Here is a 114,954-nt window from a genome sequence, read left to right as displayed (position 1 = left end):
TTCACCAACGAGGCCGGCATCGACGGAACCGTACGCTACCTGCGCAACGTGATGGGCCTGTGGCTGCTGCAGGAGTGCCTGCGCGCCTGGCAGGGCGCCGACCTGGGGCAGCTGCTGAAGGCGGCGGCCGGCGAGCCGCCCTTCGCCGCCGTGGTCAACCCGGACGAGCCGGTGTTCCTGCCGCCGGGCGACATGCCGGCGCGGATCGCCGCCGAGTGCCGCCGCACCGGGCAGACCCCGCCGGTCACCGAGGCCGGCTACGTGCGGTGCGTGCTGGAGAGCCTGGCGCTCGGGCACCGCCGGGCGGTTCGGCAGGCCATGGAGCTGTCGGGGCGCGAGGTCGAGGTCGTCCACCTGGTGGGCGGCGGCTCGCGCAACGAGCTGCTGTGCCGGCTCACCGCCGACGCCTGCGGCCTGCCGGTGGTGGCAGGACCGGCCGAGGCGACGACGTTCGGCAACGTGCTGGTGCAGGCGCGTGCCGCCGGGCTGGTGTCCGGCCTGGACGAGATGCGGGCGCTGGTGGCCGCGGCCGGGCCGCTGCGCCGCTACGAGCCCTCGGGCGACGCCCGCGCCTGGGACGAGGCCGCCGCCCGCGTCTTCCCCGGGGCGCTCTGACCGGCCGTTTCCCGCCGTGAGCCGCCGGGCAGAAGTCGGAGCATGAGCAAGAAGATCGTCCACTATCTGCCGTTCCTCGGCATCGTGCTGGCCGTCTGCACGGCGTCGTGGCTGGCCGGGCGCACCCTGCTGCCACCGGTCAGGGCACGGCGCTGAGAACCTAGGCCGTACGATCAAGCAATGACCGAAAAGACCGAAACGACGCCCGCCTGGCTGTCACCGGAAGAGCTGGAGTCGGTACGCGGCCGCATGCCGATCCTCTACGTCGACGCCGTGCCGGTGCGGGTCGACGAATACGGCGTGGTCACCCACGTCGGCCTGCTGCTGCGCATCGCGTCGGACGGCACGGTCAGCAGGGCGCTCGTCTCGGGCCGGGTGCTGCACCACGAGCGGGTCCGCGACGCGCTGCTGCGCCACCTGGAGAAGGACCTCGGCCCCGTGGCGCTGCCGCGCATCCCGGCGTCGCCGCAGCCGTTCACGATCGCCGAGTACTTCCCGACGCCGGGCGTCACGCCCTACCACGACCCGCGCCAGCACGCGGTGTCGCTGGCCTACATCGTGCCGGTCGCGGGCGACTGCCGGCCCCGGCAGGACGCCCTCGACCTGGTGTGGTTCACTCCGGAGGAGGCGGGCTCCCCGGCGGTGCAGCAGGAGATGACGGGCGGGCAGGGCGTGCTGCTGAAGCAGGCGCTCGCCCATGTGGGCCGGCTGACCTGACCGGTCGCGGGCAGGTCAGCGGGAGGCCAGGGCGCTCCTCGCGTGCGGGCGGCGGAAGAGCTGCGAGCGGCCGAGCGCCCTGAACGCGGCGCGGGCGACCGCGCGGCCGGGGCCGCCGGCGGGCAGCGGGAAGCCGACCGAGATCGCCATGCCGGGCTCGACCCGCTCCACCTTGCTCGCGCGGGCCTTGCGCGGGCCGTCCACGCCGAGCACGACGTCGTTCCAGGGCACGCCGGAGCCGTTCTCCAGGGTGACCACGAGCTCGTCGCCGACGACCTCGCTGCGCAGCCCGTACGGGATGCGCGGATCGTCCCCGATCTCGGCGTCGAGCGTGGCCGTGAGCTCGGCGGCCAGCTCGGGGCGGGCGGCGGCGAGGTCGTGCCGCTCCCCCGGGTCGGCGGTCAGGTCGTACAGCTCGACGCGCTCGGGCCGGGTCCCGGCGGCGTCCGGGGCGATGCGCACGGCCTTCCACCGGCCGCGGCGGATGGCCTGCGCCTTCCCCGGCCGGTTCCAGACGAGGTGCTTGTGCCGGGGCGCGCTCGCGCCGGTGAGCAGGCCGCGGAAGGAGACGCCGTCCAGGCGGGCGGGCACCGGCACCCCGGCGAGGTCGGCCAGCGTCGGCATCAGGTCCCAGCCCGCCACCGGCCGGCGGACGACCCGGGGCCGCAGCGCGGGCGACCAGGCGATCATCGGGACGCGCAGGCCGCCCTCGTACATGGCGCGCTTGCCTGACCGGTAGGGGCCGTTGGCGTCGAACAGGTCGGGCGTCACGCCCTGCTCGTGGTGCGGGCCGTTGTCGCTGAGGAACAGCACCAGCGTGCGCCCGGCCAGCCCGTTGTCGCGCAGCGCGCCCGTCAGCGCGGCGACGTCCCGGTCCAGGCGGGTGATCTGGGCGGCGTGCCGGCGGTTGGCGTCGCTCCAGGGACGGCTCTCGTAGGGGCCGGCGTCGCCGGGGACCGCGCTCGGCGCGTGCGGCAGGTTCGTCGGGTAGTAGAGCAGGAACGGCTCGTCGCGGTGCTGCTCGATGTAGCTGACGGCGCGCCGGCGGAACAGGTCGGGCGCGTACTGCCGGCCGTCGAGTCCCACCTTCCGGTCGTTGTGCCAGAGGTACTTCGGGAAGTACTGGTGGGCGTGCTTGTGGCCGAGGTAGCCGTAGAACTCCTCGAAGCCGCGCTCGTTGGGGTGCGAGGGCTGCCCGGCGCGGTCGGGGCCGAAGCCCCACTTGCCGATGCAGGCGGTGCGGTAGCCGGACAGGTTGAGCAGCTCGCCGAAGGTGAGGTCGGCGGCGGTGAGCGCGTGCTGGGGGCCGCCCCCGGGGTTCTCGCGTACGGTGCCGTGGCCGGCGTGCAGCCCGGTGAGCAGCGCGCAGCGGGAGGGCGCGCAGATCGGGGCGCCCGCGTAGGCGTCGGTGAAGCGCACGCCCTCGGCCGCCATCCGGTCCAGGTGCGGCGTCCTGATCAGGCGCTGGCCGTAGCTGCCGAGCTCTCCCCATCCCAGGTCGTCGGCGAGGATGACGAGGATGTTGGGACGGAAGGGTAACCCTCCCCTGGCCGCCGCGGAGGCGGGGGACGACGGGGAGGCGGCGAGGCCGGCGAGGGTTCCGGCGAGGAGAGCGCGGCGGGAGGGCCCGTTGATCACGACGGGACCATATCGGACATGGCGGTCCGCCGCCCACCGCTAGCCGCGCTTGACCGCCCTCGGGTGCACCACCGCGTACGTGTCGCGCAGCGCCGCCATCGACGCGTCGTAGGACGCCTGGGCGACCCCGGTGAACAGGCAGTCCACCACCATGAGCTGGGCGATGCGGCTGCCGAGCGCCCCGGAGCGGAACGCGGTCTCGCGGGCGGCCGTGGTGAGGGTCACATCGGCCGCGCGGGCCAGCGGAGAGTCCAGGAAGTTCGTGATCGCGACCGTGGCCGCGCCGGACCTGCGGGCGATGGCCAGGAACTCGGCGGTGTCCACGGTGGCGCCGCTGTGCGAGACCGCCACCGCCACGCAGGTGCCGTCCAGGACCGCGGCCGAGGTCCACGCGGAGTGGGCGTCGTGCCAGTTGATCGCGGTGCGGCCGATGCGGGAGAGCTTCTGCTGCAGGTCGAGGCCCACCAGGGCGCTCGCGCCGACGCCGAAGGTGTCGATGCGGCGGGCGGCGCCGACCATCTCGACCGCGCGGGCCAGGGCGTCCAGGTCGAGGGAGCGGGCGGTGTCGGCGATGGACAGCGTCTCGTTCATGGCGACCTTGGAGACGATGCCGGCCAGGCTGTCGTTGCGGTCGATGTCGCCGGGCGCCTCGGCGAGGCCGGAGGTGGCCAGCTCCTCCCTGGCCAGCGCCCTGGTCAGGTCGATGGTGAAGTCCTTGTAATGGGCGTAGCCCATCCGCCGGTAGAAGCGGACGACCGAGGTCGTCGAGGTGGCGCAGCGGGCGGCGAGGTCGGCGATCGACAGGTTGGCCGCGGCCGGGTCGGCCGCGAACGCCTCGGCGATGCGCCGCTCGGACGGGCGCAGGCCGGGCATGGCCGCGCGGATGCGGATCAGCAAGGTGCCGGCGTCCTCGGCCATCGTCAACCATCCCGGTCAGGAAAAGAAAATACCCTGGTGGTAGGGTCTCGGTAATTTTATAACCCAATGCCCTGAGGAGGCCACCATGCCCCGTGGCGCGCTTTCCGCGGCCGCCCTCGCCGCGACCCTGTCCCTTGCCCTCGCCAGTTGCTCGTCCTCCTCCGGGTCCGCTCCCAGTGCCGAGGGGACGGGCGGCGGCAAGCCGCTGGTGGTCGGCGTGACCTCCGACCCGGACACCTTGTTCCCCTGGAAGGCCACCCAGTTCCAGGCCGTCAACGTGCTGCAGAACCTGTACGGCACGCTGACCGAGTTCGACAAGGACCTCAACGTGGTCCCCGGGCTGGCCGAGTCGTGGGAGGCCTCGGAGGACGGCAAGACCCTGACGCTCAAGCTGCGCCAGGGCGTCACCTTCGCCGACGGCAGCGCCTTCGACTCCGCGGACGTCAAGTCCTCACTCGACAAGATCATGGACGAGAAGACCGCGGCCGTGGCCCGCGCCTCGCTGTCGTCGGTGAAGTCCGTCGAGGCGCCCGACGCGTCCACGGTGGTGCTCAAGCTGTCGGCCCCGGACGCCGCGCTGCCCGCCAACCTGGCCACGGTGAACATGGCGATGCTCTCCTCCGACGACACCGAGGAGAAGCTGTCGGCCACCCCCAACGGGACCGGCCCTTTCAAGCTGGGCAAGCGGGTGCCGAGCCAGTCGATCACGCTGACCAGGAACGACGCGTACTGGGGCGCGGAGAAGGCGAAGTCGCCGGCGGTCGAGTTCCGGGTGATCCCCGACGAGTCGTCCATCGTCTCGGCCATGCAGTCGGGCAACGTGCAGCTCGCCGTCTTCAACGACCCGCTGGTGGCGCAGACCGCCGAGGGCGGCGGCACGATCACCGTCGCCAAGACCCTGCAGCTCAACTACCACGTGCTCCAGCTCAACGCGCGCCGCGGCGAGCTCGGCGACGTCAACGTGCGCCTGGCCGTGCAGTGCGCGATCGACCGCAAGCAGGTGCTCGACACCGCCGCGCTGGGCGAGGGCGAGGTGACGGGACCCAACACCGCGCCGGCCTTCAAGTCGGACCCGAACAAGCGGCCCTGCCCCGCCCGCGACCTGGCCAAGGCCGCCGACTACCTCGCCAAGGCCGGCAAGTCCGGCGGGGTGACCATCAAGACCATCGTCTCCCAGGGCGAGTACGCCACCTCCGTCAACGAGGCCCAGAACCTCAAGGCCCAGCTCGCCGAGGCCAAGATCAACCTGGACCTGGAGGTGCTGGAGTCCGGCGCGTTCGTGGACCGCTGGGTGGCCGCCGACTTCGACGCGGCCGTGGCGCTCAACGGCGGCCGTCCCGACCCCGACGGCTCCTACGGCCGCTACTTCACCAGCGACGGCAACCTCAACAAGGTCGCCGGCTACAGCTCCGACAAGCTGGACAAGCTGTTCGCCGAGGGCAAGGCGACCACCGACCAGGCCGCCCGCAAGGCGATCTACGACCAGGTGGCCGCCGAGCTGGAGGACAACGCGGCCTGGATCTGGCTGTTCTCCGGCTACACCTACACGGCGACGACCTCGGGCGTGCAGGGCTTCACGCCGATGGCCAACGGCTCGCTGCAGTCGCTGCGCGCCGCGTCCGTCTCCTGACATGAGAGCGTTCCTCCGCAACCGGGCCGTCCGGCGGGCGGCGGGCACGGCGGGCACCCTGTTCGGGGTGGCGGTGTTCGTGTTCGTCATGCTGCGGGCGATCCCCGGCAACCAGATCACCGCGGGCCTCGGCACCGAGGCCGCCGCGCTCACCCCGGCCCAGCAGGCGGCGCTGGAGCGCTACTACGGGCTCGACCGGCCCCTGGTCGCGCAGTTCTTCGCCTGGCTCGGCAACATGTTCACCGGCAACTTCGGCTACTCCGCCCGCAACCAGCAGAGCGTCCTCGACCTCACGCTGCGCTCGCTGCCGGTGACGGCCGAGCTGGCGGTGCTGTCGATCCTGCTGGCGCTGCTCATCGGGGTGCCGCTCGGCATGCTGGCCGCCTCCCGCCCGAACGCGGCGCGGGACGCGCTCGGGCAGGTCGTGAGCCTCGCCGGGCTGTCGATCCCGGCGTTCCTGCTGGCCACCACGCTGCTGTCGGTGTTCGCCGCCTCGTTCGGCTTCAACCCCAACGGGCAGGGCTTCGCGACGCTGGCCGAGGACCCGCTGCTCAACCTGCGGCAGATGGTCCTGCCCGCGCTCGTGCTGGGCTTCGGCATCGCCGCGCCGATCCTGCGCACCACCCGGGCGGCGGTGCTGGAGGTGCGCTCGGAGGACTTCGTCCGCACCGCCCGCGCCAAGGGCGTGCCGGAGCGGCGGCTGCAGGTCAGGCACGTGCTCGGCAACGCGCTCGTGCCCATCGTCACCATGACCGGCCTGCAGTTCGGCTACCTGCTCGGCGGCGCGGTCGTGGTCGAGCAGATCTTCTCCGTGCCCGGAATCGGGCGGCAGGTGCTGCTCGGCATCCAGCAGAAGGAGTACGCGGTCGTGCAGAGCACCGTGCTGGTGATCGCGCTGGCGTTCGTGCTGGTGAACCTGCTGACCGACGTGCTCTATCGGGTGATCGACCCGCGGGTGAGGGCGTCGTGAGCGCGCTGCGCAGGAGCCCCGCCGCGGTGTCGGGCACGGTGATCCTGGTGCTGCTGGCCGTGGTGGCGGCGCTGTCGTTCCTCGGGCTGCTGCCCTACGACCCGATCGCGCAGAACCCGCCGGAGCGCTTCCTCGCGCCGTCGGGGTCGCACCTGTTCGGGACCGACCAGTTCGGCAGGGACGTGTTCGCTCGGGTGGCGGCCGGGGTCGGCAACTCGGCGCTCATCGCGGTCGTCGCGGTGGCGTTCGCGACCGCGCTCGGCACGCTCGGCGGCCTGGTGTCCGGCTTCTACCGGGGCCTCGCCGACGGCGCGATCGGCGGGGTGACGAACGTGCTGTTCGCGTTCCCGCCGCTGCTGCTGGCGCTGTCGCTGGCGTCGGTGCTGGAGCGCAACTGGTTCACCGTGGCGGTGGCCATCGCCATCGTGTACGTGCCGATCTTCATCCGCGTCACCCGCGGCCCCGTGCTCTCGCTCAGGGAGATCGAGTACGTCAAAGCCGCGGTGGCGACCGGCCAGAGCCGCGCGCAGATCATGTTCCGGCACGTGCTGCCCAACATCACCTCGATCATCGTCATCCAGGTCGCCCTGTCGTTGTCCTGGGCGGTGCTGACCGAGGCGTCGCTGAGCTTCCTGGGGCTCGGCACTCCGCCGCCCGCGCCGTCGCTCGGCTCGATGATCTTCGAGGCGCGCAGCCTGGTGTTCGTGGCCCCGTGGACGCTGATCGCGCCTGGCGCGGTCGTCGTCCTGCTCGTGGTGGGGCTGAACCTGCTGGGCGACGGCCTGCGTGACACACTCGACCCGCGAAACCGAGGCAAGCGGTGAATCTGACCAACCTGACCACAGAAGCGGCCGACCCCCGCTTCTCCGGCATCGACACGATGAGCGTCGCGGAGCTCGCCGCGACCATGAACGCGGCCGACGCCACCGTCCCCGCCGCCGTGGCGGGAGCGCTGCCCCAGATCGTCGCGGCCATCGAGGCCACGGCCGAGCGCATGCAGCGCGGCGGGCGGCTGATCTACGTGGGGGCGGGCACGCCGGGGCGGCTCGGCGTGCTGGACGCCTCCGAGTGCCCGCCGACCTTCGGGACGCCGCCCGACCAGGTGTTCGCGATCATCGCGGGCGGCCCGCGGGCGATCGTCGCGCCCTGCGAGGGTGCCGAGGACGACGAGGAGGCCGGCGCCGCCGCGATCGACGGGGCCGGCGTCGGGCCGCTCGACACCGTCGTGGGCATCGCCTCCAGCGGGCGGACGCCGTACGTGGTGGCCGCGGTGCGGCGGGCGGCCGAGCGCGGCGCGCTGACCGTGGGCCTGGCCTGCAACACCGGGACACCGCTCGGCGCGGCGGCCGCGTACGCCGTCGAGGTGCCGGTCGGGCCCGAGGTGATCAGCGGCTCGACCCGGCTCAAGGCGGGCACGGCGCAGAAGCTCGTGCTCAACATGTTCTCGACCATCGTCATGGTGCGGCTCGGCAAGACGTACGGGAACCTGATGGTGGACGTGCGGCCGAGCAACGGCAAGCTGCGCGAGCGGGCCGTGCGCATCGTGCGCGCGATCACCGGGGCCGGGCGCGCCGAGGCGCTGTCCGCGCTGCGGCAGAACGGTTTCAACGTCAAGCAGGCGGTCGTCGCCTCGCGCTTCGACCTGACGCCCCAGGAGGCCGCGGCGCGGCTGGCCGGGGCCGGCGGGCGGCTGCGGGCGGCTCTTGGGGAGCGGGCATGAGGATTCTCGGGATGATCTCCGGCACTTCGCACGACGGCATCGACGTGGCCGTCGTCGACTTCACGCCGGAGGGTGAGGTGCTGCGCGGCCGGGTCGGGCACACGGCGAGCACGCCGTACCCGGCGGAGCTGCGGGCGCGGCTGCTCGCTGTGCTGCCGCCCGCGCCCGTGACGCTGGCGGAGGTGTGCGTGCTGGACACGCTCATCGGGCAGTGCTTCGCCGAGGCCGCGGCGGCGGCGATCGAGGCGGGCGGGCCGGTCGACCTGATCGTCTCGCACGGGCAGACGGTGTTCCACTGGGTGGAGGAGGCGCACGCGCGCGGCACCCTGCAGATCGGGCAGCCGGCCTGGATCGCCGAGCGGACCGGCGTGCCGGTGCTGTCGGACGTGCGCATCCGCGACATCACGGCGGGCGGGCACGGCGCGCCGCTGGTGTCGGTGCTGGACGGGCTGCTGCTGGGCGGCCTGGAGAACGGCGCCGCCGCGCTGAACCTGGGCGGCATCTCGAACATGACCGTGCTGCGCGACGGCCGGCTGTACGCCTACGACATCGGCCCGGCGAACGCGCTCATCGACGCCGTGGTGACCGCCCGCGGCCTGGACCCGAGGGGCTACGACGCCGGCGGCGCGATCGCGGCCTCCGGGCGGGTGCACCCCGGCCTGCTGGCGGCGCTGCTGGACGAGCCCTACTACCGGCTGGCCCCGCCGAAGAGCACCGGCAAGGAGCTGTTCCACCTGGGCTACGTGGAGGCCGCCCTGGCGGGCCTGCCGGAAGGGGACGTGAGCGACGCCGACCTGGTGGCGACGCTCGCCGAGCTGACCGTGCGGACCGTGGCCGCCGACGTGCGAGCCGCCGGGGTGGCGACGCTGGTGGTCTCCGGCGGCGGCTGCCGCAACCCCGTCATCATGGACGGCCTGCGCGCCGCCCTGCCCGGCGTGCGGGTGTCGGCGTCGGACGCCTACGGGGCGCCCGCCGACGACAAGGAGGCCATCGCGTTCGCGCTGATCGGCTGGCTGAGCGCGCACGGCCTGCCCGGCACCGTGCCCGGTGGGACGGGCGCGTCCGCGCCGCGCGTCCTCGGCACGCTGACCCCGGGCGCGGGACCGCTGGTGCTGCCCGCCCCGGTCACGACGCCGCCCCGATCGCTGGTGCTGGCCCGATGAGCGGGGATCCGGCCGCCGCCGAGCGGCCGCCCGAGCCGCCGCCCGGCCTGATCACCGCCGCCCGCACGCCGTGGTTCGACCTCGACGAGTGCACCGGCCACCGCACCGTCCGCCAGGAGGGCGGGGCGCTGGCCGGCGAGGCCCCGATGACGCCGGACACCCATCACGACCTCGCCTCGGTCACCAAGGTCGTGGCGACCACGACGGCGCTCATCCGGCTGGTGTCGGAGCGGCTCGTGGACCTGGACGCGCCGCTGAGCGCGTACCTGCCGCACTCGTACGAGGCGATCACCGTACGGGACCTGCTGCTGCACCGGGGCGGCCTGTGGGAGTGGTGGCCGCTGTACGTGCGGGCCGACCTGCCGCCGCCCCGCTACCGGCCCGGCCGCGCCCGGCACTACTCCGACCTCGGCTTCATCCTGCTCGGCCGGATCGTCTCGGCCGTGACGGGGCTGCGGCTGGACCGGGCCGTGGCCGAGCTGGTGACCAGGCCGCTCGGCCTGACCCGCACCACCTACGCCCGGCCCACGGGCACCGAGGTCGCCATGAGCGCGCTCGACGACCGGGTGGAGATGACCATGCTCGACACCGGCCGCCCGTACCCGGTCCCCTATCGCAGCTCCGACTTCGCGGGCTGGCGGCGCGGGCCGGTGCTGGGCGAGCCGGCCGACGGCAACGCCTTCCACGCCCTCGACGGCGTCGCCGGGCACGCGGGGCTCTTCTCGACCGTGCCCGACCTGCTGCGCTACTGCCTGGCGATGTCCCGGTACGAGGAGCACGACCGTCTGTGGCGGCCGGAGACGGTCCGCGAGTTCTTCGCCCCCGGCCCCGACCCCGAGCAGGCGCTCGGCTTCCGCCGCTACGCCCTCGACCTGGGCGGCGAGAGCGTGACCGTACTCGGCCACCCCGGGTACGTCGGCTGCGCGATCGGCTTCGTCCCCGGCCGGGACGTGGCCCTGGTCGTGGCGAGCAACCGCCTGCTCGTCACGGGCGAGCCGACGCCGACCGACGACCTCTGGCACGGCCTGCTGCAGGCCGTCACGCGACAGACGAGGAACGCATGACCCCGCTCCTGGAGATCCGCGGCCTGTCGGTCGCCTTCCGCACCCGCAAGCAGGACGTCACCGCCGTACGGAACGTCTCGATGGACATCCTGCCCGGCCAGACCGTCGCGGTCGTCGGCGAGTCGGGCTCGGGCAAGTCGACCACGGCCGCCGCGATCAACCGGCTCCTGCCGGACAACGGCCGCATCACCGCCGGGGAGATCCTGTTCGAGGGGCGCGACCTGGCGCGGGCGAGCCGCAGGGAGATGACCGCGATCCGCGGCGCGGGCATCGGCCTGGTCCCCCAGGACCCCATGTCGAACCTCAACCCGCTCATGAAGGTCGGCGACCAGATCGCCGAGGCCCTGGAGGTGCACGGCGCGGCCACCGGCAGGGCGGCCCGCGCGCGGGTGCTGGAGCTGCTGGACCTGGTCGGCATCCCCGACCCGGAGCGGCGGATCGGGCAGTACCCGCACGAGTTCTCCGGCGGCATGCGCCAGCGGGCGCTGATCGCCATGGGGTTGGCCTGCCGGCCGCGGCTGCTCATCGCCGACGAGCCCACCTCCGCGCTGGACGTGACCGTGCAGCGGCGCATCCTCGACCAGCTCGCCGCGCTCACCGCGGAGATGGGCACGGCGGTGCTGCTCATCACGCACGACCTGGCGCTCGCGGCCGAGCGGGCGGACGTGGTGGCCGTGATGTACCAGGGCGAGATCGTGGAGACGGGACCGGCGGCCGAGATCCTGGCCGCGCCCGGCCACGACTACACCAGGCGGCTGCTGCGCGCGGCCCCGAGCCTGTCGTCGGTGCGCGTGGCCGAGCCTCCGGGACCGCCGCCCGAGGACCTGGTCGTGGTCGAGGGGCTGCGCAAGGTCTTCCCGCTGCGCGGCACGGACGAGGAGCTGGTCGCGGTGGACGACGTGTCCTTCCGGATCCCGCGGGGACGTACCGTCGCGATCGTGGGCGAGTCGGGCTCGGGCAAGTCCACGACCGCCAACCTGGTGCTCGGGCTGGAGGCGGCCACCGCGGGCGGCATCCGGTTCGACGGCACCGACCTGGCCGGGCTGGGGCGGCGCGAGCTGTTCGCCTTCCGCCGCCGGGTGCAGCCGGTCTTCCAGAACCCGTACGCCTCGCTCGACCCCCGCTACACCGTCGAGAAGTCGATCACCGAGCCGCTGCGCGTGCACGGCGTCGGCACCGCGGCCGAGCGCCGCAAGGCCGCCGCCGATCTGCTGGAGCAGGTGTCGCTGCCGGCGTCGATGGGCGAGCGGCTGCCGCACGAGCTGTCCGGCGGCCAGCGCCAGCGGGTGGCCATCGCGCGGGCCCTCGCCCTGTCGCCCGAGCTGGTGGTGCTCGACGAGGCGGTCTCCGCGCTCGACGTGCTGGTCCAGGCGCAGATCCTGGAGCTGCTCGGCGAGCTGCAGCGCGAGCTGGGCCTCAGCTACCTGTTCATCAGCCACGACCTGGCGGTGGTCCGGATGATCTCGCACCAGGTGCACGTGATGCGGCGCGGCCGGATCGTGGAGAGCGGCACGACGGAGGACATCTTCGACCGGCCGGCCGACGGCTACACCCGGGAGTTGCTGGCCGCCATCCCCGGGGGGACAGAGTAGGAGGGTGAAGATCCTCCTTGTGCAGCCGCCGCGCTACTCCCCCGACGGCCACGCCAACTTCGACGCCGTCGAGACGCTGGTCACCCCCGGCTCCGCCGAGCTGATGATCCTGCCCGAGCTGGCCGGCGCGTCCTTACCGCGCGCCGACTACTTGGCGCGGGTGCGGGAGCTGGCCAAGGGCTCGGGGATGGCGGTGGTCGGCGGCTCCCACTACGACGACTCGGCCCCGGGCGGGCGGGTCAACCGGGGCGCGGCGGCCGGCCCGGACGGCACGCTGCTCGCCGAGTACGACAAGGCCCACCCCTACGGGCTGGAGCTGCGCTCCGGCGTCGTCCCCGGCCGTCCCGGCGGCGGCTTCGAGCTGCACGGCCGCCGCCTGCACGTGCTGCTCTGCGCCGACCTTTGGTATTCGGCCAGCCTGGCGGGCGCGGACGGCCCGGACGCCGTGCTGGTGCCCGCCTTCTCGGTGACCCGCTGGGACGGCCCCGCCCCCGCCCGGCAGCTCTGGCAGCACATGAGCGTGGCCCGCGCGTACGAGTTCATGACGTACGTGGCCGTGAGCGACTGGCACCACGAGACCACCTACCACGGGCATCCGTGCGCGGGCGTGACCGGTCTCGCCAACCCCTGCCCGCACACCCACACCGGCTTCTTCACCGGGCCGCCCGACGACGCCGTCTCCGTCCACGAGCTGGACTTCGGCCGTCTGGACGCCTTCCGCCGCGACCGGTCAGAGCGCGGCTTCCGTTAGGGCTTACCTGCGATAGTTGAAAGGCATACGGTTGACGTATGGCTGAGACCCCCGATCAGGTGCACTGGCGCGGCGTGCACCATCTCGCCCTGGTGACCGCGGACATGGACGCCACCGTGCGCTTCTGGCACGGCGTGCTCGGCGCCCGGCTCGTCGCCACCCTGGCCGTCCCCGCGTTCAAGCACTACTTCTTCGACGTCGCGCCCGGCAACACGGTCGCCTTCTTCGAGTACGCCGACCAGCCGCTCGACAGCTTCGCCAAGCCCGCGGGCGTCCCGTACGCGCGGGCGGCGCAGTTCGACCACCTGTCGCTGCACCTGCCGGACGAGGAGGCGCTGAACCGCATGCGCGACCGGCTGAAGGCGCACGGCTGCGAGGTCACCGACGTCATCGACCACGGTTTCCTGCGCTCGATCTACTTCAGCGACCCCAACGGCATCGCCCTGGAGGCGTCCTGGTGGACGCTCGACCCGACCGGCCGCCCGGCCGACCACTCCGACGAGCGGCTGTTCGCCGACCCCGACCCGGTGCCGGCCGTGCGCGAGCTGCGCGAGGAGGGCAGGCTGCGCCACACGGTCGCCACCCGGCTGGTCGACGGCGTGATCGAGGACCTGCGCCGTGAGGGCATCACGCTGGAGCGCTGAACGGGACGGGCACCCCCGGAGCGCGGTCCAGGAGTGCCCGGTCTGCCCGGCCGTCAGGCGCAGGTGTAGGTGGAGGGAGTCTGCGTGTTCCCGCTCGGGCGGCTCACCTGGAAGCCGAACGAGGTGGCGGCGTTCGGGGCCAGGTTGCCGTTGTAGGCGGCGTTCTTGGCGGTCACGGTCTGGCCGCTCACCGTCAGGGTGGCGTTCCACGAGCCGACCAGGGTGTGCCCGGCGGGCAGGGTGAAGGTGACGGTCCAGCCGGTGATGGCGGAGGTGCCGGTGTTGGTGACGGTCACGGGCTGGACCACGTAGCCGCCGCTCCACTGGGTCTGCACGGTCCCGGTGGCGGTGCAGCCGCCGCCCCCGCCCGGCCCGTCCTGGGTGGTGAACGTGGCGAGCGCGGAGTCGCCGGACAGGTTGCCCGCGCCGTCCCTGGCGCGCACGTACACCTGGTACTGCGTGCTGGGGCTCAGCCCGGTCAGCGTGATCGAGGCGGTGCTGCTCTGGCCGAGCAATGTGTCGGTGGCGCCCTGCTCGCGGTAGACGTTGTAGCCGGCCAGGCCGCTGCCGCCGGTGTCGGTGGAGGCGCTCCAGGTCAGCGCGGCCGAGTTGGAGGTGACCGTGCCGACCGTCGGCGTGCCGGGAGTGCTCGGCGGAGTGGTGTCGCCGCTCGTGCCGCCCGCCAGCGCGTCGTGCACGGCCGTGTACGCCGGCTTTTGCTGGTAGTTGGCGTCCCACGGCAGCGCGAAGCCCTCGTTGGGGAAGGTGTCCGGCACCCAGGAGTGCTTGTCGGTGAAGCCCCAGATGGTGACGCCGGCGCAGGCCGTCACCGCGAGGCAGGCGTTGACGACGTTGCGGTAGTAGGTGGCCTGGGTGGTGTCCTTGGAGCTGTCGCGCGGCGTCGGCATGCGCACGTCCAGCTCGGTGACCCGGACCTGCACGCCGAGGGCGGCGAAGCGCTCCATGTTCCGCTGCATGTCGCTCGGGAAGCCGTACTGGATGGAGAGGTGGCTCTGCAGGCCCACGCAGTCGACCGGGACGCCCTGCTGGCGCAGCGACGAGACGAGGTTGTACATCGCGGTGCTCTTGGCGTTGATGCCCTCGACGTTGTAGTCGTTGATGCACAGCCGGGCGTCGGGGTCGGCGGCGCGGGCGGCGCGGAAGGCGTCGGCGACGAAGCTCTGGCCCAGCGTGTTGTACCAGAACGACGAGCGCCAGCCGCCGTTCTCGTCGAAGACCTCGTTCACGACGTCCCAGGAGACCACGGCCGGGTTGTCGGCGTAGTGGCCGACGACCTGGGCGATGTGGTTCTGCATCGCCGAGCGCATGGCGCTGGCGCCGAGGCCCTGCACCCAGCCCGGCGTCTGCTGGTGCCAGACCAGGGTGTGGCCGTGGACCTGCTGGTTGTTCTGGGTGGCGAAGGCGACGATCTGGTCGGCGCCGCTGAAGGTGAACTGGCCCTGGCTGGGCTCGGTGGACTCCCACTTCATCGCGTTCTCGGCGGTGACCTGGTTGAACTCGGTGCCCGCGATGGTGCGGTAGGAGGTCTCACTGCCGAGCGGGCCGGTGGCGAGCGCCGTGCCGATGAACTTGCCCTTGGCAGCGGCGTGCGTGCGCAGCGGCGCGGACGCCTGGGCCGAGGTGGTGGGCAGCAGGAAGGCTGCGAAAATCCCCAGCAAAGTGAGGATTCTGACGAGCGCGGACGAAAGCACGGACATCGACCTCCGGGGGGCGGGCATTCGATCCGAAAGTTTCGATCCCTCATGGATCGCATCGCCGACGGTATTGACCGGCCCGTTGAGGGTCAATGCCGAGGCTCGCCGGACGCCAAAGCAGCAGTTGGGAGGCTGAAAGTATCGGCACAGTCATGAAAGTTTCACGGAGAACGTAACTCTAGCGAAACGTACTGACCGGTCGGTACTGTGACTTATCCAGAATAATCGTCCACAGCGGGGAGCGTTCTGCAGATGACCCTTACGCACGCCCAGGTCCAGGCCCAGCTCACCGGCCCCGGCCAGCTCTTCGAGATGGAGGAGATAGGCGACACCGGGGTACGAACGTGGAAGCACGCACCCACCCATTTCCGGGCGCTGCTGGAGATGAGCAGGTTCCACGGCGAGAAGGTCTTCCTCGTCTACGAGGACGAGCACATCACGTTCGAGGACCATTTCCGCCGTGCCGCGACGCTGGCCCACCGCCTGATCGACGAGTACGGCGTGCGCAAGGGCGACCGCGTGGCCGTGGCCATGCGCAACTACCCGGAATGGGTGATCTCCTTCTCCGCCGTGCTGGCCGCCGGAGCCGTCGCCGTGCCGCTCAACGCCTGGTGGACCGAGAACGAGCTGGCCTACGGCGTACGCGACTCCGGCGCGAAGGTGCTCATCGCCGACGGCGAGCGGGCCGGACGGCTGGCCTCCACCGGCGTGCCGATGATCGTCACCAGGGGCGAGGCCACCGGCGGGGCGCGGGCGTTCGCCGACGTCCTGGGCGAGGTCACGGCCGACGTGACGCTGCCCGAGGTCGAGCTGTTCCCCGAGGATCCGGCCACGATCTTCTACACCTCCGGCACCACCGGCAACCCCAAGGGCGCGCTCGGCAGCCACCGCAACATCGGCCAGTCCCCCATGACCGTCGCCTACGGCCTCATGCGCTCGGTGGCGCTGGCCGGCAAGGACCCGGCCGCGGCGGCCGGGACCCGCCGGATCACGCTGCTGACCGTGCCGCTGTTCCACGTCACGGGCTGCTTCTCGGCCATGACGACGACGATGTTCAGCGGCGGCGGCCTGGTGCTCATGTACAAGTGGGACGCCGGGCAGGCGCTGCGCCTCATCGAGCGGGAGAAGGTCAGCGCCATGATCGGCGTGCCGACCAACGCCTGGCAGCTCATGTCGCACCCCGACTTCGACAAGTACGACCTGTCGTCCCTCTCCACGCTCGGCTACGGCGGCGCCCCCGCCCCGCCCAAGCTGCTGGAGCGCATCACCACCAACCTGCCCGACCGCGCGCCCTCCAACGGCTACGGCATGACCGAGACCAGCGCCCTCGCGATCGGCAACGGCGGCGCCGACTACCACGCCAAGCCGGACAGCATCGGCGTGCCCTCACCCGTCGTGGACGTACGCGTCGTGGACCCGATGGGCGAGCAGCTCGCCCCCGGCGAGGTCGGCGAGCTGTGCATCCGCGGCCCCAACGTCATCCTCGGCTACTGGAACAAGCCCGAGGCCACGGCCGAGACGTTCGTCGACGGCTGGGTGCACACCGGCGACCTGGCGAAGATCGACGAGGACGGCTTCGTCTACATCGTGGACCGCGCCAAGGACATGGTCATCCGCGGCGGCGAGAACGTCTACTGCGCCGAGGTCGAGGCCGCCCTGTTCGAGCACCCGGCGGTGGACGACGCCGCCGTGATCGGGGTGCCGCACGACGAGCTGGGCGAGGAGGTCGGCGCCGTCGTCAGGCTCGCGCCGGGCGCCTCGGTCACGGCGGACGAGCTGCGGGAGTTCCTGGCCGGGCGGCTGGCCAAGTTCAAGATCCCGGTGCACGTGTGGTTCCGCGAGGGCGAGCTGCCGCGCAACCCCGGCGGCAAGATCCTCAAGACGCACCTGCGCCGCGAGGTCCTCGGCACGTCCTGATCAGCTACGGAGGCGCGGTCGCTCCAAGGGGGCGACCGCGCCTTCTTGCGCCCATTTTCGCCGCCGTCTCCCCAGCTCAGCCCCCGTTTCCGCACCTTCGCTTACCTGACGCGTAATCGCGCCCCCTACCCCGTGGCTGACATCTTCGAGGTGTCGCAAGGACAGCCACCTCAAGGAGGGCCCGATATGACCGCCGTAACCGTCACCGCCGACAAGGCCAGATTCCTGCGCCTCGCCCTTGTCGCCGACGCCGTCGTCACCGGCGGCAACGGCCTGGTCTACCTCGCCTTCGCCGGCCCCGTCGCCGACCTGCTCGGCCCCGACACGGGCCTGCTGCGCGGCATCGGCGCCTTCCTCCTGGTCTACGGCGTGGCCGTCGGCCTGCTGGCCACCCGCCGCGACCTCGGACAGGCCGGCCCGCGGACCGTGATCGCCCTGAACGCCGCCTGGACCCTCGGCAGCCTCGCCGCCGTGGTGACCGGAGCCCTGGGCCTCACCACCGTCGGCGCGATCTGGGCCATCGCCCAGGCCGTCACCGTGGCCGCCTTCGCCGAGCTGCAGATCATGGGCCTGCGCAAGGCCCGCGTCAGCTGAACGAACAACCACTCAGGAGATGACGATCACCATGGACAACCACCTCGTCGAGCGCTACGTCGCCGCCTGGAACGAGACCGACGCCGAGGCCCGCGCCAAGGCCGTGGCCGAGCTGTGGACCGAGGACGCCACCTACACCGACCCGCTGGCCGACGTGGCCGGGCACGACGGCATCGCCGCCGTGATCGCCGGCGCGCAGGGCATGTTCCCCGGCCTGGTGTTCACCCCGGGCGAGGTGTACGACGCCCACCACCACATCGCCCGCTTCACCTGGCACCTCGGCCCCGCGGACGGGGAGCCGGTCGCCGTCGGCTTCGACGTGGTGGAGCTGGCCGAGGACGGCAGGATCCGCCGGGTGCTGGGCTTCCTGGACCGGGTCCCGGCCGCCTGACCCGCGATCGACAGGGCCCCGGGGGGAACGCCCCCCGGGGCCCTGTCGCGTTTCGCGATCCGAAATCGATTTGCGGTTTTCCGCCCTCGCCCCGGACAATCTGAGGTCGTGCCTGGCCTCGTCAAACGCATCTTCCGTGACCTCCGCATCGACGTGAGCCCGTTGCGCGACTCCCGGGACTACCGGCTGATGTTCGCCTCCGGGCTCATCACGATGTTCGGCACGTTCATCTCCGTGGTGGCGGTGCCCTACCAGATGAAGGAGCTCACCGGCTCCTACCTGGCGGTCGGGCTGGTCAGCCTGGCCGAGTTCGTGCCGATGGTGGTGTGCGGGCTCTGGGGCGGCGCCATCGCCGACGCCCTCGACCGCCGCAAGATCATCGTACTGAGCGAGCTGGGCCTGCTGTTCACCTCGCTCGCGCTCATGGTCAACGCCATGCTGCCCACGCCCCAGATCTGGGTCCTCTACGTGATGGGCGCGATCTCCACCGGCATCGGCTCGCTCCAGCGGCCCAGCATGGAGGCGTTCTTCCAGCAGGTCGTCAAGCACGAGCAGCAGGCGGCGGCCGCGGTGCTGTCCAGCCTCCGCTGGAACTTCGGCGCCATCGTGGCCCCGGCGGCCGGCGGCCTGCTGGTGACCTCGGCGGGCGTCGCGGCGGCGTACGGGGTGGACGCACTGACCTTCCTCGGCTCGCTGGTGCTGCTGTGGCGGATCCGGTCGCTGCCGCCCGCCGAGGACGCCGCGCCCGCGTCGCTGCGCTCCCTGGTCGAGGGCGTCCGCTACGCGGTGGGACGCCGCGACCTCATGGGCACCTACCTGGTGGACATGGCTGCCATGGTGTTCGCCATGTCGACGGCGCTGTTCCCGTTCCTCGCCGACCAGCTGCGCGCGCCACAGGCGCTCGGGCTGCTGTACTCGGCGGGCGCGATCGGCGCGCTGATCGCCTCGCTCACCGGGGCGTGGGCGGCACGCGTGCACCGCCACGGCCTCGGCGTGATCGTCGCGGCGGCCCTGTGGGGCGCGGCCGTGGCGCTCGCCGCGCTGGCCCCGAACATCTGGCTCGTCGTCGTCTGCATCGCCCTCGCCGGCGCGGCCGACATGATCAGCGGCATCTTCCGTTCGACCATGTGGAACCAGACGATCCCGAGCGAGCTGCGCGGCCGGCTGGCCGGCATCGAGCTGCTCTCCTACGCCAGCGGGCCGATGCTCGGCAACGCCCGGGCGAGCCTCATGGCCAACCTCGGCGGCGTCCGCTTCTCGCTGGGCGCGGGCGGCCTGCTCTGCGTCGGCGCGGTGCTCGCCCTGGCCGCCGCGCTGCCGTCGTTCCGCCGCTACGACGCCCGCACCGACGAGCACGCCCTCGCCGAGAAAGCCCGCCGCCAGGTCGCCACCCAGTCGACCTGACCCAACCCACGTGCCCTCGCCCGCACGCCGGCCGGCGTCTCAGCCTGCCCCGGGCCGACCGGCGTCTCAGCCTGCCCCGGGCCGGCCGGTGTCTCAGCCCGTCTCACGCCACCCGTCGTAACGCTCGGCCAGCTCGTCCAGGCCGGCCAGTGCCGCCTCGTCCAGCCCCTCCCCGAGCCCTTCCGCCACCACGAGCCACTGCGCGTCCTCGGCGTCGTCCTCCCCGGCCAACGTCTCACGCACCACCCGCGGCACCCCGAGCGCCGGATACCACTCCCCCAGCGTCTCGGCCACCTCCTCAGCATCCTCCCGCTCGCCGAACACCAACAACACCGTCATGCGCCCATTGTCCCAGCCGGAAAACCGTGTCCAACCGTTCACCCTGCGTGAGATAGCGTTGGGCCGTGACTACGAACGCGGCGGTGAACCGTTGAGATGACGCCGCCACCTGCACTCCCCGACGGCGCCATTCCGCCACCCCAGAGCTTGGTGGCAGAAGACCTCGACCACCTCCCGGACCTGCCCGCACACACCGAGCTGATCGACGGAAGCCTGGTCTTCCCGAGCGCTGAACGAGACTTCCATCAGTCGGTCGTCTTCCGGCTGCACGTGCAACTGGAGGACTTCCTGCCCGCCGGGCACGAGGTACGGCAGGAGATGAGCGTCAAGCTGGCACCACGGCAGCGCCCCGAGCCGGACCTCATCGTCCTCGGCCCCAAAGCCGTGATCGGCCGGGAGGTCACCTGCTACCTGGCCGACGACGTGGTGCTCGTCGTCGAAGTGGTCTCACCCGACTCCGAGATACGTGACCGCGTACGCAAGCCCGTCCTCTACGCGGAGGCCGGCATCCCGCACTTCTGGCTGATCGAGGAGGTCAACGGCAGGCCCGCCGTCTTCGTCTACGAACTCGACCCCGTGACGAAGTCCTACGTGATCAGCGGAGCTCACCACGACCGCCTGAAGCTCTCCGTACCCTTCGACATCGACATCGACCTGACCACCCTCTACAAGAGCCGCACCCGCTAGGCGCGACCGGACACATGCGCAGACCAGCGCTCCCACCGCCCGAGGGCCTCACCGCCGAAAACCTCGACCACCTCCCGGACCTGCCCGCACACACCGAGCTGATCGACGGAAGCCTGGTCTTCGCGAGCCCGCGAGCCTCCTTCCACATGTGCGTGGTGTCGCTGCTGGAGGGCGAGTTGCGTCGCGCCGCCCCGGAGGAGCACCGCGTCCGGCGGGAGATGAGCGTGATCCTCGATCCCGCCCAGCGGCCCGAGCCGGACGTCTGCGTCGTCCGGGCCGACGCCGTCACGGGCGGGAGGCAGACCTTCTTCCGGGGGCAGGACGTCGTTCTGGTGGTCGAGGTGGTCTCGCCGGAGTCGCGCGTCCGGGATCGCAAGCGCAAGCCGGTGCTCTACGCGGAGGCCGGCATCCCGCACTTCTGGCGGATCGAGGAGCAGGCCCGGCAAGCCGGTCGCCTACGTCTACGAGCTCGACCCCGCGACCGGCCTCTACGCCCTGACCGGCCTGCATCACGACCGGCTGAAGCTCACCGTTCCCTTCGACCTCGACGTGGACCTCGGCGAGGTCGACCGCATGTGAAAGGGCCGGCCCGGCGAAAGCCGGGGCCGGCCCTTCAACCAGCCAGGGTCAGGAGCTGCGGAGCTGGGCGCCGACGCGGTCGGCGGCCAGCGCCACCGCGGCGTCCCTGGCCGCCGTCGTCTCCTCGACCGTCAGCGTACGGTCCGGCGCCCGGAAGCGCATCGTGTAGGCGAGCGACTTGTTGCCCTCGCCCACCTGCTCCCCGGCGTAGACGTCGAACAGCCGGATCGACTCCAGCAGCTCCCCTGCCCCGTCGCGTAGCGCCGCCTCGACGTCGGCCACCGGCGTGAAGTCGGGCACGATCAGCGCGACGTCCTGCGTGGCCACCGGGTAGGCCGACACCGCAGGCGTCTGCACCGGCCCCGGCATGGCCTGCTCCAGCCGCGTCAGCTCCAGCTCCATGGCCGCGGTGCGCGGCGGCAGCCCGTACGCCTCGATGACCCGCGGATGCAGCTCACCGGCGTGCCCCACCAGCGTGTCGCCCACGTAGAGCGCGGCGCACCGGCCGGGGTGCCACGGCTCGTGCTGGTCGGCGCTGATGGACAGCTCCAGCCGGGCCTCCCCGGCGATCAGCCGCGCGGCCTGCACGGCGTCGGCCCAGGACGCCTGGCGTCCCTTGCCCCACCAGCCGGAGCGTTCGAACTCCCCGGTCAGCACCACGGCGACCCGCACCGGCTGGTCGGGCAGCGCCGCCTCGATCGAGGCCAGCTCCTCGGGCGTGGGCCGCCGCTCGACGCCGAGCACCGGCGCGGTCTCGGGCGCGCCGGGCCGCAGCCGGTAGACCGGCCCCGTCTCGAACAGCGCCACGTCGGCGAAGCCGCGCCCGACGTTGCGTACCAGGGTCTTCAGCAGCCCCGGCAGCAGCGTGGTGCGCATGAGCGGCTCGTCCTCCGACAGCGGGTTGGCCAGCCGCATGGCCGCGCGCCGCGCGTCGTCGGCCGGCAGCAGCAGCCGGTCGAAGTCGTCGGGGCTGATGAACGGGTAGCTCAGCACCTCGACGTAGCCGCCCTCGGCCAGCGCCCGCCCGGCCCGGCGGCGCAGCCGCTGCCCCTCGGTGAGCCCGGCCCCGGCGGGGGCGCTGGGCAGCACCGACGGCAGGCTCTCGTAGCCCTCCAGCCGGATGACCTCTTCGGCCAGGTCGTTGGGGTCGGTGAGGTCGGGCCGCCAGGACGGCGGGGTGACGGTGATCATGTCGTCGCCGGTGACGGCCAGCCTGGCCGCCAGCGCGCCGCCGGTCACGACCCCGGTCGGGGCGACGCCGCCCTTGCGCACCGCGGGGTCGTCGCCGTCGGCCATGGTGCAGCCGACCTGCCGCAGCCGGGCGATCACGGTGTCCTTGGAGTAGGGGACGCCGGCCACCCGGCCCGGGTAGCTCGCGGGGATCGCGATCCGCGCGGGCGTGACCTCGACCTCGGCGTGCGTGACCCCGGGCCCGACCTGGGCGCCGCCCAGCTCGGCCAGCATGCGTACGGCCTTCCAGGACGCGACCAGCGGCAGCTCCCTGTCGACGCCGCGCTCGAACCGCTTGGACGCCTCCGACACGAGCCCGTGCCGCCGCGACTCGCGGGAGATGCCGGTGGCGGAGAAGTGGGCGGCCTCGATGACGATGTCGGTCGAGCCCTCGGAGATCTCCGTCTCCAGCCCGCCCATGGTGCCCGCCATCGAGATCGGCCCGGACTGGTCGGTGATGAGGATGTCGTCGGGGTCGAGCTCGCGTACGACGTGGTCGAGGGTCTCCAGCCGCTCGCCCGGCAGGGCCCGGCGTACGACGATCTCGCCCTGCAGCTTGCCCCGGTCGAAGGCGTGCAGCGGCTGCCCGAGCTCCAGCATCAGGTAGTTGGTGACGTCGACGGCCAGCGACACCGGCCGCATGCCGGCGCGCGACAGCCGGGTGCGCATCCACAGCGGGCTCGCGGCGGCCGGGTCGAACCCGGTCACCTCGCGCAGCACGAACCGGTCGCAGGCGGTCGGGTCGGCGATCGAGGCCGGCCACGACGGCTCGTCCGTGGCGGGCACCTCGACGTCGGCGGGGTCGTGGAAGGCCACCCCGAACGCGGTGGCCGCCTCGCGCGCCACGCCGCGGATGGACAGCGCGTAGCCGATGTCGGGGGTGATCTCCAGCTCGATCACGTCGTCGCGCAGGCCGAGCAGCTCGACCACGTCGGCGCCGACCGGCGTGTCGGGCGGCAGCACCATGATGCCGCCGTGCTCGTCGCTCAGCCCGAGCTCGCGCTCGGAGCAGATCATGCCCTCGGACATGCGCCCGTACGTCTTGCGCGCCCCGACCTCGAACCCGCCGGGCAGCACGCCGCCGGGCAGGACGACGGGCACGCGGTCGCCGGCGGCGAAGTTGGTGGCGCCGCAGACGATCTCGCGCGGCGTCGCCTCCCCCACCTCGACCCGGCAGTGCCTGATCGGCTTCTTGAACCCGGTCAGCTCCTCGATCTCCAGCACCTCGCCGACGACGACGTTCTTGACGTCGTGGCCGTGGGAGGTGATGGCCTCGAGCTTGAGCCCGGCCGCGGTGAGCTTGTCGGCCACCTCGTGCGCGGTGACCGCCGGGAGATCGACATACTCCCGCAGCCAGGAGAGCGGGACCTTCATCAGATCTCCATTCCGAACGGGAGCGTGAAGCGCACGTCTCCTTCGACCATGTCACGCATGTCCTCGGCGTTGTGCCGGAACATCAGGGTCCGCTCGATGCCCATGCCGAAGGCGAACCCGGAGTAACGCGAGGGGTCGACGCCGCAGGCGACCAGCACCCGCGGGTTGACCATGCCGCAGCCGCCCCACTCGATCCAGCCCTCCGACTTGCAGGTGCGGCAGGGCGGGTTGCCGGGGACCGCCGAGGCGCCGCGGCAGACGAAGCACTTGAGGTCCATCTCGGCGGACGGCTCGGTGAACGGGAAGTAGTTGGGCCGGAACCGGGTGGTGATGCCCTTGCCGAACATGACCTCGGCGAACCGGTCGAGCGTGCCCTTGAGGTGGGCCATGGTCAGGCCCTCGTCCACGGCCAGGCCCTCGGTCTGGTGGAAGACCGGGGTGTGGGTGGCGTCGAGCTCGTCGGTGCGGAACGTCTTGCCCGGCGAGATGACGTAGACCGGCAGCTCGCGCTGGAGCAGCGCGCGGATCTGCACCGGCGAGGTCTGCGTGCGCAGCACCATGCCGGAGCCGGTCGAGCCGACGAAGAACGTGTCGTGCTCGGAGCGGGCCGGGTGGTCCTGGGCGATGTTGAGCGCGTCGAAGTTGAACCACTCGCCTTCGAGCTCGGGCCCCTCGGCCACCTCGTAGCCCATGGCGACGAACGCGTCGGCGATGCGCTCCTGCAGCGTGGTGAGCGGGTGGCGGGCGCCGCGCGGCCGGCGGTCCCACGGCAGGGTGACGTCGACGGTCTCCTCGACGAGCACCCGCGCGTCGCGCTCGGCCTCCAGCTCGGCCTGGCGCGCGGCCAGCGCCTCGTTGATCGTTCTGCGCGCGCCGCCGACGCGCTTGCCCGCCTCGGCGCGGGCGGCCGGCGGCAGCGCGCCGATCTCGCGGTTGGCCAGGGCGATGGGCGAGCGGTCGCCCGCGTGCGCCAGCCTGGCCTGCTTGAGTGCGTCGAGGCTGTCGGCCGCCTTGATCGCCGCGATGGCGTCGGCCTCCATGCGCGACACCTCGTCGGCATGCAACGGTGTCACCTCGACGGGGTCGTAGTCAGACAAGAGTGAGCTCCGTATCCAGGGCTTGAGCGGAAAAGAGTCTAGTGGGGTCGGCCCACCGGCCCCGAATCCCGCTTGCCGGGCCTGTCAGGCGGACGTCGCGAAATCGGGGGTGCCGGTGGGCACGGTAAATCGGAACTCCGCCCCGCCCTCGGGCGCCCGCTGCACGACGATCGTGCCGCCGTGCGCCTCGACCAGGCCCTTCACGATGAACAGGCCGAGCCCGGTGCCGCCTCGACGGCGGCTGTTGCCGCCGCGCCAGAACTGCCGGAAGACGCGCGGGGCCAGCTCGGGCTCGATGCCCTCGCCCTCATCGCGGACCGACACGGCAACTCCCCATCCGACGGACTCGATCTCCATTGTCACGGTGCCGCGGCCATGGCGCAGCGCGTTTTCCACCAGGTTACTCAGAATCTGGTCAACTTTGTCCTGGTCGAGCCACGTCTCCGGCAGGTCGTCGTGAACGACGAGCCGGAACCGGTCCTCGGGCTCGCCCGCGGCGACCCGCCCGGCGATGATCCGGCGGGCGCGGGCCGGCAGGTCGACGACCTGGCGGCGCACCTCCAGCCGCCCGGACTCGATGCGGGAGACGTCGAGCAGCTCGGTGATGAGCCTGGTGACGCGGTCGGCGTCGTTGTTGACCGTCTCCAGCATGACGAGCTTCTGCTCTTCTGTGAAGCGGCTCCACTTGGCCAGCAGGGTCGCGGTGAACCCCTTGACGCTGGTCAGCGGCGAGCGCAGCTCGTGGGCGACGGTCGAGACCAGGTCGGCGCGGCTGCGCTCCAGCCGGGCGCGGGCGCCGCCGTCGCGCAGCGTGATCGCGACGCGCTCGACCTCGCCGCCGCGCTCCGGCTCGCGGACCAGCCGGGCGGTGACGTAGAGCTCCTGCCCGCCGGGCAGGTGCAGCGGCCGCTCCGGCACCCGGACGCGGCTGCGCAGCCCGCCCTCGGGGTCGAGCGCCTTCCACCAGTCGCGCCCGTCGTGGTCGCGGAAGGGGAACACGTCGTTCATGTGGCAGCCGACCGCGCGCTCCATGCGGACGCCGGTGAGCCTCGCGGCGGCGCGGTTGACGGCCAGCACCCTGCCATATCGGTCGGCCACGATGAGGCCGTCGGGAAGGTCGTCGATGGCTATCGTGCACGCGGCGGCCACTACTTGCCCGTCGGTTTCTGCGCCGTGCACGACCTCGCCTCCTCCGCCTACAACGCCGACAATAGCGGGTTTCCGGCCGCCTAGGGCACTCGCTGAGCCCTGGCGGAGGAGTAAAGGCATACCGCCGCGGCGGTGGCCAGGTTGAGACTTTCAGCCTGTCCGTAGATGGGCACTCTGACCACATCATCCGCTTCGGCGCGTATCTCCTCCGGCAGTCCCCAGGCCTCGTTGCCGAAGATCCACGCGGTGGGACCCGACAGATCGACGTCGTCGAGCGTGTGCTTGCCCGCGCCGTCGGCCGCCAGTACGCGCAAGCCTCGCTCCTTGAGTTGACGCACGGAGGGACTCACCGGTGCACCGATGACGACGGGCAGATGAAAAAGGCTTCCGGCGCTGGCGCGTACGCACTTGCCGTTGTACGGGTCCACGGAGGCGTCGGTGAACACCACCGCGTCCGCCCCCGCGGCGTCGGCCGCCCGCATGACGGTCCCGGCGTTGCCCGGGTCGCGTACGTGGGCCAGCACCGCGACCAGCCGCGGCGTGCCCTCCAGCGCCCGCTCCAGCGGCACGTGCACGAGCCGGCAGACCGCGACCAGGCCCTGCGGGGTGACGGTCTGGGTGAGCTCGGCCATGACCTCGCCGCTCGCCCGGTGCACCGGCACGCCCTGGAGCGTGGCCTCGGTGATCAGCTCGGCGTGGCGCAGCTCGGCCTCGGCCGTGGTGAACAGCTCCAGGGTGACGTCCGCCAGCCGCAGCGCCTCGCGCACCGCCTGGGGGCCCTCGGCCAGGAACTTGCGGTCCTGATCACGGAAGGCGCGCTTGGTGAGCCGGCGCGCGGCCTTCACCCGCGGCGACTTCACGTTGGTCAGCTCGGACCCGGCCATGCGTCTCCCCCTGGGTCGTACAGGTACGGCGTCGTCTCGCGCGCGCACCCCATTCGTGCACTGCAGCAATCGTGCACGTGCAGCATTCGTGCGGGTACAGCAAAGGGCCCACCGTCAACGGTGGGCCCTCGTCACAAAATGTTCAGCTCGCGGCCGGCGCGTTCACGTTCGCCGGCAGCGCCTTCTTGGCGGCCTCGACGAGCGTCGCGAAAGTCTGGCCGTCGTTCACCGCCAGGTCGGCGAGGATCTTACGGTCAACCTCGATGCCGGCCAGGCGCAGACCCTGGATCAGGCGGTTGTACGTCATGCCGTTCTGCCTAGCCGCGGCGTTGATCCGCTGGATCCACAGGCGGCGGAAAGCGCCCTTGCGGTCCTTGCGGTCACGGTAGGCATAGGTCATCGAGTGGAGCATCTGCTCCTTGGCCTTGCGGTACAGCCTCGACCGCTGGCCACGGTAGCCGCTGGCCCTCTCAAGGACGACCCTGCGCTTCTTCTTGGCGTTGAGCGCCCGCTTCACGCGTGCCATGTTTCTTCTCCCCGGGGAATCGCGCTACTTGCCGAGCAGCTTCTTGATCTTCTTGGTGTCGGCGTCGGAAAGGACGACCTCGTTCTTGAGACGGCGCGTCAGCGTGGACGACTTCCACTCGTTGTAGTGCGCGCGGTTGGCACGGCGACGCTTGATCTTGCCGGAACCGGTCAACCGGAACCGCTTCTTCGCACCACTGTGCGTCTTCATCTTCGGCATGTCGCCGTCTCTCCTCGTTTCGGTCGTGCCGGTAGCCGGGCCGGTGGTCGGCCGACCCGGTCGCGGCGTCTTTCGTCTGCCGGCGGCTGGCGCGGGGCGCTCTGTAAGGCTAACCCCTACCGGAGGTCACGCTTCCTGTGGGGAATCGTCCTCGCCGTCACGCTGTGCCTTGGCCGCCGCCTTCTCGGCCTTGGCCTCGGCCTTCTTCTTGTGCGGACCGATCACCATGATCATGTTGCGGCCGTCCTGCTTGGCGTGGGACTCCACGAAGCCGAGCTCCTGGACGTCGTCGGCCAGCCGCTGCAGCAGCCGGAAGCCGAGCTCCGGCCGGGACTGCTCGCGTCCGCGGAACATGATCGTGACTTTGACCTTGTCCCCCGCCTTGAGGAACCGCACCACGTGACCCTTCTTGGTCTCGTAGTCGTGCGGGTCGATCTTCGGCCGGAGCTTGATCTCCTTGATGATCGTGTGCGCCTGATTCTTGCGCGCCTCGCGCGCCTTCATCGCGGACTCGTACTTGAACTTGCCGTAGTCCATGAGCTTGCACACGGGCGGTCGAGCCGTGGCCGCGACCTCGACGAGGTCAAGGTCGGCTTCCTGGGCGAGCTTCAGGGCGTCGTGAATCGAGACGATGCCAACCTGCTCGCCGTTCGGGCCCACGAGGCGAACCTCGGGAACTCGGATACGCTCGTTGATGCGGGGCTCAGTGCTGATGGGGCCTCCTAGGTTTGCGATCCCTACGTGCTCGTCGTGCCCAAGGCCCTTCGCATTACCCCTAACGCGAAAAACCCCGCACGTCGCGCATGCGGGGCCACTGAGCTCTTTGGCTTTCGTGGCCTCGAGCTCCCCGGAGTAGTCCGGCGTGATCCTGGACCCGGCCACCTTTCGGTGACTCAGGTGGGAGGGAGACCTCCGCTTGCGCGTCCAGCAAACATGCCGGACCGATCAGAGAGCTACATTACCACAACAGCCAGGGACGCTCGAATCTTCCCGCCGGCTCACCAGAATCCCGGCCGTCAGGCCGACGACCCCTTCCGCCCGTCAGGCCAGGGCTGCCTCCAGCCGCCAGGCCGAAGGATTTCGGCCGTCGGACCGGGGCACCTCGGGCCGTCAGGCCGGGGCCGTGGCGGCCCGTCTGCGGATCTCGGCCTCGCCGGCCGCGCGCATGGCCTCCACCGGCACGTCCGCGCGCCCGGTCATCAGCTCGACCTGCCGCACCGCCTGGTGCAGCAGCATCGCGAAGCCGCCCACGACCGTGCCGCCCGCCGCCGCGACGGCCGCGGCCGCCCTGGTCGGCCAGGGCGAGTAGACCACGTCGAACAGCGCGGGCACCCGGGCCAGCCGGTCGGCGAAGACGTCGGCCGCGCCGCCAGGCAGCGTCGAGACGACCAGGTCGGCCCCGGTGAACACGTCGAGCTTGTCGAGCGTCTCCACGGCCAGCGCCATGCCCAGCCGCTCGGCCACCTCGGCGGTCCCGGCCGCGCGGGCCGGCTCGCGGACCAGGAGGGTGGCGGCGTGCAGGCCGAGGTCGCGCAGCGCCACGAGCGTGGAGGCCGCCGTCGCGCCGCCGCCCAGCACGACGGCCGAGCGCGGAGCGTGGACGCCGGCCTCGGCCAGCGCCCGCACGATGCCGTACACGTCGGTGTTGTCGCCGTGGCGGCGCCCGTCACGGAACACCACCGTGTTGGCCCCGCCGACCTCGACGGCCAGCTCTGAGACGGTGTCGAGCAGCGGCAGCACGGCCCGCTTGAGCGGCATCGTGAGCGACAGCCCGGCCCAGGCGCCCTCGTCGGCGCCCTCATCGGCGCGGCCCTGCCCGCGCACCGGGGTCAGCTCGCCCAGCAGCTCCGGCAGGCGGGCCTCGTCGCACTCGAACGCCTCATAGCTCCATCCGGCCAGCCCCATCTCGCGGTAGGCGGCGCGGTGCAGGAACGGCGAGAGCGAATGGGCGATGGGCGACCCCATGACGGCGGCGCGCATCCGCGGCTCCTTCCCCTGACGAACAGCACGACCCTATCGCGGGCCGCGCCGCTCCTCGTACGACGCCGCCCACCTGCGATTCGTCGTCGCAGGTGGGCGGGGTCGGCGGGCGGGAGGGCGGGTCAGCCGCCGCAGCCGCCGTTCGCGGTGCACTCGGCGAGCAGCGCCTGCCGCTCGGTCTCGGTGGTGGCGAACTTGGTGACCGAGCTCTTGGGGTCGGTGGCCACGAAGAACAGCCACGAGCCCTTGGCGGGGTTGAGCGCGGCCTCGATGGCGTGGTCGCCGGGGTTGGAGATCGGGCCCGGCGGCAGCCCCAGGTGCTTGTAGGTGTTGTACGGGGAGTTGGTCTCCAGCTCGGCGTGGGTCGCGTAGGTGCGGTACTTGCCGAGCGCGTACATCACCGTGCTGTCCATCGACAGCTTCATCGGCGGATTCTGGCCGAGGCGGTTGTAGATGACGCGGGCGATCTTCGGCATGTCCTCGGCGCGGCCGGCCTCGGCCTGGATGATGCTGGCGATGACCATGATCTCGTGCGGCTTGCGGCCGAGGGCCTTGGCGCCGCCTTCGAGGTCGATGCGCTCGGCGGTCTGGTTGAACCGCTTGACCATCTGCGCGAGCATCTGCTTCGGCGTGGCCGTGGGCTGGAACTCGTAGGTGGCGGGGAAGGCGTAGCCCTCCAGCTTGCCCCTGGCGTACGACGGCAGCTCCAGGTCGTCGGCCTGCTTGGCCGCGGCCTGGAACTCCTTGACCGGCTTGCCGGTCTCCTTGGCCAGCGTGGCCAGCGTGTCCGACAGCCGCAGACCCTCCTTGAGCGGCACCCTGACCAGCAGCTTGTTGGTGGGCGTGAGCGCGTCGACAGCGGCGGCGGCCGACATCTTCTTGCGCATCTTGTACGTGCCGGGCTGCAGCGAGCCGCTCTTGTTGGCGTTGCCGATCGCGTTGGTGAACGCCCTGGCGCTGGCGACGACCCCCTGCTTCTCCAGCTCCTGCGCCACCTCCGACGCGCTCTGGCCGTCCTGGATCTCGATGACGACCTCTCCGGTGCCCTGACCGGTGTAGTCGTCGGGCACGAGAGCGTCGCTGAGCCAGAGGTAGCCGTAGTAGCCGCCGCCACCGATGATGCCGGCCAGCACGACGAAGGCGAGCAGCGGCGCGATGAATCCACCCCGGTTACGACGGCGGCGGCGTCTCCGGTTGCCGCGGCCGCCCCGGGCGCGCCGTCGGGACTGACCTTCGTCGTCCTCGGCGCCGAGCAGCGTGTTCAGATCGAGATCGCTCATAGGTTCGCAGGCCAATCTCCCGGTACGGCCGGCCAGGCGTCAAGCGGAAGTGCCCAACCGGCACAGCTCACCGAGCGGAACTGGGGGGCCCGCCGATCATGTTCCCACGACCAGCGGAGATCACTCTGGGTAGCCATGCTAGAGGACGGAAAGAGGACATGCGTCCCCTTCTGCGACATTTGCGCGGGAGCGCAGGAAGCCACGTCGAACATCAGCTCGTCCCGAGGTTCTTGTTCAACTCTTCCCGGTATCTCACGAACTCGCTCTCTTTGTTGGTGAATTTGGTGATTCTATGCGCCGGATCTGTCGTCACAAACCAGTGCCAATCGCCGTCCGCCGGGTTCAGAGCCGCCACCAGCGCCTTGGCGCCGGGATTGGCGATGGGGCCGGGAGGCAGCCCCTTGCGACGGTAGGTGTTGTACGGAGAGTCGACCTTGGTGTCCTTCTCGGTCACTCTCAGCGTCCGCCGCTTCTGCGCGTACAGGACGGTGCTGTCGATCTCCAGCGGGGTGCCCCGCTGGAGCCGGTTGTAGATCACTCTAGCGATCTTGGGGTAGTCGGCGTCGGTGCCGCCCTCGGCCTGGATCATGCTGGCCACCGTGACCGCCTCCAGCGGCGTCAGGTGCACACGGGCGGCCTGCTCGGCCAGGCGGAGCCGGCGCGCCTCGGCGCCGAAACGCTCCACCATCGCCGCCAGCACGTCCACGGGGGTGTCGCCGGGCTCGATCTCGTACGTGGCCGGGAACAGGAATCCCTCCAGGCCGGGCGCGTACGACGGCAGGCCGACCAGCCCCTTGTCCACCGCCAGGAACTCGCGGAGCGACAGGCCCGTCTGCTTGGCCAGGCGGGCCAGCACCTCGCTCACCCGCATGCCCTCCGGCACGGTCACCCGCTTGACGACCCGTGAGCCGGCGTCGAGCAGCAGGTCCAGCGCCGCCGTCGCGGCCATGCCCTTGCGCAGGCGGTAGGTGCCGGGACGCAGCCGTCCGGTCACCGCGCGGTCCTCGGTCGCGCGTACGAACGACCCCGCGCTCGCCACCACCCCGGCGTCGGCCAGGGCCACGCCGATCGCCTGGGCGCTGGAGCCGGGCGGGATGCGGACCGTCACCGAGCCCTCGCCCCTGCCCTCGAAGTCGGCGGGGCTGAGATAAGGCTTGACCACCACGATGACGCCGACACCAGCCGCGATCAACGCCACCGCCAGCCCGGCGGCCACCAGCCCCGCCTTCCGCGCGGCCCTCCGCCGCCCGCTCTTCCCGGCTTCAGCCGCCGCCCCGCCACCCTGGTCGCCGGACACAGCCCCCGCGCTCTCGTGGCCGGCGGACACAGCCCCCGCGCTCTCGTGGCCGGCGGACCCGAGGTCCACACCCCGGCCCTCAGCCGCGGGACCCTCGCTCACCTCGGCTGATTCCGGCCTCGCACCCGCGCCCCCGAGCGCTGGTCCATCGGCCGCGCCATCGCCCAGCCCGCGGGAGGCCTGTCCCGTGGAGGTCTGTCCGGTGGAGGCAGAGCCCTCGCTCAGGTCGGCGGGCGCCGCGGCATCACCCTGGCTTCCGGATGCGCCGGCGGCCTCTCCCGTCGCGTGGGCAGGCCCACTCACGCCGCCACGCCGAGCAGCCGAAGCCACCCCGACCGGCCCATGACGACCCGACCCGTCACCGGCGCCCCCGACCGGCCCATCACGATCCGAGCCGTCACCGGCCGCCCCGACCGGCCCATCACGATCCGACCCGTCACCCGCCACGCCGACCGGTCCGTCGCCGGCCGCCCCGGCCTGGCCGTCGTGCGGCTCCTCCGTCGGCTCGTCGATGGGGGCCGTTTTCGAAGATGCGGCGTCCGTCGCGTCGTCGGTGGCCGGCCTGAGGCCGTCATCTCCCACGACCTCATCCTCGGAATCGAACGGGATGAGGTCACCGCTGTCGTCCTGCTCCTCGGGCAGGCGGCCGTCCGGTGTCTCGTTCACGGCGTCACCGCCCCGGCGCCCGCCGCGCTCCCCCGCCCCGTGCGCCCCCGGCTCATTGGGCAGGTCCGTCGGCCGCCGCGGGCGGTTCGACGGGCCTGCCTGGTGGTCTGTCGGTGGCGCGTTCGGAGTCGAGCGCGTCCTGCAGCAGCACGACGGCCGCCGCCTGGTCGACGACGCCCCGCTGCTTCTTGGCCTTGACGCCGCTGGCCCGCAGGCCGTGCTGGGCGGCGACCGTGGTCAGCCGCTCGTCGAACAACCGGACGGGCGTCGGCGCGAGCCGGGCGGCGAGCCGCTCGGCGTAGGCGCGGGCCAGCTCCGCCGCCTGCCCCTCGCGCCCGGACAGCGACCGGGGCAGCCCCACGACGACCTCGATCGCCTCGTGCTCGGCGACGATCGCCGCGATGCGGTCGAGGTCGCCCTTGCCACGCCGGACGGTCTCGACCGGCGTGGCCAGCATCCCCGAAGGATCGCTGCGGGCCACGCCGACCCGCACGGAGCCGACGTCCACGCCGATCCGTGAACCGAACCTCATCTCAGCGTCAGCCGAGCTGACCCGCGATGGCCTCATCGACCAGGCGCAACGCCTCGCCGATCGCCTCCGGTCGCGTGCCACCGCCCTGCGCGACATCGTCCTTGCCGCCACCGCCACCCCCAAGCGCCTTGGCGGCGACGCCGACCAGCTGCCCGGCCTTGAGCCCCCGCTCGCGCCCCGCCTCGTTGACCGCGGCAACCACCACAGGCCGGTCGGAGGGGACACCGGCGATCACGACGACCGCCGGCCTGTCGGACGGGAACCTGCCACGCACATCAAGCGCGAGCTTACGCAGATCATCCGAGCCCGTGCCATCAGGCGCGCGGTGTGTCACGACGGAGACGCCGCGCTGGTCACGGGCCTGCGCCACCAGCTCGCCCGCCACCGCGAGCACCTGCGCCGAACGCAGCCGCTCCAGCTCCTTCTCGGCCGTGCGCAGCCGGGTGACGATGCCGTCGATGCGCTCGGGCAGCTCCTCGCGGCGCGCCTTGAGCTGCTCGCTGAGCTGGTGCACCAGCACGCTCTCGCGGGCCAGGAAACGGAAGGCGTCGATGCCGACCAGCGCCTCGACCCGTCGCACGCCCGCGCCGACCGACTGCTCGCCGAGCACCTTGACCAGGCCGAGCTGCCCGGAGCTGTGGACGTGGGTGCCGCCGCACAGCTCGCGCGAGTAGTCGCCGATCTCGACCACGCGGACCTCGTCGCCGTATTTCTCGCCGAACATGGCGAGCGCGCCCATCGCCCGCGCCTCCGCCTGGGAGGTGTAGAAGGCGTTGACCTTGAGGTCGTTGATGAGCACGGCGTTGACCTCGTCCTCGACGTCGCGCAGCACGCTCGGCGGCACGGCGCCGGCCGCGGTGAAGTCGAAGCGGAAGCGGCCGGGCGAGTTCTCCGAGCCGGCCTGCGCCGCCGTCTCGCCGAGCGCGTTCTTGAAACCGCGGTGGACGAGGTGGGTGGCGCTGTGGCTGCGCGAGATCGCGCGGCGGCGTTCGAGGTCGATCTCCGCCTGCGCCTCGTCGCCGACCTTGAGCTCGCCGCTGCGGACCTTGCCACGGTGGACGATGAGCCCGGAGAGCGGCTGCTGCACGTCGGTGATCTCGACCTCGGCGCCGCCGGTGCGGATGACGCCCTGGTCGGCGAGTTGGCCGCCGCCCTCGGCGTAGAACGGGGTGCGCGCGAGCACGACCTCGACCGTGCTGCCCGCGCCCGCCGCCGGGACGGACGCGCCGTCGATCAGGATGCCGACGACGCTGGTGTCGGCCTCGGTGTGGTCGTAGCCGAGGAACTCGACCTTGCCCGCCGCCTCCAGCATCTGGCCGAACACCGAGATGTCGGCGTTGCCGGTCTTCTTCGCCGCGGCGTCGGCCTTGGCCCGCTGCCGCTGCTCCTTCATGAGCCGGCGGAAGCCCTCCTCGTCGACCTTGAGCCCCTGCTCGGCCGCCATCTCCAGGGTGAGGTCGATCGGGAAGCCGTAGGTGTCGTGGAGCTGGAACGCCTGCTGGCCGGACAGCGTGCTGCCGGACTTGCGCTTGGTCTCCTCGACGGCCACGTCGAAGATCGCGGTGCCGGTGCGGAGCGTGCCGAGGAAGCTCGCCTCCTCGGCGTCGATGACCGCGTGGATCTGCGGCGCGTCGACCTTGAGCTCGGGGTACTGCTCGCCCATGACGTTGATCGCGACGTCGGTGAGCTCGTGCATGTAGCGCTCGTCGCCGGAGCCGAGCAGGCGCAGGTTGCGCACGGAGCGGCGCAGGATGCGGCGCAGGACGTAGCCGCGGCCCTCGTTGCCGGGCAGGACGCCGTCGGCGACCAGCATGGTGCCGGTGCGCACGTGGTCGGCGACCACCCGCAGGCTCACGTCGGAGCGGCGGTCACGGCCGTAGCGGGTCTTGGTGAGCTCGGCCGCCTTGTCGAGGATCTTGTAGGTGGTGTCGATCTCGTAGATGTTGTCGACGCCCTGCAGGATCGCCGCCATGCGCTCCAGGCCCATGCCGGTGTCGATGTTCTTGGTCGGCAGCTCGCCCGCGATGTCGAAGTCGACCTTGGTGCGGACCGCGCTCAGCTGGTACTGCATGAAGACGAGGTTCCAGACCTCGAGGTAGCGGTCCTCGTCGGCGACGGGGCCGCCCTCCTTGCCGTACTCGGCGCCGCGGTCGTAGTAGATCTCCGAGCAGGGGCCGCCGGGGCCGGGGACGCCCATGTGCCAGTAGTTGTCCTCCAGGCCGCGGCGCTGGATGCGGTGCTCGGGCAGGCCGACCTTGTTGCGCCAGATGTCGTACGCCTCGTCGTCCTCGAGGTAGACCGTCGCCCACAGCTTGTCCTCGGGGAAGCCGAAGCCGCCGTCGGACTCGGAGCGGGTCAGCAGCTCCCAGGCGAACGGGATCACCTCGGCCTTGAAGTAGTCGCCGAAGGAGAAGTTGCCGAGCATCTGGAAGAACGTCGCGTGCCTGGTGGTCTTGCCGACCTCTTCGATGTCGGGCGTGCGGACGCACTTCTGGGCGGTGGCCAGCCGGGACGCCGGAGGCTTGCGCTGCCCCAGGAAGTACGGCTTGAACGGCGCCATACCGGCCGGAACCAGGAGAAGCGTGGGGTCCTCTGCGATCAGGCTGGCCGAGGGCACTATCTTGTGCCCACGCTCCTCGAAGAAGCGCAGGAAGCGGCGCGCGATCTCTGCCGACTCCATGGTGGCCATCCTTTGCGTTAGTCGTCGTGTCGTATCGAACGAATTGTCAGCGGTCGGTGTCAGCGGGGGGTGTCTTCAGCCTGGTCGAGCCCGAGGCGTGCCCGCAACTCGGTTTCGCGCACCGCGGCCTCGCCGAGCGCGTCCGAGGTAAAGTCTCTCACCCGCTGGAGCATGCCCGCCGCCCCGGCGGCCGTGCGGCGGGCGACGTGGTCGGGGTGCAGCGCCTGCAGCCGGCGCATCACCCAGAAGGCGAGGAACGCGCCGAGCGACAGGTAGAACAGCCTGCGGATCATTTGACCCGCCCCGGCCGGGCGCCGTTGACCGGCCGGCCGCGCCGGACCGGCCGGCGGGCCTCGATGGCCCGGCGCACGCCGTAGCCCAGTGAGGACACCTTGATCAGCGGGCCGGTGAACATGGTGTCGGTGACCGCGCTCAGCCGGGCGGCGTGGCCGCTGACCTGCTTGACGTCCTTGGCGATGGCCTCGACGGCCATGAGCTGCCTGTTGGTCTCGTTGACGGTGAGGCTGACGTCGTCGAGCAGCGGCGTGAGGCGGTTGTTGAGCTCGGTGACCGCCTTGGTGGTCTCCTTGAGCAGCCGGGCGAGCTTGACGAGCACCATGGCCAGCACGCAGACCAGGACGACCCAGCCGGTGGCGGCGATCAGACCGGCGACCTCTCCGGCGGTTAGCATCCGCTCATCTCCCTTGTGTGCTGGGCAGGAACGGCACGACCCTATCGCGTCCCGCTGACAACATCAGTGAGGACCGCGAGGCGTGAGGGGGCCACCGCGCAGGAACTCGCGGATCTTGGCCCAGCGCTCGGCGACCGGAGCCTCGGCGCCGTGCCGGGTGGGCTCGTAGTAGCGGCGCTCGCGCACCTGCTCGGGCGCGTAGTCCTGGCGGACGAGCCCGTGGTCGAAGTCGTGCGGGTATTTGTAGCCCTCGCCGTGACCGAGCTTGGCCGCTCCGCCGTAGTGGGCGTCGCGCAGATGGCCGGGCACCTGGCCGATCAGCCCCTTGCGCACGTCGCCGATCGCGGCCCCGATGGCCTTGACGACCGCGTTGGACTTGGGAGCCAGCGCGCAGTGGATGACCGCGTGCGCCAGATTGATCTGCCCCTCGGGCAGGCCGATGAGCTGGACGGCCTGCGCGGCGGCCACGGCGGTCTGCAGGCAGGTGGGGTCGGCCATGCCGACGTCCTCGCTGGCGAAGATGACGATGCGGCGGGCGATGAAGCGGGGGTCCTCGCCGGCCTCGATCATCCGGGCGAGGTAGTGGAGCGCGGCGTCGGCGTCGGAGCCGCGCATCGACTTGATGAAGGCGCTGATCACGTCGTAGTGCTGGTCGCCCTGCCGGTCGTAGCGCACCGCGGCCTTGTCGACGGCCTTCTCGACGACCTCGACGGTGATGTCCTCGGCCAGCAGCGCGGCCGCCTCCAGGTAGGTGAGCGAGCGCCTCGCGTCGCCGCCCGCGAGCCGTACGAGGTGCTCCAGCGCCTCGGGGGCGAGCCGGTGGCGCCCGCCGAGCCCGCGCGGCTCGGCCACCGCCCGCTCCAGGACGGCGCGAATGTCGTCGTCGGACAGCGATTCCAGGGTGAGCAGGAGCGAGCGCGACAGCAGCGGCGAGATGACCGAGAAGTACGGGTTCTCGGTGGTGGCGCCGATGAAGGTGACCCAGCGGTTCTCCACGGCGGGCAGCAGGGCGTCCTGCTGGGCCTTGTTGAAGCGGTGGACCTCGTCCACGAACAGCACGGTCTGGCGGCCGGTCATGCCCAGCTCGCGGCGGGCGTTGTCGATGGCCGCGCGGACGTCCTTGACCCCGGCGGAGACGGCGGAGATCTCCACGAAGCGGCGCTGGGTGACGTTGGAGACGACGTAGGCGAGCGTGGTCTTGCCGGTGCCGGGCGGCCCCCACAGGAACAGCGACATGGGGGCCTCGCTCTCGACCAGGCGGCGCAGCGGGGTGCCGGAGCCGAGCAGGTGGCGCTGGCCGATCACCTCGTCGAGCGTGCGCGGGCGCATGCGCACCGCCAGGGGCTGCGGGGTGGCGTCCTCGGCCGCCGAATCGAACAGGCTGTCCACAAAGCGAGATTACAGGCCCCAAACAGCCCTCGCGCCCGAGTCCCCTGCCAGGAAGCAGAAGTAGCCCGCCACGGCGGCCAGCACGACCGTGAGCCCGGACAGGACCAGCGAGACGGGGCGGCCGAAGCGGTCGCGGCCGACGGAGTCGCGGGCCGGGCGGGTGGCGTGCACCAGCAGCAGCGTGACGGCGGCCAGGCCCGACGCCGACAGCAGCAGCGGGCCGGCGAAGCTCTCGTGCGTGGCGATGGCCCGGCCGAGCTCACCCTCCGCGGTGGCGAAGCGGGCCTCCTTCAGCCGCTCGCCGCTCTCCTTGGCCGCGAACACGGACGCGGGGCCGGCCAGGGAGAGCAGGATCGCGGCCCAGGCGACGTACGTGCGCCACCGCGGCACCAGCGCGTAGACCGCCGCCACGGCGGCGAGCAGCGGCATCAGCACGACGGCGAAGTGGATGACGAGCGCGTGGGCCGGCAGGCCCAGGATCTGGTCGAACATGACGGCTCCTTTGTGCTCTTTTCAACTACGTTCGGGAGCACGATAAGGTTCGCCGCCCCATCCGTCGCATGTCACGGCTTTTGCCACTTACATCCGGCACATACCGAGGGCCGGTAGCATGCGCGGAGTTGTTTGGTCATGTGTCGGCAAAGATGAAGGAGACATGCGGTGAGCGGCGAAGACCGCAAGAGCGACCTCGCGCGGGAGCACAAGGAGCGGCAGGAGAAGCGCGCGGCGGCCGAGGGCTCCTCCAAGGCGAAGCGGAACGCCTTCATCGGCGCGGGCGTGGCTGTGGTGGTGGTGGCCGGCGGCATCTTCGCCGCGACCACGCTGAGAGGCGGCGACGGGCCGGACCCCGCCGCGGCGGAGAGCTCGGCCTCCGCGTCGGCGTCGGCATCGCCTTCGGCGTCGCTGCCGATCGCGCCGACGACGACCGCGGCGGCGGGGCCGGTGACGTGCACGTACAAGCGTGACGACTCCGTCCCGAACAAGTTCGTGGGCCTGCCCGGCAAGAAGCCGAACATGAAGTTGAAGAAGATGACGATCAACTTCAACCGCGGCAAGGTCGTCGTCGACCTGATGACCGAGGCGGCCCCGTGCACGGTCAACGCGCTCAGCTTCCTCAACAAGAAGCACTTCTACGACAACATGAAGTGCCACCGGCTGGTCACCACGGACGTCTCCGGCGTGCACCTGCTGCAGTGCGGCGACCCGCAGGCCAAGGCCGACGGCAAGAACCCGACCGACGGCCAGGGCACCGCGGGCTTCGTCTACGGCGACGAGAACGTCGAGATCCCGCCGGCCAAGGGCGTGGTCTTCATGTCCCAGCCGGGCGACTCGGCGGGCCAGAACAACAGCCAGTTCGTCTTCTCGCTGTCGGACGAGAACACGCAGCTCGGCGGGGGCTTCTCCACCGTCGGCGTGGTCAGCGAGGGCCTGGACATGCTGGTCGGCCTGGCCAAGGACGGCTCGGACCTCATCGTGAACGAGGCCGACATCACGGGCGACGGCGGCACCACCGCCCCCAAGAAGCCGGTCATCATCAAGAGCATCACGTTCTCCTGACCCGCGCGCGCAAGAAGCCGGCAGGGCGCCCGCCCCGCCGGCTTCTCTCATGCCGGGCCCGGATCAGTCCTTGCGCGGCGTGGCGTCGACGCCCGCCTCCTTGCGCTGCCCCGCCGTGATGGGCGTGGGCGCGCCGGTCAGCGGGTCGAAGCCCGAGGCCGTCTTGGGGAAGGCGATGACGTCGCGGATCGACTCGCCGCCGGCCAGCAGCATGCAGATGCGGTCCCAGCCGTAGGCGATGCCGCCGTGCGGCGGCGGGCCGTACTTGAACGCCTCCAGCAGGAAGCCGAACTTGCTCTCGGCCTCCTCCTTGGAGATCCCGAGCACGTCGAACACGCGCTGCTGCATCTCGGCCCGGTGGATACGGATCGAGCCGCCGCCGATCTCCATGCCGTTGCAGACCATGTCGTAGGCGTAGGCCAGCGCCTCGGCCGGGTGGTCCTGGAAGTTGTCGGCCCATTCGGGCTTGGGGCCGGTGAACGGGTGGTGCACGGCCGTCCAGCCGCCCTCGCCGTCCTCCTCGAACATGGGGGCGTCCACGACCCACAGGAACGACCACTGCGACTCGTCGATGAGCCCGCAGCGGCGGCCGATCTCCAGCCGGGCCGCGCCGAGCAGGTCGCGGGCGGCGTTGCGGGCGCCCGCGGCGAAGAAGATCGCGTCGCCGGGGGCGGCGCCGACCTTGGCGGCCAGCCCGGACAGCTCCTCCTCCGACAGGTTCTTGGCGACCGGGCCGCCGAGCGTGCCGTCCTCCTGCACCAGCACGTAGGCCAGGCCCTTGGCGCCGCGCGAGCGGGCCCACTCCTGCCAGCCGTCGAGCTCCTTGCGGGTCTGCGAGGCGCCGCCCGGCATGACGACCGCGCCGACGTAGTCGGCCTGGAAGACGCGGAAGGTGGTGCCGGCGAAGTAGGAGGTCATCTCGACCAGCTCCTGGCCGAAGCGCAGGTCGGGCTTGTCGGAGCCGTAGCGGGCCATGGCCTCGGCGTACGTCATGCGCGGCAGCGGCGTCGGCAGCTCGTAGCCGGCGAGCTCCCGCCACAGGCGGGCGATCAGCGTCTCACCGACCTGGATGACGTCCTCCTGGTCGACGAAGGACATCTCGACGTCGATCTGGGTGAACTCCGGCTGGCGGTCGGCGCGCAGGTCCTCGTCGCGGTAGCACTTGGCGAGCTGGTAGTAGCGCTCCAGGCCGGCCACCTGCAGGAGCTGCTTGAACAGCTGCGGCGACTGCGGCAGGGCGTACCAGTTGCCGGGCTGCAGGCGCACGGGCACGAGGAAGTCGCGGGCGCCCTCGGGCGTGGAGCGGGTCAGGGTCGGGGTCTCGACGTAGACGAAGCCGAGCTCGTTCATGACCTCGTTGGCGAGGTAGGTGGCCTTGGAGCGCACCCGCATGGCGTGGGCCACCTGCTGGCGGCGTACGTCGAGGTAGCGGTACTTCAGCCGCGCCTCCTCCGACACCCCCACGTTGCCCTCGATCGGGAACGGCAGCGGCGCCGACTCGCTCAGCACCTCGACGGTGTCGGCGACGACCTCGATCTTCCCGGTGGGCAGCTCGGGGTTCTCGTTGCCCTCCGGGCGCAGGCGGACCTCGCCGACGACCTTCACGCAGTATTCGGCGCGCAGGTCGTGGGCGTGGTCCTCCTCGCGGAAGACCACCTGCGCCGAGCCGGAGGCGTCGCGCAGGTCGATGAAGACCACGCCGCCATGGTCGCGGCGGCGGGCCACCCAGCCCGCGAGCGTCACCTTCTGCCCGGTGTGCTCCTCGCGGAGCGACCCGGCCGTATGCGTGCGGATCACTGCACTTTCCCCTTCAAGACGTCCACGACCTGGGCCAGCGGCACCTCGGTCTGGTCTGCTGTGGTCAGGTCCTTCACTTGCACGGCCTGGGCCGCGAGGTCACGCTCGCCCAGGATCAGTGCGAAACGGGCGCCGGAACGGTCGGCTCCCTTCATCGCGCCCTTGAGCCCCTTGCCGCCGAAGGCCATGTCGGCGGCGACGCCGGCCGCGCGCAGGTCGTTCACGAGGGTGAACATGGCACGGGCCGCTTCGTCGCCCAGCGCCACACCGTACACCTCGCAGCGGGCGGGGGTGGCGAGCTCGACGCCCTCGCGCTCCAGGGCGATGACGGTGCGGTCGAGGCCGAGCCCGAAGCCGATGCCGGGCAGCGCGGGCCCGCCGATGGCCTCGGACAGGCCGTCGTAGCGGCCGCCGCCGCCGATGCCGGACTGCGCGCCGAGCAGCGGGTGGTCGAACTCGAACGTGGTGCGCGTGTAGTAGTCGAGCCCGCGCACCAGCCGCGGCGAGTCCTCCCACGGGATGCCGAGGTCGGCCAGGAGCTGCTTGACCCGGTCGTGGTAGGACTTGCAGCCGGCGCACAGGTGGTCGCCGATGAGCGGCGCGTCCGCGAGCTGCTCCTGCACCTCGGGCCGCTTGTCGTCGAGCACCCGCAACGGGTTGATCTCGATGCGGGCGCGGGTGGCCTCGTCGAGGTCGAGCGCGCGCAGGAACTCCTGCAGCCGGGCGCGGTAGATCGGGCGGCACTCGCGGCAGCCCAGCGAGTTGAGCAGCAGGCGGACCCGGGTGAGCCCCAGCGTGGTGTACCACTGCCAGGCCAGCGCGATCGTCTCGGCGTCGACCGCGGGATCCTCGCTGCCGATGGCCTCCAGGTCGAGCTGGTAGAACTGGCGGTAGCGGCCCTCCTGGGGCGCCTCGGCGCGGAAGACCGGGCCGTCGGTCCACACCTTGACCGGGAGCTGGCCGCGGTGCAGGCCGTGCTCCAGGACCGCGCGCAGCACGCCGGCGGTGAACTCCGGGCGCAGCGTGAGCGAGCGGCCGCCGCGGTCGGTGAAGGTGTACATCTCCTTGCTCACGACGTCGGTGGACTCGCCGACGCCACGGGCGAAGAGCTGGGTGTCCTCGAAGACGGCGGTCTCGAGGTAGGAGTAGCCCGCGCGCCTGGCCGTCTCGGCGAACGCGGCGCGGATCGCGTAGAACGTCGAGGCCTGCGGCGGAACGTATTCCTTGACGCCTTTTGGTGCTTGGAAGCTCATTAGATCCCTCGTGTGGGACCGGCGTGCGGCGCTGCTTCCTTCAGGTAGGGGTTGGTCGCGCGCTCGCGGCCGATCGTGGTCTGTGGTCCGTGGCCCGGCAGGACGACCGTATCGTCCGGCAGCGGCAGACACTTGGTAGCCAGGCTGCGCAGGATGGTCGGATAGTCGCCGCCGGGAAGATCGGTGCGGCCGATGGAGCCGGCGAACAGCAGGTCGCCCGAGAACATCACGTCGTCCGAGGGCAGCCGGAAGCTCACCGACCCCCTGGTATGGCCGGGGGTGTGGTCGACGACCAGCTCCAGGCCGGCCAGCTCCAGCACGGCGCCGTCGGTCAGCTCGCGCACGTCGTCGGGCTCGCTGAAGGTGAGGCCGCCGAACAGCGCGGCGCTCTCGCGGGAGAACCCGGCGCCGGGGTCGCTGAGCAGGTGGCGGTCGTCCGGGTGGATCCAGGCCGGCACGTCGCGGGCGCCGCAGACGGGGGCCACCGACCAGACGTGGTCGAGGTGGCCGTGGGTGAGGATCACGGCGACCGGCTTGAGCCGGTGCTCGCGCAGCAGGTCGTCGACGCCTTCCGCGGCGTCCTGGCCCGGATCGACGATCACGCACTCCTCGCCGGCCGCGGGCGCGACGACGTAGCAGTTGGTCTGGAAGGCCCCTGCGGGGAAGCCGGCGATGAGCATCTGCCTCAGGTGATCTCGTCGAAAAGCCAATGGGAATGTAACCGAAGGGTACCGGTGCGGGTCGCCGGGCTGCGAATCATTACCCATTGGCCGATACGATTCGCCCACCTTGGTTGATTGACTATGGGAGGCAAAGCGGTGGCCACGGGGAAGGACCGGCAGAAGCAGCTGGCGCGTGAGCACTACGAGCGGCAGATGCAGCGCCGTCTCGAGCGCGAGCAGAAGGCCAAGCGCACGGCGATCATCGGCTCGACGGTGGGCGTGGTGATCGTGGTCGGCGGAATCGTGGCCGCGGTCGCGCTCCTGGGCGGCGGCGACACGGGCACGGAGGCGGCCGCCTCGCCGAGCGCCTCGGCGGCGGAGACCGCCTCGGCCTCGGCGAGCACAGGGCCCAAGCCGTACGACGCGGCCACGGGCACCTGCGACTACGTCAAGGACACCACCGGCGGCACGGTCAAGGACGTCGGCATGCCGCCGGCGAAGGTCAAGACCACTCCCGCCAAGAAGACCATGACGCTCAAGACCAACCTGGGCGACGTCGTGGTCGAGCTCGACAACGCCAAGGCCCCCTGCACGACCAACTCGCTGGAGTTCCTGGCGAAGAAGAAGTACTACGACGGCAGCAAGTGCCACCGGCTGGGCAGCGAGAAGTTCCCCATGCTGCAGTGCGGCGACCCGACCGCCAAGGCCGACGGCAAGAGCCAGGACGGCGCGGGCGGCCCCGGCTACGTGATGGCCGAGGAGAACCTCGAAGGAGCCCAGTACAAGCGCGGCGTCATGGCGATGGCCAAGACCAGCGCGCCCGGCACCACGGGAAGCCAGTTCTTCCTGGTGTTCGGTGACATCCAGCTCACCCCCGATTACACGCCTGTGGGTACGATCACGAAGGGTCTCGACATCCTGGACAAGGTGAACAAAGCAGGCGTCATTGCCGACATGGGCGACGGGACCGGGGCGCCGAAGGAAACCATGGAAATCAAAGACGTGACAATCGCCAGCAAGAGCTGACGTAATACAAACTAGGGACGAAGTAGTCCCGAAGGGTCTGATGGAGAGTGCGGGAGGACACGGTGAGCACCGACCCGTGGGGCCGGGTAGACGACGACGGCACCGTCTACGTGCGTACGGCTGAGGGAGAACGGGCCGTCGGCTCCTGGCAGGCCGGTGAACCCGAAGAGGCACTGGCCTACTTCCATCGCAAGTACGACGAGCTGGCGGGCCAGGTTCAGCTGCTCGAGCAGCGGGTGCGGGGCACCGACCTGGCTCCGGCCCAGGCCGAGGCCAGCATCGCCAAGCTGCGCGAGGCGGTCGCCGACGCCCACGCCATCGGCGACCTGCAGGCGCTGACGGCGCGCCTCGACGGCCTGACCGAGCTGGTCGCCCAGCGTCGCGAGGAGGTGAAGGCGGCCCGCGAGCAGGCGCGCGCCGAGGCGCGGACGGTCAAGGAGCGCATCGTCGCCGAGGCCGAGCGCATCGCGGACGAGACCACCCACTGGAAGTCCGGCGGCGAGCGGCTGCGCCAGCTCGTCGAGGAGTGGAAGGCCGCCGACCGCATCGACCGGGTCACCGAGGCCGCGCTGTGGAAGCGGCTCTCGGCCGCCCGTACGGCCTTCGCCAAGCGGCGCAAGCAGTACTTCGCCGGCCTGGACGAGCAGCGCGAGGGCATCCGCGCGACCAAGGAGCGCATCGTCGCCGAGGCCGAGGCGCTGGCCGGCTCCACCGACTGGGGCCCCACGGCGGCGGTCTACCGCGAGCTGATGCAGCAGTGGAAGAGCGCCGGCCGGGCCTCGCGTGAGGCCGAGGACGAGCTGTGGGGCCGCTTCAAGGCCGCCCAGGACCAGTTCTTCCAGGCCCGCTCGGCGGTCTTCGCCGAGCGCGACGCCTCGCTGGCCGCCAACGCGCAGGTCAAGGAGGAGCTGCTGGCCGAGGCGGAGAAGATCCTGCCGGTCACGGACGCCCGCACGGCGCGCGCCGCGCTGCGTCACCTCCTGGAGCGCTGGGAGGCCGCGGGGCCGGTGCCGCGCGAGCAGCGCGACCGGCTGGAGGGCGGGCTGCGCCGCGTGGACGAGGCCGTGCGCAAGGCCGAGGACGCCGAGTGGAAGCGCTCCAACCCCGAGGCCAGGGCCCGCGCGCAGAGCACGGTCGACCAGCTCCGCACCTCGATCGAGCAGTTGGAGAAGCGGCTGTCCAAGGCGCAGTCGGCCGGCCGCGCCAAGGACGTCAAGGAGGCCGAGGAGGCCCTGATCGCCCGCCGCTCCTGGCTGGAGGAGGCCGAGCGCACGCTGGCCGAGTTCAGCTGACGCCGCGGGCAGGTTCGCTGACCTGCGGGTAGGGCGCGCCGGCCGGACCGCCGCGTCCACGTCCCTGCTTTCCGCCCGATCACGGGGAATCGGGCGGCACGCGGCCCATCCCGCGATCTAGGCTGACCGCATGGATCCGGTCAGTGTCGCGCGTGCGCTCGTCGAGGAGCTGTTCCCCGGCGCCCTGTACGCCTTCGTCGGCGGCAGCGTGCTCACCGAGCGCCGCACCAGCACCTCCGACCTCGACGTCGTCGTGGTGCTCGACGGCCTGCCCACGCCCTACCGCGAGTCGCTGCGCTGGCGGGGCTGGCCGGTGGAACTGTTCGTCAACAGCGAGACGAGCCTGCGCGCCTACCTCGACCGCGACTTCGACCGGCGGCAGCCGAGCCTCGCGCGCATGTGCGCCGAGGGCGCGGTGCTGACCGACCGCACCGGCGGCCGGGCCAGCGACCTGCAGGCGGCGCTGGGCGAGCGCCTGGCGGCCGGGCCCGGCGGGCTGAGCGACGGCGAGGCAGCGCGGGCCCGCTACGTGCTGTCCGACCTGCTGGACGACCTCGCGGGCGCGGGCGATCCCGGCGAGCGGGCGTTCATCGCCTGGCAGGTGGTGCAGGACACCGCCCGGCTCGCGCTCGGGTTCGGGCGGCGCTGGCAGGGCAGCGGCAAGTGGCTGCTGCGTGAGCTGCGCGCGCACGACCCCGAGCTGGCCGAACGGCTGCTGGCCGCCCGCGAAGACCCCGCCCGCCTGGCCGCCGTCGCCTCCGGCGTCCTCGAACGGGCGGGAGGGCGCCTCTGGGAGGGCTACCGGGTCGAGGGCGACCCCTTCCACCGGCCGCTGCGTCACGTGCCCGCAGCGGCGCTCTCGGACGAGACGGCGCAGAGCCCCGGCATGCGCCGGCTGGCCGCCGTCAGCGGCGCGAACGCCGGCTCCGAGCGGCTGTGGATGGGCCAGACGCACGTCGCGCCCGCCACCCGCTCCGCCGACCACCACCACGGGGCCTCCGAGACCGCGATCTACGTGGTCAGCGGCACGCCGTCCTTCGTGTTCCTGCGCGACGGCGAGGAGGTGCGGCTGGAGACCGGGCCCGGCGACTACGTGTTCGTGCCGCCGTACGTGCCGCACCGCGAGGAGAACCCCGACCCCGAGCGCGAGGCCGTGGTCGTCATCGCGCGCAGCACCCAGGAGGCGGTCGTGGTCAACCTCCCCGACCTGCGCCCCCGCTGAGGAGCCGGCTCAGCCGCCGGCGCCGCTCACGCGGTAGACGTCGAAGACGCCCTGGATGTTGCGCACGGCCTTGAGCACGTGGCCCAGGTGCTTCGGATCGCCCATCTCGAAGGTGAACTTGCTGATCGCCACCCGGTCGCGGGACGTGGTGACCGAGGCGCTCAGGATGTTGACGTGCTGGTCGGACAGCGTGCGCGTGACGTCGGACAGCAGCCGCGGCCGGTCCAGCGCCTCGACCTGGATGGCCACCAGGAAGACGCTGTCGTCGCCCGGCGACCAGCTCACCTCCACCAGCCGGTCGGGCTGCGACTTGAGCTGCTGGACGTTGGTGCAGTCCGAGCGGTGCACGGACACGCCGTGGCCGCGGGTGACGAAGCCGACGATGTCGTCGCCGGGCACCGGCGTGCAGCACTTCGACAGGCGCACCCACACGTCGGCGTCGCCCGCCACGACCACGCCCGCGCCGCCCCCGCCGCGGGGACGCCCGCGCAGCCGGGTGGGCAGCGAGGTCTCGGCGATGTCCTCCTCGGCGCTGTCGACGCCGCCGATCGAGGTGACCAGTTTCTGCACCACGGCCTGGGCCGCGATGTGGCCCTCGCCGACGGCCGCGTAGAGCGCCGAGACGTCTGAGTAGCGCAGGTCGCGGGCGAGCGCCAGCAGCGCCTCCCCCGACATCAGCCGCTGCAGCGGCAGGCCCTGCTTGCGCATGGCCCGGCCGATGGCCTCCTTGCCCGCCTCGATCGCGGTCTCGCGGCGCTCCTTGGAGAACCACTGCCGGATCTTGTTGCGGGCCCGGCCCGACTTGACGAACTTCAGCCAGTCGCGCGACGGCCCCGCGTCCGGCGACTTGGAGGTGAAGATCTCGACGGTGTCGCCGTTGCCGAGGCGCGACTCCAGCGGCACCAGCCGCCCGTTGACGCGCGCCCCGATGCAGCGGTGGCCCACCTCGGTGTGCACCGCGTAGGCGAAGTCGACCGGCGTCGCCCCCTCGGGCAGGGCGATGACCTGGCCCTTCGGGGTGAACACGTAGACCTCGGAGACCGACAGGTCGAAGCGCAGCGACTCCAGGAACTCGCCCGGGTCGGCGGTCTCCTTCTGCCAGTCGAGGAGCTGGCGCAGCCAGGCCATGTCGTTGCCCGGCTTGACCTTGCCGCCGGCGCCCGCGACGCCGACCTCCTCTTTGTACTTCCAGTGCGCGGCGACGCCGTATTCGGCCCTGTGGTGCATCGAGTGGGTGCGGATCTGCAGCTCCACCGGCTTGCCCTCGGGGCCGATGACCGTCGTGTGCAGCGACTGGTACATGTTGAACTTGGGCATCGCGATGTAGTCCTTGAACCGTCCTGGCACCGGGTTCCACCGGGCGTGGATGGTGCCGAGCGCCGCGTAGCAGTCGCGGACGGTGTCGACGAGGACGCGGATGCCCACCAGGTCGTAGATGTCGTCGAAGGCGACGTCCCTGGCGATCATCTTCTGGTAGACCGAGTAGTAGTGCTTCGGCCGGCCCTTGACCACCGCGCGGATCCTCGCCTCGCGCAGGTCGCCGGAGACCTTCTCGATGACCTCCTGCAGGAACAGGTCGCGGCGCGGGGCCCGCTCCGACACCATGCGCGCGATCTCGTCGTAGCGCTTGGGGTAGAGCATGGCGAAGGCGAGGTCCTCGAGCTCCCACTTGATGGTGTTCATGCCCAGGCGGTGGGCCAGCGGGGCGAAGATCTCCAGCGTCTCGCGGGACTTCTGGTGGCGCTTGTGCTCCGGCAGGTAGCGCATGGTGCGCATGTTGTGCAGCCGGTCGGCCAGCTTGATGATCAGCACGCGGATGTCGCGGGACATCGCCACGACCATCTTGCGCACGGTCTCGGCCTGCGCCGCGTCGCCGAACTTGACCTTGTCGAGCTTGGTCACGCCGTCGACCAGCGAGCCGATGGTGTCGCCGAAGTCGGCGCGCAGCTCGTCGAGGCTGTAGGCGGTGTCCTCGACGGTGTCGTGCAGCAGCGCCGCGCACAACGTCTCGTCGTCGGTGCCGAGCTCGGCGAGGATCGTGGCCACGGCCAGCGGGTGCGTGATGTAGGGGTCGCCCGACTTCCGCTTCTGGTCGCGGTGGTGGTAGGCGGCCACGTCGTAGGCCCGCTCGATGACGCGCAGGTCGGCCTTGGGGTGGGTGGCCCGGACCGTACGGAACAGCGGCTCCAGCACCGGATTCATGGCCCCACCCCCGAAGCGCCGGCGGCGCGCGGCGGGGGCGCCGGACGGCTCGGCACTGCCGGAGTCGGTTATCTCGGGCACGACCGCATCACGGGGCACTCAGACTCCTCCCGCAATGGCTCCTCACGCACATGGCTCCTCACGCTCGGGTCCAGATGCACCAGTGTATCCAGGTGACGAACCCAAGCCGTCGGCGGCCGGGCTCAGACGATCACCAGGGAGTGCACCGGTATTCCGTCCAAACGCTCACGGCCCTGCAGAAATGCCAGCTCCATCAGGACCGCGATGCCGACGACCGTGCCACCGGCCCGTCGCACCAGCTCCACGGCAGCCTGGGCCGTGCCGCCCGTGGCCAGGACGTCGTCGACGATCAGGACCCGGTCGCCCGAGGTGAACGCGTCGCGGTGCACCTCGATCGTCGCCGAGCCGTACTCCAGATCGTAGGACTCCTCCAGCGTGGCGGCGGGCAGTTTCCCCTTCTTGCGCACGGGGACGAAGCCGGCGGCCGCGCGGTAGGCCACCGGGGCGGCCAGGATGAAGCCGCGGGCCTCGATGCCGACGATCTTGTCGACCTCGTACAGGCCGGCCAGTCCGTCCACGACCGCCGCCATGGCCACCGGGTCGCCGAGGAGCGGAGTGATGTCCTTGAACATGACGCCCGGCTGGGGATAGTCGGGGACGTCCCTGATCCGGTCGAGGATCATCGTGCTCAGCTCGCTCATGCCGTCTCCCTCGCTTGTCTCCGCCGGCCGGATGCCCGGCACCATGATGGTGCATCCCGGCCCTCCCCCGGACCACCGGTCCTCCCGGCCGGCCCCACCGCGCTCCGCCGGGGCGGCGCCCGCGCCCCGGAACGCGTCAGACGGGGCTCAGAGCCGTCCTCCGGTCCTCCGGGACGTGGCGGGACGTCCTGGGCCGTCCGGAACATCCCGCGGCGTCCCCTGCCATCCCAGGGCGTCGTGCGGAACCACCCGGACACGGCGACGCCCCCGCTCCGTCTACCCGGGAGCGGGGGCGTCGGCGAGTCGAACGGCCGGAGCGGCGGGTCAGCCCTTGGCTACCGCGGCGCTTTTGGGCCCGCCCTTCGCCCCCTTGCCCGAGCCCGTGGAGGCCAGCCGCTTGGCGATGGCCTGGTACTTCGGCTCGCGCTCCTTCAGCGTCACCAGCAGCGGCGTCGCCACGCACAGCGAGGAGTACGTGCCGACGACCATGCCCACGAACAGGGCCAGCGACAGGTCCTTCAGCGTGCCCGCGCCGAGCAGCGTGGTGCCGATGAACAGGATCGCCGCCACCGGCAGGATCGCGACCAGCGAGGTGTTGAGCGACCGGATCAGCGTGTGGTTGAGCGCGTTGTTGGCCGCCATCGAGTACGTCATCTTCGACGTGTGCCCCAGCTTGGCCGTGACTTCCTTGATCATGTCGAACACCACGACCGCGTCGTAGAGCGAGTAGCCGAGGATGGTCAGGAAGCCCAGCAGCGTCGCCGGCGTCACCTCGAAGCCCGACCAGGCGTAGATGCCCGCCGTGATGACCAGGTCGTGGAAGAGCGCGACGATGGCGGCCAGCGCCATCTTCGGCTCGAACGCCATCGACAGGTAGAGGATGATCGCGAGCATGAAGACGCCGAGGCCGATCCAGGCCTTCTGCGACACCTCGCCGCCCCAGGTGGCGCCGATGGCCTGCACGCTGACGTCGCCGGCCGGGACGTTGAAGTCCTTGGCGATCGCGGACTGCACCTCGGCCCGGAAGTCCTCCTCCAGGGTCTCGGTGGTCACCCGCCAGCCGTCACCGGCCGACTGGACGATCACCTGGTGCACGCCCTCGTCCTGGATGTCCTCACGGATCTGCTCGACAGTGAGGGTCTGGGACGTCTTGAACGAGAAGACCGTGCCGCCCCTGAACTCCACGCCCAGGTTGAGCCCGTTGATGAGCAGCCCGACGATCGAGACGAGCAGCAGCACACCCGACAGGCTGTACCAGAGCCTCCACTTGCCGACGAAGTCGACGTCGATCTCGCCCCGGTAGAGGCGACGCGCGAGTCCCATGTCAGGCCTCCTGCGGGGTGGTCGGGCGGGCGTTGCCGCCGGCGTCGCTCATGCGCTCGGCGTCGAGCCCGGACAGCGGATGCCCCTTGGCGAAGAACTTCAGCTTCGCCAGCAGGGCGATGAACGGCTTGGTGAACAGGAACACCACCACGACGTCGATGAGCGTGGTCAGGCCCATCGCGAAGGCGAACCCGGCCACACCGCCCACCGCCAGGAAGTACAGCACGATCGCGGCGATGAACATGACGGCGTCGGCGATGAGGATCGTACGCCGGGCGCGGACCCAGGCGACCTCGACGGCCGCCCGCAAGGTGCGGTGGCCCTCCTTCATCTCGTCACGTATGCGTTCGAAGTAGACGATGAAGGAGTCGGCGGTGATGCCGATCGAGACCACCAGGCCGATGATGTGCGGCAGCGACAACCGGAAGTTGGCGTTGTGGCCGAGCACGACCACCGAGCAGTACGTGATGATCGTCGCCACCACGAGGCTCAGCACCGCCACGATGCCGAGGCCCCGGTAGTAGAACATGGAGTAGATCACCACGAGCACCAGGCCGATGACGCCGGCGATCAGACCGCCTTTGAGCTGGTCCTGGCCGAGCGTCGAGGAGACGGTGTCGATGGAGCTGCGGTTGAACTTCAGCGGCAGCGCGCCGTACTTCAGCTGGTCGGCCAGGGTGGTGGCGCTGGCCTGGTCGAAGCCGCCGGTGATCTCGGCGCGGCCGCCGGGGATCGGGCTGATGATGTTGGGCGCGGTGATGACCACGCCGTCCAGGACGACCGCGACCTTGTTGCGCGGGTCCTGCGAGTTGTACGCCTTCTGCGTGAGGTCGGCCCAGGCGCCCGCGCCCTTGCTCTTGAAGTCGAGCTGGACGACCCACTCGGTGGTGCCCTGGCGGATGCCGGCGCTGGCGGTGTCGATGTCGGTGCCGACGACCTTGGCGACGTCGAGGACGTACTTGTAGCTGCCGTCGGCCTCGCAGCCGGCGTACTGCTTGTTGGGGTCGTCCTGGACGCCCTGGCCGCGGTTGGCCGGGTCGGCGCAGTTGAGCTTGTTGAACTGGGCCAGCACGGCCGGGTCGATGCCCTCGGGGTTGACGCCCGGGTTCTGCTGCTGGGCGGGCGGGGTGCTCGCCTGCTGCGACGGCGACGCGCTCGGCGTGGCCTTGGCGTTCTGGCCCTTCTTGGCGCCCTGGTCGTTCTGGCTCTGGTCGTTCTGGCTCTGGTCGTTCTGGCCCTGGGCGCTCCGCGTGGCCGACGGTTCGGCCGGCGCGGAGGCGCTCGGGGTCGGCGCGGTCAGCGCCGACGACAGGGCCTTGCCGGTCGGCGAGGCGCTGGGCGCCGGGCCGGCCGACTGGGAGGAGCGAGGCTGGGACGGCTGCGTCGACGGCGTGCCCGTCCCCGTCGCCGACGGGGCGGCGCTCGGGGAGGGGGCGTTGGTCGCGAGGTCCTGCGGGATCTGCGTGGCCTCCATCGCGAGCACCTGACGGAAGCGGAGCTCCGCGGTGGTGGCGACCAGCTTGATGGCCTCGCTCTGCCCGACGCCGGGGATGGAGATGATGATGTTGTCGCCGGACTTGGCGACCTCCGCGTCGGAGATGCCGGTGCCGTTGACCCGGTCGCGGATGATGTTGACCGCACGGTCAAGGATCTCCTCCGGGGGACTCGCGTTGTTGAGAGTCACCGGAGACAGAGTCACCGTCGTTCCGCCGGCGAGATCGAGCCCCAGCTTAGGCGTGAACGCCTTCTGCAGGAGCATCGTCGCGCCCATGGCGAGGATGAGCGCCAGCAGCACCAGGAGCGTTCGCCCCGGTCGGCTGTGGCGGCTGGTCGGTCGGGCCACTGGTCGTCAGTTCTTTCGGATAGAGGATTGTCGCAGAAGCTTAATCACGCCGCTTGGTGCTGGAGTCCTCGCCGTTGTGATCGGCGGCGATCTCGGACTCGTTCTTCTCATCGACGGCCTCGTCGGCGACCGGCTCGCCGGCCGGCGCGTCACCCGGGGCGACGACACGGCCGATGGCCGCCTTGACCCAGCGGGTCTCGACGCCCGGCGCGACCTCGAGGATCACGTCCTCATTGTCCACGGCGACGACGGTGGCGAACAGACCGGTCGTCGTCATGACGCGACTGCCCGGCGTAAGGCTGTTCTGCATCTGGATCGCCTCTTGCTGGCGCTTGCGCTGGGGGCGGATCAGCAGGAAGTAGAACACCACCACCAGAAGGATCAGCGGCAGGATGCTTCCGAGTTGTCCCATGTCCATAAGGGGCGACCTTCCATCGTCGTACAAGGAGTTGACACTGGCCTCGCGCCGGAAATTCCGTGCGTTGCGTCGGGCCGCGCCGCTCAGCCCGTCAGCCTACACAGCCAGCCAAGCCACGGAGTGTAGGCGCTTGTTGCGAAACGCGGCAACGAGGCAGCGTTTCGGCGCGCGGGGAAGTTCCCGATTTGAGATGGTTGCAACCGATCTGTGATCAGTCCACGACGGCCGCCCCGAAAGCGTCCGGTGGGGGCGTCAGCCCGAGATGGGTCCAGGCGGCGGCCGTGGCCACCCGGCCGCGCGGCGTCCTCGCCAGCAGCCCCTGACGGACGAGGAACGGCTCGGCCACCACCTCGACCGTCTCCGGCTCCTCCCCCACCGCGACCGCCAGCGTGGACAGGCCGACCGGGCCGCCGCCGAACTTCTTCAGCAGCACGCCGAGCACCGCCCGGTCGAGCCGGTCGAGCCCTTCGGCGTCGACCTCGTACAGGTTGAGCGCGGCGGCCGCGATGTCACGGTCGATGACGCCGTCCGCGCGGACGTCCGCGAAGTCGCGCACCCGGCGGAGCAGGCGGTTGGCGATGCGGGGCGTGCCACGGGAGCGGCGGGCGATCTCGTGCGCGCCGTCGGGCGGCAGCTCGACGCCGAGCAGCCGGGACGAACGGTAGAGCACCTGCTCCAGCTCGGCCGGCTCGTAGAAGTCCATGTGGGCGGTGAAGCCGAACCTGTCGCGCAGCGGCGCGGGCAGCAGCCCGGCCCGGGTGGTCGCGCCGACCAGCGTGAACGGGGCGATGTCCAGCGGGATGGCGGTCGCGCCCGGGCCCTTGCCGACGACGATGTCGACCCGGAAGTCCTCCATGGCGAGGTAGAGCATCTCCTCGGCGGGCCTGGCCATCCGGTGGATCTCGTCGATGAACAGCACCTCGCCCTCGGACAGGGTGGACAGGATCGCGGCGAGGTCGCCGGCCCGTTCCAGCGCGGGGCCCGAGGTGATGCGGAGCGGCGCGTTGAGCTCGGCCGCTATGATCATGGCCAGCGTCGTCTTGCCCAGGCCCGGGGAGCCGCTCATCAGCACGTGGTCCGGCGGGCGACGGCGGCGCAGGGCGCTCTCCAGCACCAGGGAGAGCTGCTCGCGCACCCGCGACTGGCCGATGAACTCGTCGAGCCGCTTGGGGCGCAGGGCCGCCTCGATCTGCACCTCGTCGCCGGCGGCGTCGGGCGACACCAGCTCCCGATCAAACCCCACGCCGACCACGCCCTCTCCCGACCTCCGACATCCCCCGAGCCCCCCGCCCCCACGACGCCACCGAGACTTCCAGGCCCCCGGCCACCCGCCCTGTCCACCATCCACCCGCCGAGCAACGACCGCTCGTTTGGAGGCCGGTCATGTGGAGGCCGGTCATGTGGACGCTGCTCGTGTGCAGGCTGCCCGTGTGCAGGCTGCGCGCGTGGCGGCCGTTCGCGTGCGGTCCGCTCAAGTGACGGCCGCTGATGGGCTGCCGGTCCGCGAGTCGGCCGCTCACATCCGGCACATGCTTGTGACGGCCACTCACGTGCTGCCCACCCGCGTGCTGCCCGCCCATGTGACGGTCGCTCGTGCGACGCCCGCTCATGTGCAGTCCGCCCACGTGCAGCCCATCCATATGACGGCTGCTCACGTGCTGGCCGCTTGTGCTGTGAGCGCTCCCCTGCCCGCTGCTCGCCCGGTGGGCGGGCGGGTGAGGGGGCGGGGTGCTGGAGGGCAGGGCGGTGCTGACGGGCACGGTAGTGCTGAGGGCGGTCGCGCTGACGGGCACGGTGGCGGTGAGGGCGGTCGCGCTGACGGGCACGATGCTGGGGGGCAGGGATGGGGGATGGGGGGTCATCGGGTGCTCAGGGATCGGAGGGCGGCCTTCAGGAGGGCGGCGACCTGGGGTTGGCGGCCGGCGGTGAGGTCGGCGTCGGCGAGGGGCTCCACGGTGGCGATCGCCTCGTCGGCGTCCTTGCCGGAGTAGCCGAGCCCCACCAGCCCCGAGTGGACCTGCTCGCGCCACACCGCCACCCGCCGCTCGCCGTTGAGCGCGGCGTCCACGGCCGCCTCCGGCGTGCCGAGGCGGTCCTTCAGCTCAAGCACGATGCGCTGAGCGCCCTTCTGCCCGATGCCCGGCACCTGGGTGAGCGCCTTGAGGTCGGCGCTCGCCACGGCGACGCGCAGCGCGTTGGGCGTGTGGACGGCGAGCATGGCGAGGGCCAGCTTGGGGCCGACGCCGCTCGCGGTCTGCAGCAGCTCGAACACCGCACGCTCGTCGTCGGTGGCGAAGCCGTAGAGGGTCAGGGACTCCTCGCGCACGACCAGCGACGTGGCCAGCCTGGCCTCCTCGCCGAGCCGCAACTGGGCGAGGGTGCCCGGCGCGCAGTGGATGAGCATCCCGACGCCGCCGACCTCGATGACGGCGGCGTCCGGCGCGATCGCCGTCACCTTCCCTGCCACCGACGCGATCACAGCCTGTCCTCCGCCGCTCCTGAAACGTTCACGGTCACCGACCCTAGACCCCTCGCCCCGGGCCCGGCGTCATCGCCGGGCGCCCTTCGGGGTGGCGCGGGCCAGGGCGGCGGCCAGCCGGCTCTGCGCGCCGCCGCGCCAGACGTGGCAGATGGCGAGCGCCAGGGCGTCGGCGGCGTCGGCCGGCTTGGGCATCTCCGGCAGGCGCAGCAGTCGGGTGACCATGGCGCCGATCTGCTTCTTGTCGGCGGTGCCGCTGCCGGTGACGGCCGCCTTGACCTCTGAGGGCGTGTGCAGCGCCACGGGCAGCCCGCGCCGCGCGGCGCACAGCACCGCGATGCCGGCGGCCTGGGCGGTGCCCATCACGGTGCGTACGTTGTGCTGGCTGAAGACCCGCTCGACCGCGACCGCGTCGGGCCGGACGTCGTCGAGCCACTGCTCGATGCCCGCCTCGATGCCGACGAGCCGGGTGCCGAGCTCCTGATCGGCGCCCGTGCGGACCACCCCGACCGCCAGCATGGTCAGCGGCGCGCCCGGCCGCCCTTCGACGGCGCCCAGGCCGCACCGGGTCAGCCCCGGATCGACGCCCAACACCCGCACCCGATCGCCCTCCCCGCACGCCGCCGAACATCTGTTCGGCACGAGACTTTACCGCGCCGGGCCCGGCTGCGCACCGTGCGACGCACGGCGGGGCGCCGACCGGATCGCCCGGCCCGTACGGGGAAAGCCCGTCAGAAGTAGTCGAGCATGTACGGCTTCGCGGCGAAGGCCGCGTCGAGCGCCTCGTCGAAGCGCTCGTCGCCGGACATCAGCCCCGCGACGCGCAGCGTGCCGGTCGGCACCCCTGAGTAGAGCGCGGACAGGCCGTTCGCCGTGAGCACCGCGCCGGGCGCTCCAGCCGCCGGCGTGGCCGTGCCCGAACCGCCCGAGATGTCCAGCCGCCAGGTGCCCTCGCCCCGCACCGGGTCCTGGACGGTGACCACGGCCTCGCAGGTCACGGCGGCCGGATAGCCCCTGCGCTCGACGGCGGCGGCGACGTCCAGCACCCGGAACATCCACCGCTGCTCGGTGGCGTGGTCCGCCGAGCGTTCCGGCAGCAGCCACAGGACGGGGTCGTCGGACGCCAGCGGGGCGATGACGTTCTTGGCGACGGAGGAGGAGGTGCCCACCATCGACCACAACGCCCTGGCCGTCTCGGGCGACCCGGCGACGAGGGTGTCGATCTGGATGTCCTGGCCGTGCCAGCCGTAGATGACGAGGCCGTCGTCGGCGATGTAGCGGAAATCGTCGTCGTCGCCGAGCCACAGGCCCCAGGTGCGCTCGTCGTAGGAGACGGGCCCGCTGGAGCGGGCGGCGCCGTGCACCTTGTGCAAGACGGCGATCAGCTCGGCGGCGTCGGACGGCCCCATCCTGCGCAGCTTGACGTGCCCGGACGGGCGCAGGCCGCGCAGGGCCTCGGCGGGCAGGGTCACCTTGCGCAGGCCGCCGGCGTGCTCGTAGCCGAGGGAGCGGTAGATCGGCGTGGTGGCCGGGTAGAGCGCGGACACCGCGTCGCCGAGCTCGACGCCCCGCTCGATGACGGCGCGCATGAGCCGGGTGCCGAGGCCCCGGCCGCGGTCCTCGGGGCTGACCGTGACGCCCGCGACGCCGGCCATGGGCTGGGGTCTTCCGTGCCACCACTGCGTGAACTGGCGCAGCCGCGCGGCGGCGGTCAGCCGGGAGCCGTCGAAGACGCCCAGGTAGCGTCCCTCGCCCAGCACCGGGGTGACGGCCTGCCGCCAGGTCTCCATGTCGGCGGCGGGGATCGGGCCGAAGGCCCGCTTACGGAGGTCGAGGACCTGGTCGAGGTCGTCGGGGGTCACGTCGCGAAGTTCCACAACCGTTCAACCTACGCAGCGGCGGCCTTCCGGCGCGAGCCATTTCCGGCCCGGCCGGACGTGCCGTTCGTCACGATGGCGAGCGGGTCGCCGCCGAGGCGCCCGAGGCGGGCGTCACTCGGCGCCCAGGCGCTCCAGCACCGCGTCGCTGACGTCGAAGTTGGCGTAGACGTTCTGCACGTCGTCGCTGTCCTCCAGGGCCTCCACGAGCCGGAACACCTTCTTGGCGCCCTCCTCGTCGAGCGGCACGCTCATCGTGGGCAGGAAGCTCGACTCGGCCGAGTCGTAGTCGATGCCCGCGTCCTGCAGCGCCTTGCGCACCGGGACCAGGTCGCCGGCCTCGGAGACGACCTCGAAGGAGTCGCCCAGGTCGTTGACCTCCTCGGCGCCCGCCTCCAGGACGGCCATGAGGACGGTGTCCTCGTCGAGCCCGTCCTGCTTGGGGACGATCACGACGCCCTTGCGGTTGAACATGTACGAGACCGACCCCGGGTCGGCCAGGGAGCCGCCGTTGCGGGTCAGCGCGACGCGCACCTCGGAGGCCGCGCGGTTGCGGTTGTCGGTGAGGCACTCGATGAGCACCGCGACGCCGCCGGGCGCGTAGCCCTCGTACATGATGGTCTGCCAGTCGGCGCCGCCGGCCTCCAGACCACCGCCGCGCTTGCGGGCCCGCTCGATGTTGTCGTTGGGCACCGAGTTCTTCTTGGCCTTGAAGATGGCGTCGAAGAGCGTGGGGTTGGCGTCGGGGTCAGGGCCACCGGTGCGGGCCGCCACTTCGATGTTCTTGATGAGCTTGGCGAACAGCTTGCCGCGCTTGGCGTCGAGCGCGGCCTTCTTGTGCTTCGTCGTCGCCCATTTGGAGTGGCCGGACATTACTTAGAGCTCCCTAACCATGTCTACGAAGTAACGGTGCACGCGCGTGTCCCCGGTGAGCTCAGGGTGGAACGACGTCGCGAGCAACGGACCTTGACGGACCGCGACGATCCTATCCCCAGGCTCGCACATGGCCAGCACCTCGACGTCGCCGCCGATGGATTCGACCCACGGCGCGCGGATGAAGACGGCGTGCACGCGCTCCCCCGCGAAGTCCAGGTCCGACTCGAACGAGTCCACCTGGCGGCCGAACGCGTTGCGCCGGACCACCATGTCGATGCCGCCGATCGTCTGCTGTCCCGCGATGCCGTCCTCGATCCGGTCGGCCAGCATGATCATGCCGGCGCAGGAGCCGTAGGCGGGCATGCCTTCCTTGATCCGCAGGCGCAGCGGTTCGAGCAGGTCGAAGATGTCGGCGAGCTTCCACATGGTGGTGGACTCGCCGCCGGGGATGACGAGGGCGTCGACCGCGTCCAGCTCGGCGGGCCTGCGCACGGCGACGGCCGTCGCGCCTGCCTCCTGAAGCATGCGCTGATGCTCGCGCACGTCTCCCTGGAGAGCGAGTACACCGATCGTGGGCACAGTCGATCCTTCCGTCCGGGTGCGGATTCAGGCTATTCAACACCAGCGCGGCCCCGCATCTTCCGGCTGGGCCGGGAGAAGGGCTCAGCGGGCGGGGGCCGCCGCGAGGTCCTGCCGGGTGTGGTCGGCGTCGACGCGGACGAGCGTCCGCAGGTGGTGCCGGCGCAGGTAGAGGACCATCATGCCGACGAAGCAGCAGACGGCGCCCAGCACGTACGGCACCGCCACCCCGATCTCCTCGCCCAGCTTGGTGGCGACGAACGGGGCCAGCGCGCCGCCCATCCAGCGGACGAAGTTGTAACCCGCGGAGGCGACGGGCCGGGGCGCGTCGGAGACCTCCATGGCCGACTCGGTGAAGACGGTGTTGTTCAGCCCGATGGGGATGCCGGACAGGACCACGCACACGATGATCCCGGCCTTCATGCCGGTGACGCCGAACACGGCGATGCCGGCCTGCAGGACGGCGAGCAGCGCCAGCGCCAGGTGCAGCACGTTGACCGAGCCGATGCGGCGCTGCAGCGGCGGCGCGCCGAAGACCGACGCCAGGGCGACGCAGACGCCCCATCCGAAGAAGACCGCGCCGATCCCGTACGGGCTCATGCCGAGGATGAACGGGGTGAAGGCGAGGATGGTGAAGAAGGCGAAGTTGTAGAACAGCGCGGTGAACGCGGTGGTGGACAGGCCGCCGTGCGCGAGGGCGCGGATGGGGGCGCTGAGCGCCGTCCTGGTGGCCGGCCTGGGTGTGGCCTTGAGCAGCGTCAGGATGAGGACGAAGCCGACGGCCATGAGCGTGGCGGTGCCGAAGAACGGCGCCCGCCAGTTCCAGTCGCCGAGCAGCGCGCCGACCAGCGGTCCCGCGGAGATGCCGAGGCCGAGCGCGGCCTCGTACAGGATGATGGCCGATTCCGCGCCGCCGCTCGCGGCGCCGACGATGACGGCGAGCGCGGTGGCGACGAACAGGGCGTTGCCGAGCCCCCAGCCGGCGCGGAAGCCCACCAGCTCGGCGACGCTGGTGGAGGTGCCGGCGAGCGCGGCGAACACGATGACCAGCGCGAGGCCGGCCAGCAGGGTGCGCTTGCCGCCGATGCGGCTGGAGACCCAGCCGGTGATCAGCATGGCCACGGCCGTCACCAGGAAGTAGCTGGTGAACAGCAGCGACACCTGGCTGGGCGTCGCCTTCAGTCCCTGCGCGATGCTGGGGAGGATGGGGTCGACGAGGCCGATCCCCATGAAGGCCACGACCGCGGCGAACGCGGTGGCCCAGACGGACATCGGCTGGCGCAGAATCCCCCCGCCGGTGTGCGTGCCGGTCTGCATGGTGCTCCTTCTGTGGTGGTGGTGCGTCTAGCTGCGGCCGAGCTTGGCCAGGACGGGCAGCGCCGCCGCGAGCGTGGCGCGCTCGTCGTCGGTGAGTGCCGCCAGTTCCTCGGTGAGGTGGGCGATCCTGGCCGCGCGTACGGCCCGCAGCCGCTCGCGCCCCTCGTCCGTCAGCCCGACCGTGCGTACGCGGGCGTCGGCGGGGTCGCCGCCGCGCGTGACCAGCCCCGCGTCCTCCAGCCGGTTGATCTGCACGGTCATCGTGGGCAGTTGGACGGCGTGCTCCTCGGCCAGCTCGGTCATCCGGCGCGGGCCGGGTTCGAGCGAGCCGAGGACGCCGTACTGCTGGCTGGTGAGCGGCTGTCCGGCGACCGTGCGCCGGAGGAGCAGCACCAGGTGACGCAGCACCGTTGAGACCTGTTCTGCCAGGCGGGCGGGATCGTCCCTCATGCCTGACCCAACTAACTTAGCCTGGCTAATATTCCTCGGGAGGAGCGTCAGGGGCGCTCGGTCTCCTGCCGGACGGTGTCCTCGGCCGTGACCGGCGCGAGGCGCAGGCTCGGGTCGAGCGGCCGCAGGTACGTCTGCTGCACCCCCGGCACCCGGTCCTCGATCACGAACGTGGCCCGCGTGTAGGCCTCCGCGCCGGGCACCGTGACCCGGGGCACCACCTTGAAGTCGGCCGTGATCTGGTCGCGCTCGATCCTGGTGAGCACGTAGCCGCGCTGGTTGTTGTAGAACTTCAGGTGCGGGTTGATCGCCAGGAACGGGTGCGCCGCCGGGTCGGAGTCGGCGCCGTCGCCGGTGGTGGAGATCGAGGTGGCGACCAGCTCCGCGCCCACCGAGGGCCCGGTCGGGTCGTCGTAGTCGAGCTTGAGGTCGCTGGCCCAGTGGGCGTGCACGTCGCCGGTCAGCACGACGGCGTTGCGCACCCCCGCGTCCACCCAGCCCTGCGTGATGCGCCGGCGGGAGGCCACGTAGCCGTCCCAGGCGTCCATGCTGGTGATCTTGGCGGGTCCCGCGTTGTTGTCACGCTGGGCGAAGAAGACCTGCTGGCCCAGGATGTCCCACTGCGCCCGCGAGCGGCGGAAGCCGTCCAGCAGCCACGCCTCCTGCTCGGCCCCGGTGATCGAGCGGGCCGGGTCCACGGCGGCCGGGCAGTCCTTGTAGCCGTCGCCGCAGCCCTGGTCGTCGCGGTACTGCCGGGTGTCGAGCATGTGGAAGGTGGCCGTACGGCCCCAGCGGACCCGCCGGTAGAGCTGCATGTCGATGCCGCGCGGGATCGAGGTGCGGCGCAGCGGCATGTTCTCGTAGTAGGCGCGGAAGGCGGCCTCGCGGCGGGCCAGGAAGTTCGGCTGCGGGACCTCGGGCTTCTCCGGCACCTCGTCCGCCCAGTTGTTGTCCAGCTCGTGGTCGTCCCAGACGACCAGCCAGGGCGCGGCGGCGTGCGCGGCCTGCAGGTCGGGGTCGGTCTTGTACTGGGCGTGGCGCTGGCGGTAGCCGGCCAGGGTCTCGGTCTCGGGGCCCTCGTGGTCGCGGATGTTGCCGCCGGGGATGGTGTAGGTGTCCCTGGTGTACTCGTACTGGTAGTCGCCGAGGTGCAGGACCAGGTCCGGGTGGTCCTCGGCCAGCCTGCGGTACGAGGTGAAGTAGCCGTGCTCGTACTGGGCGCAGGAGACGAACGCCATGGCGAGGGCGCCGCCGTAGGACGCCGGGTGCGGGGCGGTGCGGGTGCGGCCGGCCGGGGAGACGTACGGGCCGACGCGGAAGCGGTACCAGTACTCCCGGTCGGCGGCCAGCCCGTCCACCTCGACGTGGACGCTGTGCCCCCATTCCGGGGCGGCCGTCGCGACGCCGGCGCGCACCACCCGGCGCAGCCGCTCGTCGGCGTAGACCTGCCACAGGACGGGGAACGGCCGCTGCGGCATGCCGCCGAGCCCGTCCTCGGCGAGCGGCTGCTGCGCGAGGCGGGTCCACAGCACGAAGCCCTCGTGGTCGGGGTCGCCGGAGGCCACGCCGAGGGTGAAGGGGTCGCCGCGCAGCCCGCGCGCGGCGCTCGCGGAGGTGGGGTCGTCGGCGTGGGCCGCTCCGGGCGCGAGCGTGGCGGGAAGGGCCGCGGCGAGCCCGGCGACGAGGAAGTGCCTGCGATTGGGGAAGGACATGGGCGCTCCTGGACGATCGAGGAGGGGGGAACGCCCGTAGCCTGACCGAGGATCATGGCCAGGTGGTGAACGCCACGCGACGCGAGTGAGGCGACATCCTTCGCGGATGCCGCCTCACTCGAAGATTTCCGTCAGCGCCCGGGGGCCGGGTGGGCCTACCAGCCGCGCTCGGCCAGGCGGTGCGGCTGCGGGATCTCGTCGACGTTGATGCCGACCATCGCCTCGCCGAGGCCGCGCGAGACCTTGGCGATGACGTCGGGGTCGTCGTGGAACGTGGTGGCCTTGACGATGGCGGCCGCGCGCTTGGCCGGGTCGCCCGACTTGAAGATGCCCGAGCCCACGAACACGCCCTCGGCGCCGAGCTGCATCATCATCGCGGCGTCGGCCGGGGTGGCGATGCCGCCCGCGGTGAACAGCACGACCGGCAGCTTGCCGCTCTTCGCGACCTCGGCGACCAGCTCGTAGGGGGCCTGCAGCTCCTTGGCCGCGACGTAGAGCTCGTCCTCGGGCAGGGAGCTGAGCCGCTTGAGCTCGGCGCGGATGGTGCGCATGTGGGTGACGGCGTTGGACACGTCACCGGTGCCCGCCTCGCCCTTGGAGCGGATCATGGCCGCGCCCTCGGTGATGCGGCGCAGGGCCTCGCCGAGGTTGGTGGCGCCGCACACGAACGGCACGGTGAACTGCCACTTGTCGATGTGGTTGGCGTAGTCGGCGGGGGTCAGCACCTCGGACTCGTCGACGTAGTCGACGCCGAGCGACTGCAGCACCCGGGCCTCCATGAAGTGGCCGATGCGGGCCTTGGCCATCACTGGGATGGACACGGCCTCGATGATGCCGTCGATCATGTCGGGGTCGCTCATCCGGGACACCCCGCCCTGGGCGCGGATGTCGGCAGGCACGCGCTCGAGGGCCATGACGGCGACCGCGCCGGCGTCCTCAGCGATCTTGGCCTGCTCGGGGGTGACGACGTCCATGATGACGCCGCCCTTGAGCATCTCGGCCATGCCGCGCTTGACGCGGGCGGTTCCGGTGACGGGGGTGCTTTCTGGCGTGCTGCTGGACACGGTCATCCTCACGGGCTCTCACGGCGGATCGGTTCGTTGTCAAGCCCATCGTAGGTCCTGCGGGACCCCTCGCCCGACATGCCAAGATGTCAGGATTCAGGGCTGTTGTTGTACATGCAGGCGGCTAAGGGATCACGGGCTTGCGGCTGGCGAGCGCCACCCAGACCTGGCCGGGCGCGAAGTTCATCGGCTCGCCGCTCTCCGTGGTGAACGTCGTACCGCTGTCCTCCGATTCCCGTTCCCAGCGCGCCTTGAAAGCTTTGCCGTCGCGCAGCACGATCGCCGAGCCCTTGCCGGTGGTGTGCACAAGCGGGGTGTAGCTCTGGTTCTTGTCGTGGAACTGCGAGCGCTCGGTCTTGGTGTACTGGACGACGATCGTCGGGGCGCCGAGCTGCCCGCCCTCGGCGGCCATGTCCTTCTTGCCGTCCTGCCAGATCATCCACAGCTTGCGCTGCTCGTTCCAGGCGAAGGTGAAGCGCGCGGCGGGCCAGCGGACCGTGTACGACTTCCGCTCCACCCCGCCCTCCGGCGCCTCCCCGAAGGTGAAGCCGATGTCGTGGGCCTTGCTCGCCTTGGGCGCCTTGGCGAGGAGCTGCTTGGTGGTGGCGAAAAGGTTGTAGGGGGCGAAGCGGCCGGGCTCGCGGTAGTAGGCGCCGGGGTTGCGGGTGTCGCCGACGTCCCAGAGCGAGGCCTCCGCGATCAGCGGGAGCATCTTGGTCTGCGCGCCCGAGTAGGAGAAGGCGGGCTTGCCGAACATCGGCGCGATGTGCAGGTCGGAGACGCGCGCGCTGCGGACCGGGCCCACCTTGGCCGGCAGCTGCGAGGAGAAGATCGCCATGAGCCGGGTCAGCCCGGCCTCGACCTGCTCGACGTAGACGATGTCGGCGCTCTTCAGCCCGAGCTGCGGCTTGCCGGCCGCGGTGTTCTCGATCTTGACCGCGAGCACCGGCTTCAGCGTGTCGTACGGCTTGCCGGTGAACGGATGCGCCGGCGCCGACTCCTCGGGCTCGTCGCTGGGGGCCGCGGTGGCGGCCTGGGGGGCCTGGCCGGCGGCGGGCTCCTCACTGGAGCAGGCCGCCATGGGCAGCAGCACGGCCGCTCCGGCCAGCGTGACCGAGATCATCCGGGGTAGCCGCACGTTGAACACTCCTCGCTCCATGCCTGGCAAACCGGCATGAGCTTACTGCTTCCCCCCAAATCTGGTCATTCAGTTGCCATGGTCGCCGGGGGATTGTCATCAATCTCGAAGAAAGCGGGGTAGTCCGTGTGGCCCGCCAGCCGCAGCGTACGCGCCAGCCAGCGGCGCTGCGCCGTCCGCGTGACGGCCACCGCGTTGTTGTAGAAGCGGCGCGCGTAGACCACCTTGGCCACCGCCGCGTCCAGCTCCTCCAGCAGGTCGGCGCCGCCGGGCGACTCGGCCAGCTTCTCCCTGAAGCGCTCCTGGTCCACCGCCGCCCGCAGCGCCCGTGACAGGTCGCTCTCGGCGTGCTCGCGCTCCTCGGGACCGGCGATCCTGGCCTCGTGCGCCGCCGCGGCCAGCACCAGCGACGTGGCCGGGTCGAGCAGGCGCGAGCCGGCCAGCTCCAGCACCACGGCCCGGCGGCGGGTCAGCGCCGCGTCCATCGACTCGCGGGCCAGCTCCAGGCGGATGTGCAGGCGGTCGAGCCGGCCCGCGCGCCAGGAGACGTAGACCGCGAGCAGCACCACGACGAGGCCGGCGACCAGCACGGCCATGGTCGACGTCACAGGTCCTCCTCCACCCGGCCGGCGCCTGCCGCGGTGACCGTCTCGTAGACGCGCACAACGTCGCGGGCCACCGTGGACCAGTCGTACTTCCTGACCGCCACCAGCGCCTCCTCGGCCAGCTTGGCCCGGCGCTCCGGCGCGTCGAGCAGCGCACCGGCCTCGCGGGCCAGGGAGGCCGAGTCGCCGTTGGCGAACAGCGCGCCCGCCTGGCCCTCGCCGAGCACCTTGCGGAAGGCCGGGATGTCGCTGGCCAGCACCGTCGCCCCGGAGGCCATGGCCTCGGCGAGCACGATGCCGAAGCTCTCGCCGCGGGTGTTGGGGGCGCAGAACACGTCCACCGAGTGGTAGGCGCGGATCTTGTCGGCCTCGCTCACCATGCCCAGCACCGTCACCCGGTCGTGGAAGCGCGCGGGGATCTTCTCGTAGACGTCCTTCTCGTCGCCGGGCCCCGCGATGAGCAGCTTGACCTCGGGCCGGTCGGCCGCCAGCACGGCGAACGCCTCCAGCAGGATCGGCAGGCCCTTGCGCTCCTCGTCCATGCGGCCGAGGAAGCCGATCGTGCGGCCGTCGGGGCCCCAGCCCTCCAGCGGCTCGGCCCGCGCGTAGCGGTCGACGGTCACCCCGTTGGGGATGAGCACCGCGTCGCCGCCGAACTGCTCGACGAGGCTCTTGCGGGCCGCGTCGGAGACCGCGATGCGGCCGGTCAGCTTCTCCAGCGCGCTGCGCAGCAGCGGCTCGGCCACCGCGATCGCCCGCGAGCGCGAGAACGAGGCGTGGAAGGTCGCCACGATCGGCCCCTTGGCCGCCCAGCAGGCCAGCACGCCGAGGCTCGGGATCAGCGGCTCGTGGATGTGCAGCACGTCGAAGTCGCCGGTGCGCACCCAGCGCCGCACCCGCGCCGCCGACAGGAAGCCGAACGACATCCGGGCCACCGACCCGTTGTAGGGCACCGGCACCGCCCGGCCGGCGCCGGTGACGTAAGGAGGCAGCTCGTCGTCGTCGGCCGCCGGCGCGATCACCGACACGTCGTGGCCCTGCGCCGCCAGCGCCTGGGTCAGGTCGTCGATGTGCTGCTTGACGCCGCCCGGCATGTCCCACGAGTAGGGGCAGACGATGCCGACCTTCATCGGCCGGCCCCGCCCGGCAGGTCGTCGAGCCAGAGCCGCTGCAGCATGTGCCAGTCCTCCGGATACTGGGCGATGCCCTTCTCGAAGGCGTCGGCGAGCCCCTGGGCGAGCGCCTGCACCTTTTCCTGCCGGGTGCCCTCGGCCGGCACCGGGAGCTCCTCCTGGATCTGGATGCCCCAGTCGTCGCCGTCGAAGTGCACGATCGCGGGCAGCAGCGCGGCCCCGGTCTGCACGGCCAGCAGCGGCGGCCCCGCGGGCATCTTGGTGGCGGCGCCGAAGAAGCGCACCTCCACGCCGGTCTTCGTCAGGTCGCGCTCGGCCGGCAGGCACACGACGCCGCCCCTGCGCACCCGCAGGGCCAGGGTGGCGAAGTTGTGGCCGTCGCCGCCGGTCAGCGGCAGCACCTCCATGCCGAGGCCCTCGCGGAAGGCGACGTAGCGGCGGAACAGCGACTCGGGCTTGAGCCGTTCGGCCACCGTCGTGAACGGGTGGCCCACGTTGACCAGCCACGCGCCGGCCTGGTCCCAGTTGCCCATGTGGGGCAGCGCGAGCACCACACCCCGGCCGGCCGCCACGGTGTCGTGGATGTGCTCGGCACCGACGACGCGGGTGCGGCGCACGATCTCCGCGCCGCTCATCCGCGGCAGCCGGAAGATCTCGTGGAAGTAGCGGAAGTAGGAGCGCATGCCCGCCCTGGTGAGCTCGCTCAGCTCGCGGCTGCCCGGCTCCAGCCCGGTCACCCTCGCCAGGTTGGACTCCAGCCGCGCCACCGACTTGCCGTGCCTGGCCCACACCCGGTCGGCCAGCAGGCGGAAGACCGCCGCCGTGGGCCGCTCGGGCAGCAGCGGGACGAGTTTCCAGCCGGCCGCGAAGCCCGCGGCGACGATCCGGTCGCCGAACGACGTGTCCCCGCTCATCTCTCCCTCGCCTGCTCGTGGACGTGCCACACCCGCTGGCCCACCGTGATCACGCTCGCCGCGGCCAGCAGCCACATGCCGGCCGCCAGCACGTACGGCACCCCGAGCCCCGAGAAGAAGGCCGCGACCAGCGCCACGACCAGCCGCTCAGGACGCTCGGCCAGCCCGACGTCGGCCGTGAGGCCGAGCCCTTCCGCCCTGGCCTTCGCGTAGGAGACCAGCGCGCCGGCGATCAGGCACACCAGCGTGACCGTCGCCATCAGCGTGTCGCCTCGGGAGACGAAATACAAGATCAGGCCGGCGAAGATGGCGGCGTCGGCGACCCGGTCGAGCGTCGAGTCGAGGAACGCGCCCCAGGTGCTGCCCCCTTTGCCGCCGAGCCGGGCGACCACGCCGTCGAGCAGGTCGAACAGCACGAAGACGGTGATCACGAGAGCGCCCCAGGTCAGCTGGCCCAGGGGGAAGAAGGTCAGGGCGGCCACGACGGTGCCGAGGGTGCCGATCGCCGTGACGGCGTCCGGGCCGATCCCGCGGCTCACGAGGGCCCTGCCCAGCGGGGTGAGTATCCGGGTCATGGCCGGGCGCAGGAGTTTGAGCATCGCGGTCCGATCGTAGGCCATCACGGACCCAGGCACTTTCTTTGCCCCGCCCCTCTTGTGATATCCGCCACACGGGTATTTGGTGAACACACCGCGTCCATGCGGTTTCCAGCACATTCCGCGGGCGCGATCCGGGACGGAGTTCGACGCGCGGGAGGCTGATGTGGCGGAGAAGAGCTCAGGCAGCGCCGTGGGAGCCGCGGGCAGGGCACCCTCGGCCGACCGGGCTGATGCGATACGCAATGTCGTGCTGGTCGGCCACTCGGGAGCGGGCAAGACGACCCTCGTCGAGCAGCTGCTGGCCGCCACGGGCACCGTCCAGCGCCCGGGGCGCGTGGAGGACGGCAACACGGTCAGCGACTTCGACGAGGTCGAGGTCAGGCAGCAGCGCTCGGTCAACCTGGCCGTGGCCCCGCTGACGCACAACGGCATCAAGATCAACCTCATCGACACGCCCGGTTACGCCGACTTCGTGGGCGACCTGCGGGCCGGGCTGCGCGCGGCCGACGCCGCGCTGTTCGTCGTGTCGGCCTCCGACGGGATCGACGGGCTCACCCAGATGCTCTGGGAGGAGTGCTCCCAGGTCGGCATGCCCCGCGCGGTCGTCATCACCAAGATCGACCACCAGCGCGCGAACTTCGAGGAGGCGCTCGCCGCCTGCCAGGAGACCTTCGGCGACGGCGTCGCGCCCCTCTACCTGCCGGTCATCACCAACGGCCACGTCAACGGGCTGATCGGGCTGCTGACGCAGAAGTTCTACAACTACGCGACCGGCGCCCGTACCGAGAAGGAGCCCGGCGCCGGGTACGAGGCGCAGATCGAGGAGCACCGCGGCAGCCTCATCGAGGGGATCATCCAGGAGAGCGAGGACGAGTCGCTCATGGACCGCTACCTCGCGGGCGAGCCGATCGACGTCAAGGTCCTCATCGAGGACCTGGAGAAGGCCGTGGAGCGCGGCAGCTTCTACCCGGTCGTGTGCAGCGGGCTCGGCGTCGGCACGCACGAGGTGCTGGAGGTCATCACCCAGGGCTTCCCCTCGCCGCTGGAACACCCGATGCCGGAGATCACCGACCTGTCCGGCAAGCCGGTGCAGGGCGTCACCTGCGACCCCGACGGCCCTCTGGTGGCCGAGGTCGTCAAGACCACCAGCGACCCGTACGTCGGCCGCATCAGCCTCGTCCGCGTCTTCTCCGGCACGCTGCGCCCCGACATGACGGTGCACGTCTCGGGGCACGGCCTGGCCGACCGCGGGCACGAGGACCACGACGTGGACGAGCGCATCGGCACGCTGTCCTGCCCCCTGGGCAAGCATCAACGCCCGATCCCCAAGGGCGTGGCCGGCGACATCGTGGCGGTGGCCAAGCTCGGCCGGGCCGAGACCGGCGACACCATCTCCGACGTCGAGCGGCCGCTGCTGATGACGTCCTGGACGATGCCCGACCCGCTGCTGCCGGTGGCGATCAGGGCCAGGTCCAAGGCCGACGAGGACAAGCTGGCGCAGGCGCTCTCCCGGCTGGTCGCCGAGGACCCCACGCTGCGGCTGGAGAACAACGCCGAGACCAAGCAGCTCGTGCTGTGGTGCATGGGCGAGGCGCACACCGACGTGCTGCTCGACCGCCTGTCCAAGCGCTACGGCGTCGAGGTCGAGCGGGTCGACCTGCGGGTGCCGCTGCGCGAGACGTTCGGCGGCAGGTGCCAGGCGATGGGCCGCAACGTCAAGCAGACCGGCGGTCACGGCCAGTACGCCATCTGCCACATCGAGGTCGAGCCGCTGCCCTCCGGCGGCGGGTTCGAGTTCGTGGACAAGATCGTCGGCGGCGTGGTGCCGCGGCAGTTCATCCCGTCGGTGGAGAAGGGCGTGCGCGCCCAGATGGAGCGCGGCGTCGTGGCCGGCTACCCGATGGTGGACGTGCGGGTCACGCTGTACGACGGCAAGGCCCACTCGGTCGACTCCTCCGACATGGCCTTCCAGATCGCCGGCCAGCTCGCGCTGAAGGAGGCCGCGTCGAAGGTGCCGACGCTGCTGCTGGAGCCGGTGGACGAGCTGTCGGTGCTGGTGGCCGACGACTACGTCGGCTCGGTGATGTCCGATCTGTCGTCGCGGCGCGGGCGGGTGCTCGGCACCGAGCCCGTCGGCACCGGGCGCACGCTGGTGCGGGCCGAGGTGCCCGAGCTGGAGATCACGAGGTACGCGATCGACCTGCGGTCGATGTCCCATGGCACGGGCACCTTCACGCGCTCGTTCCTGCGCTACGAGCCCCTGCCGCCGAACCTGGCGAACAAGATGGCCGCGGCCGGCTGATCCACTCTGAACCGTGGAGCCGGGAGGGCCGGATCAGGTCCCTCCCGGCCCAGCCATAACAAATAATCACAGAAGCATCACGGTTTCATTTCGCTCTTTTGGCCTGATCACCGGCGTCGGGCTGCCAGACTGGGTGGCACTATGCGTACTGGACGCCCACTTTTGGCCGCCGCCGCTCTCGCCGTCGCCACCACCACGGCCGCCTACCTGTTCGGCCCAGGAGCCGGAGAGAGCCCCGCCGCGAGCAAGAAGAAGACGACCACCGCCACCACCGCGGCCACCGCGGCGGCCGCCGCCTGCAAGGCCGACCCGCGCTACCCCAAGCGCCAGTTGCGCGGACTCTGGATCGCGACCACCACCAACCTCGACTGGCCGTCCAAGGCCGGTCTGTCGCAGGCCCGCCAGAAGGCCGAATACGTCAAGATCCTCGACACCGCCGCCAAGCGCAATCTCAACGCGGTCTTCGTGCAGGTCAGGCCCGCTTCCGACGCGATCTACAAGTCGTCGCTGGAGCCCTGGTCCAAGTTCCTCACCGGCGTCGCGGGCAAGGATCCCGGCTGGGACCCGCTGCCGTTCCTCATCGACGAGGCGCACAAGCGCAACCTCGAGTTCCACGCCTGGTTCAATCCCTACCGGGCGGCGTACGAGTCGGACGTCTCGCAGCTCCCGGCCAACCACCCCGCCAGGCAGCACCCCGGCTGGGTCGTCAAGTACGGCGGCCGCCTCTACTACAACCCGGGCCTGCCCAAGGTGCGCGAGCACGTCGTCAAGGTGGTGGACGACGTCGTCAGCCGTTACGACGTCGACGGCGTGCACTTCGACGACTACTTCTACCCCTATCCGGGCGAGGGCGGGCAGTTCGACGACAAGGCCGCCTTCGCCAAGTACGGCAAGGGCAAGAGCCTGGCCGACTGGCGGCGCGCCAACGTCGACAAGCTCGTCGCCGAGGTGGACAAGTCGGTCCACGAGCGCAAGAGCTACGTGAAGTTCGGCATCAGCCCGTTCGGCATCTGGCGCAACAAGGCGCAGGACCCGTCCGGGTCCAACACCTCCGGCATGTCGGCCTACGACTCGATCTACGCCGACGCACTCGCCTGGATCAAGGCCGGCTCGGTCGACTACGTCATGCCGCAGCTCTACTGGCCGCGCGGCTTCAAGGCGGCCGACTACCGCGTGCTGCTGCCCTGGTGGGCGGGCGCGGTCAAGGGCACTGGCGTGCACCTCTACATCGGCCAGGCGCTCTACCGGGTCGGCGAGGACCAGTCGTGGTCCAGGCCGGGCGAGCTGGCCGCGCACCTGACGCTCAACCGCAAGTACCCCGAGGTCAAGGGCGACGTCTACTTCAGCGCGAAGAACCTGCTGGCCAACCCGCTGGGCGCGATGGACCGCGTCGTCAAGGAGTTCTACAGCCGCCCGGCGCTGCTGCCGATCATGAAGGACCTCGACGGGCAGGCGCCGCCCAAGCCGGCGGACGTCAAGGCCGCGGGCACCACTCTGTCGTGGACGCCCTCGCAGGGGGCCCGCGCCTACGCGGTCTACCAGGTGCCGAAGTCCGGCGAGGCCTGCCACGAGACCGACGCCCGCAGCCTGGTCGCCGTCGTCACCACCCCGTCCTACACGGCCAAGGCCGCCGGCACCTATCTGGTCACCTCGCTCGACCGGCTCCAGCACGAGAGCAAGGCGACGAGCGTCAAGGTGAGCTGACGCCCGTCGCGCCGCCCTCGCCCGGGACCAGGGCGAGGGCGGCGGGCAGGGCCGCCACCGCGTCGCGGAGCCGGGCGGCCAGGTCGGCGGGGTCGGGCTCGGGGCCGTCGGCCCAGCCCGCCATCGCGACATGGAACGCCGCGACCAGCATGTCGATCGCCAGGCGGGGTCGAGGGTCGTCCGGGCCGCCGAGGCCGAACCGCCGCCACAGGATGTCGAGTGCGCTGCGCGTGGTGCTCTCGCAGAAGTGCCGGTTGTGGGCGTCCATCGAGGGCGTGCGCTGGGCGAGCGCGTACGCCAGCGTCATCCGCCGGCCCCAGCCCTCCTCCTGCGCGGCGCGCTCCAGCGCCGCCAGCAACGTGTCCCGCCCTGTCTCCAGCAGCGTCCGGCCGCCGGGCTCCGCGGACTCCATCTCGGCGAGGAAGAGCGTCCACAGGTCCTGCGCGGGCGCCATCGCGACGTCCTCCTTGCTGGCGAAGGTGCGGAAGAAGGTGCGCTTGGACACCTCCACCGCCTCGCACAGCTCGTCCAGCGTGACGCCGTCGAAGCCGCGGCGGGTGAACTGCTCCAGCGCCGTGTCGATCAGGGACTGCCGGGTCCGGAGTTTCTTGCGTTCGCGCAGGGTCACGCGGAGAGTGTAGCAGGGGCGAATGCCACTTGCAGGCTTATGCCACTCAGTGGCATAAATGGCTCGGACACCCGTTCGCTCCACGAGGAGATCTCGCATGCGTGCCTTGCTCGTCGACCACTCCACCGCCTCCGGCCTGCGTCTCGGCGAGACCGCCGATCCCGTGCCCGGCCCGCACGAGGCCCTGGTCAGAGTCAGTGCCGTCTCGCTCAACTACGGCGAGGTCAGGCACGGCCTGGCCGGCGCGCCGGACGGCGCGGTGATCGGCTGGGACGCCGCCGGGGTGGTCGAGCGGCCGGCCGCCGACGGCTCCGGTCCCGCCGCCGGCACGCCGGTCGTCACCCTCGGCGGCGACGGCGGCTGGGCCGAGCTGCGGGCCGTGGACACCCGCGCGCTCGGCGTCGTGCCCGAGGGGGCCGACCTCGGCGCGATCAGCACCGTCCCGGTCGCGGGGGCCAGCGCGCTGCGCGCCCTGCGCGTGATCGGGCCGCTGCTCGGCCGGCGCGTGCTGGTCACGGGGGCCACGGGCGGCGTCGGCCGGTACGCGGTGCGGCTCGCCGCGCTCGGCGGCGCGTACGTCGTGGCCTCCACCGGCGACCCGCACGCTCATGGGGACGGATTGCGGGCGCTGGGCGCGCACGAGGTGGTCGCCGCCCCCGAGCTGGCCTCCGGGGCGCTCGACGGGGTCGTGGACTGCGTGGGCGGGCCGCAGCTCGTGCAGGGCTTCATGAAGCTGGCGCCGCACGGGACGCTGGTCTCGGTCGGCCACTCCGCCGAGGAGCCCGAGGTCTTCCCGCCCGGCGCGTTCTACGGCAACGACGGGCGGCACGGGCGCTCGATCGTCACCTTCTACCTGCTGGACGGGCAGCCGCTGGAAGCGGACCTGACGTGGCTGGCCGCGCGCGTCGCCGACGGCGTCCTCGACCCGCACGTGGCGTGGCGCGGCGGCTGGGACCGGGCCGGCGAGGCCGTGAGCGCGCTGCTGGAGCGCCGCCTGCACGGCAAGGCCGTCCTCGACCTCACCTGACGGCCCGGCCCCCACTGTTGAGGGGCCGCTCAACCGCCATGCCCGGCCACGACCGGCGGGGGGCCGCTCAACCGCCGTGGCGGCACGACCGGCCGGGGCCGCTCAGTCGCCGTGGCCGGAGGTCCAGGCGCGGGTCAGGCCCTCGACCGCCTGGTCCAGGAGGGCCGGCGGGAGGGCGAAGCTGAGCCGCAGGCGGTCGCGGTGCCGGCCGTCCGGCGAGAACAGCGAGCCGGGCGCCACCGCCACCCCCTCCTCCCTGGCCGCCGCCGCGAACCGGTCGGTGTCCGTGCCGGGCAGCCGCGCCCACACCGACAGCCCGCCCGCCGGCCGCTCCCACGTCCACTCGGGCAGCCGGGCGGCCAGGGCCGCCGTGAAGTGGTCGCGGCGCCGGGCCAGCTCGGCGAGCCACGGGCCTGGCGGGTTGTGGTCGAGGAGGTCGGCCGCCAGCCGCTGGGCCACCGCGCTGGTCGCCAGGTCGGCGTCCAGCTTGGCGTCCACCAGGCGAGCCAGCAGCGGCTCGGGCGCGGACAGCCAGCCCACCCGCAGCCCGCCCCACAGCACCTTGGACAGGGAGCCGACCGTCACCGTCCCGTACGGATGCAGCGGGGCCAGCGGCGCGGGCGGCGGCGCGCCGTCGTGCACGAGGGCGGCCAGGGTGCGGTCCTCGACGAGCGGCACGTCCGCCGCGGCGGCCAGCTCGGCGGCGGGCCGCAGGTCGGGCAGCGCGCCCGTGGGGTTCTCGACGGCGACGACGTACACGGCGGCGGGCCGGTGCCGGGCGAGCGCGTCCGCCACGGCGGCGGGCGCGGTCAGGTCGACGGGCACGGCGATCGCCCCCGCGCGCCGGAACACGCTGAGCGCGCCCCCGTACGCGGGATCGCCGACCAGGACCCGCTCGCCGGGACGCAGCAGCACCCGCGCGGCCAGGTCGATGCCCTGCTGCGCCCCGGCCGTGACCAGGACCTCTCCCCCGCCCTCCGGCCAGGCGCCGGCCGCGCCCCCGCGCAGCAGCGCCCGCAGCCGGGGGTCGCCCATGGCGTCGTAGCCGTGGCCGCTCGGCGAGCGCAGCAGCGCGGCCGGGTCGAGCGGGGGCACGACCAGGTGGGACGGATCGGGCACGACCGAGGTGGACAGGTCGGCCACCACCGCCTCGCCCTTCAGCAGGCCGCCGAACGAGGGCGTGCCCAGCACGTACGTGCCGCTCCCGTGCCGCCGCTCGCACAGCCCCTCCTCGCACAGGGCGTTGAACGCGGCCGCCACCGTGCCCCGGCTGACGCCGACCGCCTGGGCCAGGTCGCGCTCGGAGGGCAGGCGGTCGCCGGGGGCCAGGGCGCCGGTCTGCGCCAGGTCGGCCAGCGCGCCGGCGAGCCTGCGGCTGGGGGTGCCCCGGTGCAGGCGCAGCCGGTCGCGGACGAGTGTGACGAGGTTGTCATCCCTTCCCATGCCACTAGTATCCCGCTACTGTGCCACTTGTCAGCCGATTGGCCCATATATCCCGCAAACTTGCGGCCAATGAGGAAGAGGGTGGGCACAGTGCGCGAAGCCACGTACATCTGGATGGACGGGGAGCTGGTCCCCTGGGGTGAGGCCCGCGTGCACGTGCTGACGCATGCCCTGCACTACGGCACCGCCGTCTTCGAGGGCACCCGGGTGTTCCCGACGCCGGACGGGCCGGCGGTGTTCCGGCTGGAGGAGCACCTGGCGCGGCTCGTGCGCAGCGCGCGGATGATCGGGCTCGCGCTGCCGTACTCGGTGGACGAGCTGCGCGCCGCCACCCTGGAGACCGTCGCCGCCAACGGCCACGCCGCCTGCTACATCAGGCACCTGGCCCACCGGGGCCACGGCGAGATGGGCATCGCCGCGCGCCGGTGCCCGACCGTCGTCTCCGTCGCGACCTGGGAGTGGCCGCCGCTGCTCGGCACCTCGGGCGTGCGGCTCATGACCAGCTCCTGGCGGCGCAACGACCACCGGGTCGTCCCGGTCGCGGCCAAGGCCACCGGCCCCTACCTCAACTCCGTCCTCGCCAAGGACGAGGCCATGGCCGCCGGCTACGACGAGGCCGTGCTGCTCAACGCCGCCGGGTACGTCAGCGAGTGCACCGGCGCCAACCTCTTCGTGGTGCGCGACGGGCGGCTGCTCACACCGCCGCCCGGCGCGGGGGCGCTCGACGGCATCACCCAGGACACCCTCGAACGGCTCGCCGCCGACCTGGGCGTCCCCGCCGTCCGCCAGGACCTGATGCGGACCGACCTGTACGCCGCCGACGAGATCCTCCTGTGCGGCACCGGCGCCGGGGTCGTGCACGTCAGCGCCGTGGACGGGCGCGAGCTCGGCGGCCCCGGGCCGGTCACGGAGAAGCTCGCGGACGCGTACGACGCCGTCACTCACGGCCGCGACGACCGTCATCGTCACTGGCTGACCCCGGTGCCCGCGTCCGGCGGCCTGGCCCGCCCGCACGACCCCGCCTCCGACCTGGTGCCGCGTGCTTGATCCCGCGTGCGCGTAACCGGCTCGCGGTGGGGTCGCGGCATGAGAGGGTAGTCGCGTCCGACGGCGCGGCCTCCACCGGCCCCTCGTGCGCCGGTGGCACGACGCCCCAACCGAGTCGCGGGAGGTCTTCGAGGTGAGGCGCGCGCTGATCGTGCTGGCCGTACTGGCCGGCCAGCTCTTGACCGGCCAAGGGCCGGCCGCCGCCGCGGCGCCCCCCGCCGCCGCGCAGCGGGTGGCGTTGATCGGGGTGCCCGCGCTGCACTGGAACGACCTCAGCCCCGCCGACACCCCCCACCTGTGGGCGCTGGCCGGATCGAGCGCGATCGGCTCCCTGTCGGTCCGCACGGTCGGCAACGTGACCTGCCCCTATGACGGCTGGCTGACCGTCTCGGCGGGCACCAGGTCGGCGGCCGGCTACGGCTGCGGCGCGCCCCCGGCCCCCGAGCAGCGGGGCGAGGGCGCGGTCATCCCCGGCTACCGCTACCTCATCGACGTGGCGGGCAACCGCGAGGCCGGCAACCTGGGCGAGGCGCTGAAGGCGGCCGGGCAGTGCTCGCTCGCGATCGGTCCCGGCGCGGCGCTCGCGCTCGCCGACCGCGAGGGCCGGGTCCCGCGCTACCACGCCTCCCCCGCGCAGCTCGCCGCCGGCGACCTCGAACGGTGCCGGCTGACCGTCATGGACGTCGACGACCTCGTGAGCCCCTACCTCACCGGCGACCGTCTGCCCGCGACGCCCGAGCAGCTCGCCCCCGCCCGGCGGCGCGAGGCGGCGCGGCTGGCGGACGCCAAGGCCGGCGCGCTGCTGGCGGCCCTGCCCGCCGGCACGACGGTGCTGCTCGCCGGGCTCTCCGACCACGGCTCGGTGCCTCACCTGCGGGTGGCCGCCCTGCGCGCCCCCGGCGTGGAGGGCCGGCTGCTCGGCGCCGCCTCCACCCACCGCGACGACATCTCGATCCTGCCCGACCTGACCGCCACCGTGCTGACCGAGCTGGGCGTGCCCGTGCCCGCCACCGTGGTGGGCGTGCCGATGCGGGCGGGCGAGGGCGGCGCGACGATCGAGGCGATGGCCCGCGCCGACGCGACCGCGCAGACGATGCGCTCGGCCAAGGGCCAGTACTTCACCACGCTGGCCGTCCTGCAGGTGCTGTTCTACGTGCTGGCGTTCGTGCTGCTGCGCCGCCGCAGGCGGCTGCCCCTGGTGCGGATGGCGGCGGTGGGCCTCGCGGCGCTGCCGGTCACCACGTTCCTGGTCAACCTGCTGCCGTGGAGCACGCATCTGGAGCTGTTCGGCTGGATGCTGGCCTGGTGGGCGGTGATCGTCGCGCTGGCGCTGGGCGGGCCGTGGCGCAGGCGCCCGCTCGGCCCGCTGGCGGTGGTGGCCGGGGTCACGGCGCTCACGCTCGCCGGCGACCTGCTGACCGGCACCACGCTCCAGCTCAACAGCTTCATGGGCTACAGCGCCGAGCAGGGCGCCCGCTACTTCGGGCTCGGCAACATCCCGTTCGCGCTGTTCGCCACCGGCACCCTGCTCACCACCACCGCGATCGCGCACCGCTGGCCGGGCCGGATCGGGCTGGCCGCGATCGTCGGCCTCGGGGCGGGGGCCATGGTGCTCGGCGGGTCGGGGCTGGGCAGCGACTTCGGCGGCGTGATCGCGTTCGTGCCGGGCATCGCGGTGACCGCGCTCGTGCTGACGGGCAAGCGGGTGTCGCTGGTGAAGCTGGGGCTGTTCTGCGTGGCCGGCGGGGTGATCGTCATGACGTTCGCCTGGCTCAACTATCTGAAGCCGCCGAACGAGCAGACCCATCTGGGCCGGTTCGTCGGCCAGGTGCTGACCGGCGAGGCGTTCGACGTCATCTGGCGCAAGCTGCAGGCGATGCTGGCCACGCTGCTCAGCCCCAACCTCATGCCGATCGTGATCGTGGCCGTGGCCTTCCTGGTGTACGCGATCCTGCGCCCCGACCAGGCCTCGGCCGGGGTGGTGCCGGCGGCCTTCGAGCACTCGCCCGCGCTGCGGGCCGGGCTCATCGGCACGATGGTCGCCGGCGTGGTCGGCATGCTGGTCAACGACTCAGGGGCGGCGGTGCTGTCCATGGCGCTGGCCCTGGCGGTGCCGCTGCTGCTGGCCACCGGCATCGGGGTGCTGGTGCGGCGGGAGGAATCAGCCCCAGGCGTCGGCGAGCAGCTGGCGGGTGTCGCGAAGTAGCTGCGGCAGCACCTTCGTCTGGGCGACGACCGGCATGAAGTTGGTGTCGCCGCCCCACCGGGGCACCACGTGCTGGTGCAGGTGGGCGGCGATGCCCGCGCCGGCGACGTGGCCGAGGTTCATGCCCACGTTGAAGCCCTGGGCGCCGCTGGCCTTGCGCAGCGCGCGCAGCGCCTTCTGGGTGAACTCGCCCAGCTCCACCAGCTCGGCGGGGGTCAGCTCGTCGTAGTCGGAGACGTGCCGGTAGGGCACCACCATGAGGTGGCCGGAGTTGTACGGATAGAGGTTGAGCACCGCGTAGACGCTCTCCCCCCGGGCCACGACCAGGCCGTCCTCGTCGCTCATCTCGGGGATGGCGTCGAACGGGCACCCGTCGCCGGGGCCGGTGCCCGTCGGCTTGTTCTCACCCTTGATGTACGCCATCCGATGCGGGGTCCAGAGACGGTCGAAGTTGTCCGGGGCCCCGGCCCCTGCCTGATCGTGCATAACTAGCAGCATAGGACCCCGGGCGGACCGGGTCTCAAGGCCGCTCGCGCGGAGCACCGCCGGGCCGCACCGCCCTAGGGTGTGGGGATGACCACGAACGATCAGCTTGAGCCCATGCCCGGCGACTGGCGGCGTGCCCTGGCCATCGTCGCCCACCCCGACGACCTGGAGTACGGCTGCGCCGCCGCCGTGGCCGTCTGGACCGACGCCGGCCGCGAGGTCACGTACGTGATGGTCAGCAGCGGCGAGGCGGGCATCGACACCCTGGACCCCGCCGAGAGCGGGCCGCTGCGCGAGCGGGAGGAACTGGCGGGCGCCGCCGTGGTGGGCGTGCGCGAGGTGGAGTTCCTCGGCCACCCTGACGGGGTCATCGAGTACGGCGTCGCCCTGCGCCGCGACCTGGCCGCCGCGATCCGCCGGCACCGCCCCGAGCTGGTGATCACGCTCAACCCGGACGACACGTGGGGCGGCACGTACTGGAACACCCCGGACCATCGGGCGGTCGGCAGGGCCGTGCTGGACGCGGCCGGGGACGCCGGCAACCGGTGGATCTTCCCCGACACCGACGCCGAGCCGTGGAACGGCGTGCGCTGGGTCGCCGTCGCCGGCACCGACACGCCCACCCACGCCGTGGACGTCACCGACGGCCTGGAGCGGGGCGTGCGCTCGCTCCTGGCGCACCGCGCCTACATCGAGGCGCTGACCGACGAGGACCCGGAGAAGTACGCCCGCGACCTCATCGAAGGCCAGGCGCGGGAGGCGGCCGGGCGCTTCGGCGGCCGGCCCGCCGTGACCTTCCGCCTGTTCCCCAGGTGACGAGCACGGACGGGGGGCGGAGCCGCCTGGCTCCGCCCCCCGTCCGTCAGCTCAGCCGCCTGAGTGTCAGACCTGGACGCGCTGCTCCACCGCGCGGACGATCTCGGTGATCGCCTGCTCGACCGGCACGCCGTTGTTCTGCTCGCCGCTGCGGTAGCGGAAGGAGACCGCGCCGCTCGCGATGTCGTCGTCGCCGGCCAGCAGCATGAACGGCACCTTGGCCTTCTGCGCGTTGCGGATCTTCTTCTGCATGCGGTCGTCGGCCGTGTCGACCTCGACCCGGATGCCGTGCTCGCGCAGCTTCTTGGCGACGTCCTGCAGGTAGGGGACGTGGGCCTCGGCGATCGGGATGCCCACCACCTGCACCGGCGCGAGCCAGGGCGGGAAGGCGCCGGCGTAGTGCTCGGTGAGCACGCCGAGGAAGCGCTCGACGGAGCCGAACAGCGCCCGGTGGATCATGACGGGCGTCTGCCGGGAGCCGTCGGCCGCCTGGTATTCGAGCCCGAACCGCTTGGGCTGGTTGAGGTCGAGCTGGATGGTGGACAGCTGCCAGGTGCGGCCGATGGCGTCCTTGGCCTGGACGGAGATCTTCGGGCCGTAGAAGGCCGCGCCGCCCGGGTCGTCCTTGAGCGTGAGCCCCGACTCGGTGGCCACCTGGCGCAGCGCCTCGGTGGCCTCCTCCCACTCGGCCGGGTCGCCGATGAACTTCTCGGAGTCGTCGCGGGTGGACAGCTCCAGGTAGAAGTCCTCCAGCCCGAAGTCGCGCAGCACGCTCAGCACGAACCGCAGCAGCGACTGGATCTCCTCGGCCATCTGCTCGCGGGTGGTGTAGATGTGCGCGTCGTCCTGCGTCATGCCGCGCACCCGGGTGAGGCCGTGGACGACGCCGGACTTCTCGTAGCGGTAGACGGAGCCGAACTCGCACAGCCGCAGCGGCAGCTCACGGTAGGAACGGCCACGCGCACGGAAGATGAGGTTGTGCATCGGGCAGTTCATCGGCTTGACGCGGTATTCGACGCCCTCCAGCTCGAAGGCCGGGAACATGTCGTCGGCGTACCACGGCAGGTGGCCGGAGGTCTCGAACAGCGACGACTTGGTGATGTGCGGCGTGTTGACGAACTCGTAGCCCGCCTCGGCCTGCCGCCGGCGCATGTAGTCTTCCATCTCCTTGCGGATGATGCCGCCCTTGGGGTGGAAGATCGGCAGGCCGCTGCCCAGCTCGGGCGGGAAGCTGAACAGGTCGAGCTCGGCGCCCAGCTTGCGGTGGTCGCGCTTCTCGGCCTCCTCCAGCAGCTTGAGGTATTCGTCCTGCTTGTCGCGGGACTCCCAAGCGGTGCCGTAGATGCGCTGGAGCTGCGGGTTCTTCTCGCTGCCCCGCCAGTAGGCGCCGCCCGAGCGCATGAGCTTGAAGGCCGGGATGGACCGGGTGGACGGCACGTGCGGGCCGCGGCAGAGGTCCTTCCAGCGCAGCTCGCCGCTCTTGGCGTCGAGGTTGTCGTAGATGGTGAGCTGTCCCGCGCCGACCTCGACCGACTCCTCGTCGGCCGCGCCGCCCTTGAGCCCGATGAGCTCCAGCTTGTAGGGCTCGCCGGCCAGCTCGGCCCGCGCCTCGTCGTCGCCGACCGGCCGGCGGGAGAACAGCTGCCCCTCCTTGACGATCTCGCGCATGCGCTTCTCGATGCGCTTGAGGTCGTCGGGGTTGAACGCCTGGGCGACGTCGAAGTCGTAGTAGAAGCCGTTGTCGACGGGCGGCCCGATGCCCAGCTTGGCCTCGGGGAACAGCTCCTGCACCGCCTGCGCCATGACGTGCGCGGTGGAGTGGCGGACGATCGCCCTGCCCTCTTCGCTGGAGACCTCGATCGGCTCGACCACGTCACCGTCGGCGAGCTCGTGGGCCAGGTCGCGGGCCTCGCCGTTGACCTTGGCCGCGATGACCGTGCGGCCGTCGGCCTCCAGCGCGGCGCCGGCCGTCGTGCCGGCCGCCACCACACGCTCGGCTCCGGCGAGGGTGATGTGTAGCTCGGCTGACACGGTGACTCCTTGAGGTCGCGCGCCCGGCGCCCGGCACCGGGGCTGCTTCGGTGACGAACAACGATGCTATCGCGGGTGAAACCCCAGCTTTGTCAGGTCCTTCCGGGTGCCGTGGAAGACGTTGCGGTCCACGGGGCTCTGGGCGTACTGGTGGATGGTCCAGTCGTTCCAGGGCCTCGGGACGGCGGGGCGGCCGCGGGCGTGTTCGGGGCCGGCGATCCAGAGGGGATGTTCGCCGAGGCCGGCGCAGTGCCCGGAGTTGGCGAAGGAGTGGAAGGTGTAGATGAAGGGGCGCACGCCGGTGCTGCGCTCGACGTGGTGGCACCAGCGGCGGGCGTAGCGCGCGACCTGCTCGGGGCGCAGGCCGTCGCCGGTCTCCAGGTCGAGCGCGATCAGGTCGCCGCGGCGCAGCCCGCCGGCCGACCTGATCGTGGCCAGGAAGTGGCGGGCGTGCTGGACGGGGTCGCCCTTGGGGCGGGCGAAGTGGTACGCGCCGCAGACGAGCCAGCTCTCCCGCATGCCGTTCCAGTTGCGCGCGAACCACTTGTCGGTCCAGTCGCCGCCCTCGGTCGCCTTGGCGAAGGCGAACGCCACGCCCGCCTCGGCGTGACCGGGCCAGTTGACCGAGCCCTGCCAGTTCGACACGTCTATGCCCTGCAGCACGCCCTTCACCTTGCCAAACTTCACCTTGCCCAAGCTAGGGGGATCTCTCCCGCCTCAGCCCTTCGCCGCGCCGGTCAGCAGGCTCCGCGTGCGTTCCCGCTCGGCGAAGACGGAGCCGACGAAGTCGGTGACCCCGGCCCGCTCCAGCTCTTCGAGCTTGGCCAGGACGGTCTTCTCGTCGCCCACGAGGGCGATGTCGCCGGGGTTCGCCGCGCCCTCCCGGTCGAGCATGGCGCGGTAAGAGGGCAGCTGCCCGTAGATCTTGAAGACCTCGTTGGCGCGGGCGACGGCGCCCTCGGGGTCGTCGGTGACGCAGACGGGCAGCGCGCACACGACGCGCGGCTCCTCCCTCCCCGCCTCGGCCGCGGCGGCCCTGATGGTCGGCACGATGTGCTCGGCGACGGTCTTCGGGCCGGTCATCCACAGGACGGTGCCGTCGGCGACGGTGCCGGCCATCTTGAGCATGCGCGGGCCGAGCGCGGCCACCAGCACGGGGAAGCCGGCGCCGGGGGTGCTCAGTTTGATGTCGGCCTTCAGCGTCTCGCCCTGGTAGCGGACGTGCTCGCCGCGGCTGGCCGGCACGAGGACGTCCAGATATTCCTTCATGTGCCGGCCGGGCCGCTCGAAGCTGTAGCCGAACATGTTCTCGATGACGATCTGGTGCGACAGCCCGAGGCCGAGCGCGAAGCGGCCGCCGAGCGCGGCGTTGGCGGTCATGGCCTGCTGGGCCAGCGCGGCCGGGTGGCGGGGGTAGGTGGGCACCACGGCGGTGCCGAGCTCCAGGGGCGGCGCCTGCACGCCGGCCGCGACCAGGGCGGTGATCGCGTCGAGGCCGAAGATGTGGGACAGCCAGGCCGAGCTGAAGCCGTCCTCGGCGGCCTGGGTGATCTGGTCGCGGAGGCCGCCGATGGGGTCGGCGCCCGTGGGCTCGTTGAGGAAGTACCCGTAACGCATCGAACAGAACTCCATTCTGGTTGCTGACGTGAATGTACTTCGCACACCCCGACTCGGTCACCCGCCGCGCCGGGCCCCGTTTGTAAAGTGGCCTGCATGACCCACGAACGCGCCGGACAGCCCGCTCAGCCCGCCGACCTGGTCGACGTCCCCCGGCTGGTGACGTCCTACTACGCCCTGCGTCCCGATCCTGACCAGGCCGGGCAGCGGGTCTCGTTCGGCACCTCGGGGCACCGGGGGTCGGCGCTCGGCGCGGCCTTCAACGAGGGCCACATCCTGGCCACCAGTCAGGCCATCTGCGAATACCGCCGCGAGCAGGGCACCGACGGGCCGCTGTTCCTGGGCATCGACACGCACGCGCTGTCGGAGCCCGCGCGGGTGTCGGCGCTGGAGGTGTTCGCGGCCAACGACGTGGACGTGCTCATCGACACGCGCGACGGCTACACGCCGACGCCCGCCGTCTCGCACGCCATCCTGCGCCACAACCAGGGGCGCACCTCCGGGCTCGCCGACGGGGTCGTGGTCACGCCGTCGCACAACCCGCCGGCCGACGGCGGGTTCAAGTACAACCCGCCGAACGGCGGCCCCGCCGGCACCGACGCCACCGGCTGGATCCAGGACCGCGCCAACCGGCTGCTGGCCGACGGGCTCAAGGAGGTCAGGCGGGTGCCCTACACCCGGGCCCTGGAGCGGGCCGGCCGGTACGACTTCCTCGGCACGTACGTGGACGACCTGCCCTCCGTGCTCGACCTCGACGCGATCAGGGCGGCCGGGGTGCGCATCGGGGCCGACCCGCTGGGCGGGGCGAGCGTGGCCTACTGGGGGGAGATCGCCGAGCGGCACCGGCTCGACCTGACCGTGGTCAACCCGCTGGTGGACCCGACGTGGCGGTTCATGACGCTCGACTGGGACGGCAAGATCCGGATGGACTGCTCGTCGCCGTACGCGATGGCCTCGCTCATCTCCGGCCGCGACCGCTACGACATCGCCACGGGCAACGACGCCGACGCCGACCGCCACGGCGTCGTCACCCCCGACGGCGGCCTGATGAACCCCAACCACTACCTCGCGGTCGCCATCTCCTACCTCTACGCCCACCGCGACGGCTGGCCGGCCGACGCCGGGGTCGGCAAGACCATGGTGAGCAGCGGCATCATCGACCGGGTCGCCGAGTCCCTGGGCCGGCGGCTGTACGAGGTGCCGGTGGGCTTCAAGTGGTTCGTGCCGGGGCTGCTGGACGGCTCGCTCGGCTTCGGCGGCGAGGAGAGCGCGGGGGCGTCGTTCCTGCGCAGGGACGGCTCGGTGTGGTCCACCGACAAGGACGGCATCATCCTCGCGCTGCTCGCCTCCGAGATCCTGGCGGTCACCGGCAGGTCGCCGAGCGCCCACTACGCCGATCTGGTGGGGCGCTTCGGCGAGCCGGCGTACGCGCGGGTGGACGCCCCAGCCACCCGCGAGGAGAAGGCGGTGCTCGGCAAGCTGTCGGCCGCGCAGGTGACGGCGTCGTCGCTGGCCGGTGAGGAGATCACCGCCGTGCAGACGTCGGCTCCCGGCAACGGCGCGGCGCTCGGCGGGGTCAAGGTCTCGACCGAGCACGCCTGGTTCGCGGCCCGGCCGTCCGGCACCGAGGACGTCTACAAGATCTACGCCGAGTCCTTCCGCGGCCCCGACCACCTGGCGAAGGTCCAGGAGGAGGCCCGTTCGCTGGTCTCCGCCGCGCTGGCCGGCTGACCCCGCGATCTGGAACAGGGCATCGCCGGCCGGCCGACCCCGCGACCCGGACAGGGCAGGCCGGGTCAGGTCAGCTCGCGGGCGGCGGGCGACGCCATGCCGGTGCGGCCGAGGTCGGCGTGGCGGGCGGCGGCGACGCCGTCGCGGTAGCCGGTGCCGCTGGTGCGCGGGACGCTCATCCTGACGCGCGGGTAGTGCGCGGCCACGGCGCGCTCCACCTCGGCGCGGCGGTCGGCGAGGACGAGCGCGGTCCCCGTGCCGGCCGCCACCGCGTCGGACTCGGCGCCCGCCTCGGCCGCGCACAGCAGCCGGTAGACCTCGTCGGTGAAGCCGATCAGCCAGGAGCGCCGGTAGGCGCGCGGCGAGACGGCGTCGCCGGGCGGCCGGACGCGGGCCAGCCCCGAGGCCATCTGCAGCAGCAGGGACGTGGCCAGCAGGTCGGCGCGTTCCAGGTCGGCGGCGAAGCCGAAGACGTGCACGCGCTGGCCGTCGTCGCCGCGCCCGATGAGCAGCGGGCGGCAGCGCACCGCCTGGGCGACCAGGCTGACGAGCCTGGCCTTCTCCCTCGCCCAGGGTGCGGGCAGGGTGACGACGCGGTCGCCGGGCGTCTCGCGGTCGGCCCCCGGCGGCAGCGCGTCGATGCCGTGCTTGGCCATGAGCGCCGAGGCCGCCGCCATGAACGTGGCCCGCTCGTGCTCGTTGTCGGTGCGCTCGGCCTTGGCCAGGAGCTTCCTGACGCGTTCGAGTGTGCGCTGCTCGCGCAAGTGCCGCCCCCCAGGTGCCGCCGCTCAGTGCTTGGCGAGCACCCGCCCGTCGGCCCCGAGTGCGGGGAAGGCGCCCGTGTCCACGATGCCGTGCTGCTGGAACAGCGCCTCGATGAGGGCGTGTGCCTGCGGCTCCAGCTTCCACAGGGCACGATACTCGCGCGCGGTGGCCAGCGAGATGCCGATCTCCTGGGCGATGTCCACGGTCCGCGGCACGATGCCCTTGGCGATCTGCCGGTCCCAGTAGTCGCGGGCGGCCCGCTGCCGGGCGGCGCGCTCGGCCGTGGACAGCACCTGCGGGGTGGTGTCGAGCACCTCGACGTCCTCGTCCTCGTCGTCCACGAGGTCGGCCAGCGCGGGCGGCAGCGCCGGGCGGGCGGGCACCGGGTGCCGCTCGGCGTCGTGCTCCCACGGCACGCGCGGGTCGGCGTCGATGAGGGCGCTGGTGTTGTAGAGCGCGGCGATCTGGGCCAGCAGGGCCTCCTGGCGGGCCGGGTCGACGGCCAGCCCGGTGTGCTCGACGGCCTGGTCCATCGCCTTGTCGAGCCTGGCGAGGGCGGCGCGCATCTTGCGCTCCGGCGCGCCGGCCTCGCGCAGCGCCTTGGCCTTCTTGGCGGCCAGCGCGACGCGGGTGAGCCTGCGGTGGGCGTCCACCTCGCTGGCCGTGCGGTCGCTGACCTCGGCCAGGCCGAGCCGGACGAGCAGCCGCTCGGGGGTGAGCCGCCAGTTGATGCGGCCGGTGCCGCGGATGCGGTGGCGTTCGATGGCCATGCCGCGCTCCCACAGCCAGGCGGCGACCAGCGGCGCGGCGAGCCGGAAGACGGCCTCGGGCAGGCTGCGCGCGTCCATGGACGACAGGACGGCGGTCAGGCAGGTCAGCGCCCACACGGCGATGCCGTCGATGCCGGCGGAGAAGTTCTCGCGCATGTTGCGGCGGGCGCGTACGGCCGAGGTGATGATGGCGACCTCGATGAAGGCGAACAGGAGTAACCGCAGCGGCCCGTCCAGCCCCAGCACGTCGCCGGAGAAGCGCCACATGCCCTGGGCCGACACGCCGGTCGCGATGGAGGCGGCCACGATGGTCAGCACGTCCTCGATGGGGCGCGGGGCGACGTATCTGGCGAACAGCCAGGCGAGGGCTCTCCAGGCGACCCTGATCACCAGGAACGCGAGCGCCAGCCCGAGGAGGCTGAGCAGGGCGATGACCGCGGTGGCGACCGGTTTCTCGTTGACGAAGGCGGTGAATTCCTCGAATGTCGGCATCAGTCACTATCCGTGGGGGGCGTTAACTCCGGCTCTATGCGACGAGATCATCGCAGAAGGTCGCCAATCTGTACGCCAAACCCCGGCTGCCGTCCCAGTTTGCCCCGCTTTCCCAGGGTCACCTCCCCTGTCCCGGTCCGCCCGCCGGAGGACGGCGGAGCCGAACGGGAGGTCGCCCGGCGGGGTGAGGGGTAAATTCGTCCTTTCGGAGGGGCCCGGCAGGCTCTCCAGGTGGGACCATCTATCGAGGGATTTATCCCTAGATAGTGCGCTATATCCCAGCAGGACGGACACGATGGCAGACAATGAGTTCCCGCTCGTCCAGTTCATGCGCGACGGCTTCGACCCCGTGGGCGAGCTCGGCCGCATCAGGAACGAGCATCCGGTCTTTCCCATGCAGATCCCAGGCGACCAGACCGTGTACCTCGTCACCCGCTGGGAGGACGTCCGCACGGTGCTCGGCGACCACGAACGCTTCAGCAACGACTTCGCGGGCGTCATCGGCCTCGGCTCCAACCAGGAGGACCCGGGCGGTCTGGGCTTCCGTGACCCGCCCGAGCACACCCGGCTGCGCAAGTTCCTGACCCCCGAGTTCACCGTGCGGCGGCTGCGCAGGATGGAGCCGCGCATCGAGGCCCTGGTCGAGGAGGCGCTCGACCGCATCGAGGCCAAGGGCGCCGAGAGCAGGCCGGTCGACCTGTTCGAGGAGTTCGCGCTGCCGATCCCGTCGCTGGTGGTGTGCGAGCTGCTGGGCGTCCCGTACGAGGAGCGGGCCGACTTCGTCAAGATCAGCAAGGACCGCTTCGACTTCACCGCCGGGCCCGAGGCGTCGCTGCAGGCGATCAACGACGCGATGGCCTACCTCGTCGAGCTGGTCGCCAGGGAACGGCTCAACCCCGGCGAGGGCCTGCTCGGCCAGCTCCTGCGCGAGCACGGCGACGAGCTCGACGACCGCACGCTCGCCAGCATGGCCGACGGCCTGCTGACCGGCGGCCACGATACCAGCACCAGCATGCTCGCCCTCGGCACGCTCTGGCTGCTTGAGCACCCGGAGCAGGCCGCGAAGGTGCGCGAGGTCGACGGCCACGTCAACGACGTCGTCGAGGAGCTGCTGCGCTACATGTCCGTGGTGCAGGTGGCCTTCCCGCGCTTCGCCCGCGACGACCTGGAGCTGCACGGCGTACCGATCAAGAAGGGCGAGATGGTGCTGTGCTCGCTCATCGGCGCCAACCGCGACCCGCGCGCGCTCGGCGCGGACGCCGACGAGATCCGGCCCGGCCGTGACGGCTCCCACATGGCCTTCGGCCACGGCATCCACCGCTGCATCGGCGCGCCCCTGGCGCAGATGGAGATGCGCATCGCCTTCCCCGCCCTGCTGCGCCGCTTCCCGACGCTCCAGGTGGCGGGCGAGGTGACGTTCAGGGAGCTCGCCATCGTCTACGGGCTCAAGACGCTACCCGTGACCTGGTAGACGGGCTACGTTCGCCATGTGAGCGAGCCTGCTGCTGTTGACGCGCCCGTCATCGACCTCACCCGGGTCGGCGCCGTCGCCTTCGGGGCCGACGGCGCGGTCACCGACACCGCCCGGGGACACGCGGCCGCCTGGAAGCACGTCTTCGACACCTTCCTGCGCGGCCGCTCCGCGCCGTTCGACATCCGTGAGGACTACCTGCGCCATCTGGACGGGCGGCCCCGCCTCGACGGGATCCGCACGTTCCTCGCCGCGCGCGGCATCACGCTTCCCGAGGGCACGCCGGACGACGAGCCGGGCGCCCCCACCGTGCACGGGCTGGGGCTGGCCAAGGACCGGACGTTCCTCGCCCAGGTGGACGCGTACGGCGTGGCCGCGTTCCCCTCCGCCGTGGCGCTGCTGCACGAGCTGCGGCGGCGCGGCGCCAGGACGGCGGCCGTGTCGGCGAGCCTGCACGGACGCCGGCTGGTGCGGGCCGCCGCCCTGTCCCACCTGTTCGACGTGATCGTCGACGGCGCGGACGCCGCCGAGCTGCGCCTCCCCGGCCAGCCCGACCCCGCCCTGTTCCTGGAGGCGGCGCGCCGCCTGGAGCTGCCGCCGGCCCGCGTCGCGGTGGTGGACGCCGCGCGCGCGGGCGTGGAGGCGGCGGGCAAGGGCGCGTTCGGGCTGGTCGTCGGGGTCGTACGCGAGAGCGGGCAGACGGACGAGCTGCGCGCCGCCGGGGCCGGGACCGTCGTCGCCGACCTCGGGGAGATCGAGGTGCGCGGGCGGGTCCTACCCTTGTCCTCGTGACCGTTCTCATCGATCCTCCCAACTGGCCGGGGCCGCGCGGGCTCATGTGGTCGCATCTGGTCAGCGACCACACGCTGGACGAGCTGCACGACTTCGCCGCGCTGCTGGGGGTGCCGGAGCGGGCGTTCGACCGCGACCACTACGACGTGCCCGAGACCGTGCACGCGCGGGCGGTGTCGCTGGGGGCCGAGGCGGTCAGCTCGCGGGAGCTGCTGCGCCGGCTGGTCGCCGCGGGGCTGCGCCGCCGCAAGCGGCACCTGCCACGGTGAACGCCGTCAAGGGGCGGTGAGTGAGGCGAGCTCGGCGGTCATGTTCGCGCGGGCCCGTTCCTCCCACAACGCCCGGCCGCGGGCGGTCCGGTAGAGGCTGGGGGTGGCCAGCAGGCGGCGCAGGACGTCGGCGCGGCCCAGCCTGAACAGGTCGTCGGGGACGTGGGCGTACTCACGGCGGACGGCGGCCGCGTAGCCGGCGTACCCGTCGGCCGGGCCGCCCAGGACGGCGAGGTCGGCGTCGCACAGGACGGCCCCGTTCGCGTCGCCGTCGGCGAGGGTGTCGTGGACAGCGGTCAGCCGGACCAGCCTCGCCACCTCGGCGACCACCGCCGGGGCGACGCCACAGCGCGGGAGCCTGGACTGGGCGAGCTGGGCGCTGCGCTCCTCGTCCCGGCCGGGGTGGCCGTCGTAGACGGCGTCGTGGAACCAGGCGGCCAGGCGGACCGCGTCGGGGTCGGCGGCGTCACCGGCCAGGTCGTCCACGGCGGCGAGCACGGCGGCCAGGTGGGCGCGGTCGTGGTAGCGGCGGTGCGGCTCGGACCAGCGGGCGACGAGCTCGGCGCCGGTGGCGAGGGCGGCGGCCGACGCCCCGGCGAGCCGCACCCACGCCGCCACGAGCCCGCCGTCACTACGGTGATCATTCACGCCCCCACCGTAGACGGCCGAGGCCCCTGGGGAGGCGCGGGGGGTGCCCGCAGACGGCCGAGGCCCCTGGGGAGGCGCGGGGGGTGCCCGCAGACGGCCGAGGCCCCTGGGGAGGCGCGGGGGGTGCCCGCAGATAGCCGGGGTTCCTCCCAGAGGCGGGAGTGCCCGCAGACGGCCGAGGTCCTTCGGAGAGGCGGGAGGTCCCCGTAGACGGCCGAGGTCCCTCGCAAGGCGCAGGGGGTGCCCGCAGATGGCCGGGTCCCTCGGGAGGGGCGGGGGTGGCCGTAGGTGGCCGGGTCCCGATCAAGGTATAGGGGGTGATCTCGGGTTTTGGTAGCGTCGGGGTATTGACGGGAGTGCGGAGGAGCGGCGGCGGCTGCCGCGGTGGCGGGAGCTGCGGGACGTGCTGCCCGGGCGTCCCCGCCTCTCCCGGGCCGGACGGGTGGCCGCGGCGGCGGACGTCGGCGATCTGCGGGAGCTGGCCAGGAGGCGCGCCCCGCGCATGGTGTTCGACTACGTGGACGGCGCCGCCGAGGGCGAGTGGTCGATGGTCAGGTCGGTGGAGGCGTTCCACCGGGTGGAGTTCCGGCCGAGGGTGCTGCGTGACGTGGCCGAGGCGTCGACGGCGGTGGAGGTCCTGGGCCGCAGGATCGCGATGCCGGTGGTGCTCGGCCCGACCGGGTTCACCCGGATGATGCACCGGGCGGGCGAGCGCGCCGTGGCCAGGGCGGCGGAGCGGGCGGGCGTCCCCTACACGCTGTCCACCATGGGCACCACCCCGGCTCCCGCGGTGACGGCGGCGGCCCCCGGCGGCTGGAACTGGTTCCAGCTCTACGTGGTCCGCGACCGCGCCCGCACCCTGGACATGCTGGCCACGGCCCGCGAGGCGGGCATGGACGTGCTGGTCGTCACCGTGGACGTGCCGGTCGCCGGGTCACGGCTGCGCGACGTCAGGCACGGCCTCACGGTGCCGCCGGCCCTGCGCTGGCGCAGCGCGCTGCAGGCGCTGGCCCGCCCCGCGTGGTGGTTCGACTTCCTGACCAGCGAGCCGCTGCGCTTCGCGACGGTGGACGGCGCCCCCGGCGACCTGGCGGGCATCACGAACCTGATGTTCGACCCGTCCGTGACGGTCGCCGACCTGGAGTGGATCCGGTCGGCGTGGCGGGGACCGCTGCTGGTCAAGGGCGTGCAGCGGGTGGACGACGCGAAGGACCTGGCCGACGTGGGCGTGGACGGGCTGGTCGTGTCCAACCACGGCGGCCGGCAGCTCGACCGCTCCCCCACCCCGCTGGAGCTGCTGCCGGAGGTGGTGGACGCCGTCGGCGACCGTACCGAGGTGTTCCTGGACGGCGGCGTGCGCACCGGCGCGGACGTCGCGGCGGCGGTCGCTCTGGGCGCGCGGGCCTGCTTCGTCGGCCGGGCCTACCTGTACGGCCTGATGGCGGGCGGCGAGCCCGGCGTGACCCGGGTGCTCGACCTGCTGCGCGCCGAGCTCGTACGGACCCTGCAGCTCCTCGGCGCGCCCGGCGTCGAGGGCCTGGACCGCGACCTGGTGCGCCTGCGCCCCTGACCGCCGCCGCTGCCGCGAAAAGCACGCGTATCTGGGCGGCGGTGCCGCCGCTCTGCTCCTTCACACGGGGACCTGGTCCTCACCCGGAGAGGAGAGCAGATGGCGACCGGAGAGTTCCAAGTGATGAAAGTGCCGGCGGAGCAGCTGGCCGGTGCCCTTCACGGCCAGGTTGTCGATCCGGGCGCGCAGCCCACGACCGTCGTCAGATGCGGCGAGGGGTGGACCGTGGACGTGAGCTGGGAGGTGTCGGGTGAGCTCATCGACTGGTTGCAGGGCCGATGGCAGCTGGAGATCATCGCCGACTTATTGGGCGGCGGCGAGAGCCGGCATCCCTCGCCGCCCGTGGAATTGACGTTCACCCCGGGGTCGGGCCGATATACCGCCTCGATCCCGATGCGTGGCCAGCTCGCCCCCGGAACCTATGACCTCGTGGTCAACCTCACCACCATGACCGCCGCCGGCACCGCGGGGGCGCTCGGCGGCTTCGTGGTGCTCAGCAAGATCATGGTGAAGGAGTGACGGCGGAGTCAGCGAAGACGGCGGTCCAGGAGCAGCGCGCCCCGTCCGGCCAGCAGCGAGGAGCACCACCGGCGCAGGTCGGCCGGTCTGGGCCCGCTCACCTGGCCGCCGTCCAGCAGGTCGGCCCAGTCCAGCAGCGACTCGGCGAGCATGAGCGGCACCTCACGCCGCTCGTGCACCTCGGCGGCGGCCTCGAAGTGCTCGGCCGCCCGCCGCGGCTCGCCCATGATCACGGACAGGTGGGCCAGGTAGTGGTGGCCGCAGTGGTGGGCCACCGTCGAGTGGCCGAACGTGTCGCCCTCGCCGGACAGCGCGTCGTAGAGCCGCGCGGCCAGGTCGGGACGGCCGAGCCGGCCGGCGGCCACGGTCAGGTTGTCGAGCGCGGGGCGGTGCGCCATGTTGCGCGGCGGGACCGCGCCCCCGTCGGCGAGGATGCGCTCCAGCAGCGGCCCGGCCTCCTCGTCGTCCAGCTCGCTCAGATAGCGCAGCACCGCGTGCACGGGGTCCGCGCGGGGCGCCTGGGCGGCGCGGCGCAGCCGGTCGCGCAGCTCCCACAGCCGGCCCTGGAGCCGGCGGATCTCGGCGATCTGCTCGGCGTAGATGGCCACGGCCTCCAGGCGGCGGCCGATCTGCGAGCCGAGCCGCAGCGCCGCCTCGGCCTCGGCCTCGGCCTGCGCCAGGTCGCCCTGCATGAGGGTCAGCCCGGCCCTGGAGTAGCCGACCAGCCAGTGCAGGTGCGGCTGCGCCAGCCGGTGGGCCAGCTCCTCGGCACGGTCGAGCAGGGTGGCGGCGCGGGCGGCGTCGCCGCTGTCGAGGACCGGCGGGGTGCGCTGGACGTAGGCGTGGAACAGCGCGAGGTCGTCGCCGGTGCGGCGGGCCGCCTCCAGCATCTCGTCGCCGTCGCGGTGGCGCTGGTGCAGCGGGTCGGCCGGGATGATGGTGAGGCTGCGCAGGCCCAGCACCAGCGCGAGGGTGCGCGGGTCGCCCGACTTGCGGGCCAGCGCCACCGCCTCGTCGCTGAGCGCGAAGCGCCGCTCCCCGTCGGGGGCCCAGATCAGCTCGGCGGCCAGGTTGGCGGCCAGCAGCGCGCGGGTGCTGACGTCGGTCGAGTCGACCTGCCTGCGCGCCTCCTCCAGCAGCGCGATGCGCTGCCGGTCGAGGGCGGCGTTGATGCCGGAGAAGGCGACGCCGCCGAGCGCCGCGGTGACGACGAGGTCGCCGCGGCCGCACTCCAGCGCGAGGTCGGCGGCCTGGCCGAGGGTGGCCCGCGCCTCCGGGTGCCCGGCCAGCCACATCGCCCGCCCGCAGCCGACCAGCAGCTCGGCGCGGCGCTCCGGGGACGTGCCCGGGGTGTCGTCGAGCAGGTCGAGCACCCGGCGGTACCAGGTGACGGCCTCGTCGTGGGCGAGGCCCTTCAGCGCGTGCCCGGCGGCGAGGACCCCGGCCTCGGCCGCCGCGCTCACCCTGGCCGGGTCGCGGCCGTGCTCGGCGGCGGCCATCAGGTGCCGCGCCACGACGTACGGGCGCGTCTCCATGGCCCGCGGATCGGCCTGGCACAGCGCGTCGGCGACCTTGCCGTGCAGCAGCCCGGCGCGCGGCGGCGAGAGCGTGGCGTAGAGGGCGTTCCTGGTCAGCTCGTGCGGGAAGCTGCACGCGCCGCGGGCGGACATGGCGACCAGGCCGGCGCCCAGCGCCTCCTCGGCCGCAGCGACGAAGCGGGCCTCGTCCAGGCCGAGGGCGGCGCGCAGCTCGGCCGACTCCATGTGCTCGCCCACGGCCAGCATGCTGACCAGGTCGCGGGCGTCGGTGTGGAGCTGCGCCAGGCGGGCCCGCACCATGCGGGTGACGGAGTCGGGCACGCCGAGCGCGTCGAGCTCCTTGCCGGCGGTCAGCTCGCGGGCCATCTCGCTGACGAGGAAGGCGTTTCCGCCGGTGACGCGGTGCAGCAACTCGGCGTCGGCGCCGGGGCGCACCTCGGCCAGCACGCCGGCGACCTCCTCCAGGCCGAACGAGGCGACCTGCAGCACGCGGCCGTCGGCGGCCAGCTTGAGCAGCTCGGGCATGGCCGTCTCGACCGGCGCAGGCCGGGACGTGGCCAGGATGAGCAGCGGCAGGGCGTCGGCGTCGTACATGAGGGCGTTGAGCATCTGCAGCGACTCCAGCGTCGCCCACTGCAGGTCGTCGATGACGAGCAGCACCGGGCGCACGGTGGTGAGCCGTTCGATCAGGGTGCGCGCGGCGGCCATCAGGTGGTAGCGCTCGGAGACCGGCTCGGTGGCGGGCGGCACCTCCAGCGACAGCGGCGGCGCGGCGAGCGACGGCGCCAGCCGGACGAGCTGGCCGCACTGCTGGTCGATCCCGGCCCGCAACAGCAGCGCGGGCGAGGTGCGGGCCAGCCGCTCGACGGCTCCGGCGATCGGCTCGTACGCCTGCCGCGCCGGATCGGTGCACCGCCCGGCCAGCACGGTGAACTGCCGTTTGAGCGCCTGCCGCGCCGCCATCGAGGCCAGCCGGGTCTTGCCCACCCCCGGCTCGCCCTGGAGGATCACCAGCCCGCTGCCGAACTCGGCCGCCGCGAGCTCGGACTCCAGCGCCCGCAGCTCCTCGCCCCGGCCGACGAAGGTCAGCTCCCGCTCGCCGGACAGCCAGGTCGGCAGCGCGCCGCTCTGGTGGTGGTCGGCGTTCTGCCAGTGCAGCTCGTAGGTGTGCATCGGCTCGCGCAGGCCCTTGCCGGACATCCGGCCGAGGTCCTTGAACTCGTGCCGGCTGCGGCCCTGGGCCAGGCGGCGCACCAGGTCGGTGCAGAGCACCTGACCGCCTTCGGCGATCGCGACCAGCCGCGCCGCCTCCACCGTGGGCAGCCCGGACACGTCGTCATGGCCCCAGCAGACGTCGCCGGCGGCGAGCGCCGCCTTGATGGAGATCTTCTCCATGGCGCGCTCGTTCTCGTCGGCGACCGCCTGCTCGACGGCGATGATCGCGTCGAGGCCGGCGGTCGCCGACTCGAAGACGGCCATGAGGCCGTCGCCGAGGCTCTTGGTGAAGGTGGCGCCGTTGGCCTGCGCCACCGAGCCGAGGAGCCGGCGGAGGCGGCGGAAGACGTCGTTGGCGCGTTCCTCGCCCAGCCTGACGCGCAGCGCGGTCGAGCTCACCACGTCGGTGAACAGGATCGTCGCCGTGGTGAGGGTGCCTGGTTCGTGCGGGACACTCACGCGCGCAGCCCCTTTCGCCCCTGCGCGGGCGCTCGTTCGGTCTTGCGCACACTTCTGCGGACAGTCTTGCGGACATTCTTACGGACGGCGCGCCGGATCTCACGTGATTTGACCGCGGTCTTCGTCTGCCTGATCCGCCAGGCGCCGGCCAGCTCGGGCGGGATGCGGAAGGCGGCCTGCCCGTCGGAGTGGCGGTCGACCAGGGCGACCACGAGGTGCCGGCCCACCCTGCGCACCAGCCCGCGCACCACGCGGTCGACCGCGCGGCCCAGCCACGGCCGCCGGTGCGCCGCCTTGGCCAGGGCGAACAGCGCGGTGAACCACCACGCGGGCGGCGGCACCTCCAGCAGCTCGGGCACCCGGTCGGCGCCGTGACGGGCGTCGCGGAAGACCCAGTGCACCAGGCTGCGCGGCAGCTTGCGCCAGCCGAGGTGCATGAACTCCTCCATCTCGGCCAGCAGCATGGACATGAGCAGCCGGCCCTCGGGGCTGGACTCGTACAGGCGGCCCATGCGCTCGCTGACTGGGGCGACGTCGTCGAGGGTGAGCGGCCGGTCGCGGCACGCCTCCACGCCCATGAGGTGGCCGAAGACGCTCCAGGTGTAGAGGTGGGCCTCGCGCTGCTCGTCGGTCAGCGTCACGCCCATCGTCTCCAGCGCCTCCCAGGTGACCACCGTGAAGTCGAACAGGGTGGCCAGCAGCAGCTCCTGGTTGACGGGCGGGCCGAACCGCTCGGTGTCCCAGTGGTCGCCGTAGCGCTCGTCGACCAGGGCGCGCACGAACGCGTGCAGGATGCGCAGCCCGAACGCCGTGGTGTGGCCGGGGCCGCCGGGCAGCAGGCTGTCGGTGGCCTTGAGCCCCATGACGTCCACCAGCATCTGCCCTGTCTCGGCGACGCGGCGGGTGAGGCCGTGCGTGGCGAGCTGCGAGACCCCGGCCAGCACGCGGGCGCTGGAGACCTCGACGTACGCCATCGGCAGGCACTTGCAGAACAATGCGGCCGACTGGTAGAGCCCGTAGTCGGCGAACACCGCCTGGCCCTTGGCCAGCAGCTCGGCGTCGCGGCCCCATTCGGGCAGGTCGGCGGCGAAGTCGAGGGCGTCGAAGATCTCGGAGGCGGGCGGCGCGCCCGAGGGCTGCCTGGCCTCCTTCTTGGCCTCCCCCAGCTCCTTGACCACGGCCTTCACCAGCTCCAGCGGGCCGAGGCCGTCGTCGCGCTCCTTGAGGTGGCGGGCGACGACCTCGTCCATCTCGGGGTCGGCCATCTGCCTGAGCTGCCGGAACCTCTCCTCCGGCCAGCGATCGTGGGCATCCTCGCGTCGGTTCATGGTCCCCGTACTCCAGATTCGGTCAGAGGCCGCCCCGCCTGCGCAGTGCGGCGACGTCCAGCAGCGTGATCGTGCGGCCCTCGATGGCGATGAGCCCCCGTGACACGAGCGACTGCAGCGCCCGGTTGACCGCCGGCCTGGTCGCGCCGATGAGCGCGGCCAGGTCCGACTGCGTCAGGCCGGGCAGGTCCACCACGGCGTCCGCCGTGCCGTGCTTGCCGGCGAGCTCCAGCAGGAGCTTGGCCAGCCTGCCGCCGAGGTCGAGGAAGGCCAGGTCGGCCGCCTGCCCGGTGAGCCGGCGGACGAGGTGGCCGAGCAGGTGCAGGAACTCGTCCGCCAGCGCGGGATGCTCGCGCATCAGCTCCAGCAGTCGCGCCCTGGGCAGCGCGAACACCCATGAGGGGCGCACGGTGACGATCGACGCCGAGCGCGGCGAGCCGTCGAGCAGCGCCAGCTCGCCGAAGGTGTCGCCCCTGCTCAGCATGTTGAGCACGATCTCGTCGCCGTGCTCGGTGGTGAACACCACCTTGACCAGGCCGTCCAGCATCGCGTAGAGGGACTCCCCCGGGTCCCCCTGGTGGAAGATGATCTGCCCCGACCGGTAGCGGCGGGCCAGCCCGGCCCGCAGGGCGCTCCTGACGCCGTCCTCTCCGAGTACGCGGAACAACGGGATCTCCGCCAGCGCGGCGGCGAGCTGCTGACCGTCCCGCGAGGGCCCGCTGAACCCGTTCATGCCAGAACTCTAGGCCGCAATCGGCGGCCCGGCAGTAACCGGTAAGCGGTCTCTTCCACATCGCGAATGTGACGAGGAACACATCCGGACTGTCACAAGCGCGACAGACGCCGCGGATCTTCAGGCGGACCGTGAGAGGGCCGGTCGGAAGAGGCCCCCCGAGTAGCCGTGCCGGCGAGGAGTGGAACATGCAGTTGGAGACCGTCGACCGCCTCGACACGGGCGCTCTGGTGGCGGCCGCGCAGCAGGGCGACGCCGGCGCCTGGGAACGGCTGGTCGAGGAGTTCACGCCGATGCTGAAGGCGCGCATCCGCCGCTTCAGGCTCGGCCACGAGGACGCCCAGGACGTGCTGCAGACGACCTGGCTGCTGGCCTGGCAGAACCTCAAGAGCGTCGCCGACGGCCAGCGCATGGCCGGCTGGCTGGCCACGATCGCCTTCCGCGAGTGCCTCAAGCTGACCAAGAGGACGCGCGAGATCTGCACCCCCGACCTCGACACGGTCGGCAGCACCGACGACGTGGACAGGGAGCTGGCCAGGATCTGGCTCGCCGGGACCCTCGAAGAGCTGGTCGAGGGGCTGCCGGACGCACAGCGGGTGCTGTTCAGGGCGCTCACGGAGACCTCCGAGCCGCATTACGTGGACGTGGCGCGCAGGCTGGGCAGGCCGGTCGGGAGCATCGGGCCCACCCGTGCCCGCTGTTTCGCGAAGCTGCGCGGGATGCTCCAGGCCCGCGAGATCACCAGGGACTTCCTCGATTGATCCACCCGGCCGCTCATCTACGTGGCGCTCCGGTCGAACGGGATCGCCTCCAGGAACGGCTCGAGGTCGAAGGTGGCCATCTCGAAGGCGTCGGGGTCGCTCTCGGCCGGGTAGCGGTAGAGCCTGCGCCGGATGCCGGGCAGGCCGGGGTCGCGGTCGAACATCTCGCCGATCGCGTCGGGCACCAGGCCGCGCCGCATCTCCTCGGCGAGGCCGTCGGCGATCCTCTGGTCGAAGGGCACCCCATAGAGGGCGGCAACCGTCTGGTAGACGCGGAAATAGCTGACGATGAAGCGCATGCGGTCGGGGTAGGACACCCAGTTCGTCACCCCGGCCGTGGACGCCTCGCGGTCCTCGGTGATGAACTCCTCGGCGAGCTTGCGCACCCGTTCGTCCTGGATCGGCGCCCACGCCCGGTCCAGGTCGACGCCTTCGGGGGCGGTCAGCGGGCGGCCCACCCTGATGTCGCTGAGCGGGGTGCGCACGGCGAACAGGTGGCGGGTGTAGAGCCCCGCCCACAGCTCCTCCAGCCTGCGGGTCAGCCAGGGCTGGTCCTCGTGGCGGGCGGAGTAGAGGGGGAAGGGGGCGTACGGGCGCCGGGTCACGAGCGCGCGCAGCGAGCGCCACGATCCCCGGGTCAGCCACCGGACCGGCCGGTAGAGCACCAGCTCCAGGGCCTTCTGCGCGCGTTTCTGCTCGTACGCCGACAGCGCGACGTTGGCGCCGAACATCAGCTCGGCGCGTACCTCGGGGTCGCTCGCCTCCCTGGCCTCCAGCAGGAGCTGGGCGGCGTCGCGCAGGTAGCGCGGGTCGGCCGGCTCCAGCAGCGCGGCCAGGAACTCCGGCGGCGACGGCGTCAGCGCGGACTCGGGGCTGACCTTGAGGAACCCGTCGGGGGTGTCGTCCCGCCAGAGGTTGACGGCGAGGCTGGCGGTCTCCAGGAAGATCGCCCGGTTGGCCAGCGCGAGGCCGAGCTGGTAGCTGGGGCCGAGCAGGGTGAGCAGCGTGGCGCGGAAGAGGCGGCGCAGGCGGCGCGGCACCCGCAGGCGGCGCCCGAAGTCCTCGATGAAGGGGGAGTCGGGCGTGAGGTCGAGGCTCTCGCCCACCGCCTTGGAGGTCCAGGTGGCGTAGCAGTACCAGTTGTTGCACGCCTGGCCGAGATATTCGGAAAGGTCCCCCGCGAGCCGGTGGTAGGCGTAGGCGATGACCATCGCCTCGAGCGCCGGGCTCCTGTCCTGGTAGGCGGCGATGCGGAGCACGTCGTCCGCGGTCATCCGGGTCTCGGGCATGGGGGGTGTCTCCCGTTCGCTGGTCCCTCGCCTCGAAGAGTTCAGAGCGTCCCCGAGGGCGTCAGATACAGCCCGGCGGCCGGTTTGACTCCCCGTGGCCACCGGGGGCGTCGAGCGTAAAAGGGGCCGCTTGCGAAGTTCTTGCAGCTTGATCAGCGCCGGGTGAACCCCTGCGGCTCAGAGGGCCAGGGTCTGGCCGGCCTCGATGGCCTCGCGGACGCTGCGCGCCAGCGTCTCCTCCAGCGCGTCGCCGTGCGCGGTCAGCGCGGCCATGCCCTCGGCGTCGTCGGTGGCGGCCAGCAGCGCGCGGTACTTGTGGTTGTTGTCCAGCGCCTCGCGGGCGCGCAGGGCGGCGTCGGCCTCCTGGACGCGGCGGGCGTACCGCTCCAGGCCCTCGACGCGGGCGGTGACGGCGGCCAGGGAGCGGTCGAGCGCCTCCTGCTGCGGGTCGAGCACGGCCCGCAGCTCGTCGGTGACCAGGCCGTGGCGGGCGGTGTCCTGCTCGTGCTGGAGCTCGTGCTGGACGCGCAGCAGGCGGGCGATCTCCCAGACCTGCCGGGGCAGCAGCACCTCGTTGGCCACGACGTCGAGCAGGTGGCGGCGCATGGCCTCCGACCGCTGGACGATGTTGACGGCGCGGCGGGCACGTTCCAGCAGGGCGCGGCCCGGAGGGGAGAGCTCTGCGACGGCCACGAACCGCTCGCGCAGCGGCGAGGCGCGGGGGTCGCGGCCCAGCCGGGGGATGTGGCAGTCGAGCACGGCGAGCCGTTGCTCGGCGCTCAGCTCGGGGTCGAGCACCAGGTCGACGGTGCGCCGGACGTGCTCGCGCTCGCGGTCCAGCCGCAGCGCCTCCTCCTGGCTGAGGGCGCGGTGGCGGAGCACGTCGTGGGCCACGACGAAGCCGCACAGGATGATGGGGGCGAGCAGCACCACGATGACCGCGGCGATCGGGCCTAACTCGACAAAGAGGGTGAAACCGGTCAGCAGGACCCCGACGGACGCGACGAGCGACGCCAGCGCCCAACCCCATCCTCTGGCCACGCCGTCCCCTCCGAAGCGAGTACCCGCAGTGCCCTGGATGCCACAATAGCCGCCACTTCCGACAATCCGCGGCGATACCGCGCCTTCTCGGGGCCGCCGGAAGGCCGTCAGCGGAGGTAGGAGGCCCCGTTCAGGTCGAGCACCGCGCCGCTCGCCCACTCGGCCTGCGGCGAGGCCAGGAAGACGACGGCCGCCGCGACCTCCTCCGCCCGCGCCACCCGCCCGAACGGGCTCTGCGCCCGGATGGCGTCGCCGCGCGGCGCCTTGAGATGCTCGTTGGTCATGTCGGTCTCCACGAACCCCGGCGCCACCGAGGCGACCGCGATCCCGTGCGGCGCGAGCGCGACGGCCAGCGACTGCCCGAGCGCGTTGAGCCCCGCCTTGGCGGCGCCGTACGCCGGGCCGTCGGGCTCGCCGCGGTAGGCCCCGCGCGAGGAGACGTTGACGATGCGGCCGCCGGCGGGCATGTGGCGGATCGCGCAATAGGTGACGTCGGCAGCCCCCAGCAGGTTGACCGCCAGGGTGCGCCGCCAGGCGTCCTGCCACTCCTCGTACGACACCTCGGTCACGGGATGATGGAAGAAGACCCCGGCGTTGTTGACCAGCACGTCGATGCGTCCGAGCGCGCCGGCGGCGGCGTCCACCATGTCGCGGACCCCGGCCGGATCGGCGAGGTCGGCCCGGACGACGGCGTGCCCCTCCCCGGGCAGCTCCTCCAGCAGCCCGTGCGCCTCCGCCGCCGAGTCGCGATGATGGACCGCCACCCGGTCGCCCTGCCCGGCGAAGGCCGCCGCGACGGCCCGCCCGATCCCCCGCGACGCGCCGGTCACGAGCACTCCACGTCCGCTGCTCACCCGCCGCACCCTAGCTCAGAACCGTCCCGACCGCCGCAGGTCGGCCGGCCGCCCGTCCGGGTCCACCGCGAACCGGTAGAGGGGCATGGCCAGCGCCTTCTGCAGCCTCGACAGCGTGGGCGCCGGGTGCGGGCGCAGCCGCCCCGGCGGGCGCGGTCCCTCCTCGCCGCCCCGGTGCCACGCCTCCAGCCGGGACGCGGCCCGCTCGAACGCCGCGAAGGCGGCCGCCGGGTCGCACAGCTCGTCCCGCTCGCCGTCCGGCAGGTCCAGGTGCTCGGCCATGAGGGTCAGCCGCAGGTCGCGGGCGAAGCGCAGCGCGCCGTAGGGCGGGCGCGGGTCCTCCCGCTCGTCCAGCACCGCGCAGCTCAGCTCCGAGTCGTACGTCCACGAGCGCAGGTTCACGTTGTCGGAGCCGATCGTGGCCCACACGTCGTCCACCACGCAGACCTTGGCGTGCACGTAGATCGGGGTGCCCTGGTGGTTCTCCAGGTCGTAGACGGCGACCCGGTCGCCTCCTGCGGCCCGCAGCCGGGCCAGGGCGTCCGCGCGGCCGATCAGGCTGGCGGGGCCGGCCAGCAGGCCGTCCTGGTCGGGGTGGCGCGGCACGACGACGATCATGCGCAGGTCCTGCTCGCGCTCCAGCGCCTCCGCGAACGGCTCGATGACGTCCGTGGACCACAGGTACTGGTCCTCCAGGTAGACGATGGAGCGGGCGCGGGCGAGCACCTTGCGGTAGGCGCGGGCGATGCTGCGCTCGCCGTCCGGCGCGAACGGGTAGCGGTCGTGCCGGGCCGGATACGTACGCAACAACTGCACGGCGTGCCGGCCCGCCGGCGGCGGTGGCGGGCCCGGCTTCGGCAGCGGCGGGGCGTCGTCCAGCCGGCCGACGTGGTCGCGCAGGCGGCGCAGCGGGTCGCGGGTCTCGGGGGCGGGGTCCTCCCAGCGTTCGCAGAAGACCGTCTCCACCTCGGCGACGGCCGGCCCGTGGATGGCGACCTGGACGTCGTGCCAGGGCGGGCGGGGGCCGTACACGGAGGGCATGGGACAGCTCTGCGGGTCCCCCAGGTGGTCGGCGTCGTCGCGGCGGCTGTGGCACAGGTCGATGCCGCCGACGAAGGCGACGTCCCTGGTCGGGTCGCCGTCGTGGCGCAGGATGACGAACTTCTGGTGGTGCGCGCCGCCCGGCTTGGTCCGCGTGTCCAGCAGCGCCTGGCCGCCGGAGTCCTCGATCTCCTTGCCGAGTCTGCGGTTCTCGGCCGAGCTGAAGCGCAGCAGGTCCATGTGGGAGCGCCAGATGAGGCCGCGTACGAGGGCGCCGCGCCGGGCGGCCGCGGCCATGGCCTCGCTCACGGTCGGCCCGCCGGCGGTCAGGCGCTCGTCGGGGTCGCCGCGCCAGTCGGCGAACAGCAGCAGGTCGTCCTTGCCGAGCTGCTCCAGGCAGGACCGCAGCTCGGCGAAGTAGGTGGCTCCGTGGACGAGCGGGCGTACGTCGTTGCCGGTCGTCCACGGGCCGAGCTTGGTCGCGCCGTTGCCGCGTTCCTCCTCGGTCAGGAACCAGTCCTCGATCCGCATTCCGTACCGGTTACCCCATTTGGGGGTCAAAATGTGTTCCTGTAGGTCCGTGCCTGGTCAAGGCGCGGGAACGTCGACCCGCGCGCACTCCCCGGCCAGGCGCTCGACCCTGGCCCTGGTGAGGGGACGGGCGAGCATCGCCCGCAACCGCGCCCCGGCCCGGGTCCGGTTCTCCTCGCTCTCCTGCGGGCTCATGGCCCGCCGGGCGTAGAACTCCAGCAGATGCCCCTGCTCGGCGATCGCCATCGAGAAGTCGGCCGGCTCCGTGACCCGGCCGGGACCGCCCGCCTCCCGGTACGCCCGGTACGCCGGCGTCGCGGCCCCGTCGGGCAGATCGGCGAGCACCTTCGCCAGCTCCCAGGCCGGGCTCGCCGGCCCGCAGTTCTCCCAGTCCAGCACCACGATGCCGCCGTCGTGCGCGGCACGGCGGATGTTGTCGGGGGTGATGTCACGGTGACAGGTGACGACGGCGGCCCGGTCGGGCGGCACGATCAGCTCGTCCAGCGCGACCAGCTCGCCCACCGACTCCCGTAACGCCTCCCGCCACCCTCCTTTCGAACCGGCCGCGGCGTCCGCCAGGGCCTCCCAGCCGGCGCGCCCGACCGGCTCGGCGAACCAGGCCGCCACCGGCCCCGCCGCCGGATGCCCGATGTCGTGCAATCCCGCCGTGACCGCCCCCAGCTCGGCCGCCGTGACCTGCGCCCCCTCCACGAGATCCACCCACTCGTAGACCCGCCACCGCCCGCCGGCCACCACGTCCCCGCCGCCGGTCAGAACGGGCCGCGGCAACCGCACCCCCGCCTCGGCCGCCGCGATCTGGAACGCCACATCCGCCCGCGCGTCCTCCTCCCGCACCGGCACCAGCAGCTCCTTGACCGCCCAGGAGCCGCGCCGCGTGTCCAGCCGCCAGATGCGCCCCAGCTCGCCACGCGCCGCGTACACGGCGGCCCCGACCGGCTCCCCCAGCCCGTACGCGGCCGCCACCGCCTCCACCGGCACCCCGCTCACGCGAGACTCCTGGCGCCCTTCGACCGTCGCCTCCGCCGGTACTCCCGCTTCATCCACCGCCGGGGCTCCAGCACGTCCTCGCACTCCCGCATCCCCGGCATGAGCCCCACAGTGGTCCGCTCCAGAGAGCCCTCGCCGGCCCACCGCACCTGGGCGAGGAGACTGTCCCGTAATCCGGCCGAGTGGGCATACCCGTGCCGCCGATACCGCTCAAGCAGCCGCTCCACCGCCCGCTCCGCCCCGTCACCCCGCCCCGTCACGGGCTCCTCGTCACCGGGGAGCGGCGGCGGCAAGCGCCGTACGTCGAGCCGATGCCCCCACACCCCGAACCCGGCCCGCACCCGCCCCTCACAACTCCCCCGGACGATCAGGTATCCCTCGCCCAGCTCCCCCAGGACGAAGTCGTCACCCACCAACGTCCACAGCAGCCGCTCAAGCGCCCGCCGCCCCTTGCCGGGGAACACCCGCACCAGCAGGTGCTCCGGCCCGTAGAACCCGTTCACCCCGCAGAAACGCCACGGCTCGCCCCGCCACGGCCACTCATCCTCGTCCACGAAGTCGGATCCTGACCGGCGGGCGACCACCTCGCAACCATTTTCCACGACAAGGGCCGCTGCCCGGCGCCCGTGCGGGCAACGGCCCTCCTGAGTCAACTCGCGTGTCTAGGAGGTCGGGCAGTTCTGGCCGCGGCGGCCTCCTGGCTCCTGCGGCTCGGACCCCTCGTACACGGTCAGGGTCGCCTTGCCCGGCTCCGTCATGGAGCCGTTCTCCACCAGCCACGTGTCCGGCACCGACTGCTTCGTCCCGCCGGACTCGGGGTCCAGGTCCTCGAAGCTCTGGATGGTCACGCCACGCTCCTGCAACATGCCGCGCACCTCGGCCACGGTCCGGCCGATGTAGGGCACGCAGTGCAGCGGCTCGCCCAGACCGTCGATCGTGGTGCCGTTCTCGAACGGCTCGCCGGGCCGGGCCTCGCGTCCGAGGGTGATGTCGGCGGGCCCCTGGAAGTTCTCCGGGATCTTCACCCCGATGGGGCAGCCGCCCATCTTGTCGCAGTCCCCCGGCCGGTCGATGGTCTTGATCTCGTCGAGGTACCGGTTCTCGGTGGGTGAAGTGGGGAAGATGGAGCCCACCCACGACGGCGTCGAGGGGATGACCCTGAGGGTCACGTTCAGCCCGGCGTCACGGAGCTGCGCCTGATACGTGCCGGCGTCGGCGTACAGGTCCTTGATCTCGATGACGTAGTACCCGTCCTCCTTCTTGATGTCCAGCGCCGCGGCCGTCCCGGGTCCGAGGCCGAGCCCGGCGGGCAGGAGCCAGCCCAGAGCGAGGAACGCGGCGGCCAGCACGGCCACGCCCGGCACCGCGGCGCGCAGGATCAACGGTCGGCGCGTGCGCCGCCCTGCCGGCGCGACGGCCCCGGACGCGGGTTCGGCGGCCATGATGTCGCGCATGAGCCCGTGGACCGCCTCGGTCATGCCGGGCCCGTCACCGGGAGACAGGTGGGCGACCACGCGGTCCACGCTGTTCTTCATGATTTTCCCTCCGCGAGTGCGACGGCGCGCAGGCCGTAGGTGGTCAGGTCGAGGTCGGCGGCCGCCAGTTCCCTGGCCAGCCGCTTGCGGGCGCGGTGCAGGCGCAGGCGGGCCGCTCCGCGTGAGCAGCCGAGCACCTTGGCGATCTCGGCGCTGTCCAGCCCTTCCCAGCCGACCAGGGCGAGCAGTTCCCGGTCGTCGGGCGTCAGGCGTCCGAACGCCTCGCGGGCGGCCTCGTCGTAACGGTCGGCCGCCGGCCTGGACCAGGTGGACAGTTCCTCGCGCAGCCGGGCGGCCAGCGCCGATCGGCGTTCCTCGGCGCGGAAGTGGTTGGCGAGGACCCGCCGGGCGACGGCGTACAGCCACAGCCGGGCCTCGTTCCCCGCGGGAACGTCGTCCAGCCGGCGCCAGGCGGTCGTGAACGTCTCGGCGATCACGTCGGCGATGTCGTCAGTGAACTCGGTACGTCGCGCGACATAGGCGGCGATGGCGGGATAGTGCGCCAGGTAGAGCTGCTCGAAGCGTTGCTCCGGCGCCGGGGGCCCGATGTCGCCTTCTCTCCGTTGTTTGGACACAACTCAGCAGATGTCCGGCTTAGCAGCCCTGTTTCACGATGAAGCCCATTTTTCCGAGAGGCCCAGCTTTCACGGGAATCCAGGTAACACCCCGCCTGATCCGGACATTTGCCCATGCGTTGCCGCTCAACCGAAAGGAAACGCATGAGGTTAGGCAGAAGCCTGATGGCCGCCGTCCTGGCCGTGACGGCCGGCGTCACGGCCGCCCCCGCACCCGCCGCCGCGACGCCAGGACCCGCGAGGCGAGAAGGCGCGACGACCCGGCCGACCGGCACCGTGACGCTGATCACCGGCGACCGCGTCGTCGTCACCGCCGCCGGGCACCGGGTGGAGCCGGGAGCGGGCAGGCGGGTGCACTACAGCAGCCAGTACCGCGACGGCCGTCTGCGCGTCTACCCGTCCGACGCCCTTCCGCTGGTGGCCAGAGGTGTTCTGGACGAGCGGCTGTTCGACGTCACACAACTCCTGGCCTGGGGGTACGGCGACGCGAAGCGCAGCGACATCCCGCTGATCACGCGGTCGGCCGAGGACGATGTGCCCGCGCTCCGGAGCGCCCGCCAGGACCGGCGGCTGTCCTCCCTCGGCATGTCCGCCGTGGAGGTGCCCAAGAAGAACGCCGCCGAGACCTGGAAGGGCATCACGGACGGCGTCCGGACCCTGGCCGCCGGCCGGACGAAGATCTGGCTGGACGGCCACCGCTCCTTCACCCTCGACCGGAGCGTCGAGCAGATCGGCGCCACCGAGGCGTGGAAGCAGGGCCTCACCGGTGAGGGCGTCACGGTCGCCGTGCTCGACAGCGGCTACGACCCTGCGCACCCCGACCTGAAGGACGTCGTCACGCAGGCCCGCGACTTCACCGGTCGCGACGACGTCCGCGACAGGAACGGGCACGGTACGCACGTCGCCTCGATCGTCGCGGGAGCGGGAGAGAAGCAGCGCGGTGTGGCGCCCGGCGCGAAACTCGCCATCGGCAAGATCGGCGACTTCCTGATGCAGGAGTCCGACGTCATCGCCGGCATGGAGTGGGCCGCGGCCGAGGTCAAGGCCAAGGTCATCAACATGAGCATCGGCGGTCCGGACACGGACGACGTGGACCCGGTCGAGCAGGCGGTCGACACGCTGTCGGAGCGTACCGGCGCGCTCTTCGTCGTGGGCGCGGGCAACGACGCCACGCCCGGTTCGGTCCTGAGCCCCGGCAGCGCCGACGCCGCCCTCACGGTCGGCGCCGTCGGCCGGGACGACAAGGTGGCCGATTTCTCCAGCAGGGGCCCCCGCCTCGCCGACCACGCCGTCAAGCCGGACCTCACCGCTCCCGGCGTCGCCATCAGGGCCGCCAACGCCGGCGGCGGCGCCGACGCCCCGTACGTCGCCATGAGCGGCACCTCGATGGCCACGCCCCACGTGGCGGGAGCCGCCGCGATCCTCGCCCAGCGCCATCCCGACTGGAGCGGACAGCGTCTCAAGGCGGCCCTCATCGGCAGCGCCGCCCCCAACGGGAGCGCCACCGTCTACGAGGAGGGCGCCGGGCGCGTGGACGTGGCCCGCGCGGTCTCCCAGCCGGTGGCCGCGACGACCGGCAACGTCTGGGCCTCCTTCCCTTGGGACGGCGCCGGCGAGCGCGTGGCGGCCAGGACGCTCACGTACGCCAACTCCGGCGACACCCCGCTCACCCTGGACCTCGCCGCGGACGGCGAGGTGCTGGAGCTGGGGGCCGAGCGGCTGGAGGTGCCCGCCAAGGCCGAGGCGTCGGTCGAGCTGACGATCCGCGCGGAGGGCAAGGCGCCCGGGGACTATCCCGGCATCGTCACCGCCAGGTCGGGCGACACCGTCGTGCGCACGCTCGCGGGCGCGTCCGTGGCGGCCGAGACCCACACCCTGACGGTCAGGACCATCGAGAGGAACGGCCAGACGCCCCGCGCCGCGATGGGGTATCTCTACCAGCTCAAGACCGGCGCCCAGAGGACGCTCTCGTTCGACGACCAGGGCGTCGCACGCGTACGGGTGCCCGAGGGCGAGTGGAACCTCTACGTCAACGTGTACGACTCAGACCATTCCACGACCGCGCATCGGCCCGTGACCATCGACGGCGCGGACCAGGAAGTGACGGTGGACGCGCGCCAGGGCAAGGAGATCACGTTCACGGTGGACGAGCCGACCGCCGTCCAGGACGGCAGCGAGCAGATCACCCTGGCCAACGGCTGGTTCGGCCAGGGCTGGTCCAGCTTCGGCGACGACGTCTACGCCCTCCCGGTGCGCCAGCCCGGCCTGACGTACCTGGCCGGGAGCACCTGGCACCAGAAGGACGCGGCGCCGAGCCCGTACCGCTACGACCTGGTCGCCCACCACACCGGCGGGATTCCGGACGATCTGTCGTACGCGGCGCGCACGCGTGACCTGGTGAAGGTGAGCGCGACGTACCGGGCGCCCGGCGCGCCCGGCGCGGCCTACGTGATGGTGGGGCCGGTGCTCCCCGGCGGGTCCTGGGAGGGGGGCGCCTGGCTGTCCGAGAGCCCGGAGGTGGATCTGCCGTCCACCATGACGCACTACCGCACTCCCGGCTTCGCCTGGGAGACGGACATCATGACGGGCACCCACTGGGTGTCCGGCGTGAGTCAGGTGCTCGGCCGACGGCCCGTCACCGAGCTGTGGAACGCCGCCGTGACCGGCCCCGCTCTCGGCAGGTCCGCGGGCAGCCGCGACGGCGACTGGCTGAACTTCAACGTCGACGGCCTCCTCGCCGACGGGCGGGCCGGGCTGATGGGCGGCGACTACGACATGACCGGCAGCATCGCCCTGGCCCGCGGCGCGGAGAAACTGGCCGAGACCGATCTGGCGACCTGCGAGCCCGCGTACACGGAAAGTTGCCGGCTGGACGTCCGCCTGCCCGCCGAGCCGGCGACCTACACGCTGACCGCGTCGGCGCGGCGGCCGTCGGCGCTGTCCACGAAGGTCGAGTCGGCCTGGACGTTCCGGTCGGAGCGGACGGCCGAGCCCCGGCCGCTGCCCCTGACCGCCGTCCGCTACGCCCCCGAGGGCCTGGACGACCACAACCGCGCCAAGATCGGGTCCACGACCGTCATCCCGGTGAGCCTCCACCGCAACCCCGGCGCCTCCGCACCCCGCGCCACCTCCATCACGGTCGAGGCGTCCTTCGACGACGGGGCGCGCTGGCGGCCGGTCCGGCTGACCCGCGCCGGCTCCGGATGGACGGCCCGGGTCGCGAACCCGGATGCCCCCGGGTTCGTCTCCCTGCGCGCCAAGGTCACGGACGCGGCGGGTGACCGCGTGACCCAGACCATCACCCGGGCGTACGCCATCGGGTGACGCTTCCGCACTCCGGCGGCGCGGGCGCGACGTGGCTACGGCCGGAGTGCGCGCGCGCCGCCGACGGCCTGCCCGACCCGCTCACCTGTCGCCCGGGCCGGCTTTTTCCATCCGTTCCCAGGTCCTCCAAGCGCGCCAAGCGAATCATGAGCGCGACCGCTCAGGCTGTCTGCGTCCGGACCGATCGCTTTCACGCACGCGGCACGCGCACGCACGGCAGACCGCGCGATTGCACCAAGGGCGTGCCGCCTCCATCACCCGCACGGACCTCGAACTGGATGGAACGCATCATGCCGATCGGAAATCACGAGCACACACCGGCCGTCGCGATCATCGGCGCCGGGATCGGCGGGCTCGCCGCGGCCAAGGCACTCGACGACGCCGGCGTCACCTGGGAGTGCTTCGACCGGCGCCCCGATGTCGGCGGCCTGTGGTCACAGGACCCCGAACGGGAGGACGGGCCCGCCTACCGGGCACTTCACGTCAACTCCTCCGCGAAGTTCATGGCGATGTCCGGTCTTCCGATCCCACCGGACTACCCCGAGTTCCCTTCCCGGGAGCAGATCGGCCGCTACCTGGTCCGGTACGCCGAGCACTTCGGCCTGTCGTCCCGCGTGCGCCTGCGCACCGAGGTCACCTCGCTGAAGCGGGAGCCGTCGGGCGAATGGACCGTGGAGACCTCCGACGGGGAGCGCCGTCGCTACGCGTCGGTCGTGGTCGCGGCCGGTCACTTCAGCCAGCCGGTCATGCCGGACATCCCGGACTTCTTCGCGGGCGAGGTGCTCCACGCCCACGACTACGTCTCGCCCGAGCGCTTCGCCGGACGCAACGTGCTCGTCGTCGGCCTCGGGGCGAGCGGCGCCGACATCGCCTGCGAGGTCTCGCGGACGGCGGCCCGGACCGCCGTGTCGGTGCGCGGCGGCGTGCACATCGTGCCCAAGCACCTGTTCGGCCGCCCCTTCGACACCTTCCCCGTGCGCACGCGTCCGCGATGGCTGCGGTGGAAGGTGATGCGGCTCGCTGTGCGCCTGTCCAGGGGACCGCAGGAACGGTACGGGATCACGGCGCCCGACCGGCCGCTGGGCAACGCCGCCGTCACGGTCACCAGTGACCTGCTGACCCGGCTGTCCCACGGCGACCTGGCGGTGCGGCCGGCGCTCAAGGGATTCAAGGAGGACGCGGTCGTGTTCGCGGACGGATCGGTCGAGCCGTACGACACCGTCATCCTGTGCACCGGCTACCGCCCGTCGTTCCCCTTCCTGGACCCGGCGATCGCACCGCCGCGCGACGGGCTGGATCTGTTCCGGCGGGTGTTCCATCCGGCCGCGACGGACCTGGCGTTCGTCGGGCTGGTGCAGGTCCTCGGGGCCGCGCCCGCCACCCTCGAACGGCAGGCGCGCCTCGTCGCGGCCAGGCTGTCGGGACGCTACGCCCTGCCCGGCGAGCACGAGATCGCCCGCCAGCTCATCCGGGACCGGACGCGGGCGGAGCGCATGTTCGGGGCGGACCGCCGGGCCGGGATGCTGCTGGACCCCGTGGCGTACCGCTCGGTCGTGGAGAACGAGCTGCGGGCCGGCCGGCGCAGAGCCCGCCGGGGCATCGTGAAAGCCGCGTCCCCGGCCCAGGACCGGAGCCGTACGGGCAGCGTCGCCGGGTCCCGCAGGATCACGTCCGGTCTACGTGCCGCCCATCGTGCAGAGCGCCGCTTGTGACCTGGCACCCGGCCTGGCACCCACGCGGTTCTCGCGGCTGTGAACAAGGTCACTCGCCGCCAGGCCGGAACGCTCGCCGATCATCTGCCTAAACTGGCGCCGATGGAGGGGCGGCGCACGTGAGATTTCGCGTTCTCGGCTCGGTTGAGGCGTACGACGATCACAACACCTTCGTGGAACTGCGCGGCCGGCGGCAGCGCGCGGTGCTGGCCCGACTGCTGGTCGCACAGGGCTCCGTGGTCTCCACCGACACGCTCATCGAGGACGTCTACGACGGCTCGCCCCCGGCCAGCGCGGTGTCGTCGCTGCAGTCGTACGTCTCGAACTTACGCCGGGCCATCGAGCCCGGGCGGCCCCGCAACGCCCCGCCGCAGGTGCTCGTCGCTCGGCAGCCCGGCTACCTGCTGGCCTGCGCCGACGTGGACGCGCGCGAGTTCGCGGAGCTGGTCGGCCGTTCGGAGTTCCACGCGCCCGAGGAGCGGCTCGCCTCGCTCGACCGGGCGCTGCGGCTCTGGCGCGGCGTGCCGTACGGGGAGTTCGCCGACCGGACGTGGGCCCTGACGGAAGTCAACCGGCTGGGGGAGTTACGCCTGCTGGCCGTCGAGCGGCGCGCCCAGGCGCTGCTGGACCTCGGCCGCCCGCAGCCGGTCATCAGCGAGCTGGAGGCCGAGACGCTCGGCCATCCGCTGCGCGAGCGGCTGTGGAGCCTGCTGGCCCTGGCGCTCTACCGCACGGGACGCCAGGCGGACGCGCTGGCCGTGCTGCGCCGCGCCAAGGAACTGCTGGCCGACCAGCTCGGCCTCGATCCCGGCCCCGAGCTGCGCGATCTGGAAGATGACATTCTGCGGCAGGTGGAGTCGCTGCATCCCATGCGAGCCGCGACGGTGCTGGCGTCCGCGGCGCCGTCCGCGCCACGGCGGGCCGTCCTCGGGCGGGAGCGGCAGTTCGCGGCCCTGCAGGCGCTGCTCGACGACGGTGGCGTGGCGGTCGCCACGGTGACCGGCGAGCCGGGCATCGGCAAGACGTTCCTGCTGGAGGCGTTCGCTGAGCACTGCGCCGACCTCGGCTACCTCGTGCTGCGGGGCGGCTGCCACGACCTGCGGGGCGCTCCCCCGCTGTGGCCGTGGCTGCAGGTGCTGGGCACGCTCGCCGAGCACCATCCGCTGTCGAACCGGGCGGCGCTGGCCGGGCTCCTCGACGACGAGAAGCCGTTCGGCTCCACCGACGCGGCGCTGCTGCGCCGCAACCAGGCCGTCGCCGACTGGCTGGTGGCGGCGGCGAGGATTCGGCCTGTGATCGTCGTCCTGGACGATCTGCACTGGGCCGACCCGGCCTCGCTCGAACTGCTCCGCGACGTGATCATGCTGGTGGGAAACGCGCCGCTCAAGATCGTGACGGCGTACCGCGACACCGCGGACGGCAGGGACGGCGCGCACGGCCCGTCCGTGGACGAGTTGCTGGCCCGCCTGGTCCGCTACGACCTGCACCACATCCACCTGCCCGGCCTCGGCGTGGACGCCGTCCAGGCCATCGCGGCGAGCATGCGGGCGAAGGTGGACGACCCCACCGCCCAGCGGCTGACCGACCGCACCGGCGGCAACCCGTTCTTCGTCCGCGAGAGCGTCCGCCTGCTGGCCGAAGGCCGCCCGATCGACGCCGTGCCCGGCGCCGTGGCCGCGGTGGTCCGCCAGCGGGTCGGCGCGCTCGGGCCGCAGGTCGAGGCGGTGCTCGGCATCGCGGCGGTGATCGGCCGGGACTTCGACCCCGCGGTCGTCGCGGAGGTCCACGCCTCCGAGGAGTGCACGGCGGAGACGTCCGGCCTGCTGGACCAGGCGGCCGGCGCCGGGCTGGTCGTGCCGCGCGGGGGGCGGATGGCCTTCGCCCACGACCTGGTCCGCGAGACCCTCGCGCACGGCTTGCCGCCGCTGCGCAAGGCGGCGATCCACCGCGCCGTGATGGCCTCCCTGTCCGCCCGGCCGGGCACCGACGTGGCGGTCATCGCCCACCACGCCGTCGAGGCCGGCCCCGCGGCGTACGGCGAGGCGGTGCACTGGGCGAAGGCGGCGGCCGAGCAGGCCGGCCTGCGTCTGGCCTACGAGGAGGCAGCCCTGTGGTGGGACCGGGCGATCAGCGCCCACGGCGCGTCCGCGGGCGACCCGCTCGACCATCTGGAGCTGCTGCTCAAGCAGGTCAGGGCCCGGCTGGACTCGGGTGACGCCATCGGCGCCCGGCACGCCAGGACCGCGGCCATCCGCGCCGCCGACCGCGCCGGCGCGGGCCCCGAGGCGACCACCCGGGCGCTGACCGCCCTCGACGCGCCCGCCGTCTGGACGTTGCGCGACCCGTACGAGGCGGTGGACCTGCAGCTCGTGCACCGCTTCGAGGCGGCGCTGCGCGCGCTGCCGAGTGCCGACAGCCCGGAGCGGGCCCGCCTGCTCGGGGGTCTGGTGGAGGAGCTGTACGACGCGACGGACGACCCGCGCCGCGACGCCCTGTCACTGGAGGCGGTCGAGATGGCCCGCCGGCTGGGCGACGACCACCTGCTGCTGCGGATGCTCAACGCGCGGTACCTGTCGCTGCCGGCCTTCGCGGCGCACGCCACCGAGCCGCTGGAGCTCGCCGGCGAGCTGCTGGAGACGGCACTGCGCGCCGAGGAGCCGGCGTTCGAGCTGCTCGCGTACATGATCTACAGTCATCACCGGCTGGAGCTGTTCGACGTGGCGGGCGCGGACCTGGCCGCCGGGCGCTGCGACGCCATGCTGGAGCGGCTGCCGCTGCCCTGGCCCCGTTTCCAGCACACGTTGTGGCGGGCCAACAGGCTCGCCCTGGCGGGACGGTTCGACGACGCCGAGGCCCAGTACCGCGAGGCCGGGCGCCAGGGCGCCCAGCTTGGTGTGTGGCACGCCGAGGCGGTGGTGACCGCCGGGCGGCTCATCCAGCACTTCCACCAGCGGACGCTGGCCGGGGCCGCTCCGCTCATCGACGCGGTCGCCGGCATCCATCCGTCCTTCGACCGCGACCTGCGGGTCCTGGCGCTGTGCCAGCAGGGCCGGGTGGCGGAGGCGCGCGGGCTGGTGTCCGGCGGCTGGTCGCCGCTGGTGCGGGACTGGTCGTGGCTGACCATGACCTGCCTGCGGGGCGCCGCGCAGGCGGCGGTCGGCGACGTCGCGGCCTGCCGAAGGACCTATGCCGAGCTGCTGCCCTACAGCGGCTACATCGCGGTCAGCTCCGCGGTGGTCACGCTGGGGCCCGTGGACCACTTCCTGGCCCGGCTCGCCACGGCCGCGGGCGACCGCGACGCCGCCACCCGGCACCTGGCCACGCTGCACGAGCTGGCCGTCCGCAACGGGCTCACCTGGTGGCAGGCGCGCGCGGCCGGTCAGGAGCCGTTCGGGCAGTGAAGCGCGTGCACGAGCACGCGGCGCTCAGGGCGAGCGCCACCAGGGCCCTTCGCCCTGAAGTGTGGACACCTTGAGTACCGGATGATGGAAATCCGGAGACAAGGAGTTCCACGTGGCGATGAAGTCGTATCCGCCGGAGTTCAAGGCGGACGCCGTCGCGTTGTACCTGTCTG

Annotated in this window: 99 protein-coding genes and 1 pseudogene (1 of these 100 only partly in view); 37 read left to right on the top strand and 63 right to left on the bottom strand. The window is 72.3% G+C overall.

From position 1 onward, the window contains the following. Positions 1 to 615 carry the 3' end of a rhamnulokinase gene (locus ABD292_RS44265; protein WP_344218559.1) on the top strand. It extends 807 nt beyond the left edge of the window, so only the last 615 of its 1,422 coding nucleotides appear in the window; its start codon lies beyond the left edge, outside the window; its stop codon occupies positions 613 to 615. A gap of 180 nt (positions 616 to 795) precedes the next feature. Next, positions 796 to 1,332 carry an NUDIX hydrolase family protein gene (locus tag ABD292_RS44260; protein ID WP_344218557.1) on the top strand — a complete coding sequence of 179 codons (537 nt, stop codon included), beginning with the start codon at positions 796 to 798 and terminating at the stop codon, positions 1,330 to 1,332. 15 nt (positions 1,333 to 1,347) lie between these two features. Here ABD292_RS44260 and ABD292_RS44255 read toward each other — a convergent pair whose 3' ends face one another. Both ABD292_RS44255 and ABD292_RS44250 read right to left on the bottom strand, forming a co-directional pair. Beyond that, positions 1,348 to 2,970: an arylsulfatase gene (locus ABD292_RS44255; RefSeq protein ID WP_344218555.1), complete on the bottom strand. Its 1,623-nt coding sequence runs from the start codon at positions 2,968 to 2,970 to the stop codon at positions 1,348 to 1,350. Positions 2,971 to 3,009: 39 nt separating this feature from the next. Continuing rightward, a complete protein-coding gene (locus ABD292_RS44250) occupies positions 3,010 to 3,888 on the bottom strand; it encodes a MurR/RpiR family transcriptional regulator (protein WP_344218553.1) in 879 nt (292 codons plus the stop codon). Between the two features lie 85 nt (positions 3,889 to 3,973). Between ABD292_RS44250 and ABD292_RS44245 the strand changes: the two genes are divergently transcribed. From ABD292_RS44245 to ABD292_RS44205, 9 genes are read left to right on the top strand one after another with little or no spacing between them, the layout of a single operon-like run. Then, on the top strand, positions 3,974 to 5,518 hold the full coding sequence (locus ABD292_RS44245) for an ABC transporter substrate-binding protein (protein WP_344218551.1): 1,545 nt from the start codon (positions 3,974 to 3,976) through the stop codon (positions 5,516 to 5,518). A gap of 1 nt (position 5,519) precedes the next feature. Then, positions 5,520 to 6,488, top strand: coding sequence for an ABC transporter permease (locus ABD292_RS44240; protein WP_344218549.1), 969 nt, complete (start codon positions 5,520 to 5,522; stop codon positions 6,486 to 6,488). Then, positions 6,485 to 7,312, top strand: a complete 828-nt coding sequence (locus tag ABD292_RS44235) for an ABC transporter permease (RefSeq protein WP_344218547.1) — start codon at positions 6,485 to 6,487, stop codon at positions 7,310 to 7,312. The genes ABD292_RS44240 and ABD292_RS44235 overlap by 4 nt, the downstream gene beginning before the upstream one ends. After that, positions 7,309 to 8,208 carry an N-acetylmuramic acid 6-phosphate etherase gene (gene murQ / locus ABD292_RS44230; protein ID WP_344218545.1) on the top strand — a complete coding sequence of 300 codons (900 nt, stop codon included), beginning with the start codon at positions 7,309 to 7,311 and terminating at the stop codon, positions 8,206 to 8,208. Before ABD292_RS44235 ends, murQ begins: the two co-directional genes overlap by 4 nt. Next, complete coding sequence (locus ABD292_RS44225) at positions 8,205 to 9,371, top strand: anhydro-N-acetylmuramic acid kinase (protein WP_344218543.1); 1,167 nt, start codon at positions 8,205 to 8,207, stop codon at positions 9,369 to 9,371. Before murQ ends, ABD292_RS44225 begins: the two co-directional genes overlap by 4 nt. Next, a complete protein-coding gene (locus tag ABD292_RS44220) occupies positions 9,368 to 10,435 on the top strand; it encodes a serine hydrolase domain-containing protein (protein WP_344218541.1) in 1,068 nt (355 codons plus the stop codon). Before ABD292_RS44225 ends, ABD292_RS44220 begins: the two co-directional genes overlap by 4 nt. Next, complete coding sequence (locus ABD292_RS44215) at positions 10,432 to 12,027, top strand: ABC transporter ATP-binding protein (RefSeq protein ID WP_344218539.1); 1,596 nt, start codon at positions 10,432 to 10,434, stop codon at positions 12,025 to 12,027. Before ABD292_RS44220 ends, ABD292_RS44215 begins: the two co-directional genes overlap by 4 nt. A gap of 4 nt (positions 12,028 to 12,031) precedes the next feature. Further along, positions 12,032 to 12,778, top strand: coding sequence for a carbon-nitrogen hydrolase family protein (locus ABD292_RS44210; RefSeq protein WP_344218537.1), 747 nt, complete (start codon positions 12,032 to 12,034; stop codon positions 12,776 to 12,778). 38 nt (positions 12,779 to 12,816) lie between these two features. After that, a complete protein-coding gene (locus tag ABD292_RS44205; RefSeq protein ID WP_344218535.1) occupies positions 12,817 to 13,422 on the top strand; it encodes a VOC family protein in 606 nt (201 codons plus the stop codon). 53 nt (positions 13,423 to 13,475) lie between these two features. On the opposite strand, the gene ABD292_RS44200 is transcribed toward ABD292_RS44205, so the two are convergent. Continuing rightward, entirely contained in the window at positions 13,476 to 15,101 is a 1,626-nt protein-coding gene (locus ABD292_RS44200; protein WP_344218533.1) for an endo-1,4-beta-xylanase, read from the bottom strand. A 288-nt stretch (positions 15,102 to 15,389) separates the two neighbouring features. Between ABD292_RS44200 and ABD292_RS44195 the strand changes: the two genes are divergently transcribed. The 4 genes from ABD292_RS44195 to ABD292_RS44180 all read left to right on the top strand — a co-directional run bounded on the left by ABD292_RS44195 (position 15,390) and on the right by ABD292_RS44180 (position 19,443). Continuing rightward, positions 15,390 to 17,054 (top strand): class I adenylate-forming enzyme family protein, encoded by a 1,665-nt coding sequence (locus tag ABD292_RS44195; protein WP_344218531.1) that lies wholly within the window; start codon positions 15,390 to 15,392, stop codon positions 17,052 to 17,054. Between the two features lie 186 nt (positions 17,055 to 17,240). After that, a complete protein-coding gene (locus ABD292_RS44190) occupies positions 17,241 to 17,648 on the top strand; it encodes a hypothetical protein (RefSeq protein WP_344218529.1) in 408 nt (135 codons plus the stop codon). 19 nt (positions 17,649 to 17,667) lie between these two features. Further along, positions 17,668 to 18,039, top strand: a complete 372-nt coding sequence (locus tag ABD292_RS44185; RefSeq protein ID WP_344218527.1) for a nuclear transport factor 2 family protein — start codon at positions 17,668 to 17,670, stop codon at positions 18,037 to 18,039. 108 nt (positions 18,040 to 18,147) lie between these two features. Continuing rightward, entirely contained in the window at positions 18,148 to 19,443 is a 1,296-nt protein-coding gene (locus ABD292_RS44180) for an MFS transporter (protein WP_344218525.1), read from the top strand. Between the two features lie 93 nt (positions 19,444 to 19,536). Here ABD292_RS44180 and ABD292_RS44175 read toward each other — a convergent pair whose 3' ends face one another. Next, complete coding sequence (locus tag ABD292_RS44175; RefSeq protein ID WP_344218523.1) at positions 19,537 to 19,782, bottom strand: hypothetical protein; 246 nt, start codon at positions 19,780 to 19,782, stop codon at positions 19,537 to 19,539. 150 nt (positions 19,783 to 19,932) lie between these two features. Here ABD292_RS44175 and ABD292_RS44170 point away from each other — a divergent pair, with 150 nt between their 5' ends. Continuing rightward, the gene (locus ABD292_RS44170) at positions 19,933 to 20,469 is read left to right on the top strand and encodes a Uma2 family endonuclease (RefSeq protein WP_344218521.1); all 537 of its coding nucleotides are present in this window, start codon (positions 19,933 to 19,935) and stop codon (positions 20,467 to 20,469) included. A 14-nt stretch (positions 20,470 to 20,483) separates the two neighbouring features. Beyond that, positions 20,484 to 20,876 (top strand): annotated as a pseudogene (locus ABD292_RS44165) (Uma2 family endonuclease); the annotation flags it as partial. A gap of 220 nt (positions 20,877 to 21,096) precedes the next feature. Here ABD292_RS44165 and ABD292_RS44160 read toward each other — a convergent pair. From ABD292_RS44160 to ABD292_RS44085, 16 genes are all read right to left on the bottom strand, one after another. Further along, positions 21,097 to 23,652 (bottom strand): phenylalanine--tRNA ligase subunit beta, encoded by a 2,556-nt coding sequence (locus ABD292_RS44160; RefSeq protein WP_344218519.1) that lies wholly within the window; start codon positions 23,650 to 23,652, stop codon positions 21,097 to 21,099. Next, complete coding sequence (gene pheS / locus ABD292_RS44155) at positions 23,652 to 24,692, bottom strand: phenylalanine--tRNA ligase subunit alpha (protein ID WP_344218608.1); 1,041 nt, start codon at positions 24,690 to 24,692, stop codon at positions 23,652 to 23,654. The genes ABD292_RS44160 and pheS overlap by 1 nt, the downstream gene beginning before the upstream one ends. A gap of 141 nt (positions 24,693 to 24,833) precedes the next feature. After that, on the bottom strand, positions 24,834 to 25,928 hold the full coding sequence (locus tag ABD292_RS44150; RefSeq protein WP_344218517.1) for a sensor histidine kinase: 1,095 nt from the start codon (positions 25,926 to 25,928) through the stop codon (positions 24,834 to 24,836). Positions 25,929 to 25,978: 50 nt separating this feature from the next. Beyond that, positions 25,979 to 26,782 carry a TrmH family RNA methyltransferase gene (locus ABD292_RS44145; protein WP_020547115.1) on the bottom strand — a complete coding sequence of 268 codons (804 nt, stop codon included), beginning with the start codon at positions 26,780 to 26,782 and terminating at the stop codon, positions 25,979 to 25,981. A gap of 142 nt (positions 26,783 to 26,924) precedes the next feature. After that, positions 26,925 to 27,308: a 50S ribosomal protein L20 gene (gene rplT, locus ABD292_RS44140; RefSeq protein WP_020547116.1), complete on the bottom strand. Its 384-nt coding sequence runs from the start codon at positions 27,306 to 27,308 to the stop codon at positions 26,925 to 26,927. A gap of 24 nt (positions 27,309 to 27,332) precedes the next feature. Further along, positions 27,333 to 27,527, bottom strand: coding sequence for a 50S ribosomal protein L35 (gene rpmI / locus ABD292_RS44135; protein ID WP_344218514.1), 195 nt, complete (start codon positions 27,525 to 27,527; stop codon positions 27,333 to 27,335). Positions 27,528 to 27,653: 126 nt separating this feature from the next. Further along, on the bottom strand, positions 27,654 to 28,223 hold the full coding sequence (gene infC, locus ABD292_RS44130; RefSeq protein WP_329592416.1) for a translation initiation factor IF-3: 570 nt from the start codon (positions 28,221 to 28,223) through the stop codon (positions 27,654 to 27,656). A 414-nt stretch (positions 28,224 to 28,637) separates the two neighbouring features. Next, complete coding sequence (locus ABD292_RS44125; RefSeq protein WP_344218512.1) at positions 28,638 to 29,507, bottom strand: shikimate dehydrogenase; 870 nt, start codon at positions 29,505 to 29,507, stop codon at positions 28,638 to 28,640. Positions 29,508 to 29,629: 122 nt separating this feature from the next. Beyond that, on the bottom strand, positions 29,630 to 30,787 hold the full coding sequence (gene mltG, locus ABD292_RS44120; RefSeq protein ID WP_344218510.1) for an endolytic transglycosylase MltG: 1,158 nt from the start codon (positions 30,785 to 30,787) through the stop codon (positions 29,630 to 29,632). 211 nt (positions 30,788 to 30,998) lie between these two features. Continuing rightward, positions 30,999 to 32,153 carry an endolytic transglycosylase MltG gene (mltG, locus tag ABD292_RS44115; protein ID WP_344218508.1) on the bottom strand — a complete coding sequence of 385 codons (1,155 nt, stop codon included), beginning with the start codon at positions 32,151 to 32,153 and terminating at the stop codon, positions 30,999 to 31,001. 649 nt (positions 32,154 to 32,802) lie between these two features. Continuing rightward, entirely contained in the window at positions 32,803 to 33,282 is a 480-nt protein-coding gene (gene ruvX, locus ABD292_RS44110) for a Holliday junction resolvase RuvX (RefSeq protein ID WP_329574879.1), read from the bottom strand. Between the two features lie 7 nt (positions 33,283 to 33,289). Further along, positions 33,290 to 35,962, bottom strand: a complete 2,673-nt coding sequence (gene alaS, locus ABD292_RS44105; RefSeq protein WP_344218506.1) for an alanine--tRNA ligase — start codon at positions 35,960 to 35,962, stop codon at positions 33,290 to 33,292. Between the two features lie 59 nt (positions 35,963 to 36,021). Then, positions 36,022 to 36,255, bottom strand: a complete 234-nt coding sequence (locus ABD292_RS44100) for a hypothetical protein (RefSeq protein ID WP_344218504.1) — start codon at positions 36,253 to 36,255, stop codon at positions 36,022 to 36,024. Further along, on the bottom strand, positions 36,252 to 36,653 hold the full coding sequence (locus ABD292_RS44095; protein ID WP_344218502.1) for a DUF948 domain-containing protein: 402 nt from the start codon (positions 36,651 to 36,653) through the stop codon (positions 36,252 to 36,254). The genes ABD292_RS44100 and ABD292_RS44095 overlap by 4 nt, the downstream gene beginning before the upstream one ends. Before the next feature lie 63 nt (positions 36,654 to 36,716). Continuing rightward, positions 36,717 to 37,982: a replication-associated recombination protein A gene (locus tag ABD292_RS44090; protein ID WP_344218604.1), complete on the bottom strand. Its 1,266-nt coding sequence runs from the start codon at positions 37,980 to 37,982 to the stop codon at positions 36,717 to 36,719. A 69-nt stretch (positions 37,983 to 38,051) separates the two neighbouring features. Next, positions 38,052 to 38,534, bottom strand: a complete 483-nt coding sequence (locus tag ABD292_RS44085) for a hypothetical protein (RefSeq protein ID WP_344218500.1) — start codon at positions 38,532 to 38,534, stop codon at positions 38,052 to 38,054. 168 nt (positions 38,535 to 38,702) lie between these two features. On the opposite strand from ABD292_RS44085, the gene ABD292_RS44080 reads away from it, so the two are divergent. Then, the gene (locus ABD292_RS44080; protein ID WP_344218498.1) at positions 38,703 to 39,599 is read left to right on the top strand and encodes a peptidylprolyl isomerase; all 897 of its coding nucleotides are present in this window, start codon (positions 38,703 to 38,705) and stop codon (positions 39,597 to 39,599) included. A 63-nt stretch (positions 39,600 to 39,662) separates the two neighbouring features. Here ABD292_RS44080 and aspS read toward each other — a convergent pair whose 3' ends face one another. The 3 genes from aspS to ABD292_RS44065 are packed head-to-tail and all read right to left on the bottom strand — an operon-like array spanning position 39,663 to position 43,329. Continuing rightward, positions 39,663 to 41,396, bottom strand: coding sequence for an aspartate--tRNA ligase (gene aspS, locus ABD292_RS44075; protein ID WP_344218496.1), 1,734 nt, complete (start codon positions 41,394 to 41,396; stop codon positions 39,663 to 39,665). Beyond that, positions 41,393 to 42,649, bottom strand: coding sequence for a histidine--tRNA ligase (gene hisS, locus ABD292_RS44070; protein ID WP_344218494.1), 1,257 nt, complete (start codon positions 42,647 to 42,649; stop codon positions 41,393 to 41,395). Before hisS ends, aspS begins: the two co-directional genes overlap by 4 nt. Next, the gene (locus ABD292_RS44065; RefSeq protein ID WP_344218492.1) at positions 42,649 to 43,329 is read right to left on the bottom strand and encodes an MBL fold metallo-hydrolase; all 681 of its coding nucleotides are present in this window, start codon (positions 43,327 to 43,329) and stop codon (positions 42,649 to 42,651) included. Before ABD292_RS44065 ends, hisS begins: the two co-directional genes overlap by 1 nt. 138 nt (positions 43,330 to 43,467) lie before the next feature. On the opposite strand from ABD292_RS44065, the gene ABD292_RS44060 reads away from it, so the two are divergent. The 3 genes from ABD292_RS44060 (at position 43,468) to ABD292_RS44050 (ending at position 46,851) form a co-directional block, all read left to right on the top strand. Further along, positions 43,468 to 44,337: a peptidylprolyl isomerase gene (locus ABD292_RS44060; protein WP_344218490.1), complete on the top strand. Its 870-nt coding sequence runs from the start codon at positions 43,468 to 43,470 to the stop codon at positions 44,335 to 44,337. A 62-nt stretch (positions 44,338 to 44,399) separates the two neighbouring features. After that, a complete protein-coding gene (locus tag ABD292_RS44055; protein WP_344218488.1) occupies positions 44,400 to 45,629 on the top strand; it encodes a DUF349 domain-containing protein in 1,230 nt (409 codons plus the stop codon). A gap of 130 nt (positions 45,630 to 45,759) precedes the next feature. Further along, positions 45,760 to 46,851 (top strand): cupin domain-containing protein, encoded by a 1,092-nt coding sequence (locus tag ABD292_RS44050; RefSeq protein ID WP_344218486.1) that lies wholly within the window; start codon positions 45,760 to 45,762, stop codon positions 46,849 to 46,851. Between the two features lie 9 nt (positions 46,852 to 46,860). On the opposite strand, the gene ABD292_RS44045 is transcribed toward ABD292_RS44050, so the two are convergent. The 20 genes from ABD292_RS44045 to pgsA all read right to left on the bottom strand — a co-directional run bounded on the left by ABD292_RS44045 (position 46,861) and on the right by pgsA (position 68,102). Then, complete coding sequence (locus ABD292_RS44045) at positions 46,861 to 49,053, bottom strand: RelA/SpoT family protein (protein WP_344218602.1); 2,193 nt, start codon at positions 49,051 to 49,053, stop codon at positions 46,861 to 46,863. Positions 49,054 to 49,256: 203 nt separating this feature from the next. Then, positions 49,257 to 49,775 carry an adenine phosphoribosyltransferase gene (locus ABD292_RS44040; RefSeq protein WP_344218484.1) on the bottom strand — a complete coding sequence of 173 codons (519 nt, stop codon included), beginning with the start codon at positions 49,773 to 49,775 and terminating at the stop codon, positions 49,257 to 49,259. A gap of 324 nt (positions 49,776 to 50,099) precedes the next feature. Further along, positions 50,100 to 51,098, bottom strand: a complete 999-nt coding sequence (gene secF / locus ABD292_RS44035) for a protein translocase subunit SecF (protein ID WP_344218482.1) — start codon at positions 51,096 to 51,098, stop codon at positions 50,100 to 50,102. A gap of 1 nt (position 51,099) precedes the next feature. After that, the gene (gene secD / locus ABD292_RS44030; RefSeq protein ID WP_344218479.1) at positions 51,100 to 52,941 is read right to left on the bottom strand and encodes a protein translocase subunit SecD; all 1,842 of its coding nucleotides are present in this window, start codon (positions 52,939 to 52,941) and stop codon (positions 51,100 to 51,102) included. A 40-nt stretch (positions 52,942 to 52,981) separates the two neighbouring features. Beyond that, complete coding sequence (gene yajC / locus ABD292_RS44025; protein ID WP_344218477.1) at positions 52,982 to 53,359, bottom strand: preprotein translocase subunit YajC; 378 nt, start codon at positions 53,357 to 53,359, stop codon at positions 52,982 to 52,984. A gap of 211 nt (positions 53,360 to 53,570) precedes the next feature. Beyond that, positions 53,571 to 54,602 carry a Holliday junction branch migration DNA helicase RuvB gene (gene ruvB, locus ABD292_RS44020; protein WP_344218475.1) on the bottom strand — a complete coding sequence of 344 codons (1,032 nt, stop codon included), beginning with the start codon at positions 54,600 to 54,602 and terminating at the stop codon, positions 53,571 to 53,573. Positions 54,603 to 55,217: 615 nt separating this feature from the next. Continuing rightward, complete coding sequence (gene ruvA / locus ABD292_RS44015) at positions 55,218 to 55,838, bottom strand: Holliday junction branch migration protein RuvA (RefSeq protein ID WP_344218473.1); 621 nt, start codon at positions 55,836 to 55,838, stop codon at positions 55,218 to 55,220. 69 nt (positions 55,839 to 55,907) lie between these two features. After that, a complete protein-coding gene (gene ruvC, locus ABD292_RS44010) occupies positions 55,908 to 56,438 on the bottom strand; it encodes a crossover junction endodeoxyribonuclease RuvC (RefSeq protein ID WP_344218471.1) in 531 nt (176 codons plus the stop codon). A gap of 131 nt (positions 56,439 to 56,569) precedes the next feature. Continuing rightward, positions 56,570 to 57,715: a GNAT family N-acetyltransferase gene (locus ABD292_RS44005; RefSeq protein ID WP_344218469.1), complete on the bottom strand. Its 1,146-nt coding sequence runs from the start codon at positions 57,713 to 57,715 to the stop codon at positions 56,570 to 56,572. Between the two features lie 114 nt (positions 57,716 to 57,829). After that, positions 57,830 to 58,588: a YebC/PmpR family DNA-binding transcriptional regulator gene (locus ABD292_RS44000; RefSeq protein WP_091082748.1), complete on the bottom strand. Its 759-nt coding sequence runs from the start codon at positions 58,586 to 58,588 to the stop codon at positions 57,830 to 57,832. A 3-nt stretch (positions 58,589 to 58,591) separates the two neighbouring features. After that, positions 58,592 to 59,170: a pyridoxal 5'-phosphate synthase glutaminase subunit PdxT gene (gene pdxT, locus ABD292_RS43995; RefSeq protein ID WP_329574837.1), complete on the bottom strand. Its 579-nt coding sequence runs from the start codon at positions 59,168 to 59,170 to the stop codon at positions 58,592 to 58,594. A gap of 84 nt (positions 59,171 to 59,254) precedes the next feature. Continuing rightward, on the bottom strand, positions 59,255 to 60,487 hold the full coding sequence (locus ABD292_RS43990) for an MFS transporter (RefSeq protein WP_344218466.1): 1,233 nt from the start codon (positions 60,485 to 60,487) through the stop codon (positions 59,255 to 59,257). Positions 60,488 to 60,514: 27 nt separating this feature from the next. Then, positions 60,515 to 60,937: a MarR family winged helix-turn-helix transcriptional regulator gene (locus ABD292_RS43985; RefSeq protein ID WP_344218464.1), complete on the bottom strand. Its 423-nt coding sequence runs from the start codon at positions 60,935 to 60,937 to the stop codon at positions 60,515 to 60,517. Positions 60,938 to 60,984: 47 nt separating this feature from the next. Continuing rightward, positions 60,985 to 62,649: an alkaline phosphatase D family protein gene (locus tag ABD292_RS43980; RefSeq protein ID WP_344218462.1), complete on the bottom strand. Its 1,665-nt coding sequence runs from the start codon at positions 62,647 to 62,649 to the stop codon at positions 60,985 to 60,987. 155 nt (positions 62,650 to 62,804) lie between these two features. After that, positions 62,805 to 63,719: a pyridoxal 5'-phosphate synthase lyase subunit PdxS gene (pdxS, locus tag ABD292_RS43975; protein WP_344218600.1), complete on the bottom strand. Its 915-nt coding sequence runs from the start codon at positions 63,717 to 63,719 to the stop codon at positions 62,805 to 62,807. 118 nt (positions 63,720 to 63,837) lie between these two features. Then, positions 63,838 to 64,851 (bottom strand): DUF3048 domain-containing protein, encoded by a 1,014-nt coding sequence (locus ABD292_RS43970; RefSeq protein WP_344218460.1) that lies wholly within the window; start codon positions 64,849 to 64,851, stop codon positions 63,838 to 63,840. Positions 64,852 to 64,916: 65 nt separating this feature from the next. Then, entirely contained in the window at positions 64,917 to 65,447 is a 531-nt protein-coding gene (locus ABD292_RS43965) for a hypothetical protein (RefSeq protein ID WP_371251777.1), read from the bottom strand. Between the two features lie 8 nt (positions 65,448 to 65,455). Beyond that, a complete protein-coding gene (locus ABD292_RS43960; protein WP_344218456.1) occupies positions 65,456 to 66,586 on the bottom strand; it encodes a glycosyltransferase family 4 protein in 1,131 nt (376 codons plus the stop codon). Further along, positions 66,583 to 67,503 carry a phosphatidylinositol mannoside acyltransferase gene (locus ABD292_RS43955; protein WP_344218454.1) on the bottom strand — a complete coding sequence of 307 codons (921 nt, stop codon included), beginning with the start codon at positions 67,501 to 67,503 and terminating at the stop codon, positions 66,583 to 66,585. Before ABD292_RS43955 ends, ABD292_RS43960 begins: the two co-directional genes overlap by 4 nt. Next, positions 67,500 to 68,102 (bottom strand): phosphatidylinositol phosphate synthase, encoded by a 603-nt coding sequence (gene pgsA / locus ABD292_RS43950; protein ID WP_344218452.1) that lies wholly within the window; start codon positions 68,100 to 68,102, stop codon positions 67,500 to 67,502. The genes ABD292_RS43955 and pgsA overlap by 4 nt, the downstream gene beginning before the upstream one ends. Before the next feature lie 163 nt (positions 68,103 to 68,265). Between pgsA and ABD292_RS43945 the strand changes: the two genes are divergently transcribed. Further along, positions 68,266 to 70,404, top strand: a complete 2,139-nt coding sequence (locus ABD292_RS43945) for an elongation factor G-like protein EF-G2 (RefSeq protein WP_344218450.1) — start codon at positions 68,266 to 68,268, stop codon at positions 70,402 to 70,404. 141 nt (positions 70,405 to 70,545) lie between these two features. After that, complete coding sequence (locus ABD292_RS43940) at positions 70,546 to 72,108, top strand: glycoside hydrolase family 10-like protein (RefSeq protein ID WP_344218448.1); 1,563 nt, start codon at positions 70,546 to 70,548, stop codon at positions 72,106 to 72,108. On the opposite strand, the gene ABD292_RS43935 is transcribed toward ABD292_RS43940, so the two are convergent. Beyond that, a complete protein-coding gene (locus ABD292_RS43935) occupies positions 72,095 to 72,736 on the bottom strand; it encodes a TetR/AcrR family transcriptional regulator (protein ID WP_344218446.1) in 642 nt (213 codons plus the stop codon). The genes ABD292_RS43940 and ABD292_RS43935 overlap by 14 nt on opposite strands. Before the next feature lie 97 nt (positions 72,737 to 72,833). Here ABD292_RS43935 and ABD292_RS43930 point away from each other — a divergent pair, with 97 nt between their 5' ends. Then, positions 72,834 to 73,763: a zinc-binding dehydrogenase gene (locus ABD292_RS43930; RefSeq protein ID WP_344218444.1), complete on the top strand. Its 930-nt coding sequence runs from the start codon at positions 72,834 to 72,836 to the stop codon at positions 73,761 to 73,763. A 102-nt stretch (positions 73,764 to 73,865) separates the two neighbouring features. Here ABD292_RS43930 and ABD292_RS43925 read toward each other — a convergent pair whose 3' ends face one another. Next, positions 73,866 to 75,206, bottom strand: a complete 1,341-nt coding sequence (locus ABD292_RS43925; protein WP_344218442.1) for an aminotransferase-like domain-containing protein — start codon at positions 75,204 to 75,206, stop codon at positions 73,866 to 73,868. Positions 75,207 to 75,296: 90 nt separating this feature from the next. Here ABD292_RS43925 and ABD292_RS43920 point away from each other — a divergent pair, with 90 nt between their 5' ends. Next, complete coding sequence (locus ABD292_RS43920) at positions 75,297 to 76,253, top strand: branched-chain amino acid transaminase (RefSeq protein ID WP_344218440.1); 957 nt, start codon at positions 75,297 to 75,299, stop codon at positions 76,251 to 76,253. A 133-nt stretch (positions 76,254 to 76,386) separates the two neighbouring features. Further along, entirely contained in the window at positions 76,387 to 78,459 is a 2,073-nt protein-coding gene (locus ABD292_RS43915) for a hypothetical protein (RefSeq protein ID WP_344218438.1), read from the top strand. On the opposite strand, the gene ABD292_RS43910 is transcribed toward ABD292_RS43915, so the two are convergent. Then, positions 78,415 to 78,945, bottom strand: coding sequence for an HIT family protein (locus ABD292_RS43910; protein WP_344218436.1), 531 nt, complete (start codon positions 78,943 to 78,945; stop codon positions 78,415 to 78,417). The genes ABD292_RS43915 and ABD292_RS43910 overlap by 45 nt on opposite strands. 87 nt (positions 78,946 to 79,032) lie before the next feature. On the opposite strand from ABD292_RS43910, the gene ABD292_RS43905 reads away from it, so the two are divergent. Further along, positions 79,033 to 79,761, top strand: coding sequence for a PIG-L deacetylase family protein (locus ABD292_RS43905; RefSeq protein WP_344218434.1), 729 nt, complete (start codon positions 79,033 to 79,035; stop codon positions 79,759 to 79,761). A gap of 66 nt (positions 79,762 to 79,827) precedes the next feature. Here the strand turns inward: ABD292_RS43905 and thrS are convergent, their stop codons facing one another. From thrS to ABD292_RS43890, 3 genes are all read right to left on the bottom strand, one after another. After that, a complete protein-coding gene (gene thrS, locus ABD292_RS43900; RefSeq protein WP_344218432.1) occupies positions 79,828 to 81,792 on the bottom strand; it encodes a threonine--tRNA ligase in 1,965 nt (654 codons plus the stop codon). Between the two features lie 66 nt (positions 81,793 to 81,858). After that, a complete protein-coding gene (locus tag ABD292_RS43895) occupies positions 81,859 to 82,479 on the bottom strand; it encodes a glycoside hydrolase family 25 protein (RefSeq protein WP_344218430.1) in 621 nt (206 codons plus the stop codon). A 30-nt stretch (positions 82,480 to 82,509) separates the two neighbouring features. After that, the gene (locus ABD292_RS43890; RefSeq protein WP_344218428.1) at positions 82,510 to 83,409 is read right to left on the bottom strand and encodes a TIGR03564 family F420-dependent LLM class oxidoreductase; all 900 of its coding nucleotides are present in this window, start codon (positions 83,407 to 83,409) and stop codon (positions 82,510 to 82,512) included. A gap of 96 nt (positions 83,410 to 83,505) precedes the next feature. Here ABD292_RS43890 and pgm point away from each other — a divergent pair, with 96 nt between their 5' ends. Beyond that, entirely contained in the window at positions 83,506 to 85,140 is a 1,635-nt protein-coding gene (gene pgm, locus ABD292_RS43885; protein WP_344218426.1) for a phosphoglucomutase (alpha-D-glucose-1,6-bisphosphate-dependent), read from the top strand. 65 nt (positions 85,141 to 85,205) lie between these two features. On the opposite strand, the gene ABD292_RS43880 is transcribed toward pgm, so the two are convergent. Beyond that, a complete protein-coding gene (locus ABD292_RS43880) occupies positions 85,206 to 85,904 on the bottom strand; it encodes a DUF2786 domain-containing protein (RefSeq protein WP_344218424.1) in 699 nt (232 codons plus the stop codon). Positions 85,905 to 85,928: 24 nt separating this feature from the next. Beyond that, entirely contained in the window at positions 85,929 to 87,167 is a 1,239-nt protein-coding gene (locus tag ABD292_RS43875; protein ID WP_344218422.1) for a hypothetical protein, read from the bottom strand. 295 nt (positions 87,168 to 87,462) lie between these two features. Between ABD292_RS43875 and ABD292_RS43870 the strand changes: the two genes are divergently transcribed. The 3 genes from ABD292_RS43870 to ABD292_RS43860 are packed head-to-tail and all read left to right on the top strand — an operon-like array spanning position 87,463 to position 89,699. After that, the gene (locus tag ABD292_RS43870; RefSeq protein WP_344218420.1) at positions 87,463 to 88,638 is read left to right on the top strand and encodes a cytochrome P450; all 1,176 of its coding nucleotides are present in this window, start codon (positions 87,463 to 87,465) and stop codon (positions 88,636 to 88,638) included. An 18-nt stretch (positions 88,639 to 88,656) separates the two neighbouring features. Further along, positions 88,657 to 89,430: an HAD family hydrolase gene (locus ABD292_RS43865; protein WP_344218418.1), complete on the top strand. Its 774-nt coding sequence runs from the start codon at positions 88,657 to 88,659 to the stop codon at positions 89,428 to 89,430. Then, the gene (locus ABD292_RS43860; RefSeq protein WP_329574786.1) at positions 89,427 to 89,699 is read left to right on the top strand and encodes a DUF4031 domain-containing protein; all 273 of its coding nucleotides are present in this window, start codon (positions 89,427 to 89,429) and stop codon (positions 89,697 to 89,699) included. The genes ABD292_RS43865 and ABD292_RS43860 overlap by 4 nt, the downstream gene beginning before the upstream one ends. 6 nt (positions 89,700 to 89,705) lie before the next feature. Here ABD292_RS43860 and ABD292_RS43855 read toward each other — a convergent pair whose 3' ends face one another. Continuing rightward, positions 89,706 to 90,347: an HD domain-containing protein gene (locus ABD292_RS43855; protein WP_344218415.1), complete on the bottom strand. Its 642-nt coding sequence runs from the start codon at positions 90,345 to 90,347 to the stop codon at positions 89,706 to 89,708. 403 nt (positions 90,348 to 90,750) lie between these two features. Between ABD292_RS43855 and ABD292_RS43850 the strand changes: the two genes are divergently transcribed. Beyond that, a complete protein-coding gene (locus ABD292_RS43850; protein WP_344218413.1) occupies positions 90,751 to 91,917 on the top strand; it encodes an alpha-hydroxy acid oxidase in 1,167 nt (388 codons plus the stop codon). A 99-nt stretch (positions 91,918 to 92,016) separates the two neighbouring features. Further along, on the top strand, positions 92,017 to 92,436 hold the full coding sequence (locus ABD292_RS43845; RefSeq protein ID WP_344218411.1) for a hypothetical protein: 420 nt from the start codon (positions 92,017 to 92,019) through the stop codon (positions 92,434 to 92,436). 8 nt (positions 92,437 to 92,444) lie between these two features. Here the strand turns inward: ABD292_RS43845 and ABD292_RS43840 are convergent, their stop codons facing one another. From ABD292_RS43840 to ABD292_RS43830, 3 genes are read right to left on the bottom strand one after another with little or no spacing between them, the layout of a single operon-like run. Next, positions 92,445 to 95,648: an ATP-binding protein gene (locus ABD292_RS43840; protein WP_344218409.1), complete on the bottom strand. Its 3,204-nt coding sequence runs from the start codon at positions 95,646 to 95,648 to the stop codon at positions 92,445 to 92,447. After that, positions 95,645 to 96,976, bottom strand: coding sequence for an oxygenase MpaB family protein (locus ABD292_RS43835; protein WP_344218407.1), 1,332 nt, complete (start codon positions 96,974 to 96,976; stop codon positions 95,645 to 95,647). Before ABD292_RS43835 ends, ABD292_RS43840 begins: the two co-directional genes overlap by 4 nt. Before the next feature lie 22 nt (positions 96,977 to 96,998). Further along, complete coding sequence (locus tag ABD292_RS43830) at positions 96,999 to 97,709, bottom strand: Crp/Fnr family transcriptional regulator (protein WP_344218405.1); 711 nt, start codon at positions 97,707 to 97,709, stop codon at positions 96,999 to 97,001. A 188-nt stretch (positions 97,710 to 97,897) separates the two neighbouring features. On the opposite strand from ABD292_RS43830, the gene ABD292_RS43825 reads away from it, so the two are divergent. Next, a complete protein-coding gene (locus tag ABD292_RS43825) occupies positions 97,898 to 98,470 on the top strand; it encodes an RNA polymerase sigma factor (RefSeq protein WP_344218403.1) in 573 nt (190 codons plus the stop codon). 17 nt (positions 98,471 to 98,487) lie between these two features. Here the strand turns inward: ABD292_RS43825 and ABD292_RS43820 are convergent, their stop codons facing one another. From ABD292_RS43820 to ABD292_RS43785, 8 genes are all read right to left on the bottom strand, one after another. Beyond that, positions 98,488 to 99,759 carry a hypothetical protein gene (locus ABD292_RS43820; RefSeq protein WP_344218401.1) on the bottom strand — a complete coding sequence of 424 codons (1,272 nt, stop codon included), beginning with the start codon at positions 99,757 to 99,759 and terminating at the stop codon, positions 98,488 to 98,490. 177 nt (positions 99,760 to 99,936) lie between these two features. Further along, positions 99,937 to 100,800 (bottom strand): hypothetical protein, encoded by an 864-nt coding sequence (locus ABD292_RS43815; RefSeq protein ID WP_344218399.1) that lies wholly within the window; start codon positions 100,798 to 100,800, stop codon positions 99,937 to 99,939. Between the two features lie 107 nt (positions 100,801 to 100,907). After that, positions 100,908 to 101,654 carry an SDR family NAD(P)-dependent oxidoreductase gene (locus ABD292_RS43810; protein WP_344218397.1) on the bottom strand — a complete coding sequence of 249 codons (747 nt, stop codon included), beginning with the start codon at positions 101,652 to 101,654 and terminating at the stop codon, positions 100,908 to 100,910. Between the two features lie 15 nt (positions 101,655 to 101,669). Continuing rightward, positions 101,670 to 103,226 (bottom strand): phospholipase D family protein, encoded by a 1,557-nt coding sequence (locus tag ABD292_RS43805; protein WP_344218396.1) that lies wholly within the window; start codon positions 103,224 to 103,226, stop codon positions 101,670 to 101,672. A 57-nt stretch (positions 103,227 to 103,283) separates the two neighbouring features. Beyond that, on the bottom strand, positions 103,284 to 104,234 hold the full coding sequence (locus ABD292_RS43800) for a phosphotransferase enzyme family protein (RefSeq protein ID WP_344218394.1): 951 nt from the start codon (positions 104,232 to 104,234) through the stop codon (positions 103,284 to 103,286). Then, complete coding sequence (locus tag ABD292_RS43795; protein WP_344218392.1) at positions 104,231 to 104,788, bottom strand: hypothetical protein; 558 nt, start codon at positions 104,786 to 104,788, stop codon at positions 104,231 to 104,233. The genes ABD292_RS43800 and ABD292_RS43795 overlap by 4 nt, the downstream gene beginning before the upstream one ends. 108 nt (positions 104,789 to 104,896) lie before the next feature. Then, positions 104,897 to 105,769 (bottom strand): hypothetical protein, encoded by an 873-nt coding sequence (locus ABD292_RS43790; protein ID WP_344218390.1) that lies wholly within the window; start codon positions 105,767 to 105,769, stop codon positions 104,897 to 104,899. After that, positions 105,766 to 106,344, bottom strand: a complete 579-nt coding sequence (locus ABD292_RS43785) for an RNA polymerase sigma factor (protein ID WP_344218388.1) — start codon at positions 106,342 to 106,344, stop codon at positions 105,766 to 105,768. The genes ABD292_RS43790 and ABD292_RS43785 overlap by 4 nt, the downstream gene beginning before the upstream one ends. Positions 106,345 to 106,488: 144 nt before the next feature. Here ABD292_RS43785 and ABD292_RS43780 point away from each other — a divergent pair, with 144 nt between their 5' ends. The 3 genes from ABD292_RS43780 to ABD292_RS43770 all read left to right on the top strand — a co-directional run bounded on the left by ABD292_RS43780 (position 106,489) and on the right by ABD292_RS43770 (position 114,781). Next, positions 106,489 to 109,668 (top strand): S8 family serine peptidase, encoded by a 3,180-nt coding sequence (locus ABD292_RS43780; protein WP_344218386.1) that lies wholly within the window; start codon positions 106,489 to 106,491, stop codon positions 109,666 to 109,668. Between the two features lie 290 nt (positions 109,669 to 109,958). After that, entirely contained in the window at positions 109,959 to 111,380 is a 1,422-nt protein-coding gene (locus ABD292_RS43775; RefSeq protein WP_344218384.1) for a flavin-containing monooxygenase, read from the top strand. A 119-nt stretch (positions 111,381 to 111,499) separates the two neighbouring features. Beyond that, a complete protein-coding gene (locus ABD292_RS43770; protein ID WP_344218382.1) occupies positions 111,500 to 114,781 on the top strand; it encodes an ATP-binding protein in 3,282 nt (1,093 codons plus the stop codon). The last annotated feature ends 173 nt before the right edge of the window (positions 114,782 to 114,954 follow it).

The organism is Nonomuraea bangladeshensis (assembly GCF_039529455.1).
Lineage (GTDB): Bacteria > Actinomycetota > Actinomycetes > Streptosporangiales > Streptosporangiaceae > Nonomuraea > Nonomuraea bangladeshensis.
The sequence above is the reverse complement of the archived record's forward strand: the minus strand, read 5'-3'. Positions and strand labels throughout refer to the sequence as shown.

Excerpts from the sequence above, each read along its gene's own strand:
- ABD292_RS43805 (WP_344218396.1), bottom strand. The coding sequence starts at position 103,226 with ATGCGGATCGAGGACTGGTTCCTGACCGAGGAGGAACGCGGCAACGGC.
- ABD292_RS44145 (WP_020547115.1), bottom strand. The coding sequence starts at position 26,782 with ATGGCCGGGTCCGAGCTGACCAACGTGAAGTCGCCGCGGGTGAAGGCC.
- ABD292_RS44260 (WP_344218557.1), top strand. The coding sequence starts at position 796 with ATGACCGAAAAGACCGAAACGACGCCCGCCTGGCTGTCACCGGAAGAG.
- ABD292_RS44175 (WP_344218523.1), bottom strand. The coding sequence starts at position 19,782 with ATGACGGTGTTGTTGGTGTTCGGCGAGCGGGAGGATGCTGAGGAGGTG.
- ABD292_RS43990 (WP_344218466.1), bottom strand. The coding sequence starts at position 60,487 with ATGCAGACCGGCACGCACACCGGCGGGGGGATTCTGCGCCAGCCGATG.
- ABD292_RS44100 (WP_344218504.1), bottom strand. The coding sequence starts at position 36,255 with ATGATCCGCAGGCTGTTCTACCTGTCGCTCGGCGCGTTCCTCGCCTTC.
- ABD292_RS44185 (WP_344218527.1), top strand. The coding sequence starts at position 17,668 with ATGACGATCACCATGGACAACCACCTCGTCGAGCGCTACGTCGCCGCC.
- ABD292_RS43905 (WP_344218434.1), top strand. The coding sequence starts at position 79,033 with ATGACCACGAACGATCAGCTTGAGCCCATGCCCGGCGACTGGCGGCGT.
- ABD292_RS44215 (WP_344218539.1), top strand. The coding sequence starts at position 10,432 with ATGACCCCGCTCCTGGAGATCCGCGGCCTGTCGGTCGCCTTCCGCACC.
- ABD292_RS43980 (WP_344218462.1), bottom strand. The coding sequence starts at position 62,649 with ATGTCCTTCCCCAATCGCAGGCACTTCCTCGTCGCCGGGCTCGCCGCG.
- ABD292_RS44085 (WP_344218500.1), bottom strand. The coding sequence starts at position 38,534 with ATGTTCGACCAGATCCTGGGCCTGCCGGCCCACGCGCTCGTCATCCAC.
- ABD292_RS44205 (WP_344218535.1), top strand. The coding sequence starts at position 12,817 with ATGGCTGAGACCCCCGATCAGGTGCACTGGCGCGGCGTGCACCATCTC.
- ABD292_RS43985 (WP_344218464.1), bottom strand. The coding sequence starts at position 60,937 with ATGAGGGACGATCCCGCCCGCCTGGCAGAACAGGTCTCAACGGTGCTG.
- ABD292_RS43925 (WP_344218442.1), bottom strand. The coding sequence starts at position 75,206 with ATGGGAAGGGATGACAACCTCGTCACACTCGTCCGCGACCGGCTGCGC.
- ABD292_RS43825 (WP_344218403.1), top strand. The coding sequence starts at position 97,898 with ATGCAGTTGGAGACCGTCGACCGCCTCGACACGGGCGCTCTGGTGGCG.
- ABD292_RS43930 (WP_344218444.1), top strand. The coding sequence starts at position 72,834 with ATGCGTGCCTTGCTCGTCGACCACTCCACCGCCTCCGGCCTGCGTCTC.
- ABD292_RS43780 (WP_344218386.1), top strand. The coding sequence starts at position 106,489 with ATGAGGTTAGGCAGAAGCCTGATGGCCGCCGTCCTGGCCGTGACGGCC.
- ABD292_RS43955 (WP_344218454.1), bottom strand. The coding sequence starts at position 67,503 with ATGAGCGGGGACACGTCGTTCGGCGACCGGATCGTCGCCGCGGGCTTC.
- rplT (WP_020547116.1), bottom strand. The coding sequence starts at position 27,308 with ATGGCACGCGTGAAGCGGGCGCTCAACGCCAAGAAGAAGCGCAGGGTC.
- ABD292_RS44000 (WP_091082748.1), bottom strand. The coding sequence starts at position 58,588 with ATGTCCGGCCACTCCAAATGGGCGACGACGAAGCACAAGAAGGCCGCG.
- ABD292_RS44225 (WP_344218543.1), top strand. The coding sequence starts at position 8,205 with ATGAGGATTCTCGGGATGATCTCCGGCACTTCGCACGACGGCATCGAC.
- ABD292_RS43965 (WP_371251777.1), bottom strand. The coding sequence starts at position 65,447 with ATGGCCGTGCTGGTCGCCGGCCTCGTCGTGGTGCTGCTCGCGGTCTAC.
- ABD292_RS44050 (WP_344218486.1), top strand. The coding sequence starts at position 45,760 with ATGGATCCGGTCAGTGTCGCGCGTGCGCTCGTCGAGGAGCTGTTCCCC.
- ABD292_RS43875 (WP_344218422.1), bottom strand. The coding sequence starts at position 87,167 with ATGCCGACATTCGAGGAATTCACCGCCTTCGTCAACGAGAAACCGGTC.
- ABD292_RS43890 (WP_344218428.1), bottom strand. The coding sequence starts at position 83,409 with ATGCGTTACGGGTACTTCCTCAACGAGCCCACGGGCGCCGACCCCATC.
- ABD292_RS44190 (WP_344218529.1), top strand. The coding sequence starts at position 17,241 with ATGACCGCCGTAACCGTCACCGCCGACAAGGCCAGATTCCTGCGCCTC.
- ABD292_RS44240 (WP_344218549.1), top strand. The coding sequence starts at position 5,520 with ATGAGAGCGTTCCTCCGCAACCGGGCCGTCCGGCGGGCGGCGGGCACG.
- pdxS (WP_344218600.1), bottom strand. The coding sequence starts at position 63,719 with ATGACCGTGTCCAGCAGCACGCCAGAAAGCACCCCCGTCACCGGAACC.
- ABD292_RS44090 (WP_344218604.1), bottom strand. The coding sequence starts at position 37,982 with ATGCGCCCGCGCACGCTCGACGAGGTGATCGGCCAGCGCCACCTGCTC.
- ABD292_RS44065 (WP_344218492.1), bottom strand. The coding sequence starts at position 43,329 with ATGCTCATCGCCGGCTTCCCCGCAGGGGCCTTCCAGACCAACTGCTAC.
- ABD292_RS43835 (WP_344218407.1), bottom strand. The coding sequence starts at position 96,976 with ATGAACCGACGCGAGGATGCCCACGATCGCTGGCCGGAGGAGAGGTTC.
- alaS (WP_344218506.1), bottom strand. The coding sequence starts at position 35,962 with ATGGAGTCGGCAGAGATCGCGCGCCGCTTCCTGCGCTTCTTCGAGGAG.
- ABD292_RS44045 (WP_344218602.1), bottom strand. The coding sequence starts at position 49,053 with ATGAATCCGGTGCTGGAGCCGCTGTTCCGTACGGTCCGGGCCACCCAC.
- ABD292_RS43775 (WP_344218384.1), top strand. The coding sequence starts at position 109,959 with ATGCCGATCGGAAATCACGAGCACACACCGGCCGTCGCGATCATCGGC.
- ABD292_RS43845 (WP_344218411.1), top strand. The coding sequence starts at position 92,017 with ATGGCGACCGGAGAGTTCCAAGTGATGAAAGTGCCGGCGGAGCAGCTG.
- ABD292_RS44220 (WP_344218541.1), top strand. The coding sequence starts at position 9,368 with ATGAGCGGGGATCCGGCCGCCGCCGAGCGGCCGCCCGAGCCGCCGCCC.
- ABD292_RS43820 (WP_344218401.1), bottom strand. The coding sequence starts at position 99,759 with ATGCCCGAGACCCGGATGACCGCGGACGACGTGCTCCGCATCGCCGCC.
- ABD292_RS44095 (WP_344218502.1), bottom strand. The coding sequence starts at position 36,653 with ATGCTAACCGCCGGAGAGGTCGCCGGTCTGATCGCCGCCACCGGCTGG.
- ABD292_RS44250 (WP_344218553.1), bottom strand. The coding sequence starts at position 3,888 with ATGGCCGAGGACGCCGGCACCTTGCTGATCCGCATCCGCGCGGCCATG.
- pheS (WP_344218608.1), bottom strand. The coding sequence starts at position 24,692 with ATGGAGGCCGACGCCATCGCGGCGATCAAGGCGGCCGACAGCCTCGAC.
- secF (WP_344218482.1), bottom strand. The coding sequence starts at position 51,098 with ATGGGACTCGCGCGTCGCCTCTACCGGGGCGAGATCGACGTCGACTTC.
- ABD292_RS43960 (WP_344218456.1), bottom strand. The coding sequence starts at position 66,586 with ATGAAGGTCGGCATCGTCTGCCCCTACTCGTGGGACATGCCGGGCGGC.
- ABD292_RS44245 (WP_344218551.1), top strand. The coding sequence starts at position 3,974 with ATGCCCCGTGGCGCGCTTTCCGCGGCCGCCCTCGCCGCGACCCTGTCC.
- ABD292_RS44040 (WP_344218484.1), bottom strand. The coding sequence starts at position 49,775 with ATGAGCGAGCTGAGCACGATGATCCTCGACCGGATCAGGGACGTCCCC.
- ABD292_RS43910 (WP_344218436.1), bottom strand. The coding sequence starts at position 78,945 with ATGCACGATCAGGCAGGGGCCGGGGCCCCGGACAACTTCGACCGTCTC.
- ABD292_RS43870 (WP_344218420.1), top strand. The coding sequence starts at position 87,463 with ATGGCAGACAATGAGTTCCCGCTCGTCCAGTTCATGCGCGACGGCTTC.
- ruvX (WP_329574879.1), bottom strand. The coding sequence starts at position 33,282 with ATGAGGTTCGGTTCACGGATCGGCGTGGACGTCGGCTCCGTGCGGGTC.
- yajC (WP_344218477.1), bottom strand. The coding sequence starts at position 53,359 with ATGGACATGGGACAACTCGGAAGCATCCTGCCGCTGATCCTTCTGGTG.
- ABD292_RS44195 (WP_344218531.1), top strand. The coding sequence starts at position 15,390 with ATGACCCTTACGCACGCCCAGGTCCAGGCCCAGCTCACCGGCCCCGGC.
- mltG (WP_344218510.1), bottom strand. The coding sequence starts at position 30,787 with ATGAGCGATCTCGATCTGAACACGCTGCTCGGCGCCGAGGACGACGAA.
- hisS (WP_344218494.1), bottom strand. The coding sequence starts at position 42,649 with ATGAGCTTCCAAGCACCAAAAGGCGTCAAGGAATACGTTCCGCCGCAG.
- rpmI (WP_344218514.1), bottom strand. The coding sequence starts at position 27,527 with ATGCCGAAGATGAAGACGCACAGTGGTGCGAAGAAGCGGTTCCGGTTG.
- ABD292_RS43830 (WP_344218405.1), bottom strand. The coding sequence starts at position 97,709 with ATGAACGGGTTCAGCGGGCCCTCGCGGGACGGTCAGCAGCTCGCCGCC.
- ABD292_RS44160 (WP_344218519.1), bottom strand. The coding sequence starts at position 23,652 with ATGAAGGTCCCGCTCTCCTGGCTGCGGGAGTATGTCGATCTCCCGGCG.
- ABD292_RS43940 (WP_344218448.1), top strand. The coding sequence starts at position 70,546 with ATGCGTACTGGACGCCCACTTTTGGCCGCCGCCGCTCTCGCCGTCGCC.
- ABD292_RS43790 (WP_344218390.1), bottom strand. The coding sequence starts at position 105,769 with ATGAAGAACAGCGTGGACCGCGTGGTCGCCCACCTGTCTCCCGGTGAC.
- pgsA (WP_344218452.1), bottom strand. The coding sequence starts at position 68,102 with ATGCTCAAACTCCTGCGCCCGGCCATGACCCGGATACTCACCCCGCTG.
- pgm (WP_344218426.1), top strand. The coding sequence starts at position 83,506 with ATGACCCACGAACGCGCCGGACAGCCCGCTCAGCCCGCCGACCTGGTC.
- ABD292_RS44125 (WP_344218512.1), bottom strand. The coding sequence starts at position 29,507 with ATGCGCGCCGCCGTCATGGGGTCGCCCATCGCCCATTCGCTCTCGCCG.